The sequence below is a fragment of the Streptococcus ferus DSM 20646 genome, assembly GCF_000372425.1.
GTDB lineage: Bacteria > Bacillota > Bacilli > Lactobacillales > Streptococcaceae > Streptococcus > Streptococcus ferus.
Map to the genome: position 1 here is coordinate 57,518 of NZ_AQVD01000003.1, position 115,343 is coordinate 172,860.

The 115,343-nt window shown below is 44.2% G+C and carries 89 protein-coding genes, 2 tRNA genes, 1 other RNA gene and 2 pseudogenes (2 of these 94 running past the window's edge); 64 read left to right on the plus strand and 30 right to left on the minus strand.

Going from position 1 to position 115,343, the window contains the following annotated elements:
• Positions 1–2,109, plus strand: partial view of a YhgE/Pip domain-containing protein gene (locus A3GY_RS0105705; protein ID WP_018030452.1) — the 3' portion only. Its footprint begins 417 nt before the window's first position; the window shows 2,109 of its 2,526 coding nt (coding positions 418–2,526); its start codon lies off the left edge, out of view; its stop codon occupies positions 2,107–2,109.
• Positions 2,110–2,138: 29 nt separating this feature from the next.
• On the opposite strand, the gene A3GY_RS0105710 is transcribed toward A3GY_RS0105705, so the two are convergent.
• Positions 2,139–2,915 (minus strand): Cof-type HAD-IIB family hydrolase, encoded by a 777-nt coding sequence (locus A3GY_RS0105710; protein WP_018030453.1) that lies wholly within the window; start codon positions 2,913–2,915, stop codon positions 2,139–2,141.
• A 154-nt stretch (positions 2,916–3,069) separates the two neighbouring features.
• Between A3GY_RS0105710 and hisS the strand changes: the two genes are divergently transcribed.
• The 5 genes from hisS to A3GY_RS0105735 all read left to right on the plus strand — a co-directional run bounded on the left by hisS (position 3,070) and on the right by A3GY_RS0105735 (position 8,911).
• Positions 3,070–4,347 (plus strand): histidine--tRNA ligase, encoded by a 1,278-nt coding sequence (gene hisS, locus A3GY_RS0105715; RefSeq protein ID WP_018030454.1) that lies wholly within the window; start codon positions 3,070–3,072, stop codon positions 4,345–4,347.
• 73 nt (positions 4,348–4,420) lie between these two features.
• Positions 4,421–6,169 carry an aspartate--tRNA ligase gene (gene aspS, locus A3GY_RS0105720; protein ID WP_018030455.1) on the plus strand — a complete coding sequence of 583 codons (1,749 nt, stop codon included), beginning with the start codon at positions 4,421–4,423 and terminating at the stop codon, positions 6,167–6,169.
• Positions 6,162–7,103, plus strand: a complete 942-nt coding sequence (locus A3GY_RS0105725) for a YitT family protein (RefSeq protein ID WP_018030456.1) — start codon at positions 6,162–6,164, stop codon at positions 7,101–7,103. Before aspS ends, A3GY_RS0105725 begins: the two co-directional genes overlap by 8 nt.
• Positions 7,104–7,126: 23 nt before the next feature.
• Complete coding sequence (locus tag A3GY_RS0105730; RefSeq protein WP_018030457.1) at positions 7,127–7,999, plus strand: YitT family protein; 873 nt, start codon at positions 7,127–7,129, stop codon at positions 7,997–7,999.
• Positions 8,000–8,035: 36 nt separating this feature from the next.
• Complete coding sequence (locus A3GY_RS0105735; protein WP_018030458.1) at positions 8,036–8,911, plus strand: YitT family protein; 876 nt, start codon at positions 8,036–8,038, stop codon at positions 8,909–8,911.
• Positions 8,912–8,950: 39 nt separating this feature from the next.
• Here A3GY_RS0105735 and argS read toward each other — a convergent pair whose 3' ends face one another.
• Positions 8,951–10,642, minus strand: a complete 1,692-nt coding sequence (argS, locus tag A3GY_RS0105740; protein WP_018030459.1) for an arginine--tRNA ligase — start codon at positions 10,640–10,642, stop codon at positions 8,951–8,953.
• Positions 10,643–10,806: 164 nt separating this feature from the next.
• Between argS and argR the strand changes: the two genes are divergently transcribed.
• From argR to mutS, 3 genes are read left to right on the plus strand one after another with little or no spacing between them, the layout of a single operon-like run.
• Positions 10,807–11,244, plus strand: coding sequence for an arginine repressor (gene argR, locus A3GY_RS0105745; RefSeq protein ID WP_018030460.1), 438 nt, complete (start codon positions 10,807–10,809; stop codon positions 11,242–11,244).
• Complete coding sequence (locus A3GY_RS0105750) at positions 11,241–11,591, plus strand: YlbF family regulator (protein WP_026161948.1); 351 nt, start codon at positions 11,241–11,243, stop codon at positions 11,589–11,591. The genes argR and A3GY_RS0105750 overlap by 4 nt, the downstream gene beginning before the upstream one ends.
• Positions 11,581–14,130: a DNA mismatch repair protein MutS gene (mutS, locus tag A3GY_RS0105755; protein ID WP_018030462.1), complete on the plus strand. Its 2,550-nt coding sequence runs from the start codon at positions 11,581–11,583 to the stop codon at positions 14,128–14,130. Before A3GY_RS0105750 ends, mutS begins: the two co-directional genes overlap by 11 nt.
• 70 nt (positions 14,131–14,200) lie before the next feature.
• Here mutS and A3GY_RS0105760 read toward each other — a convergent pair whose 3' ends face one another.
• Genes A3GY_RS0105760 through ertB form a run of 3 tightly spaced genes read right to left on the minus strand, consistent with a single transcriptional unit; the run spans position 14,201 to position 18,456 of the window.
• Positions 14,201–15,697, minus strand: coding sequence for an aromatic amino acid ammonia-lyase (locus A3GY_RS0105760; RefSeq protein WP_018030463.1), 1,497 nt, complete (start codon positions 15,695–15,697; stop codon positions 14,201–14,203).
• Complete coding sequence (gene ertC / locus A3GY_RS0105765) at positions 15,698–16,807, minus strand: thiohydantoin desulfurase (RefSeq protein ID WP_018030464.1); 1,110 nt, start codon at positions 16,805–16,807, stop codon at positions 15,698–15,700. It lies immediately after the preceding gene.
• Between the two features lie 11 nt (positions 16,808–16,818).
• The gene (gene ertB / locus A3GY_RS0105770) at positions 16,819–18,456 is read right to left on the minus strand and encodes a thiourocanate hydratase (RefSeq protein ID WP_018030465.1); all 1,638 of its coding nucleotides are present in this window, start codon (positions 18,454–18,456) and stop codon (positions 16,819–16,821) included.
• 186 nt (positions 18,457–18,642) lie between these two features.
• Here ertB and mutL point away from each other — a divergent pair, with 186 nt between their 5' ends.
• From mutL to A3GY_RS0105810, 8 genes are all read left to right on the plus strand, one after another.
• Complete coding sequence (mutL, locus tag A3GY_RS0105775) at positions 18,643–20,598, plus strand: DNA mismatch repair endonuclease MutL (protein ID WP_018030466.1); 1,956 nt, start codon at positions 18,643–18,645, stop codon at positions 20,596–20,598.
• 102 nt (positions 20,599–20,700) lie between these two features.
• Entirely contained in the window at positions 20,701–21,291 is a 591-nt protein-coding gene (gene ruvA / locus A3GY_RS0105780) for a Holliday junction branch migration protein RuvA (protein WP_018030467.1), read from the plus strand.
• Positions 21,292–21,319: 28 nt separating this feature from the next.
• A complete protein-coding gene (locus A3GY_RS0105785; RefSeq protein WP_018030468.1) occupies positions 21,320–21,877 on the plus strand; it encodes a DNA-3-methyladenine glycosylase I in 558 nt (185 codons plus the stop codon).
• Between the two features lie 161 nt (positions 21,878–22,038).
• On the plus strand, positions 22,039–23,295 hold the full coding sequence (locus A3GY_RS0105790) for a competence/damage-inducible protein A (protein ID WP_018030469.1): 1,257 nt from the start codon (positions 22,039–22,041) through the stop codon (positions 23,293–23,295).
• 40 nt (positions 23,296–23,335) lie between these two features.
• Positions 23,336–24,487, plus strand: coding sequence for a recombinase RecA (gene recA / locus A3GY_RS0105795; protein WP_018030470.1), 1,152 nt, complete (start codon positions 23,336–23,338; stop codon positions 24,485–24,487).
• A gap of 81 nt (positions 24,488–24,568) precedes the next feature.
• Complete coding sequence (spx, locus tag A3GY_RS0105800) at positions 24,569–24,967, plus strand: transcriptional regulator Spx (RefSeq protein WP_018030471.1); 399 nt, start codon at positions 24,569–24,571, stop codon at positions 24,965–24,967.
• 112 nt (positions 24,968–25,079) lie between these two features.
• A complete protein-coding gene (locus A3GY_RS0105805; protein ID WP_018030472.1) occupies positions 25,080–25,508 on the plus strand; it encodes a hypothetical protein in 429 nt (142 codons plus the stop codon).
• Between the two features lie 17 nt (positions 25,509–25,525).
• Positions 25,526–26,152 (plus strand): SP0191 family lipoprotein, encoded by a 627-nt coding sequence (locus tag A3GY_RS0105810; RefSeq protein WP_018030473.1) that lies wholly within the window; start codon positions 25,526–25,528, stop codon positions 26,150–26,152.
• A gap of 60 nt (positions 26,153–26,212) precedes the next feature.
• Here the strand turns inward: A3GY_RS0105810 and A3GY_RS0105815 are convergent, their stop codons facing one another.
• Both A3GY_RS0105815 and A3GY_RS0105820 read right to left on the minus strand, forming a co-directional pair.
• A complete protein-coding gene (locus A3GY_RS0105815) occupies positions 26,213–26,674 on the minus strand; it encodes a DUF3021 domain-containing protein (RefSeq protein ID WP_018030474.1) in 462 nt (153 codons plus the stop codon).
• Positions 26,661–27,119, minus strand: a complete 459-nt coding sequence (locus A3GY_RS0105820) for a LytTR family DNA-binding domain-containing protein (protein WP_018030475.1) — start codon at positions 27,117–27,119, stop codon at positions 26,661–26,663. The genes A3GY_RS0105815 and A3GY_RS0105820 overlap by 14 nt, the downstream gene beginning before the upstream one ends.
• Before the next feature lie 172 nt (positions 27,120–27,291).
• On the opposite strand from A3GY_RS0105820, the gene A3GY_RS0105825 reads away from it, so the two are divergent.
• From A3GY_RS0105825 to nrdG, 9 genes are all read left to right on the plus strand, one after another.
• Positions 27,292–27,561, plus strand: a complete 270-nt coding sequence (locus A3GY_RS0105825) for an IreB family regulatory phosphoprotein (RefSeq protein WP_018030476.1) — start codon at positions 27,292–27,294, stop codon at positions 27,559–27,561.
• Complete coding sequence (ruvX, locus tag A3GY_RS0105830) at positions 27,558–27,977, plus strand: Holliday junction resolvase RuvX (protein ID WP_018030477.1); 420 nt, start codon at positions 27,558–27,560, stop codon at positions 27,975–27,977. Before A3GY_RS0105825 ends, ruvX begins: the two co-directional genes overlap by 4 nt.
• 9 nt (positions 27,978–27,986) lie before the next feature.
• Positions 27,987–28,286, plus strand: a complete 300-nt coding sequence (locus tag A3GY_RS0105835; protein ID WP_018030478.1) for a DUF1292 domain-containing protein — start codon at positions 27,987–27,989, stop codon at positions 28,284–28,286.
• A gap of 72 nt (positions 28,287–28,358) precedes the next feature.
• Complete coding sequence (locus A3GY_RS10495; protein ID WP_018030479.1) at positions 28,359–28,487, plus strand: hypothetical protein; 129 nt, start codon at positions 28,359–28,361, stop codon at positions 28,485–28,487.
• A gap of 77 nt (positions 28,488–28,564) precedes the next feature.
• The gene (locus A3GY_RS0105845) at positions 28,565–30,142 is read left to right on the plus strand and encodes a membrane protein (RefSeq protein WP_026161949.1); all 1,578 of its coding nucleotides are present in this window, start codon (positions 28,565–28,567) and stop codon (positions 30,140–30,142) included.
• A gap of 97 nt (positions 30,143–30,239) precedes the next feature.
• The gene (gene nrdD, locus A3GY_RS0105850) at positions 30,240–32,441 is read left to right on the plus strand and encodes an anaerobic ribonucleoside-triphosphate reductase (RefSeq protein WP_018030481.1); all 2,202 of its coding nucleotides are present in this window, start codon (positions 30,240–30,242) and stop codon (positions 32,439–32,441) included.
• Positions 32,442–32,508: 67 nt separating this feature from the next.
• A complete protein-coding gene (locus tag A3GY_RS10375) occupies positions 32,509–32,661 on the plus strand; it encodes a hypothetical protein (RefSeq protein ID WP_018030482.1) in 153 nt (50 codons plus the stop codon).
• Between the two features lie 7 nt (positions 32,662–32,668).
• Positions 32,669–33,181 (plus strand): GNAT family N-acetyltransferase, encoded by a 513-nt coding sequence (locus A3GY_RS0105860; RefSeq protein WP_018030483.1) that lies wholly within the window; start codon positions 32,669–32,671, stop codon positions 33,179–33,181.
• Positions 33,174–33,773, plus strand: a complete 600-nt coding sequence (gene nrdG, locus A3GY_RS0105865; RefSeq protein ID WP_018030484.1) for an anaerobic ribonucleoside-triphosphate reductase activating protein — start codon at positions 33,174–33,176, stop codon at positions 33,771–33,773. Before A3GY_RS0105860 ends, nrdG begins: the two co-directional genes overlap by 8 nt.
• An 18-nt stretch (positions 33,774–33,791) precedes the next feature.
• On the opposite strand, the gene yaaA is transcribed toward nrdG, so the two are convergent.
• The 3 genes from yaaA to A3GY_RS09930 form a co-directional block, all read right to left on the minus strand.
• Positions 33,792–34,517, minus strand: a complete 726-nt coding sequence (gene yaaA, locus A3GY_RS0105870) for a peroxide stress protein YaaA (protein ID WP_018030485.1) — start codon at positions 34,515–34,517, stop codon at positions 33,792–33,794.
• Positions 34,518–34,526: 9 nt separating this feature from the next.
• Entirely contained in the window at positions 34,527–35,321 is a 795-nt protein-coding gene (gene zupT, locus A3GY_RS0105875; RefSeq protein WP_018030486.1) for a zinc transporter ZupT, read from the minus strand.
• A 185-nt stretch (positions 35,322–35,506) separates the two neighbouring features.
• Positions 35,507–40,678 (minus strand): G5 domain-containing protein, encoded by a 5,172-nt coding sequence (locus A3GY_RS09930; protein WP_018030487.1) that lies wholly within the window; start codon positions 40,676–40,678, stop codon positions 35,507–35,509.
• Between the two features lie 363 nt (positions 40,679–41,041).
• Here A3GY_RS09930 and A3GY_RS09720 point away from each other — a divergent pair, with 363 nt between their 5' ends.
• Positions 41,042–43,315, plus strand: coding sequence for a Spy0128 family protein (locus A3GY_RS09720; RefSeq protein WP_018030488.1), 2,274 nt, complete (start codon positions 41,042–41,044; stop codon positions 43,313–43,315).
• A 190-nt stretch (positions 43,316–43,505) separates the two neighbouring features.
• Positions 43,506–44,897, plus strand: coding sequence for an LPXTG cell wall anchor domain-containing protein (locus tag A3GY_RS0105890; RefSeq protein WP_018030489.1), 1,392 nt, complete (start codon positions 43,506–43,508; stop codon positions 44,895–44,897).
• Between the two features lie 79 nt (positions 44,898–44,976).
• On the opposite strand, the gene A3GY_RS0105895 is transcribed toward A3GY_RS0105890, so the two are convergent.
• Positions 44,977–47,040, minus strand: coding sequence for a DUF2079 domain-containing protein (locus A3GY_RS0105895; protein WP_018030490.1), 2,064 nt, complete (start codon positions 47,038–47,040; stop codon positions 44,977–44,979).
• A 197-nt stretch (positions 47,041–47,237) separates the two neighbouring features.
• Here A3GY_RS0105895 and A3GY_RS0105900 point away from each other — a divergent pair, with 197 nt between their 5' ends.
• Positions 47,238–48,206, plus strand: coding sequence for a glycosyltransferase family 2 protein (locus A3GY_RS0105900; RefSeq protein ID WP_051048383.1), 969 nt, complete (start codon positions 47,238–47,240; stop codon positions 48,204–48,206).
• Between the two features lie 34 nt (positions 48,207–48,240).
• Here the strand turns inward: A3GY_RS0105900 and A3GY_RS0105905 are convergent, their stop codons facing one another.
• Positions 48,241–50,961: an LTA synthase family protein gene (locus A3GY_RS0105905; RefSeq protein WP_111703023.1), complete on the minus strand. Its 2,721-nt coding sequence runs from the start codon at positions 50,959–50,961 to the stop codon at positions 48,241–48,243.
• Between the two features lie 212 nt (positions 50,962–51,173).
• On the opposite strand from A3GY_RS0105905, the gene pgfM1 reads away from it, so the two are divergent.
• The 4 genes from pgfM1 to A3GY_RS0105925 all read left to right on the plus strand — a co-directional run bounded on the left by pgfM1 (position 51,174) and on the right by A3GY_RS0105925 (position 56,312).
• On the plus strand, positions 51,174–54,086 hold the full coding sequence (pgfM1, locus tag A3GY_RS0105910; RefSeq protein WP_026161951.1) for a glycosyltransferase PgfM1: 2,913 nt from the start codon (positions 51,174–51,176) through the stop codon (positions 54,084–54,086).
• A gap of 19 nt (positions 54,087–54,105) precedes the next feature.
• Positions 54,106–55,125 (plus strand): UDP-glucose 4-epimerase GalE, encoded by a 1,020-nt coding sequence (gene galE, locus A3GY_RS0105915; protein WP_018030494.1) that lies wholly within the window; start codon positions 54,106–54,108, stop codon positions 55,123–55,125.
• Positions 55,126–55,257: 132 nt separating this feature from the next.
• Complete coding sequence (locus tag A3GY_RS0105920) at positions 55,258–55,620, plus strand: CidA/LrgA family protein (RefSeq protein ID WP_018030495.1); 363 nt, start codon at positions 55,258–55,260, stop codon at positions 55,618–55,620.
• The gene (locus A3GY_RS0105925; protein ID WP_018030496.1) at positions 55,617–56,312 is read left to right on the plus strand and encodes an LrgB family protein; all 696 of its coding nucleotides are present in this window, start codon (positions 55,617–55,619) and stop codon (positions 56,310–56,312) included. Before A3GY_RS0105920 ends, A3GY_RS0105925 begins: the two co-directional genes overlap by 4 nt.
• 41 nt (positions 56,313–56,353) lie before the next feature.
• On the opposite strand, the gene A3GY_RS0105930 is transcribed toward A3GY_RS0105925, so the two are convergent.
• Positions 56,354–57,001 carry a DUF4947 domain-containing protein gene (locus A3GY_RS0105930; protein WP_018030497.1) on the minus strand — a complete coding sequence of 216 codons (648 nt, stop codon included), beginning with the start codon at positions 56,999–57,001 and terminating at the stop codon, positions 56,354–56,356.
• 104 nt (positions 57,002–57,105) lie between these two features.
• Between A3GY_RS0105930 and A3GY_RS0105935 the strand changes: the two genes are divergently transcribed.
• Complete coding sequence (locus A3GY_RS0105935; RefSeq protein ID WP_018030498.1) at positions 57,106–57,552, plus strand: GNAT family N-acetyltransferase; 447 nt, start codon at positions 57,106–57,108, stop codon at positions 57,550–57,552.
• A 25-nt stretch (positions 57,553–57,577) separates the two neighbouring features.
• Here the strand turns inward: A3GY_RS0105935 and A3GY_RS0105940 are convergent, their stop codons facing one another.
• On the minus strand, positions 57,578–58,975 hold the full coding sequence (locus tag A3GY_RS0105940) for a glycoside hydrolase family 1 protein (protein WP_018030499.1): 1,398 nt from the start codon (positions 58,973–58,975) through the stop codon (positions 57,578–57,580).
• A 140-nt stretch (positions 58,976–59,115) separates the two neighbouring features.
• Between A3GY_RS0105940 and celB the strand changes: the two genes are divergently transcribed.
• From celB to A3GY_RS0105970, 6 genes are all read left to right on the plus strand, one after another.
• Positions 59,116–60,384 (plus strand): PTS cellobiose transporter subunit IIC, encoded by a 1,269-nt coding sequence (gene celB, locus A3GY_RS0105945; protein WP_018030500.1) that lies wholly within the window; start codon positions 59,116–59,118, stop codon positions 60,382–60,384.
• Between the two features lie 38 nt (positions 60,385–60,422).
• On the plus strand, positions 60,423–61,148 hold the full coding sequence (locus A3GY_RS0105950) for a GntR family transcriptional regulator (protein WP_018030501.1): 726 nt from the start codon (positions 60,423–60,425) through the stop codon (positions 61,146–61,148).
• 70 nt (positions 61,149–61,218) lie between these two features.
• Complete coding sequence (gene manA / locus A3GY_RS0105955) at positions 61,219–62,160, plus strand: mannose-6-phosphate isomerase, class I (RefSeq protein WP_018030502.1); 942 nt, start codon at positions 61,219–61,221, stop codon at positions 62,158–62,160.
• Positions 62,161–62,388: 228 nt separating this feature from the next.
• Entirely contained in the window at positions 62,389–64,047 is a 1,659-nt protein-coding gene (locus tag A3GY_RS09725) for a collagen binding domain-containing protein (protein WP_018030503.1), read from the plus strand.
• A gap of 417 nt (positions 64,048–64,464) precedes the next feature.
• A complete protein-coding gene (locus tag A3GY_RS0105965) occupies positions 64,465–65,250 on the plus strand; it encodes a class I SAM-dependent methyltransferase (protein ID WP_231871632.1) in 786 nt (261 codons plus the stop codon).
• A 285-nt stretch (positions 65,251–65,535) separates the two neighbouring features.
• On the plus strand, positions 65,536–66,756 hold the full coding sequence (locus A3GY_RS0105970; protein ID WP_018030505.1) for an MFS transporter: 1,221 nt from the start codon (positions 65,536–65,538) through the stop codon (positions 66,754–66,756).
• A gap of 14 nt (positions 66,757–66,770) precedes the next feature.
• Here A3GY_RS0105970 and A3GY_RS0105975 read toward each other — a convergent pair whose 3' ends face one another.
• The 4 genes from A3GY_RS0105975 to A3GY_RS0105985 form a co-directional block, all read right to left on the minus strand.
• Positions 66,771–67,631 carry an Rgg/GadR/MutR family transcriptional regulator gene (locus tag A3GY_RS0105975; protein ID WP_018030506.1) on the minus strand — a complete coding sequence of 287 codons (861 nt, stop codon included), beginning with the start codon at positions 67,629–67,631 and terminating at the stop codon, positions 66,771–66,773.
• A gap of 196 nt (positions 67,632–67,827) precedes the next feature.
• A tRNA-Lys gene (locus A3GY_RS0105980) sits at positions 67,828–67,900 on the minus strand.
• Positions 67,901–67,902: 2 nt separating this feature from the next.
• Positions 67,903–68,097: non-coding RNA, 6S RNA (gene ssrS, locus A3GY_RS10080), on the minus strand.
• Between the two features lie 67 nt (positions 68,098–68,164).
• On the minus strand, positions 68,165–69,433 hold the full coding sequence (locus A3GY_RS0105985) for a replication-associated recombination protein A (protein ID WP_018030507.1): 1,269 nt from the start codon (positions 69,431–69,433) through the stop codon (positions 68,165–68,167).
• A 136-nt stretch (positions 69,434–69,569) separates the two neighbouring features.
• Between A3GY_RS0105985 and A3GY_RS0105990 the strand changes: the two genes are divergently transcribed.
• The 10 genes from A3GY_RS0105990 to pgmB all read left to right on the plus strand — a co-directional run bounded on the left by A3GY_RS0105990 (position 69,570) and on the right by pgmB (position 80,631).
• Positions 69,570–70,040, plus strand: a complete 471-nt coding sequence (locus A3GY_RS0105990; RefSeq protein WP_018030508.1) for a DUF3013 family protein — start codon at positions 69,570–69,572, stop codon at positions 70,038–70,040.
• 185 nt (positions 70,041–70,225) lie between these two features.
• Positions 70,226–70,666 carry a MepB family protein gene (locus tag A3GY_RS0105995; protein WP_018030509.1) on the plus strand — a complete coding sequence of 147 codons (441 nt, stop codon included), beginning with the start codon at positions 70,226–70,228 and terminating at the stop codon, positions 70,664–70,666.
• A gap of 109 nt (positions 70,667–70,775) precedes the next feature.
• Positions 70,776–71,729, plus strand: coding sequence for a 50S ribosomal protein L11 methyltransferase (gene prmA, locus A3GY_RS0106000; RefSeq protein WP_026161953.1), 954 nt, complete (start codon positions 70,776–70,778; stop codon positions 71,727–71,729).
• Positions 71,730–72,482, plus strand: coding sequence for a 16S rRNA (uracil(1498)-N(3))-methyltransferase (locus A3GY_RS0106005; protein WP_018030511.1), 753 nt, complete (start codon positions 71,730–71,732; stop codon positions 72,480–72,482).
• Positions 72,483–72,504: 22 nt separating this feature from the next.
• A complete protein-coding gene (locus tag A3GY_RS0106010; protein WP_018030512.1) occupies positions 72,505–73,518 on the plus strand; it encodes a LacI family DNA-binding transcriptional regulator in 1,014 nt (337 codons plus the stop codon).
• Positions 73,519–73,632: 114 nt separating this feature from the next.
• On the plus strand, positions 73,633–75,816 hold the full coding sequence (locus tag A3GY_RS0106015) for a PTS transporter subunit IIBC (protein WP_018030513.1): 2,184 nt from the start codon (positions 73,633–73,635) through the stop codon (positions 75,814–75,816).
• 56 nt (positions 75,817–75,872) lie between these two features.
• A complete protein-coding gene (locus tag A3GY_RS0106020) occupies positions 75,873–76,694 on the plus strand; it encodes an endonuclease/exonuclease/phosphatase family protein (protein ID WP_018030514.1) in 822 nt (273 codons plus the stop codon).
• A complete protein-coding gene (locus A3GY_RS0106025) occupies positions 76,695–77,726 on the plus strand; it encodes an aldose epimerase family protein (RefSeq protein ID WP_018030515.1) in 1,032 nt (343 codons plus the stop codon).
• Positions 77,710–79,965 carry a glycoside hydrolase family 65 protein gene (locus tag A3GY_RS0106030; protein WP_018030516.1) on the plus strand — a complete coding sequence of 752 codons (2,256 nt, stop codon included), beginning with the start codon at positions 77,710–77,712 and terminating at the stop codon, positions 79,963–79,965. Before A3GY_RS0106025 ends, A3GY_RS0106030 begins: the two co-directional genes overlap by 17 nt.
• A 9-nt stretch (positions 79,966–79,974) precedes the next feature.
• Positions 79,975–80,631 (plus strand): beta-phosphoglucomutase, encoded by a 657-nt coding sequence (pgmB, locus tag A3GY_RS0106035; protein ID WP_018030517.1) that lies wholly within the window; start codon positions 79,975–79,977, stop codon positions 80,629–80,631.
• A gap of 50 nt (positions 80,632–80,681) precedes the next feature.
• Here the strand turns inward: pgmB and A3GY_RS0106040 are convergent, their stop codons facing one another.
• The 3 genes from A3GY_RS0106040 to A3GY_RS0106050 form a co-directional block, all read right to left on the minus strand.
• Complete coding sequence (locus A3GY_RS0106040) at positions 80,682–81,716, minus strand: M42 family metallopeptidase (protein ID WP_018030518.1); 1,035 nt, start codon at positions 81,714–81,716, stop codon at positions 80,682–80,684.
• A gap of 161 nt (positions 81,717–81,877) precedes the next feature.
• Positions 81,878–83,770: a MucBP domain-containing protein gene (locus tag A3GY_RS0106045; protein WP_018030519.1), complete on the minus strand. Its 1,893-nt coding sequence runs from the start codon at positions 83,768–83,770 to the stop codon at positions 81,878–81,880.
• 217 nt (positions 83,771–83,987) lie between these two features.
• Positions 83,988–86,417: a bifunctional 2',3'-cyclic-nucleotide 2'-phosphodiesterase/3'-nucleotidase gene (locus tag A3GY_RS0106050; protein ID WP_018030520.1), complete on the minus strand. Its 2,430-nt coding sequence runs from the start codon at positions 86,415–86,417 to the stop codon at positions 83,988–83,990.
• 173 nt (positions 86,418–86,590) lie between these two features.
• On the opposite strand from A3GY_RS0106050, the gene A3GY_RS0106055 reads away from it, so the two are divergent.
• Positions 86,591–88,810: a RelA/SpoT family protein gene (locus A3GY_RS0106055; RefSeq protein WP_018030521.1), complete on the plus strand. Its 2,220-nt coding sequence runs from the start codon at positions 86,591–86,593 to the stop codon at positions 88,808–88,810.
• Positions 88,811–88,815: 5 nt separating this feature from the next.
• Positions 88,816–89,259 carry a D-aminoacyl-tRNA deacylase gene (gene dtd / locus A3GY_RS0106060; RefSeq protein ID WP_026161954.1) on the plus strand — a complete coding sequence of 148 codons (444 nt, stop codon included), beginning with the start codon at positions 88,816–88,818 and terminating at the stop codon, positions 89,257–89,259.
• 153 nt (positions 89,260–89,412) lie between these two features.
• Here dtd and treR read toward each other — a convergent pair whose 3' ends face one another.
• Positions 89,413–90,123 carry a trehalose operon repressor gene (treR, locus tag A3GY_RS0106065; protein WP_018030523.1) on the minus strand — a complete coding sequence of 237 codons (711 nt, stop codon included), beginning with the start codon at positions 90,121–90,123 and terminating at the stop codon, positions 89,413–89,415.
• A gap of 165 nt (positions 90,124–90,288) precedes the next feature.
• Here treR and treP point away from each other — a divergent pair, with 165 nt between their 5' ends.
• Positions 90,289–92,250, plus strand: coding sequence for a PTS system trehalose-specific EIIBC component (treP, locus tag A3GY_RS0106070; RefSeq protein ID WP_018030524.1), 1,962 nt, complete (start codon positions 90,289–90,291; stop codon positions 92,248–92,250).
• Positions 92,251–92,314: 64 nt separating this feature from the next.
• Positions 92,315–93,937, plus strand: coding sequence for an alpha,alpha-phosphotrehalase (treC, locus tag A3GY_RS0106075; RefSeq protein WP_018030525.1), 1,623 nt, complete (start codon positions 92,315–92,317; stop codon positions 93,935–93,937).
• Positions 93,938–94,021: 84 nt separating this feature from the next.
• On the opposite strand, the gene A3GY_RS0106080 is transcribed toward treC, so the two are convergent.
• The gene (locus tag A3GY_RS0106080; protein WP_018030526.1) at positions 94,022–95,059 is read right to left on the minus strand and encodes an NAD(P)H-dependent amine dehydrogenase family protein; all 1,038 of its coding nucleotides are present in this window, start codon (positions 95,057–95,059) and stop codon (positions 94,022–94,024) included.
• Between the two features lie 84 nt (positions 95,060–95,143).
• On the opposite strand from A3GY_RS0106080, the gene A3GY_RS0106085 reads away from it, so the two are divergent.
• Positions 95,144–95,989, plus strand: a complete 846-nt coding sequence (locus tag A3GY_RS0106085; RefSeq protein WP_018030527.1) for a MerR family transcriptional regulator — start codon at positions 95,144–95,146, stop codon at positions 95,987–95,989.
• Positions 95,990–96,069: 80 nt separating this feature from the next.
• On the opposite strand, the gene A3GY_RS0106090 is transcribed toward A3GY_RS0106085, so the two are convergent.
• Both A3GY_RS0106090 and A3GY_RS0106095 read right to left on the minus strand, forming a co-directional pair.
• Positions 96,070–96,720, minus strand: a complete 651-nt coding sequence (locus tag A3GY_RS0106090) for an endonuclease III domain-containing protein (RefSeq protein WP_040803914.1) — start codon at positions 96,718–96,720, stop codon at positions 96,070–96,072.
• Positions 96,721–96,756: 36 nt separating this feature from the next.
• Positions 96,757–97,737, minus strand: a complete 981-nt coding sequence (locus A3GY_RS0106095; protein WP_018030529.1) for a Gfo/Idh/MocA family protein — start codon at positions 97,735–97,737, stop codon at positions 96,757–96,759.
• Positions 97,738–97,947: 210 nt separating this feature from the next.
• Between A3GY_RS0106095 and A3GY_RS0106100 the strand changes: the two genes are divergently transcribed.
• Entirely contained in the window at positions 97,948–99,843 is a 1,896-nt protein-coding gene (locus A3GY_RS0106100) for a M13-type metalloendopeptidase (RefSeq protein ID WP_018030530.1), read from the plus strand.
• Between the two features lie 218 nt (positions 99,844–100,061).
• Here the strand turns inward: A3GY_RS0106100 and A3GY_RS0106105 are convergent, their stop codons facing one another.
• Both A3GY_RS0106105 and A3GY_RS0106110 read right to left on the minus strand, forming a co-directional pair.
• Positions 100,062–101,015 (minus strand): S66 family peptidase, encoded by a 954-nt coding sequence (locus A3GY_RS0106105; RefSeq protein ID WP_018030531.1) that lies wholly within the window; start codon positions 101,013–101,015, stop codon positions 100,062–100,064.
• A gap of 58 nt (positions 101,016–101,073) precedes the next feature.
• Positions 101,074–101,144, minus strand: a tRNA-Cys gene (locus tag A3GY_RS0106110).
• A 201-nt stretch (positions 101,145–101,345) separates the two neighbouring features.
• Between A3GY_RS0106110 and rpsB the strand changes: the two genes are divergently transcribed.
• The 6 genes and pseudogenes from rpsB to A3GY_RS09730 all read left to right on the plus strand — a co-directional run.
• The gene (gene rpsB, locus A3GY_RS0106115; protein WP_026161955.1) at positions 101,346–102,134 is read left to right on the plus strand and encodes a 30S ribosomal protein S2; all 789 of its coding nucleotides are present in this window, start codon (positions 101,346–101,348) and stop codon (positions 102,132–102,134) included.
• Between the two features lie 65 nt (positions 102,135–102,199).
• Positions 102,200–103,240 (plus strand): translation elongation factor Ts, encoded by a 1,041-nt coding sequence (tsf, locus tag A3GY_RS0106120; protein ID WP_018030533.1) that lies wholly within the window; start codon positions 102,200–102,202, stop codon positions 103,238–103,240.
• Between the two features lie 152 nt (positions 103,241–103,392).
• Positions 103,393–103,845 carry a CtsR family transcriptional regulator gene (locus A3GY_RS0106125; RefSeq protein ID WP_018030534.1) on the plus strand — a complete coding sequence of 151 codons (453 nt, stop codon included), beginning with the start codon at positions 103,393–103,395 and terminating at the stop codon, positions 103,843–103,845.
• Between the two features lie 4 nt (positions 103,846–103,849).
• Positions 103,850–106,291 carry an ATP-dependent Clp protease ATP-binding subunit gene (locus tag A3GY_RS0106130; RefSeq protein WP_018030535.1) on the plus strand — a complete coding sequence of 814 codons (2,442 nt, stop codon included), beginning with the start codon at positions 103,850–103,852 and terminating at the stop codon, positions 106,289–106,291.
• Positions 106,292–106,452: 161 nt separating this feature from the next.
• Positions 106,453–106,561: pseudogene (locus A3GY_RS10535) on the plus strand (KxYKxGKxW signal peptide domain-containing protein); the annotation flags it as partial.
• Between the two features lie 356 nt (positions 106,562–106,917).
• A pseudogene (locus tag A3GY_RS09730) lies at positions 106,918–108,610 on the plus strand (glycoside hydrolase family 68 protein); the annotation flags it as partial.
• A gap of 269 nt (positions 108,611–108,879) precedes the next feature.
• Here A3GY_RS09730 and dusB read toward each other — a convergent pair.
• Both dusB and hslO read right to left on the minus strand, forming a co-directional pair.
• The gene (gene dusB / locus A3GY_RS0106140) at positions 108,880–109,857 is read right to left on the minus strand and encodes a tRNA dihydrouridine synthase DusB (protein ID WP_018030538.1); all 978 of its coding nucleotides are present in this window, start codon (positions 109,855–109,857) and stop codon (positions 108,880–108,882) included.
• Positions 109,850–110,719 (minus strand): Hsp33 family molecular chaperone HslO, encoded by an 870-nt coding sequence (hslO, locus tag A3GY_RS0106145; protein ID WP_018030539.1) that lies wholly within the window; start codon positions 110,717–110,719, stop codon positions 109,850–109,852. The genes dusB and hslO overlap by 8 nt, the downstream gene beginning before the upstream one ends.
• Before the next feature lie 185 nt (positions 110,720–110,904).
• Between hslO and A3GY_RS0106150 the strand changes: the two genes are divergently transcribed.
• Positions 110,905–111,783 (plus strand): LPXTG cell wall anchor domain-containing protein, encoded by an 879-nt coding sequence (locus A3GY_RS0106150; RefSeq protein WP_018030540.1) that lies wholly within the window; start codon positions 110,905–110,907, stop codon positions 111,781–111,783.
• Between the two features lie 35 nt (positions 111,784–111,818).
• On the opposite strand, the gene gshAB is transcribed toward A3GY_RS0106150, so the two are convergent.
• Positions 111,819–114,077: a bifunctional glutamate--cysteine ligase GshA/glutathione synthetase GshB gene (gene gshAB, locus A3GY_RS0106155; RefSeq protein ID WP_018030541.1), complete on the minus strand. Its 2,259-nt coding sequence runs from the start codon at positions 114,075–114,077 to the stop codon at positions 111,819–111,821.
• A gap of 258 nt (positions 114,078–114,335) precedes the next feature.
• Here gshAB and A3GY_RS0106160 point away from each other — a divergent pair, with 258 nt between their 5' ends.
• Positions 114,336–115,343: the 5' portion of an adenylosuccinate synthase gene (locus tag A3GY_RS0106160; protein WP_026161956.1), read on the plus strand. The gene runs 285 nt beyond the window's last position; only the first 1,008 of its 1,293 coding nucleotides appear in the window; it begins with the start codon at positions 114,336–114,338; its stop codon lies off the right edge, out of view.

A 115,343-nucleotide genomic window follows, 5' to 3' on the forward strand; every position in this document is an offset into this window, starting at 1 on the left:
AAAATGGGAGAATCAGCCATGAAGTCGCTGCAGGCTTCTGTGAGCAAGAATATTTCAGAAACTTATACGGATGCTATTTTCAAGAGCATGACAGACTTAAAGAAAGGTTTGGGAAGCGCTGCTTCTGCGGGAACGACCCTTAGCAACGGTTCGCTAACGTTAGCGGCAGGAGGGCAACAATTAACGACTGGTTTAGGTGCCCTATCTAGTGGAGCGAGCACACTGACCCAAGGGGCAGGAACTTATACTGCAGGTGTAAGTACCTATACATCTGGAGTGAGTCAGCTGTCTGCTGGTTTGAACCAATTTTCACCAGGTCTTACCACCTATACAGGAGGCGTGTCGCAAGCGGCAGCAGGGACCAATCAGTTAAATCAGAACTCACAAAGTTTGGTTAATGGAGCCAGTCTCTTAAGTCAAGGATCTGGTCAAGTCTCCCAGTTGGCGACAGGAACAGCCCAATTGGAGAAGGGATTAACCGCTTTGGCGACAGCAAGCAGTCTAACCCCTGAACAGACAGAGCAAATCAACCTCCTCATACAGAACCTGCCTGCTCTGAATACGGCTATTCAGACCTATAACAGCAGTCTGGCCGCTTCAAGTACAGATGTCTCTTCTTATTTGACGGCTATAACGACAGCTGCACAAACCATTATCAATGCGGGAACACCGACAGATGGGGGGAGCACGACCACAACGACAAATACAGGTGTTTCCCCACAAGAAACAGCTCTGACGGCTGTTCAAGGGACAGCTGCTTATCAGTCCTTATCGGCAGAGGAGCAAGCTGAAATCACGAATGCTTTGGCGGCAGTCCCAACGGAAACCTCAACAACCGTAACCACTACGAACACTTCAGCAGTCAGTGCGGATGTTCTTACTCAGGCACAGGCAGTTCTTGATAATGTGGCTAGTCTTCAGACCAGCATTAGTCCCCTGCAGACAACCGCCCAGTCTAATGCTTCGGTGGTTAATCAGCTGGCCCAGTCTTCGGCTGTTTTACTGCCGGCTGCGGCCAGCAGTTTAGCGCAACTATCAGGAGGGCTTAATCAAGCAAGTACAGCCTTATCGACAACAGTTCTTCCAGCTGCTTCCCAGTTGTCAACGGGATCAAGCAGCTTCAGCCAGGCTTATGCTGGCGGTACGGCTGCATTGCTGACTGGGGTGACTGCTTACACCAATGGACTCAGCCAGATTAATAGCGGGGTCAATCAGCTGGCTTCTGAAAACAGTCGGCTTCTGACCGCTAGCAGCCAGCTTCAGACAGGAGCATCTACCTTAGATAGCCAGTCAGGCCAGTTGGTTACCGGCTCTGAAAAGCTCTCGTCAGGTGCCAGCCAGTTGGCTACGGGTGCAAATCAGTTAGCACAGGGCAGTAATGGTTTGGTAACTGGTCTGAGTCGTCTCGGTGATGGCAGCCAACAGCTGTCAACGGCACTTTCAGAGGCTGATCAAAGATTATCTGTCGTCTCAACAGATTCTCGTAATGCGCAAACTCTGTCTAATCCTGTTAAACTGAACCATACCGATAGGGATAATGTTAAAACAAATGGAGTAGGTATGGCGCCTTATATGATGTCTGCAGCCTTGATGGTTATGGCCATTTCGACGAATACCATTTTCAGAGAGTCCCTATCAGGCAAGAAGGCTAAGACCATGTCTGCTTGGATCCAGCAAAAACTGGTGGTTAATGGAAGTATCGCGGTCTTAGGGGCTACCATCCTTTACTTTAGCGTTCATCTTCTGGGCTTGCAGGCTAATTTTGAAGGAAAAACGCTTCTTCTGACACTCCTGACTAGTCTGACCTTTATGACATTGGTGACAGCTCTGGTCACTTGGGATAAGCGATTTGGCGCCTTTGCTGCTTTGATTCTCCTGCTTCTGCAGCTAGGGTCTAGTGCAGGGACTTATCCTGTCGTCTTGTCAAGCCCCATTTTTCAAAAGCTCCACACGTGGCTACCCATGAGTTATAGTGTGGCAGGACTGAGAGAGACGATCTCTCTGTCAGGCAGCATTGGACAGGACAGCCTTGTTTTAACGGCATACCTCCTTCTTTCTATGGTTCTCGGTTTCTTTATCGTGAAAAAGCAACTTGAGAATCAGGCATAGGAAAAAGCGATGTTGAAAAACACCGCTTTTTAGATGAGTCCCAAGTGCTGAAGACCTTGACGAATACCGTCTTTTAGGTGGTGCCCCGTCACATAAGATGCCGCAGCCTTGATTTCCGGCACAGCGTTGGCCATGGCAACGGGGAAATCGACGGCCTTGAGAAGAGGCAGGTCATTAAGCCCATCTCCAAAGGCATAAGTGGGAAGATCAGTAAGGTCTAGAACCTGCTTCATTTGAGCTACGCCCGTTCCTTTGTCGACCCCCAATTTGGTCACATCAATGGAATAAGGACTGTTGCGGAAAAAATGTAGTTCAGGAACTCTCTCGTGGTAAATGGCATCATGGCTTTTATCAGCAGTTCCAACCAGCAGCATATTGATGGCAGTTGTCCGGTAGAAATCGGAATCAACCTGAGGCTGAGAGCCGTCAAAATGAACGAAATGATCGGTGAGTCCTTGGCAGTTACCTGAAAGAACAATTTCAGTAGGTGTGTAGTAGGCAATTTCTTCCCCTAAATCACGAGCTGTTTTGATTAATTTTTCAATCGTTTCGGTTGCAATGGTTTCTGAAAAGACCTCTTTCCCATCACTATAAATGGCCATGCCATTCATCATCACAACCGAAGAAATCTCGGCTTGTTCTAAGACATCCCCAAGTTCGGCAATAGATCGGCCGGTTGCGATAATCGGGAGATAGCCATTTTGGCGTAGCTGATCCAAGGCGCGCTTGTTGTCAGCTGAGACTTGAGACTTATCATCCAGTAAGGTACCGTCGAGGTCAAAAAATACTAATCCTTTATATGTCATAACTTCATTTTAACATAAGGATCATTTTTTGTAAGGGGGCTTGCTTGGTCTGTCTTTATCGTGGAGCAAGAGAGCATCGTTTACACGAGAGATATAGTCGTTAAATGCAGTTATTTGTGGTAAAATAAGGAGGACTAAGGAAAAAGGATTGCTTATGAAATTACAAAAACCAAAAGGTACCCAAGATATTCTGCCGCAAGAAAGCCTTAGATGGCAGTATGTGGAACAGTTTGCGCGTGAAACGTTTCAAAAATATCATTACGGTGAAATCAGAACGCCGATGTTTGAACATTATGAGGTCATCAGCCGATCGGTTGGGGACAGTACCGATATTGTGACTAAGGAAATGTATGATTTCTACGATAAGGGGGAACGGCACATTACATTGCGTCCAGAAGGGACAGCTCCTGTTGTTCGTTCTTATGTGGAAAACAAACTCTTTGCCCCAGAAGTCCAAAAGCCTGTCAAGGTCTTTTATGTTGGCTCTATGTTTCGCTATGAGCGTCCTCAGGCCGGCCGTCTCAGAGAGTTTCATCAGCTTGGAGCGGAATGTTTTGGTTCGTCAAATCCTGCGACAGATGTTGAGACCATGGCTATGGCTTACCAGCTGTTCAGGGATTTAGGGATTAAGGATGTGACCCTGCACCTAAACAGTCTGGGAAACAGCGCCAGCAGAGCCGCTTATCGCCAGGCTTTGATTGACTACCTTACGCCTATGAAGGAAAAGCTATCCAAGGATTCTCAGCGCCGTCTGGAAGAAAACCCTTTGCGGGTGCTGGATTCTAAGGAAAAAGAGGATAAAGCGGCAGTGGAGAATGCCCCATCAATACTGGATTATCTGGATCAAGAGAGTCAGGAACATTTTGAGGCCGTTAAGGAGATGCTGGAAACCCTCAAGATTCCTTATGTGATTGATACCAATATGGTGCGCGGTCTTGATTATTACAATCACACGATTTTTGAGTTTATAACGAAGATCGATCGGTCAGAGCTGACCATCTGTGCTGGTGGGCGGTATGATGGTCTGGTGGACTATTTTGGTGGTCCTGAAACGCCAGGTTTTGGTTTTGGTCTTGGTTTAGAGCGCCTTTTGCTGATTCTTGACAAACAGGGCATTGACTTGCCAGTAGATCGAAGCTTAGATGTTTATGTGGCTGTTCTTGGAGAAGCTGCGAATGCGCCAGCTTTAGAGATTGTTCAAGCGCTCCGCCAGCAAGGCTTTTCAGCAGAGCGAGATTATCTTAACCGTAAACTAAAGGCTCAGTTTAAGTCAGCGGATGCTTTTCAGGCAAAATTACTACTGACACTGGGAGAGAGTGAAGTGGCGACAGGTCAAGCAAAACTTAAGAATAACCAGACGCGGGAAGAAATTAGTGTCAGTCTGGAAGATTTGAAGAAGGATTTTCAGGCTATAGCGGCCAACTTATTTTAATAAAGTCGAAAAATTGTCAGCTTGGTTTGATAGCAGATGGTACAAGGAAAATAAAGCAAAGAAAAGGAAAACTATGAAACGTTCAATGTATGCAGGTTCTGTGCGTTTGGAACAGCTGGGTCAAGAACTAACCTTAAAAGGCTGGGTATCCCGCCGCCGAGATCTCGGAGGTCTGATTTTTATCGATTTAAGGGATCGTGAAGGGGTCATGCAGCTGGTGATTAATCCAGAGCAAGTTGATCAACAGACGGTAGAGGCTGCTGAAAAAGTACGGAGTGAATATGTCATTGAGGTGACAGGGCTGGTTGCTCAGCGCGATCAAGCCAATGATAAGCTGCCAACGGGTCAGGTAGAATTACAGGTCAGAAACCTCACTATTTTGAGTACGTCCAAGACGACTCCCTTTGAAATCAAGGATGGTATCGAGGTTAACGATGATACACGGCTGCGTTATCGCTACCTAGATCTTCGACGTCCCGAAATGCTCGCCAACTTTAAACTGAGAGCTAAGGTAACACACAGTATTCGAAACTATTTGGATGCCTTAGATTTTATTGATGTGGAAACGCCTATGCTGACGAAATCAACGCCTGAGGGAGCTCGTGATTACTTGGTACCAAGTCGGGTTAGTCAAGGGCATTTTTACGCTCTGCCTCAGAGTCCGCAGATTACCAAGCAGCTCTTGATGAATGCTGGTTTTGACCGCTACTATCAAATTGTTAAATGTTTCCGAGATGAGGACTTGCGAGGAGATCGGCAGCCTGAGTTTACACAGGTTGATTTAGAGACCTCTTTCTTGGATCAAGAAGACATTCAAGCGATCACAGAAGGCTTGCTGGCACAAGTAATGAAAGAAACCAAAGGGATAGACTTGTCATTACCCCTTCCTCGAATAACCTATGAAGATGCTATGAATCACTATGGCTCTGATAAGCCAGATACACGATTTGACATGACTTTACAAGACTTGACAGCGCTTGTAAAGGATACAGACTTCAAAGTTTTTGCTCAGGCACCTGCAGTTAAGGCTGTTGTTGCCAAGGGTGCTGCCGATCTCTATTCTCGAAAAGATATTGATAAGTTGACAGACTTTGTCAAGCAGTTTGGTGCCAAAGGACTTGCTTGGCTTAAATATACGGACAATACGCTGGCAGGGCCGATTGCCAAATTCTTGACAGATATCTCAGATAAGTTGACAGCTTCTTTACAGCTTGGTGAGAAGGATCTAGTGTTCTTTGTGGCCGACAGCCTTGAAGTAGCTAACAATGCGTTAGGAGCGCTTCGCAGTCGCTTAGGGAAAGAACTCAATCTTATTGATACCTCCCAATTTAATTTCCTCTGGGTTGTTGACTGGCCCATGTTTGAATGGTCGGAGGAAGAGGGTCGCTATATGAGCGCTCATCACCCCTTTACCTTGCCAACAGCTGACAGTCAGCAGGAGCTTGAGGGAGATCTCAGTAAAGTTCGGGCAGTTGCTTATGATATTGTCCTTAATGGCTATGAATTGGGCGGAGGAAGTCTTCGTATTAACCAAAAAGAGCTTCAGGAGCGCATGTTTAAGGCGCTTGGATTTAGCACAGAAGCTGCCAGAGAACAATTTGGTTTTCTTTTAGAGGCGATGGATTATGGTTTTCCGCCGCATGGAGGCCTAGCTCTTGGCCTTGACCGGCTCGTGATGCTTTTGGCAGGGAAGGAGAATATCCGAGAAGTGATTGCCTTTCCGAAGAATAATAAGGCCAGCGACCCCATGACAGAGGCACCAAGTCTGGTTGCAAAACAGCAGCTGGAGGAGTTGGCGTTAGAGATTGACACCCATGACTAGAAAGACAACTTTTTTAAAAACATTCAGGTATTTGCTAACAAAAGAGGCTAAACGATATGGCCTCTTTCATACCCTTAGAAGTATTTCGAGAGAAAAGTATGCCGAACGCATATCGGCTTCCATTCTTTATGGACTTTTATCTAGTATTGCCATTAACTTTTTCTTTCAGCCAGGACACGTTTATTCTAGCGGAGCAACGGGTCTGGCTCAGGTCTTGTCTGCGATTAGTTATCGTTTGCTGGGATTCTCGGTTCCTGTTGCGGTGGCTTTTTATCTGATAAACATTCCCCTGATTATTTTAGCCTGGTATAAGATTGGCCATAAATTTACTGTTTTTACTTTTATTACGGTCACTTTTAGCTCGCTGTTTATCCAGTTTATTCCTCAGGTAACCCTGACACCTGATCCATTGATCAATGCTATTTTTGGAGGTCTCGTTATGGGGCTTGGCATTGGCTATGCGCTTAGAAATAACATTTCCAGTGGGGGAACGGACATTGTCAGCCTGACCATTCGCAAGAAAACGGGCCGCGATGTTGGTAGTATTTCGCTGGCTGTTAATGGGGTGATTATGGTTTTTGCAGGCCTTTTGTTTGGGTGGCAGTATGCCCTCTACTCTATGGTGACCATTTTTGTTTCCAGCAGGGTGACTGATGCGGTCTATACGAAGCAAAAGAAGATGCAGGCCATGATTATCACCAGCCGGCCTGAAAAAGTGATTCGAATGGTTCATAGACGGTTGCATCGGGGGGTAACGTGCATCAATGAGGCTGAAGGAACCTATGATCACGAGAAAAAAGCCATCCTTTTGACCGTCATCACACGGGCAGAGTATGCCGACTTCAAATATTTTATGAAAAAAACTGATCCCAAGGCCTTTGTTTCGGTTGCCGAAAATGTACATATCATCGGTCGATTTGTGGAAGAAGATTAGTGGTTCTATTTTAGGAGAAAATCGTGAACGTTAAGGACAGCTTTCGTGTGCGTGATATTTGTTTTATCGCTTTAGGCGCAGCCATATATGCTTTTGGTTTCGTCTATTTTTATATGGCTAATCAAATTGCAGCCAATGGTCTGGCCGGTCTGACGCTGGTTTTTCATGCCCTTTTTGGTATTAATCCTAGCTATTCAGGTTATGCCATTAATCTGCCGCTCATCCTTTTGGGGGCTTATCTTTTTGGAAAGAAGTCGATTCTTTACACCCTTGAGGGGATTGTCTGCCTATATTTCTTTGTTTGGCTTTTTCAGAAGATTCCCTTCGTTGTTGACTTGGAACAAGATCTGCTGGTTATTTCTTTAGTCTCTGGTCTGATAGCCGGTTTGGGTGGAGGGTTGGTCTTTCGCTTTGGGGGGACGATTGGAGGCTCTGACATTATTGCGCGAGCTATCGAAGAAAAGCTGGGGCTTCCTCTGAACCAGGCCCTGTTAGGCATAGATATTTTTGTCATGCTTTTGTCTTTGACCTACATTACTGTGCCTCGAATGATGTACGCCCTGATTGCCAGTTTTATTTACAGTCAGGTGGTTAATCTAATCCAAAATGGTGGTTACGCTGTTCGTGGCATGATGATTATTTCAGATCAGTCGGCCGCTATTTCAGCGTTGATTATGGAGGAACTGGGTCGGGGAGTGACCTATTTGAAAGGTGAAGGAGCCTATTCGGGCAGGGAGAAAAACGTCATGTATGTGGCTTTAAGTCTGACCGATGCCAGAGAAGCAAAGCGTATGATTCGTGAAGCAGATCCAGATGCTTTTGTCTCTATTTTCAATATCGACGAAGTCATCAGTCCCGAATATAGGATGTCAAAAAGTAAGTACCGAAAGTCATAGAAAAATAGCTTTTGTGAAGGCTTGAGAGGAGAAGAAATGTTTCAGCAAGAGTTAAGAACTAGGATAAAAGAGTTGATTTTGATTGCCCTCGGAGTGGCTATTTATACGTTTGGATTTGTTAAGTTTAATATGACCAATCACTTAGCTGAAGGTGGCATTTCGGGGATTACCCTGATTATCCATTCCCTATTTGGTATCAATCCTGCCTATTCCTCTCTTCTTTTGAACATTCCCTTGTTTATTTTAGGCATGTCCATTTTAGGCAGAAAGTCTTTGGCTTATACGATTTATGGAACGGTTCTGATGTCTATTTTTATTTGGCTTTGGCAGATTCTTCCCATTCAAGTTTCACTCGGAAAGGATATGATGCTGGTGGCCTTTATGGCGGGGCTTTTTGCAGGTGCGGGCTGCGGTTTGGTTTTTCGCTACGGAGCTACAACTGGTGGAACAGATATTGTCGGGCGCGTGATTGAAGAAAAACTGGGCTATAAACTGGGCCAGACCTTGCTTTTGATTGATGCGCTTGTTTTGCTGGCTTCCTTGTCTTATATTGACTTGCAGCACATGCTTTACACCCTGATTGCCAGCTTTGTCTTCAGTCAGGTGCTGACGATTGTTCAAAACGGAGGGTATACTATCCGCGGGATGCTGATTATTACACGCCGCTCAGAGGAAGCGGCCCAGGCTATTCTCAAGGAAATCAATCGCGGGGTGACTTTTCTGAAAGGTCAGGGGGCTTACTCAGGCACCGATCACAATGTGTTATACGTTGTCCTGAATCCCCAAGAGGTTCGTGAAGTTAAAGCTATTCTGGCTCATATTGATCCGGACGCTTTTATTTCCATTATTGATGTGGATGAGGTCATCAGTTCGGATTTCAAAATCCGTCGAAAAAATTATGATAAAATTTAAAAAGACAAGATACTCAGGGATCTTGTCTTTTACTGTGTCTTACATTTCATTTGGGGCCTGAACGCCGAGAAGGGCCAGAGCTTCTTTTAACACGACAGCGGTAGCATAACTGAGGGCCAGACGGCTTTCTCTTTCTGAGCTGTCATCCAGGATACGGGTATGCGCATAGTATTTATTGAATGCCTGAGCCAGACTGATTGCAAATTTGGCAATAATAGACGGTTCAAACTGGTCAGCAGCACGTTTAATAATCCGAGGGAAATCTTGAATACGTTTGATAATTTCCCAACTTTCGCTGTCATCTAAAGCATATGCCGTCGTAGAATCTGGCTTGAAGTTTGCTTTTCGCAAAATTGATTGGATTCGGGCATGGGCGTATTGGACATAGGGGCCTGTTTCTCCTTCGAAGGAAACCATAGCCTCTAAATCAAAGTCGTAACCATTGTTGCGGTCGGTTTTGAGATCGTAAAACTTGATGGCTCCTACACCGACAGCTTGGGCAACCTCTTCTTTGTGAGGCAGATCAGGATTTTTGGCATCGATTTGTGTTAGAGCACGGCTGATAGCTTCCGAGATGGTTGGCTCCAAGAGAATGACATTGCCCTTGCGGGTTGATAATTTTTTGCCGTTTTTGGTGACGAGCCCAAAGGAAACGTGCTCCAAATCTTGGCTCCAATCGTAGCCCATGTCAGCTAGGACGGCCTTTAGCTGTTTAAAATGGGCCGATTGCTCCTGCCCAACCACATAAAGAGCCTTAGCGAAATCGTATTGGCGTTTACGATAGAGAGCGGCAGCCAAGTCGCGGGTGATATAAAGTGTGGCACCGTCTGATTTTTTAATCAGGGCAGGGTGCTCAATTCCATATTTTTCAAGGTTGACCACCAAAGCGCCTTGCGATTCTTGGAGGAGTCCTTTTTGATCAAGCAGCTCAACGACCTCGTCCATTTTATCATTATAGAAAGCTTCGCCATGATAGCTGTCAAAGTCAACTCCAAGTGACTGGTAGAGACGGTTGAATTCGTTAAGGCTTTCATCACGAAACCACTGCCAAAGCTGTGTTGCTTCTGGGTCACCCTGTTCAAGTCTGCGGAACCATTCACGGGCTTCTTGATCCAGTTCAGGCTGATGTTCGGCCTCAGCATTGATACGAACATAGAGTTTGAGCAATTCGTCAATAGGATGCTGACGGACTGCTTCTTCATCCCCCCACTTTTTATAAGCGACAATCAGCATGCCAAATTGTTTGCCCCAGTCACCAAGGTGGTTGATACGAACAGTCTGGTAGCCAATCTTTTGGAAAATATTTGACAGGGCATCACCAATGACCGTTGAGCGTAAATGACCGATGGAGAAGGGTTTGGCGATATTGGGGCTGGACATATCAATAGCAACATTACGGCCATGTCCTAGGTCCTGCTGGCCATAAGCTGAGCCATCCTGGATGACTTCTTTTAACACTTGAGATGAGATGAGTTTCTTATCAAGGAAAAAGTTGACGTAAGGACCAACAGCGACCACTTTTTCCAAACCAGTTTGATCAATGGTCTCAGCAATCTCAGCAGCAATGGCCTGAGGAGCCTTGCGCTGTATTTTTGCTAGGGTGAAAGCAGGAAAGGCAAGGTCTCCCATTTCCGCATTTTTGGGTTTTTCAAGCAGGTTTAAAAGATCCGTTTGACTTAAGTCAGGGAGGACCTGAGCCAGTTTTTCGGCGATTAATTCATTATGATTCATTCTTCACTCCTAAATGGTAATCACTCTATTCTATCATAATTTTCCCTTCTTGCTCAAAAAGCCTGCGGAATATCCTGCTCAAAATGAATAAAAAAGGAAAATACTGTTCATTTTCGGCATTTTTGCTATAATGGTAAGGATAAATATGCATATAAGGAACTTTTATGAATAAAAAAGAACGTCAAAATCAGATTAAGCGCCTCATTCAGTCGACACCGGTCAGTACCCAAGAGGCAATCAAGCAACATCTTGAAACGCAGGGCATCTCCGTAACCCAAGCCACCTTGTCTAGAGATTTGCGGGAAATTGGGCTCTTGAAGCTGCGCAATGAATCAGGAAAACTCTATTACAGCTTGGCAGATACTGGCAGTTCGGTTTTTAGTTCAGAAATTCGCAGCTATATTCGTCATGTTTCTCGGGCGGAATTTATGCTAGTCTGTCACACCAATTTAGGAGAAGCAGATGTTCTGGCCAATTTGATTGATGATGAAAGACGGCCTGAGATTCTTGGCACGGTTGCTGGTGCGGATACCCTCCTGGTTATTTGCAGGGATAAGATGGCCGCAAGCCAGTTTGAAACAGATTTATTGGCCAATCTATGACAGCGTTTGAGGAGACATTAGACCAGTTGTGCCAGTTATTGGCGCAGCATGAGAGTATCAGAGCCTATCAAGCCATCGAGACGAAGGTTCAACAGTTACCGGATTTACAAGATCAGATTCACCGGATGAAAGCTTACCAGCAGGATGCTGTTCTGTTTGAAAAAATCGAGAAATCTCAGGCTTATCAGGCAGCTGATGAGAAGGCGGCGCGTATCCAAGAAGACATCGAAAACCAGCCCATTGTTGAGGATTACCGTGCTAAATTACAGGATGCCAGTGATTTGCTGACTTATATCACGAAACGTCTAGAAGAAGGGATAAACGAGGAGTTGAACCATGGCAAATGACAAAATTTCTCCTGGAATGCAGCAATATTTGGATGTCAAAGCGGCTTATCCAGATGCTTTTTTGCTGTTTCGCATGGGAGACTTTTATGAGTTGTTTTACGACGATGCTGTTAAGGCCGCCCAGCTTTTAGAGATTAGTTTAACCAGCCGTAATAAAAATGCTGATAAGCCTATCCCTATGGCTGGCGTTCCTTACCATTCCGCCCAGCAGTATATTGATGTATTGGTGGAAATGGGCTACAAGGTGGCCATTGCCGAGCAGATGGAAGACCCCAAAAAAGCCGTTGGCGTTGTCAAGAGAGAGGTGGTTCAGGTCATCACACCTGGAACGGCTGTGGATTCGACCAAACCTGAGGCAGCCAATAACTTCCTGATTGCCCTTGATTCAGATGGTCAGCAGTTTGGTCTCTCCTATATGGACCTGTCAACGGGCGAATTTTACGTGACCAGTCTATCTGACTTTGCTGCCGTCTGCAGCGAGATCCAAAATCTCAAGGCAAAAGAAGTGGTTTTAGGCTTTAAACCAACTGAGGCAGAAGAAGCGGTTTTGCGTAAGAAGATGAACCTTCTTTTGTCTTATGAAGAGGAGAAAAGTCAGGAAAGCCAGCTTTTAGATGATAGCTTAAAGGCGTTGGAATACTCAGCTGCCGCCAAATTACTGCAATATATCCATCAGACACAAATGCGCGAATTGAGCCATCTGCAAAAGGCCGTTCATTATGAAATCAAGGATTACCTGCAGATGACCTATGCAACCAAGTCCAGCCTTGATTTGCTTGAGAATGCCCGTTCGGGCAAGAAACACGGGAGTCTTTATTGGCTCTTGGATGACACAAAGACCGCTATGGGGACACGGCTTCTGCGAACTTGGATTGACAGGCCTCTTGTTAACAAAGACCAAATTTTGGAAAGGCAAGAAATCATTCAGGTCTTCCTTGATGCCTTTTTTGAGCGCAGCGATTTAACCGAAAGTCTTAAGGGCGTCTACGATATTGAGCGTTTGGCCAGTAGGGTTTCTTTTGGGAAGGCCAATCCAAAAGACCTGCTGCAGTTAGGTCAGACACTGGATCAGGTTCCCTTGATTAAGCGCCTTTTAGAAAATTTTGCCAGTCCCAGTCTTGAAAAGCTGATTCAGGCTATAGACCCGCTTCCAGATTTAGCGGCGCTGATCAATGCCGCCATTGATCCCCAAGCTCCGGCGTCCATTACAGAAGGCGGGCTGATTCGTGAGGGTTTTGATGAAAAGCTAGACAGCTACCGCAAGGTGATGCGTGAAGGAACGTCCTGGATTGCCGAGATTGAAGCCAAAGAACGGCAGAAGAGCGGCATAACGACTTTAAAGATTGACTACAATCGAAAAGATGGTTATTATTTCCATGTGACCAACTCCAATTTGTCCCTTGTCCCGGAGTATTTTTTCAGAAAGGCGACCCTAAAAAACTCAGAGCGTTTTGGAACGGCTGAACTGGCCAAAATTGAAGGCCAGATGCTAGAAGCGCGTGAGGAATCAGCTAATCTGGAATATGACATTTTCATGCGTATCAGGTCTAGCGTGGAGTCTTATATTCAGAGGCTTCAGGAACTGGCCAAGCAGCTGGCAACTGTTGATGTCCTTCAAAGTCTGGCGGTTGTCGCTGAGAAGCACCACTATGTGCGCCCTCGCTTTAACCATAAGCATCAAATAGAGATTGTTCAAGGCCGCCATGCTGTTGTTGAAAAAGTCATGGGGGTTCAAGAATATATTCCGAATAGCATTCGCTTAGATTCGGAGACGATGATTCAGCTGATTACAGGTCCTAACATGAGCGGGAAATCAACCTATATGCGCCAGCTGGCCCTCACCGTCATTATGGCTCAGATGGGCTCTTTCGTAGCAGCAGAAGCTGTCGAACTGCCTCTCTTTGATGCCATCTTTACGCGGATTGGAGCTGCCGATGATTTGATTTCAGGTCAGTCAACTTTTATGGTAGAAATGATGGAGGCTAACCAAGCCATCAAACGGGCCAGTCAGTCCTCTCTGATTTTATTTGATGAGCTGGGTCGAGGAACAGCAACTTATGATGGGATGGCACTGGCTCAAGCTATTATTGAGTATATTCATGAAGAGGTCGGGGCTAAGACGATGTTTGCAACACATTACCATGAGTTGACAGAGCTGTCAAGTAGCTTGACACACCTTGTCAATGTCCATGTGGCCACCCTTGAAAAAGATGGGGAGGTGACCTTCCTCCATAAGATTGCAGAAGGGGCAGCGGATAAGTCCTATGGGATTCATGTGGCTAAAATTGCAGGCTTACCAAGTTCCTTGCTAAATCGGGCGGATCGGATTCTTTATGATTTAGAAAACAGCGGTGCGAACCTTCCTCTTAAGGCAAAGGCCTCTTTATCCGCCAAAGAAGCCAGTCAGGAACAGCTGTCGCTCTTTGCAGTAGAGGACAGCCACCAAGAGCTTCTTAATACCTTAAAACAGCTTGATGTGACTAATCTGACACCGCGTGAAGCGATGAATACCCTCTTTGACTTAAAGGAACTTTTGTAAACTAAAAGGGAGCATTCAAAAAGACCGGTTATTTGTCGGTCTTTTTTATGTCCTTGCAATCTTAGAAGGTTTATTCAAAGGTAAAACGGACGGGCTGCTCCCGGAGTTCTTTAGAAATGCCATTGACAATGGCGTAAAGCTGATGAACATCTTCGATAATACCATATCTACCCGCTATTCTATCATAGATTTCTTGCGTCCCCTTGCCAAGAGGCTTTTTATCTGAAAATCTCAGCGAGATAGCCTGACAGGCATAAAGCAGTTCAATGGCAAGAAGCTCGTAAAGCTTATCAAAGATGGCTTCCGCTTCTTGAATGACCAGAGGTAAATTGGTTTGTCGATCTTCCATCTCACCTGCTAAGGGATAGGAAATATTGGATAAAATTTGAGAGGCGTGGTGAATTTCGATATCCAAGGTGGCTGCTGTTTTTTGCAGAGCCTGAAGACCAAAGTATTGCTTGTCATTTGCCCTTAAAAATCGACTTAAGGTCGTAAAATCAGGGTTTCCCAATTTGATAACCCGCTGAACAGAGGCCCTGGAGAGATGACTCAAAGCAACCTTGAGCATCTCCACGGAAAGGCTGATGCTTAGGGTCTCAAAGTTGGGTGTCGAAATCACACGCTTATTGGCGATATCAACCATTGGATTATCATCAGAGGCCTGAAGTTCCTGAAAAATGAGGTCTTTGGTGTGGAGGAGGCAGTCATAGACAGCCCCGTGGATTAAAGGGACGTTTCGAAAGCTTAAAGGGTCCTGGACAGTCCTGCTCTGTTTTTTCAAGAGATAACTGCCTTTTAAAAAGGTTTTAATATGAAGGGCACTTTTAATCTGACCGGTCAAGTTTTTGCTGGCAAGAACACTGTCATCTAAGGGAGTGACATTGCCATTTAAAGCTTCTAAGGAAAGGGCATAGGCCAGATCAAACCATTTTAAAAGATTTTCCAACTGCTTGATCAAAAGGCAGATTTTGGAGAAACTGACAGCATTGGAGCTAATAATTCCCAATCCATCCTTGGCATAGAGGCGAATGGGCTTCAGTCCGAGTTTTTGAAAAACGTCAGCGGCTTGATAGCGTTCCCCTTGATAATCAATGAGTCCTTCTCCGATTAAGCCAAGGCCAATATAAGAGAGGATACCGATATCTCCCTCGCCGACAGATCCCCTGCCATTGACAACTGGGGTGACGCCATAATTCAGGAAATCAACCAGCAAATCAGCCATTTCAATTTGGACACCGGCGTAGCCTTTGATAAGCCCATTCAGTCTAATCAGCATAGCCGCACGAACCTTTTCAATGGATAGCTCAGGCTCTATTCCCACACAATGAGCGTAGATCAGTTGGCGGTTGAAATCCTCCAATTCACTTTTGGGAATACGGATGTCTTTATTTTTCCCCACACTGGTATTTAAGCCGTAAATAGCCTCGTCACTATCGACAGCTGCTAGGACAATTTGACGGGCCTTCGCCATACTGGCTTTGGCTTGGGGACTGATGGACACTTTTTCCTTTCCGTCAACAATCGCTTTGAGGGCGTCAAGTGTCAAATTATAACCTGTCAGCTCCATTTAGTTACCCCGAAAGGCATGCCGATAAAGGTCAATGCCCAGAGCTTCCTCCACTTCTGGATAGACAGACGGGTCTGTCACACCTGAGCTGAGTGGAAATTGGCTCTTATCAATCTTAAAGAGCGTTACCTCTTGGTCCAGTTCAATCTCATTGGTACTCAAGGGATGGGCATCTGCTGTCCGAAAGAGACTAATCACATCAGGATACGTTGCCAGACGCTTGCCAGACTTGGTATCGACGGCCATGTATTCATTTTGGACGTGCACGATTAGGGTGCTGCGACCGACCTTGATATGGACCTGACCAATGTCAAAGGCCTCATCCGTGTAGATGATGTCCTTTTTGATGACCTTGCCTGTTCCCAAAATCTCACCTGATGTAAAGGCGGCGATTTGTTCAATAATCTCAGGACCAGATTTCCCTTGATGGGACAGGATTTCATAGCCCAAATCAAGAGCATAAGAAAGGCCGCCGACCACCGCATGTTCCTTGAGGTAGGAAACGCTCAAGGGATTGCGGGCTGCAGCGATAAAGCCGCCTGATAGGTCCGATGCAATTCGTAAAATTTTAGAGGTGTAGGCAGAAGTCCCTGTCACAGCCAGTTCAATATGGCGGCCTGTGTCTTCCCGTCCGCCAGACACTGCCTGAATGGTTTGATAGCTGAGATCATTGGCTACCCCCATGTTGCCCATCTTCCCAGTCGGGTGGGCCCGGAGGTCTCCTGTTGCATCGACCACTGCCAAGCCTAGGGCTGCGGCTGCTAACCAGCCATTGGTGGAGCTGGATTTCCCGTTTTGCGGCGTCATCAGCCCCTTAATTTTTTCTGGATGGGGATGCTTCTCAAGAATCAGCTGCACCGCCTTGATATAATCTCGGCCCAGCATCTGCCAGTCAGTGGTTCCTGCTGGCGCTCCGATAGCCGTCTGAGTAAGGACAATGTCATCCTCTTCCAATTCATCCAGACTTAGCAAGGGCACCTCATTGATAGCAACAGCGGCATAGCCCATTTCCAGGCCGTGCTCATAAAAGCCACCTCCGCCACTAGCCAGAACAGCGCCACCTATACAGGCAGCCAGAACATCCTCGCGTTTTAATTTTTTGACAACCATATCTTACCTTCTTATTTTTCTAATTGAATATGACGGATTCCCTTTTCTGCAATTTCATCCAGAGAAGCCTGATAGCCCGCATCCGCATAACGGAGGACCCCTAGACTGGTATCATTGGTAATGGCTAGTTTGATGCGCTCGGCCGCCTCAGGACTCCCATCTGCAATCAGGGTAATGCCTGCACTCTGCATGAAGCCAGTATAGCCCCCGCCACCAGAATGAATGGCCACCAAGTCTGCCTTGGATGACGATGCAATCAGGGCGTTTAGCAAGGGCCAATCAGCAATCGCATCAGAGCCGTCCTTTAAGTTCTCTGTCATGATATTAGGATGGGCCATGGCCCCTGCATCCAGATGGTCTCTGGTAAAGGCAATAGGGGCTGAAAGCTGACCAGATGCCACCAAATCATTGACCGCTAAGGCCAGCTGGGTTCTTTCCTCATGGCCCAACCAACCGATGCGGGCTGGCAAACCTTGAAAGGGAACATGTTCCCTGGCCAACTTGATCCAGTTGCTGATGATGTCATTGTCAGGAAAGGTCTCCAAAATATACTGATCAATCACTTCAATATCCTTGGCCTCACCAGATAGGGCAATCCAGCGAAAAGGCCCAATAGCTCGCTCGAACAAGGGTCTGAGATAGGCCTCGGTGAAAACCGGAATATCAAAGGCATTCTCAATACCAAAGCGTTTGGCCTGGGTGCGGATATTGTTGCCATTGTCGAAAACCTGGGCACCCTTGGCTTGAAAGGCTAGGATGGCCGAGACTTCCTTAGCAATGGATTTGCCCGCAGCTTCTTCCAGCTCCTGGGGCTGATTCTCTCTTAACTGGGCCACCTGGTCCAGACTAAAACCTTCTGGGACATAGCCATAGAGCAAATCATGGGCCGCTGTCTGATCGGTGACAATATCTGGCACGATTCCCCTATCTAAAATGTCCGGATAGACCGTAGCAGCATTGCCCACCAAGGCCACCGAAAGCGACTCTCCTTTTTGTCTGGCTTCTTCTATCCAGCCCAGAGCCTGGTCCAAGTCAGCCGTCTTTTTGTCAACATAGCCCAGGTCTAAGCGCTTATCAATGTTGTCTTCATTGACATCCACCACCAAAATGGCAGCGCCCGTCAGTTTACCGGCCAAGGGTTGGGAACCACCCATGCCACCCATACCGGCTGACAGGATAAAGCGCCCTTTGAGACTGCCACCAAAGGCCTGTCTGGCAATGGATTGAAAAATCTCATAGGTGCCTTGAATCACACCCTGAGAACCGATATATTGCCAATCGCCGGCCGTCAGACCGCCCCAGGTAATCAAGTTTTTATCATATAATTCATAAAAATAATCTGGCCTTGCCCACTGACCAACCAAATTTGAATTGGCCATAATGACCACAGGGGCATCCCGATGGGTTTTCAAGACAGCAATGGGCTTGCCAGACTGAACAATCAAACTCTCATCCTCCTCCAGATTTAGCAGACTCTCCACAATGGCATGATAAGAAGACCAGTCTCTGGCCGCCTTTCCCAATGCCCCATAAACGATGAGATTTTCTGGGTCTTCCCCATTTTCCAAGACATTTTCCAGTAGCCGCAGGAGCCCTTCCTGTCTCCAGCCCTTGGCCCTCAACAGACTCCCTCTCTGTGCTGTTATCATGCCTAATCCTCCTTATTTCAATCATGAGCTAATACTTATAATGCTATCATCAATAAAAAACGTTGCATAATTAGATTTTTTTATCTCTAGCCATAAAAAAAATTAATAGCCAACCAACCTTGTGTTCCAAGTCAGCCTTCCCTAGGCATTTATGGTATAATAGTCCCATTCGAGCGAGGAAAAATGATGTCAACAATTATAGAACTACCGGAAGTTTTAGCCAATCAGATTGCGGCAGGAGAGGTCATTGAAAGACCGGCCAGTGTGGTCAAAGAATTGGTTGAAAATGCCATTGATGCAGGCAGCCGCCAAATTACTATCGAGGTGGAACAAGCTGGCCTGCAAAAAATTCAGGTAACAGATAATGGCCATGGAATGGCACAGGAAGATGTGGCGATGAGTTTGCGTCGGCACGCCACCAGTAAGATTAAAAATCAGTCAGATCTTTTTAGGATTCGGACCCTAGGTTTTCGCGGAGAGGCCCTGCCTTCCATCGCTTCCGTCAGCCAGCTTAAAATAGTCACTGCAACCGCGGATTCAGAACACGGCAGCCTGCTTCTAGCCAAAGGAGGTAAGATTGAAAAAGAAGAGGTTGCAACCAGTCCGACTGGCACAAAAATTACCGTCGAAGACCTTTTCTTTAATACACCTGCCAGGCTCAAGTATATGAAAAGCCTACAGGCAGAAACCGGACACATTATTGATGTTGTCAATCGTCTCAGTCTGGCTCACCCCGAGATTGCGTTCAGCTTAATCAATGATGGCCGCCAGCTGACCAAGACCTCTGGAACAGGGGATCTTCGTCAGGCTATTGCAGGCATTTATGGTCTCAACACCGCAAAAAAAATGGTGGAAATCTCGGCGACGGATCTTGATTTTGAAGTCTCAGGCTATATTAGCCTGCCTGAATTGACGCGTGCTAACCGCAATTACATAACGCTTTTGATCAATGGCCGATACATTAAGAATTTCCTGCTTAACCGTGCGATTTTAGAAGGCTATGGCTCTAAGCTGATGGTTGGCCGCTTTCCGATTGCTGTGATTGATATCCAGATTGACCCCTATCTGGCAGATGTCAATGTTCATCCGACAAAGCAAGAAGTCCGTATTTCCAAAGAAAAAGAGCTCATGGCGCTTATCCGCTCAGCAATTGCTCAAAGCTTAAGGGCAAAGAGCCTTATCCCAGATGCGCTGGAAAATTTGGCAAAATCAAATGGTCGGCGTAGTCCGAAGCCAGAACAGACCAGCTTGCCGCTCAAAGAAAAGTCACTTTACTACGACAAGGAACGTCAAGACTTTTTCATGAAAGATGCCATTGTTGATGAGGCACCTGCAGTCTTAGAGGAGCAGAATAGCCTGCCGACTTCCCAAGACCTGTCATCAACCAGCCCGACAGCCTACCATAAAGCCAACCGTCTCCAAGAATATCAGGAGGCATCCGATGCTAATCATCCAGACGTTGATGTTAAGCATCAGGCGACATTACGGAAACTCCTTAGAGAGCTTGAAAATGAAGAAAGGTCAAGTTTTCCTGAATTGGAGTATTTTGGACAGATGCATGGGACCTATCTCTTTGCTCAAGGACAAGGGGGGCTTTATATTATTGATCAGCATGCTGCTCAGGAACGTGTCAAGTATGAATACTACAGAGAGGCCATTGGTCAAGTTGACACGAGTTTACAGCAGGTGCTAGTCCCCTATCTCTTTGAATTTCCTCGAAATGATTTCATGACATTGCAGGAAAAAATGCCTCTCTTGAAAGAAGTAGGAATCCACCTAGACCCGTATGGAGACAACACCTTCATCCTCAGAGAGCATCCCATCTGGATGAAAGAAGAGGAAATTGAAGCAGGTATCTATGAAATTTGTGATATGCTGCTCTTGACGAACGACATTTCCATCAAAACCTATCGAGCAGAGCTGGCTATTATGATGTCCTGCAAACGCTCCATTAAGGCCAATCATAGTCTGGATGATTATTCGGCCAGAAACCTTTTGACACAATTAGCTCAGTGTAAAAACCCTTATAACTGTCCGCATGGCCGTCCGGTCTTAGTCAACTTCACCAAATCTGATATGGAGAAGATGTTCCGCCGTATCCAAGAAAATCATACGAGCCTGCGCGATTTAGGAAAATATTGAAAGCTTTGTCCACCAAAGCTTTTTTAGTGTATCGGCGCCAGACAATCTTTGCCAAAAGAGGACAAGAAATATGCTATACTGAATAGGATAGAAGGAGTTCATATGTACGATTATTTAAAAGGTGTTTTGACCAAGATCACAGCCAAGTATATTGTTTTGGAAGCCGGAGGACTCGGGTACATCATCAATGTTGCCAACCCTTACAGCTTCTCAGACCAGCTTAAACAGGAGCTTAAAATTTACCTGCATCATGTTGTCCGTGAAGATGCCCAGCTGCTCTACGGCTTTCACACAGAAGAGGAGAAAGCCGTCTTTCTTCAGCTGATTTCGGTGACGGGTATCGGGCCCACTTCGGCTTTGGCTATTATAGCGGCAGATGATAATGACGGTTTGGTTGAGGCTATTGATAAAAGTGATGTTAAGTACCTGATGAAGTTTCCCAAGATTGGCAAAAAGACTGCCCAGCAGATGGTTCTGGATTTGGCAGGGAAATTCGCAGAATTTTCAGCAGAAGAGAGCAAGGCAGCTAAGGCACAGTCACAAGGCAACCAGAATCTGGAGGAAGCGATGGAAGCCCTCTTGGCTCTCGGTTATAAGGCCAGTGAACTGAAAAAGATTCGCCGCTTTTTTGAAGGAACTACTGACAGTACGGAAAACTATATCAAATCAGCACTTAAAATGCTGATTAAGTAAGCTCAGACAGAGTGTTGAGGAGGCTTTTATGAAACGTTGTGGCTGGGTAAAAGAAAGTAACCCTTTATATGTGGCTTATCATGATGATGAATGGGGCAAGCCCCTCCATGATGAGCAGGCTCTGTTTGAGTTGCTCTGCCTTGAGACCTATCAGGCAGGCCTCTCTTGGGAAACCATTCTCAATAAGCGGGCTGCCTTCAAGCAGGCTTTTGACAATTATGATTATCACAAGGTTGCTGTGATGTCTGACGAGGAGTTGGAGGATATTCTGCAAAATCCGGCAATTGTCCGCAACCGTGGCAAAATTTACGCAACCAGGACCAATGCTCAAGCTTTTCTAAAAGTTAAAGAAGAATTTGGCTCCTTTGATGCCTATCTTTGGTCCTGGGTAAACTTTACACCGCTTGACAATTCTGTCAAGGATTATAAGAAGGCTCCGGCAAAGACAGATTTGTCTGAAAGGTTATCCAAGGATATGAAACGGAGAGGCTTCAAGTTTACTGGACCAGTTTGTATCTACTCTTATTTGCAAGCCGCAGGTCTGGTGAATGATCATGAAATCAGCTGTGAGTTTAAAGAAGTTTAAAGTCAGGTCTCATTGAGACCTGGTTTTTATCTGACATCATAGGTTTAGAAATAGCCTCAAGTTTACCCGACCCGCAGAGATAGAAATAGTGGCTAAATTAAAAAAGGACTATTTTTTGTGATAAAATGGTGGCAGTTACGAATAGACAGTTAGGTGGTAAAATGAAAGCAGAACTTATCGCGGTTGGAACAGAAATTTTAACAGGACAGATTGTCAATACCAATGCCCAGTTTTTATCAGAAAAATTGGCGGCTTTGGGCATTGATGTCTATTTTCAGACAGCTGTTGGGGACAATGAAGCACGGTTGCAATCGGTTTTAGAGATTGCTAAGAGCCGGAGTAATCTGGTGATACTTTGCGGCGGACTGGGACCGACAGAAGATGATTTGACAAAGCAGACTCTGGCTAAATTTTTAGGAAAACCTTTGGTTTTTGACCCCCTGGCCAGCCAAAAACTGGACGATTTCTTTGCAACCAGACCTCAATATGCAAGGACTCCTAATAATGAGTGTCAGGCTCAAATTATCGAAGGCTCTTTGCCCATCCAGAATATTACGGGTCTGGCTGTCGGCGGACTGATTGAATCAGAAGGGGTAACCTACGTTGTACTGCCTGGGCCGCCAAGCGAACTTAAACCAATGGTCAATCAACACTTGCTGCCGCTTCTTACGAAGGATTCAACCAAACTTTATTCGAGAGTCCTCCGCTTTTTTGGGATTGGCGAAAGCCAGCTCGTGACGATATTAAGTGATCTTATTGAAGAGCAGACAGATCCTACCATTGCTCCCTATGCCAAAACAGGGGAAGTCACTCTGCGTCTCTCGACCAAGGCTGCTAGCCAGGCAGCGGCTGATGATAAACTGGATCAATTAGAAACCCGTATTCTCAGTCGCAGCCCCTTAGAAGCTCTCTTTTATGCTTATGGAGATGAGACTTCTTTAGGGGAGGTTGTTTTTGACCTTTTGAAGAGACAGGGGCTGACGCTGAGTGCTGCAGAAAGTCTGACAGCTGGCCTTTTTCAGGCAAGTTTGGCCGACTTTCCTGGAGCTTCTCAGGTTTTCAAAGGCGGCTTTGTGACTTACAGCATAGAAGAAAAAGCTAAAATGTTGGGCATTCCCCTACAAGCGTTAGAGGAGCAGGGGGTAGTCAGCAGCTTTACAGCCGGAAGAATGGCCGAGCAGGCGCGCCTATTGACAGACTCAGATTTAGCCGTTTCACTGACAGGTGTGGCAGGTCCTGACAGTTTAGAAGGTCATCCGGCGGGCACGGTTTTTATCGGGCTAGCAACTGGTCGAAAAACTCAAACAGTCAAAGTTCAAATCGGTGGCAGAAGCCGGTCTGATGTGCGTTATATTGCGGTTTTACACGCCTTTAATTTGGTACGCAAGGCTTTATTATCTAAGGAAAATTTAGTATAATAGTAGGAGTGCCTTTTATATAAAAGAATAGGAGAAAGACATGGCAAAAAAAGTAAAAAAAACAGAAGGTGTTACCAAAAAGTTTGGTGATGAGCGTAAGAAAGCGCTGGATGACGCCTTAAAAAATATCGAAAAGGATTTTGGTAAGGGAGCGGTTATGCGCCTAGGAGAGCGGGCGGAACAAAAGGTTCAAGTGATGAGTTCGGGCAGTTTGGCACTTGATATCGCTCTAGGTGCTGGTGGCTATCCAAAAGGACGTATCATTGAAATTTACGGCCCTGAAAGTTCTGGTAAAACAACTGTTGCCCTTCATGCGGTTGCTCAGGCGCAAAAGGATGGCGGCATCGCAGCCTTTATTGACGCAGAGCATGCACTTGACCCAGCCTATGCCGCAGCTCTCGGTGTCAATATCGATGAATTGTTGCTGTCTCAGCCGGATTCAGGAGAGCAGGGGCTTGAAATTGCCGGAAAATTGATTGACTCAGGCGCTGTGGATCTTGTTGTCGTTGACTCAGTCGCAGCTCTGGTTCCCCGAGCAGAAATTGACGGAGACATTGGAGACAGTCATGTTGGTTTGCAGGCCCGTATGATGAGTCAGGCGATGCGCAAGCTGTCTGCTTCTATCAACAAAACCAAGACGATTGCTATTTTTATTAACCAGCTGCGTGAAAAAGTAGGAATTATGTTTGGGAATCCGGAAACAACTCCTGGGGGACGAGCGCTTAAGTTCTACTCTTCAGTTCGTTTGGATGTCCGCGGGAACACACAGATTAAAGGAACAGGCGATCAAAAAGACAGTAATATTGGTAAAGAAACCAAAATTAAAGTGGTCAAAAATAAGATTGCGCCTCCGTTCAAAGAAGCTTTTGTGGAAATTATGTATGGCGAAGGGATTTCTCGTACAGGTGAGCTGGTTAAGATCGCCAGCGAACAGGATATCATCCAGAAGGCAGGAGCTTGGTATTCCTATAAGGGTGAAAAAATTGGTCAGGGATCAGAAAATGCTAAAAAATTCTTAGCAGATAATCCAGAAATCTTTGACGAAATCGATCATAAAGTGCGTGTCAAATTTGGTCTGATTGAAGAGACACAGGCAGAAACAATCTCAGACGAAAAGGTGCAAAAGGCTGACACTGCAGCAAAAGAAGACCTTGTCTTAGACCTTGAGGACGCTATCGAACTGGAAGATTAAAAAATAGGTCCCGAGACCGAGTTATTTTAAAAAGAGCTGTGTTATGATATTAGTATCATGTAAAGAAAGAGAGATTTGCACATGATCAAAATTTATACGATTTCAAGTTGTACCAGCTGTAAAAAAGCAAAAACATGGCTAAATGCTCATCAACTGCCATATAAAGAACAAAACCTAGGAAAAGAATCCTTGACCAAGGAGGAAATTCTTAATATCTTATCTAAAACAGAAAACGGTATTGAGAGTATTGTTTCATCTAAAAATCGCTACGCCAAAGCACTTAACTGCAATATTGATGATTTAAGTGTCAGCGAAGTGATTGATTTGATTCAAGAAAATCCGCGAATTCTGAAGAGCCCAATCTTGATTGATGATAAGCGTCTTCAGGTGGGCTACAAGGAAGATGATATTAGAGCCTTCCTGCCGCGTTCTATCCGAAATGTTGAGAATGCTCAGGCTCGTTTACGGGCAGCTCTCTAAGACACTATAAGAAAAGAACCCAGAAGGGTTCTTTTCTTAACGCTTGAAATGGAAAAATCTTCTTATCCTTAGCCTCCTTTTATGATATACTGGATGCTAAGGAGAAATGAAAATGAAAAGAAGTGAGCAAAAAGAAACGAAAAAACGGTCCCCTTTTTGGTTATATTTCCAAATTGGTGCCTTTATCGCCTTATTAGTGTGTTTAGCCTTGTTTTATAACTTTCCTGACAGGTGGCTGGATATCCTTCCCTTTATCCTTTTAACGACCGCCATGGTTCTGTTTTCTAGGACCAGATTGAGAGGCTGGTGGCTGGTGCTTCTCAGCTTTATTCGCTACCTATTTGTCTTTCTTGTCTTGACTTACGGTGCTTTTGTGGTTTTAGATCTTAGGCAAGGGGTTCCCTTTCAAGATGCGGTGACCGCACCTTATCGCTTGATGCGTATTATTTTTGTGCCGACAATGCCTTTTTCTGGTATTTTAGCAGGGATTGTCCTGCTTATTATCCTATTATTTGCTTTGCCTAAGCGGAAGAAGAAATAAAGGCCTTGGAGGAACGGATGAAAAAGAAAGTTATGGGACTCTTGTTGGCAAGTTTGCTGCTAACGGCTTGTGCAAACTCCCCTTTGCAAAATCTCAGCAAGCTGGATTCGGAGACTGAAAAAACCAGCGCATCAAAGAAGGAAAAGACGACTTCTAGTCAGGAAGTCACAACACAAACAGAAGAAGAGACCACTACGAAGACAGAAGCGGTTGTGACAGAGACTTACACTTATCAGTATGATACGAAGTCTGGGGCGCCGACACAAACGCATAGTCACACCTTGACTTATCAGGGTGATAAGTTTATCACCATCAAGATGGAAGTTGTTCAGCCTCTAGATGAGACCAATAAAGCCAATGCTCAAACTTATCCTCTGGATGAGGCGCGTGCGATTATTGTCGAAAAAATGAATGAAAATGAAGATATCAAGACGTTGAAAAGTGTCAAAGGAGTTACTCTGAACGTTGATTTGACAGAGAACTACGAAGTCAAGGTTAATATAAGCTTTGATATGGCAACCTTGGATAAAAAGGCTTTATCAGCAGTTGGCGGCAGTTTTGGGGATATGTCTATTGTGACGGACTTAAGCCCTAGTCTTTACATTGCCCAGCTGAAATTGCAAGGTGCTAAAAAAGCCTCTTAATTAAAGAAAATGACAAAAAAGCCGAACATCAGCCAGTGTTCGGTTTTTTAATGGAAACTCTTATTTGTGTAGCTGTGTAGCTTGTTTTTTCAAAAAGGCATTAATTGTCTCAACATCCTTTTTACTGCTGGTATAGAGAAAGAAGCCGATGCCTAAATAAAGGAGACTGGCTATCAAGAGAAATCCAGCAATTCCCCAGAGGTGGAAAGGAAACCAGTGGAGGTAGGCTCCAACAACGACTAAGGGCAGCATAATGAGACCGTAGTGAGAGAGAATGGTGGTGGCGATACTCCTTTTCTCAATCTGAAAAATATACCTAGCTAATCCTTGGCATATCCCTAATGCAGCATAGAGTATAAATTCGATCAAGACGGCTTGGTTGAAGCTGTCGAACTGATTCAGAAAAGTTGGGACACCAGGCTGATAGGCATAGCCCCCAATGAGTGAGAGGCTGAGATTGAGAAGATTTCCGATTCCCAAGCCGATAATGGCAGAGATGATAATAGTTTTAAGTATTTTCATAGCGTTTTCCTCCGATTTGCAAGGCTTTTTTAAAGGCCTTTAGACGTCGTCTGGCTACAAAACTCCGCTGACCATTTGATAAAACCACCTCTATGTTTCCTGGAAGGCTCATGTTCAGTTCTCGGATAGCCCTTATATTAACGAGCTCACCTTGTGAAATTTTAATAAAGTATTGATCCAACATCTCTTCAAAATGATAAAGCCGGTGTCTACTTTTGAAAATGCCATCCTTCGTTTCAATAAAAACAGCCTTATTTTCCGAAAAGATACGTAAGACTTTCCTAGGGTCAATCAGATAGAGGCGCTTGTCCTGAAAGCCATGAAGATACCGCCTGTTCTTTTCAATCACGTCAATGACTTCCTGAGTTTCAAGATCCAATGTTTGATAGAATATCTTGGCGATATTTTCTGTCAGGCTGAGATCTTTAATGAGTTCAAGTTTCATGGTATCCCCCTTTCCACCCTTAGTGTATAAAAAGATCTCTGAAAAAACCAGTCTTTGGGAATAATTGGTATACTTGGGCGTCTATTCGGTTTTAAAACGTCTTATCCTTGTTAAAAATGCTTAAATACGTTATAATATACTATATTATGCCCTATAGAAAGAAGGTGTTGTTGTGGGATTTACAGATGAAACGGTTCGTTTTAACCTTGATGATAGTAACAAAAGAGAAATCAGTGAGACTCTGACCAATGTCTATCGCTCCTTAGAGGAGAAAGGTTACAACCCAATCAATCAAATCGTTGGCTATGTGTTGAGTGGGGATCCTGCTTATGTACCCCGCTACAATGATGCCCGCAATCAGATTCGTAAATACGAACGTGATGAAATTGTGGAAGAATTGGTTCGCTTTTACCTTCAAGGAAATGGGATTGATGTCAAATGAGACTGATGGGACTTGATGTTGGTTCTAAGACTGTTGGTGTTGCCATCAGCGACCCCTTAGGTTTTACAGCCCAAGGCTTAGAGATTATCCCAATTAATGAAAATAAAGGGGAATTTGGTCTTGAGCGTTTGGCAGAGTTAGTCAAAGAGTATAAGGTTCAGAAGTTTGTTATTGGTTTGCCGAAAAACATGAATAATACCAGCGGCCCCAGAGTCGAGGCTAGTCAGGCTTATGGGGATAAACTAAAAGAGCGTTTTGACCTGCCCGTTGATTATCAGGATGAGCGTCTAACCACCGTCCAGGCAGAGAGAATGCTGGTCGAAGAGGCAGATATTAGCCGCGGCAAACGTAAAAAGGTAATTGATAAGTTGGCTGCTCAGCTGATTCTTCAAAATTATTTAGATAGGATGTTTTAAGGAGACGAGATGGCACATAACCACGAACACGATCATGAAGTCATTACCCTTGTTGATGAACAAGGCAATGAAAGCTTATTTGAGATTTTACTCACCATTGACGGTAAGGAAGAGTTCGGCAAAAACTATGTCCTTCTGGTTCCAGTTGGTGCAGAAGAAGATGAAGATGGACAGGTAGAAATCCAAGCCTATTCCTTTACCGAAAATGAAGATGGTACAGAAGGAGATTTACAGCCTATTCCTGAAGATTCAGATGCTGAATGGAATATGATTGAAGAAGTCTTTAATAGCTTTTTAGACGAAGAATAAGATGATGGGTGTTAGGATAATCAGCCTAGCATCTTTTTTTATTTTTTGACGAATAAACCATTGAGGTGGTTTATGAACAAACAAGACAAAATCAGCAAGGAGGAGCATCTTTTTTTGCAGTCCTATCAGGCTAAAAAATGGCATACTTTCAAGGAAATTCAAACCTTCAGTCGGCTGTCACAAAAATTGACTAATGAGTAGATTCTGTTATACTTTTATAGTAGACAAAATCAAGGAGCAAACCGTTGAAAGATAAGAAAAAAGAGACTGTGTCTCAAATAGATACATCAAAAAGAAGAGCGTCTTACAGCCGTTCTCGCGAATTCAACAGCCATAGAACAACTAATCAGCCTGACAAGGCCAGTCAGACGAAAACAAAAGTGAAGATGGCATCTAGACACCGTGCTTATCTCTTATTATTAAGTATTTTTGTCAGTGTTTTCAGTGTGGCGACCCCTTTATTGACGGACTTTGCAAATGCCTATCAGTCACATAGTCTTTATACGGGCTTTATGATGGTCCGAGGGCAGCTGCCGTATACGGACATTTTTGCAACGGGTGGCTTTCTTTATTATGGTCTGATTGCCATAAGTTACTTTTTAGGTTCCAGCCTTTGGCTGGTCCTAGTCCAGTTCTTGGCCTTTTATGTATCAGGAACCTATCTTTATAAAATCGTGACCCACATGACGGGTAAGGATGAAATTGCGGTCAATACTTTAATCCTGTTTTATGTCCTTAACTTTTCATTGGGCTTCGGAGGGCTTTATCCAATTCAGTTTGCGATGCCCTTTGTTTTCATCTCACTTTGGTTTTTAACCCGTTATTTTGTGGGAGAGGCTAAAGATGAAGGCTTTATTGTGTACGGTTTAACAGGTGCCTTGGCCTACCTTATGGAACCGCGGACGCTTTTTTTCTGGCTTGTTTCTCTGCTTGTGATTGCTGTCCGCAATATTCGGGCCAGACAAGGTGCCCGCAATGTATACCAATTCTTATGCCTTATTTTTGGCGGACTCTTGATTTTTTACACTGTCGGCTATTTTGTCCTAGATTTACAGGTGCTTTCCTCTTACATTAGTCAGGCAGGGATTTATTATTTCACCTATTTTGCCTTAGGCAAAGAGAATCTTTTTCTAACGATGCCCTTCCAGCTTTTTGTGCTCTTTGCTTCTGGTTTGCTCATGGGGGCTTTGACATTCTTTAAACATATCAGACGGGAAGATGATCGAGATGATATCATTAAAGTGATTGTCTTCGTGAGCTTCATTTTAAATTTGGTTTATGTCTTTTTATCCCAAAGTTTTGACACCTATTCCTTCCTGATTCTCCTACCCTTTGGTTTGGTCTTGACCAGCCTCTATCTCAATGATAAGTACAAAGAGGTTTACCATACGGGATCAAGACGCAGAAAGCGTCAGCGTCAGTCTAAAAAGGTGCTCAGTATTTTTGTTATGAGTCACTTCTATCTGCCTTATCTCATTTTGGCTTATAGCCTTTTTTTGCCGATTTATTCTTTTGCGACTGCAGTTCCACTTAATCAAGAGCGAGGAGAGATTGTTTCTTATTTGAAGCAGAACACCAGCTCCAAAGAGCTTATCTACACTTGGGATTCCAGCGCCAAGGTCTACTTGGACAGTGTTCGGAAGTCGGCAACGGCCTATCCGATACCAACCGTCAATACGGTCAAGGCTTCCAATAAGAAAGAACTGGAAGATGAGCTTTTGCAAAACGAATCCAAATTTGTCCTTGTCAATAAAGACCTGACCTTATCGGAGACCTTGCAGAAAAACTTAGAAAATAATTATAATTTGATTTCTGAAATTAACAGCCAACATTTCCTTCTTTATCAGAAAAAATAAGGAAAAATCAATATCTTGTGTATCGATAAAATTTTCACCACAAGATATTGATTTTTTTTGTGTGTATGCTATAATGTTCTCTGTAAGGAGAACGGTTATGATTCGATTAGAAACACAGGAAATTGTTTTAAAGCCAGAAATATCTGTTATTAAAAGAGATGGACGGGAAGTCCATTTTGATGCTGATAAAATTTTTCAGGCCCTCGTTCGCGCCAGCGAGCAGGTGACAGCGATGTCGCCTTTTATTGAGGCCAAATTAAAGGCGATTACCAATAAGGTTGTGGCAGAAATTGTGGAGCGCTTTGATAAAAATGTCAAGATTTATGAAATTCAAAACATCGTCGAACACGAGCTCCTGCAGGAAAATGAATATGCCATTGCGCAGGCCTATATCAACTACCGGACCCGTCGCGATTTTGAACGGTCTCAGGCTACTGATATTAACCTGAGCATTGATAAACTCATCAATAAGGATCAGACCGTCGTCAATGAAAATGCCAATAAAGACAGCGATGTTTTCAATACCCAGCGTGATTTGACGGCAGGTATTGTCGGAAAATCTATCGGTTTGAAAATGTTGCCTGAGCATGTGGCCAATGCGCACCAAAAAGGGGATATTCATTATCACGACCTGGATTATAGTCCCTACACACCGATGACCAACTGCTGTCTAATTGATTTTAAGGGCATGTTGGCTAATGGCTTTAAGATTGGTAATGCTGAGGTAGAGAGTCCGAAGTCTATTCAGACAGCAACGGCACAGATTTCTCAAATCATTGCCAATGTCGCCTCTAGTCAGTACGGAGGCTGTTCGGCCGATCGGATTGATGAATTTTTAGCACCCTATGCTGAGCTCAACTATCAGAAGCATTTGAAAGATGCTGAAATATGGGTGCTTCCTGAGAAGCAAGAAGCCTATGCCCGTTTAAAGACTCAAAAAGACATCTATGATGCCATGCAGTCTTTGGAGTATGAGATCAATACTCTCTTCACCTCAAATGGTCAGACCCCTTTTACTTCACTTGGTTTTGGTTTGGGTCAAGGCTGGTTTGAACGTGAAATCCAGAAGGCCATTCTTAACATTCGCATCAATGGTCTGGGCAGCGAGCATCGGACAGCCATTTTTCCAAAACTGATTTTCACTCTTAAAAGGGGTCTTAACCTAGAGCCAGGATCTCCCAACTATGATATCAAGGAATTGGCCTTGGAATGCGCCACCAAGCGCATGTATCCGGATATGCTGTCTTATGATAAGATTGTTGAATTGACCGGATCTTTCAAGGTGCCTATGGGCTGCCGTTCCTTCCTGCAAGGCTGGAAAGATGAAAATGGGCAAGATGTGACCTCCGGCCGTATGAACTTAGGTGTGGTAACCGTCAATCTCCCCCGTATTGCCATGGAATCCAATGGTGATATGGACAAATTTTGGGATATCTTCCACGAGCGTATGGCCATTGCCAAAGATGCTCTGGTTTACCGTATCAATCGTGTTAAGGAAGCCACACCGGCTAATGCCCCTATTCTTTACCAATACGGTGCTTTTGGAAAACGTCTGTCTAAAGATGGCAATGTCGATGATCTCTTTAAGCATCGTCGGGCGACGATTTCTTTAGGGTATATTGGGCTTTACGAAGTAGCTTCAGTCTTTTATGGCGGAGAGTGGGAGACCAATCCTGCTGCTAAGGATTTTACTGTGGACATTATTCGTCAGATGAAACAGTTATGCGAGGACTGGTCAGATGCCTATGATTATCATTTTTCCGTCTATTCAACACCTTCTGAAAGTTTAACCGACCGTTTCTGTCGTTTGGACAAGGCAAAATTTGGTGAGGTTGAAAATATCACGGATAAGGATTATTACACCAACTCTTTCCATTACGATGTTCGCAAGAATCCAACACCGTTTGAAAAATTAGACTTTGAAAAAATCTATCCAGAGGCAGGCGCCAGCGGTGGTTTCATTCATTACTGCGAATACCCTGTTTTACAGCAGAATCCTAAGGCTCTTGAAGCTGTCTGGGATTATGCTTATGATCGTGTGGGTTATCTGGGAACCAATACACCAATTGATCATTGCTATGAATGTCATTTTGAAGGTGATTTTGAGCCGACTGAGCGTGGTTTTAAGTGCCCCAACTGTGGCAACACCGACCCTAAAACAGTTGATGTCGTTAAAAGAACCTGTGGTTACCTAGGCAACCCGCAGGCGCGGCCAATGGTTCACGGCCGTCATCAAGAAATTGCAGCAAGGGTCAAACATATGAATGGCTCAACGATTTATAATCCAGGCCAAGCCTAAAAAGGTGGCCAAGACATCATAAGGTTGGAAGATATGCCAACCTTATTTTCGGCTCAAGGAGGACTCTATGGGAAAATACCAATTGGATGATAAGGGCAAGGCACAAGTCTTGCGCTTTCATGAAAAGAACGCCAGCACATTGAAGGACAAAAAAGAAGACAAGACGGACTTGAGGGCACAATTTTTAGAAAAACTGACGCGCAAATCAAAGAAAGAATAGGAGACTAATGGACTTAAGACGACCTCAGCCAGAGGACAAAGCAGCTATTTTAGAGATGATGGCAGAGTTTGAGAAAGCTGATGCAGCCCATGATGGCGGCTTTTGGACCAGTGAGAATTTTTCCTACGAGGATTGGCTGGCTTATAATCTCGACTGTGAACGGGGTCTTAACCTTCCATCGGGCTTCGTACCGGCCATTCAGTTTGTTTCCTTTGATGAGGAGGGGAGAGCCTTGGGTTTTCTCCATCTACGCTTGCGACTCAATGAGTTTTTGAGAGCGCAGGGGGGTCATATCGGCTATTCGATTAGGCCGTCTGAGCGTGGCAAAGGCCATGCCAAAGAACAGTTAGCTCTTGGCTTAGCAGAAGCGATGAAGAAAAACATAAGGTCGATTTTATTGACCTGCCATGATGATAACCCAGCCAGCCGAAGTGTTATTTTGGCTAATGGCGGTGTTCTGGAAGATATTAGACACCATTTTGAACGTTACTGGATAGAGATGGAGGATGACCATGAATAATCCAAAACCTCAGGAATGGAAGAGTGAGGAAGTAAGTCAGGGACGAATCATTGACTATAAGGCCTTTAATTTTGTAGACGGCGAAGGTGTCCGTAATTCTCTCTATGTAGCGGGCTGTCTGTTTCACTGTGAAGGCTGCTATAATCAAGCGACCTGGTCCTTCGGTGCTGGTGTGCCCTATACCCAAGAATTAGAAGAGCAGATTATGGCAGATTTGGCTCAGCCTTACGTTCAGGGGTTGACCTTGCTTGGCGGAGAACCCTTTCTAAACACTGGCATTCTTCTGCCTCTAGTGAAACGTATTCGAAAAGAGTTGCCAGATAAGGATATCTGGTCATGGACAGGCTATACCTGGGAGGAAATGCTACAGGAAACGCCTGACAAGCTGGAGTTGCTAAGCTTGATTGACATATTGGTTGATGGCCGCTTTGACTTGAGCAAAAAAAATGTGATGCTGCAGTTCCGAGGTTCTTCCAACCAACGCATTATTGATGTTCAGAAGTCACTAGCCAGCGGGCAGGTGGTCATCTGGGATAAACTCAATGATGGCGACCACGCTTATGAGCAGGTCAGCCGTGATAAACTCATTTAAAAAGGTTTAGGCATATGCCTAAACCTTTTTAATAAAGACTAATTTTTGAGGGGATGATAGGCTGGCATCATAGACAAAGCCATCGAATGTTAGTGCTTTTAGCTGGCTGACCTGAGTGATATCCTGCTTGATCATCTGGCTTAAGCATTTACCACGGGCTTTCTTAGAAATGGTGGCATGTGTTTTCAGCTGTCCGTTTTTATTTTCCATAAATTGAACCTGAATCAGTTGCTCACGGTATTTTTTAGAAAAAACGGATTCAAATTCACTGGATAAGAGTGAGATGAAAGGTCCTTGTTTTTCTAAGAAGCGATCATAGTCTTTCTGCCAATAGTTTTTTAAGGATTTTCCGTTGATACTGAGCGTCTGCGTAAAGTCAAGCCTGTGCGCGGCCATAGCATCATAAGCATTGCTGATGCCGTATAGGGCAGATGTGATAAAAACCCTCTTTTTAACATAGTTTTTTTCAGTTTCACTAAGGTTTCTGTCGATATTGCGGTACATGAGGCCGTTGAAGAGATCTAAGGCAGGAGCGGCCAGAGCCTGTCCTGTCTGCAGCTGCCTTAGGGGTAGGTACTCTTCCTGTGCTTTTTCCTTAGAGATTTTGTAAAAGACTGCCAAGTCTTTAATACTCCGATGGTTTAAAATCGTGTCAACAATTTTTTGTGATTTTTGGCTTAACTGATGGGGGGAAGTCTGGCTGAGGAGGTTTAGTTCCTTAGCTGTCGGAATTAAAATTTTCATAGAGGCTTTCTAGATAAAGAGCAGGAGGCTTATGGCCATGACAATCATGCCGGAAATCAATCCATAGATAGACAGGTGGTGCTGGCCATATTCGCGAGCAGCCGGTAAGAGCTCATCCATGGAAATAAAAATCATAATGCCGGCGACCGCCGAAAAAATGGCTCCATATATTACCTGATTCATAATAGGCATGAGAAGAAACCAGCCGATTAAAGCACCTAAAGGCTCAGCCAGGCCGGATAAGAAAGAATAGGTGAAGGCTTTTTTCTTCGAACGTGTCGCCTGATAAATGGGAACTGAAACAGCAATGCCTTCAGGGATATTGTGGATAGCAATAGCAACAACGATAGGAAGCGCTAAGCTAGGATTCTGTAAGGCGGAGACAAAGGTAGCCAGACCTTCTGGAAAGTTGTGGACAGCAATAGCAATGGCGGTCATCAGCCCCATCCGCATCAACTTCTGAGGTTGTCGGTTCTCGTCCTCAAGATTTTTGATTTCATGTGGGTTTTCTTCAGAAGGAATACACTTATCAATGAGAGCAATCAAGCCCATCCCTAAGAAAAACGAAATCACATTGACCCAAGAACCTGAGCGTTCCCCAAGTTCCTTAGTCAGTATCTCTTGAGCCGTTGGGAAAATCTCCACCATTGAAACGTAAATCATCACGCCGGCTGAAAACCCAAGGCTGACCGAAAGAAAGGTTTTATTGGTGTGTTTCGCAAGGAAAGCAATCAGACTTCCAATCCCAGTAGCCAAACCAGCAATAGCTGTTAGTGCAAAGGCTGTTAAAATACTTGAATTCATATAAATCACTTTCTAATAAGGACTAATCTCCTTCTATTATAATATGAAGTCACAAATACTTCAAATTAAACCAGTTAAGTATCTATACCCAGATGTCTTTCAAAGATAAGTTGTTGGAGCAAATCAAAACTCCCCCTTCGACTAATTGAAAGGGGAGTTTTGCGGTTTTAAGGTCAGAAGAAATTTTAGTCTTCTCGACGTTTTTTGGCAAGTAAACTAATACCACCGGCTACAAGCATAACGCTGCCGATAATAGCCATACGGTTTTGATCCTCGCCAGTTTGTGGAAGCATAGCTTCTGGGTTTGCTGCTTTCGGACTTACGGGTGCATTTAATACGGCCTCATAACTTGCAGGCAGATACCTGTAAGTCTCTGTCTTGGCAGGAGTAGAAACTGATGCCTCAGGAGTTGCTTCTGTGGTCTGTAAGGTTCCGATGCGGATAATACGATTGATAACCTGAACAGACATATTGTCAGAAACAAGTGTTGAGCTAATGAGATTGTTGTCTAAGTCATAGACTTCTTCATAAACAAGGGTTCTGACACCGTTTTGACCAGTTGTTTGAATCACTTGTGTTCCAATCGATAGAGTTGGGTCAGTAATAAAAATAGTGTCAAAAGGAACGGTCTCTGTGACAACACGATTAATTGTTGTCGTAATTGGTTTAGTTCCCACCAGAATGACCTGATTGATTGGCTGACTGTTGACAACATTAGAAATGATTTCTGAAGAGATGATAGTATTATCTGCTTTGTTCAAAGTGTCTCTGTAGGTCACAGTGCGTTGGCCATTTTGTCCTGGTGTTTGAATCACTTGTTTGCCATACTCAATTTGGTCAGAGTGAACATAGATGGTCTCAAAGTTGATTTCTTCAACCTGTTGGCGCTCAATAACAATTGGACCATTATCTGTTGATTTCGTACCCACTAAGATTACCTGTGTCACTGGCTGGCTGTCAAGTGTTTCTGAAATAAGAACAGATGAGATCACTTCGTTGGTTAAGCTGTTGATCGTATCATGGAAGACAAGTGTGCGTCTACCCTTTATACCCGGTGTTTGAACCACCTGCACACCAAGGTCTAGAGTATCTGTTGGAATATAGACGGTTTCAAAATCTATTTCTTCAACAACTGTTCGATCAGCCTCGATATGTATCTCTTTCTCCTTCGTACCCACTAAGATAATTTGTGTCGTTGGCTCAGTTGTTACGGTATTAGAGATAACTTCGGAAGAAAGGACAATGTTAGTTGTCTTATTAACGGTATCGCGGTAAACAATGGTACGGACTCCTTTCACACCAGGTGTTTGAATCTCCTGTTTACCATTTTCAATTTGATCAGATGAAATATAAATGGTTTGGAAATCAATCTCTTGTGTTACCGTTCTTTCAACCGTTGAGATAGGTTCTTTTGTACCAATGACAATCACTTCAGTCACGGGATCTGTTGTGACAGTATTGGAAACAGTTTCCGTACTAATGACAGAACCGTCTACATTATTAATGGTATCACGATAAACGATGGTTCTAACACCCTTGACACCAGGTGTCTGTACAATCCGTGTATCTTTGTCAACCTCGTCAGATGTAATGTAGATGGTAGTATAATCCACTTCAGAGGTTACGGTTCTTTCAACCGTTGAAGTTGGTGCCAAAGTACCACGACGAATGACCTGAGTCGTTGGCTCGGTAGTCACAGTATCTGAAACAAGTTCTCTAGAGAGGACCTGTCCAGTGTCATTGTCACGAATTTCACGGTAGGTTACGGTTCTGGTGCCGTTTACTCCGGGCGTTACTATTTCCGTTTGACCGACTAATAATTCATCTGTGTCAATATAAGTTGTGGTAAATGGAATCTCAATCTGATCGAATACACCTGCAGCTGTAGTGGTATTTGTACCAACGCGGACAACACGAGTGACAGCATCGGTCAGGACTGTTTCCTCTGTATACAGATAGAGCGTGTCATCTTTTAGGGCGACAGGCATATTGGCGAATTCATAGGTAACATCAGTAGAGCCTGTCACTGGTACGCCGGCAGCATCAAGGACGGTTTTCCCGTTTTTCTGAAGGTTATAAACATACGTTTTGTAAGCTTCTAAGATGTTGCCAGTGTTTGCTCCAGCAGTAACGATGTAATCCCCACGTACCAGACCAGGAACTCGGTTGTTATCCAGAGCATCAGTAACATTGCCCAGCTTAAAGTAAGCTCTTACTAAACCAGGGTAGGGATTGTTAACATCAAAGTCTCCGATGGTATCGTAGATGCCATTGTCGATACTAGCAATGTAAGTATCGACAGTTTTAGTACCATCCTGCCCTTCAACATCAACCACGGTTTCACCGGCAGCCAGGTTAGGGTCATTGATGAAGACAGTATCTCTGTATAAGGTTTCTGTCGTTGAAGAGAGCAAGGCAGGAGCTTCTGTTGAGAAGCGTTCAACAGCCAGATTGAATTGTCGGCTGTTAAGAGCCTCAGTAGGCGTCACTTTCTCCACTGTTGTTGTAAAAAGCGTATTTCCGTTGCTATCAGATTCTTCCTTAGGAATAGCCGCTGTCACTGGAGAAAGAGAAGTAAAGGTGTTGTTATCAATGTAGCGTATCGTCGCAAGAGAAGTTAGAACCTTGATTGGTAAATCAGGAGCCCTAGAGCCATATGAGATACCTGAAATAGTAATGTCGTTGTTTAGGAAGACAAATGGCTGAGTCTTATTTAAAAGACTAGGCAAAGTGGATGCTTGCGTATTTGTATTTGTCTCTAAACCATTTGATGAAGGCTGAATAGTTGGACCATTATTACCAGAAACGGTAATCAATGCTTTTTGCATAGCCGCATTATTGGTGTAGGTTTGAGTGACATTACCAAAGTCAAAAGTATTATTATTGAAGATAATAGCTTCCGCGTTGGTCATTACACTAACAGGTGTTACTGTATTTGATTTACCGCTGACATTGGTATTCTCAAATTTGAACGTGTTGTCCTCAATAATCAGAGATCCTCTGAACTTATCTTGGTAAGCGAGGACATTGCTTGGGTTACCGCTACTATTTAGCGTAGTATCCTTGATGAGATTATTGGTGATAGAGTCGTTGATATCAATTGGTGAAATCGAGCGATCGGCATCACCAGTAATGGTTGTCACCTCAACCGTATTGTTTCGGATGTTGATGGCACCTGAACCATAACCAAGTCCATTGTCCATAATATCGGTTTGGGTTTGTGTGTTGTCTCTATTTAAATTATCGTTGGCTCTATTGAAGATTTTAAGGATGCTAGTCGCTAATTCGCCGGTAATGGTGTTATTGTCAATGTTTAACACATAGTCCAGATAGGGTTCCTGCATACGAACCAAAATGGCATTGCTGGAGTATGGTTGGCCATTTTTTGTTTTTCCAGAAGCATCCAATCCCTGAATGGTATTGTTTTCAATTTCGAAATATCCAACAGAACCGGGTGCGCTTAAGTCGCGGAATTTTTCGTTTGTCTGGAGATGAATAGCCTCGTACTGAATATAGTCGCTGCCGGCAGAGAAGCCACCATCAAGAGCTAAATCATTGACTGCCAAACGATTAGCTGGGTCTTGAGTCACAACGTTATTACGGATAATGACATTTTCCATAGGGTAAGTCCGGTTGTAGACGGAAATTCCCAGAAGTCGATCACCATAGGAGACATTGTTTTCAATTAAAATTTTATCACCATCATGGATATCAAATCCTTTACGGTAATTATAGGTAGATGTATTGTTACGGAAGATGATATCACTATTGTAAGATCCGGCAGAAGAAGCGACTCCGTATCCGGTACTTCCGTTTAATTTATGACCATTTTCAGAAAGGACAGACCCTTCTACCAAGAAGTCGGTCTGATAAGCAAACTGTACCCCGGCAACTCGGTTATTGTGAGAGTTGACATCAATGACTTTATTATTGACACCGAGGTTTAGACTGTCAAAACTATAGCCTTCTGCTCCGTTACTTACCAAGTAGTTCACAGAACGTAATTTAGCTGTTCCAAATTGTTTACCATTGTAAGAATTTGGATCTAATTTAATGTTAGATACACTGTTGTAAGAAGAGCCAACATAAACACCAGCCTTATTAGCACCAGTTGTTTCTACGCTTTCAACAGTAACATTATCAGAATCATCAATCTGTATTGCATTGACTTTACCATAGTAAGGCATGCCTTTAACATAGAACCCATCATGGCTGTCTCCGAAGGCTTCTGTCAAGTTTTTGATATTAACAGAGAGGTCTTTAACGACGAATCCGTCGATCCCCTCAACGAGAACAACAGCGTGGTCGCGGCTGTCGGTATCATTTTCGTTACTGTCCCACGGCTGGCCTAGCTGAACTAGGTTTGTTTTGATTTCAGTTGTTCCCTGACCGTCTCCGAATAGTGCCGTTACATTAGATAGACTTGAGTCAATTTTAATTTGATTGAAGAGGCCGTTTTGGCGATAGATTGGAATAACAATCCCAGCCTGAGTAACACCGGATTTATTGACATAGGTGGTCATGCCATCGGCATCAACTGTCATGGTGGCATATTCGGCAGGTGTTATATTAGCTAGATTGCTGATACCAGCAATGCTGCCAGCAGGTGTGACAGGGATACCGTCCCCATAAGTGAGAACCTCATAATGATCGATAACACCTTGGTCACGAGCGACGTTAACAATTCCAGAAAGTTTGACAGCTACGCCTTTATACTGAGTGCCGCTGCCATCCGTCATAACAATGTCATTAGCTGTTCGGAGTGCCAGAGCAACAGCGTTTGTATCGTCGCTGTTATCAGCAATATTTAAGCCAAAATCTGTGGCATCAATGTAGTACCATTGGTTGGTTGTATCATATTTAACTGTATAGCTTACCCCAGGTACAGCTGGCTGACTGAGGACAGTCCGATCATCAGTAGTAATGGCATCGTTGATTTTAGTTGATTGGTTTTCACTAGGGATGATAGGGGTTGCATTAGCTTTTAAAGTTGCTTCGTCATTGATATCTTCGGCAGTCAGTGGATCGCTAGAAGTAACCGCCGCTGCGCGTGCCGCCATTATCGGCTGGCTGGTCTCGGTTGCAGCTGTTGTTTCAGCAGCAGTTGTCGTAGTCTCGGAAACTGTTGCGCTGGCAGTTGTTACACTTGTTTCAGCAGCAAGAGTTGTTGCCGTTGTACTAGAGTCAGAGGCTGTCGTGTCGCTGCTAGTGGTTACACTGGTGAGGCCAGGGTCTGTGCTTACAGTTGTAGCAGGTGTTTCTGCATATACAGTACCTGCCGCAAGAACAGACGCAGATGTAGCAGCTCCTATCGAAACTGCTACCCATTGTTTTTTAACTTTTTTTAACTTTTTCATTATACAAGCAATGTCTTTCTATATTGTTAATGTGATTTTATCAAATCATTAAGATTTTATCAACAAATTTGACGCAAAAATACAATAAAATTGTCACAAAAATTTAATTTAATAATTAAATAATTTTATTGTCAAACTATTGTCTATCTTTTGTAAAGAAAGTCGATAAGATTACTAGATAGCAAAAAAGTTTCAATAATAAAACAAAGGTATTGCTTTCATAAACTAATTTTGCTATAATTCTTTTGGAAACATTTTGGTGAGGACACTCGTCCACGTTAAAATGTGGACCGAGGCTCACTTTTTTACCAGAAGTGGGGAGACCTTTGAAAACTGAAAAAAAGAAAAAGGAAGGAAAAAATTATGGTAAAACGTAAACTTCTAAAGGCGTTTTCGACGCTTTTAGTACCCTTTGCAGTTCTTTTAGGAACCTTATTTGTTTCATCTGAAACGGTTCAGGCTAAGGAGCTGGAAAATGTTATTACAAGCATTGAGTTGCTCAATGCAAGTGATACAACTCAGACGACAGATGCAGAAGGCGTCTACAATATCCGTACGGGGAATGCTTACAAACTCAGAGCTCTTTTTGATTTGAAAGCATATAATAATAACTTATCTGACGGAGACACCTTTACTTTGGCTATCCCTGCTCCAATGACTGTTTATTCTGGGACATCCCAGTTAACAGATTCTGATTCAGGAGTTAACATTGCTGAGGCTAAAGTAACTAGCAACGGAACAGGTGCTGGAGGTACAGCTGTTATCACCTTGAAGAATCTTCAAGAGTATTTGGATAAAACCGGCGGTGATATCGTTAAAGACGTTTCAGGTAACTTTGCTGTTGCTTTCTTATTCAGCACTGACCAGACTAAAACGCCAATTGTTTTTGATTCAACTTCTTTGTCCGAAACAATCACACATACTTATAGTTCAAAAACCATTAGCGGTACTGAGGAAGGTTATGAAAACTTCGCTAAAAATGGGGGTACGGCTTCTAAAGATGCGTGGGATTCTCCGGCTCTGGCAGCTATCGGTTCTAAGAGCTCAGGTGAGTACTACTCTGCGTGGCGTGTTCGTGTGAATACTGGCGGACAGGATTATGGGAGTAACTTAGTCTTAACGGATACCATCCCTTCAGATTCACAATATGCTGCTATTCAGTATATTCCAGAATCTGTCAAAGTCTATGATATGCCATCTATGGTTTCTAGCACATCTGCTCCTATCGGCGGCACTCTCTTGACTGAGGGGACAGATTATACGTTGCAATGGAATGCTAACTACACCAACTTCACGATTACGTTCAAGGATGGTTCTAAGAAGTATTTTGTAACCTATAACACGACAACTCCAAATGACGGCAGTACAGTAGGAAACACTGTTTCTTTAGCTAAAGAAGACGGAACTGCTCTGACTCAGCGTAGCAACAATACGAGAACAGTTATGACTGCATCTGCAACATCACTTTATTCTGGTACGATCGTTGCTTCGACAGCCTATAAAGTTAAAATCAACAAAACAGATGCCTTTAACTTGGCTCCAGTAGCAGGTGCGGTCTACACTGTAACTGCTCCAGATGGTTCAACTCAAGACATTACAACTAATGAAAACGGTCTTGCTCTGACAACAGAATACGACCCAAGCTTGGTTGGTCAAACCTTCAAGATTAAGGAAAAAACAGCGCCAACTGGTTATAAATTGGATCCGACAGAATACACTGTTAAACTTGGTGCAACAGGAAGCACTGTTAATATCCAAGATGACCCAGAACCAGGTCTCGTTGATATTATTGCGACTAAAAAATTAACAGGACGTACTTTGGCTGAAGGAGAGTTCACATTCAAGTTGTATGATGCGAATGGAAACGAAGTAGGCGAAACAACAAATACTGCTGAAGGTCGAGTTGTCTTTAAAGGGATTGAGTTCAAAGGTGTAGGAACTTATACTTACACTATTAAAGAAGTTGAAGGAAACCTTGAAAATGTCACTTATGACAAAGAAGCTAAGAGTGTTACTGTTTTAGTTACTCGTGTTGGTGGGGTGCTCGTTGCGCAAGTTACATCTGATGCTGTGACTTTCACAAATGAATATGTGACAACAACTACCACTACAACCACGACAACAACAACGTCTACAACAACGACAACGACTACTGCAGCAACAACGACTACTGAGGCTCCAACGACGACAACAACGTCTACAACTACTGAGGCTCCAGCGACTACCACAACTGCGGCAACTACTACAACTGCAGCAACGACTACTGCAGCTTCAGCAACAACAACAGGAGCGTCAGCAACGACTACTGCAGCGACTACTACAACTGCAGCAACCACAACTGAAGCTCCAGCAACGACTACTGCAGCGACTACTACAACTGCAGCAACCACAACTGAGGCTCCAGCAACGACTACTGCAGCAACGACTACCGAAGATCCGGCAACAACAGGAGCTTCGGCAACCACAACTGTAGCTAAACCATCTAGCTCAACACCAAAAACAACTGTAAAATCATCGGCACCAGCTAAAAAAGCGGGTCTGCCATCTACGGGTGAACAAGCAGGTGTTTGGATTAGCCTCCTAGGGCTAATTGTTGTGACAGGTGCAGGTTTCTATTTTTATCGCACACGTCATTAAGATAATCTAGCTAGTTAGAAAAGAAGATCGAAAGATCTTCTTTTTTTATTTATCTCTTGTTAGGGTGCTTGGGAGGGAAAACAAGAATCCTCATTTTTTTGTTAAAAAATGAAAAAAATGATATTTCTTGACTTTGTGTTAAATTTTATATTATAATGGTATTGTATTATATATTTTAAGGAGACTAACATTGAAAAGAAAAATTGTGAATGTTCTTTCGATTGCTGTTCTTATTGTTAGCCTGTTTGTAGGGTTTAAAAATGTTGTAACAGCAAAGGCTGCGGAGGTCACGAATTACACTAATACGACAGCTATTACGGTTGGCGGAACACCTATTAGTGCGGGCACATCAGTTACTAATGGTCAGACATTGACAGTAACCAACAATATTACGTTCCCAGATTCACAGACAATCAATGCAGGTGATACGTTGACCTTGAAACTGCCTAGTGAGTTGGCTCTTCAGACAACCTTGACATTTGATGTGAATAATTCAGAAGGCATTAAAGTAGGGACAGCTGTGACTAGTCCTTCTAAAGGAACGGTTACAGTAACCTTTACGGATCAATTCTCAAAAGTGCCTCAAAACAAACGGATGCAGTTGCAGTTTTCAACAACAATCAACACTGCTACTGTAACTGAGTCAGGTCCAGTATCATTTACTTACGGTAATGAAAGCTACACCGTTACTTACAATGCAACAAGCGGAGATGTTGGTTTTTATGAATACAAGTATGGTTACCAAGATAAGGCAGACCCATCCTTAATTAGATGGAAAGTGATTATCAATGCTGGGCAAGATATTCTGAAATCGCCAATTATCACAGATACCTTTGGAGAAGGGCATACACTTGTCGGTAATGTTCGTGCTGCGCGCTATGCCAAAATGTCAGGTGTAACACTTGTCACTGAAGCCGATATTGCGAAGGCCAGTGCCGCTGACGTTTACCCTGTCAATTTGACAACTGATGCTAGTGGAGCAACGACTGGATTTACAATCACCGATATGCAACGACGTGGTATCTGGTTGGATGGTGCGCTTTATATTGAATATACAACTAAAGTGACTAAGGATAGCCCTAAAGGAACAGCTTTCACTAATTCCTTGAGCTGGTCAGCAAGCAATTTTGCTGAACGTTCCATCACTAAGTCAGTTGTCATTGAAACTGCATCGGGTTCTGCAGATTCAGATAACACAACAACTACTACAACAACGACAGAAGCTCCAACCACAAGTACCACCACAACAACGGAAGCTCCAACAACAAGTACTACAACAACGGAGGCTTCAACCACAAGTACTACTGCAACGACAACAGGATCTACTACCACAGTGACAACCACAGAAGATCCAACCACAACAACCACAGAAGCTTCAACGACAACGACAAAACCGGTTGATCCTGCAACAACTAAGGCATCAACGACAACAACAGTTAACACAACAAAACCATCAGCTAAGACAACGGTTAAAAAATCAAGTTTACCATCAACAGGTGAGCAGACAGGACTTTGGACTGGTTTGTTAGGTGTTATTCTTATGGGAAGTGGCTTATTCTTTTACCGCTCTCGTAAAAACTAATAAAAAGCCAACTTAGGTTGGCTTTTTATCTATTCTGATCACTTAAAAAGGAAGGGAGTTCCTTCCTTTTTGTGTTTGGTTAAGGTTTGTCGGGCTTAATAATGAGGACGTGTTTTGTTGATTCTTCAGAAATGGAGTAACTAGAGTTCAGGTATTTTCTAACAACTTCAGCTTCCGTAGTATTCCCTTCAAAAGTCGTTTTGGGGATTACCAGAAGATCAATGGTCGGATCAACTTCCTGCTGGTTATGGTAGAAAATATCGTACAGTTCCTTGGTCTCCCTTAAATCAACGGTATAAGCAGAGTAGGCTAAGATTCTCTGATTTGTATCAATGGCGCCAAGGGTTTTATGGATGGAGGTATAGGTTTCTTTTTGGTTGAAATAGGTGAGGGTATCTGCATACCAATTATTGGTAAAACTATACAAAATCGCTGATGACATCACAATAGAGAATGCCGTAGCGGTACAGATGATTCCTGTTTTCATTTTTTGTGCTATTTCAGCAGTGGTTTCAGCTTGATAAAATCCTTCCAGAGCTAAGAGTGAGGTGAAGAGGATTAAGGTATTGGTACCGTAGCTGTATTGGAACCCGAAGTCTGCCTGATAGGGATAATCTGATAATAAATTGATGACGACCAAGGGAATAAAAAGCAGGTAATGATGCCATTTTCTCTGCATTAAAGGCAGGAAAGCCTGACTGAGGAGAAGGAGGAAGAGGTACTTGAGTTTATTTTGTGTAAAGAGGCTGACAAACGTAAAGGTAGGGTTAAGAAGAATATTTTGAATAACCTTGAACAGCCCTTTTTGTCCTGATAGAAGGAAGTTGTCAAAACGGCTGACCATGGCACCTTCTCCATATTTACTGAGAAGATAGACACAGGCCGAGAAATAAAGAATGGGAAAAATAATCTGGGACAAGAAAGTGAAAAGAGATGTTCTTTTTGGGCTTGTCCGATAATTTTGGATAAGAAAGTAGAGTCCTACGGAGACAACATAAATAAAAGCATCTTCTTTGACCATTAGGGTGAGGGCGACAAAGAGGAGTAATCGCCATTTCCACTGGCTCATGTTGGCATAGATTAGCCAAAGCAGCAGGGGAACTAGGAAACAGTTTTCGTGCAGATGATAGGAGCCTGCGGTCGTAAAGGCAGGGGTAACAAAAAACCATAGTAATAGAAAAGGCCGGATATATTTTGGCAGTTGTAGTTTTTTGATAATGAGAGCCAAGGGGATGACGCCCGAAAATACGACTAGAATTTGCAGCACTTCTAAGGTTTCTAAGTAAGGGAGAAAGTAGTAAAAGGGCAACATGAGGTAGTAGATGGGAGAGATGTGCACGGCAAAGTGTGACAAGAGTTTGTCCCGCTCTAAAGTCGTCATGGGCGTTAGATTATCGCGCATGCTGGCAAACATTTGGGTGAAGATCCCGATGTCAAAGGTTGAGACGGATAATGTTTTCACCTTGTAGACGGAGATAATACAGAGGTAGATAACGTAGGTAAGTCCCAAAAGACCGACGATGGCATAGGCAAGTTTGGTTTGCTTGGCAGCTTGACGGATGCTGATTTTTTTACCGATGAAATGAGTCAATAAAAAGCCTAGGAGAAGGGCGTAAAGGAAGGCGAAGAGCAGGATCCAGATATGGTTGGTATTCCAATTATCAAGTTTGATGGCAAATTTTCCGAGATCTCCTGGATAGGTGTGATAGATACTGTAGATGACCTTTGGGAATAAAGCTAGAAAAACAGCTGGCAGGAGCTGCCGAAACTTCATTTGATCTACGTATAATTTGAAATAGACAGCAAAGCCCAGTATGAAGAGACTGAAAGTAATTAAGAGAGACGGGCTCTTGTAGATGGCGATAAAGAGATAGGCAGCCATCAAGACAGTGGCTAGCTGCTGAAAAATGGACAGCTTCCATTTTTTTCCCAAAAGGATTTGACCTGCCACTAAAATAAACAAGGCTAGGATAAGACTTAAGAAGGGCAGACCATGGTTGCCTAGATGAATGAACAATGTCTCAGCGGGCAGTTGGACAAGGTTGAAAATGGCGTATAGCAGGTAGGCGTTGATGATGTAGAGAAGGATTTGGTTCAGTCCTTCGGGTACCCATTTTTGACTAACATGTTTAAAAAAAGTCACAGTATTCTCTCCTAGTAAATTTGAGGTCTATGAATGCACTTTAATGTGATTACAACCACTCAATTATATCATTTTTAAGGGGTGATTTAAAGAAGCTGCTCTAATAAAATCGGCTGACCAACTTGCTTTTATTATTTTGTAAAAATATGTTAGAATATGGTGATGTCGAAAAGAAAGGATGCTTTATGACCTCCCGAATGAAAATTTCATTAGTGATTCCCTGCTATAATGAAGAGAAAAATGTTAGAATTATGTTAGAGACTTGCCGTCAAAGATTTGAAAATCTGGATACCGACATAGAATATCTTTTTATCAATGATGGCAGCAAAGACAGGACTTTTGAAGAGCTCAAAAAATTGATTGCTGATTATGCTTCTGAGCAGATTAAGGTTATCAACTTTTCTAGAAATTTTGGCAAGGAAGCAGCCATGTATGCCGGTCTTCAGCAGGCGAGCGGAGACTACACGGCCATTATTGATGCTGATTTGCAGCAAGATCCCAAATACATTGTAGAGATGTTCACTTTTTTAGAAAATAATCCCGATTATGATACGGTTGCTTGTTATCAAAGCAAGCGCAGAGAGTCAGCGCTGATTATCTTTTTTAAAAAGATATTCTATTGGGTCATGAATGCCATCTCTGAGACGGAGTTTGTTGAAAATGCTTCTGACTTCAGAATGATGCGTAAAGAGGTTGTTGCAGCTATTCTAACCTTAAAGGAATATCATCGTTTTTCTAAGGGGCTATTCACCTGGGTTGGTTTCAACACCTATTACCGTCCTTATGAGGTCAAAGAGCGTCAGGAGGGGGCGACGTCATGGTCTTTTGGAAAGCTTGTTTCTTATGCCATTCAAGGTTTTGTCGGCTTCTCAACAGCTCCCTTAAAAATTGCCAGTTTGCTGGGATCTTTTATTTCCATTGCATCGTTTCTCTATCTGATTTACTTGGTTTTTGACCGTATCTTTTTTGGAAATGATGTTCCAGGTTTTACAACCCTAGCTTCTCTTATCCTGTTTTCATCAGGTATTCAGATGGTGTTGATTGGGATTTTAGGGGAGTATATTGGGCATACGTTCTTACAGGTTAAGCAGAGACCCATTTATGTTGTTAAAGATTTACTGGAAAGCAACGGCAGCAGCACTCGAGCACATAATGACAAGCCATAAAGAAAAAGAGCCAGGAAGGCTCTTTTGTTGTTTTTCATTGATAATACTGGCTCATTTCCAGAGAGCTCTTATCCATGACATTGTTGTACTGAATCATTTGATAGTCTTTATACAAGTTGGTGTCTGGAGCTTGTTCAGAGTAGTTGCCGCTGCTATCGTAGTATCCCCAGGTCGTCATGACAGGAACTTCTTTTTGGAGGCTGCTTAGGAATTGATAGTAGGAACTTCTAGGAAGAGCGTAAGGTGTTTTGGCTAGTATTTCAAAGAGGCGTGGGGCCAGATAATTAGGGCTGATTGTTGTTTCTGAAACTTGAGGAAGGTCAAAATTAGCCCAGAAGATAAGCGGTGTTTGGTATTTGGAACTGCGATTGTTGGTATTTAAGTAAGGCTTAAAATAACTGTCACTGAGGATCGGCTGATGATCACCATACATAACCACAAGAGTTGGTTCTTTAATGGCTTTGAGCTGGTCTGTCAAGTCTTTGAAGGCTTGATCTGAAGCCTTTAGACTTGAGAGGTAGTCTTTGGCTTCGTCGTTATCCTCGGCATTTTGGGCAGAGACGGTTTGAGAGAAGGAGTCGGCTCCTGATTTTCCATAGCCCCCATGTCCTTGCATGGTTACTATAAAATTAAAGACAGGTTTTTTGCTCTTGGTCAGCAAGGTGAGAGCCCCTTGGTAGAGCGACTCATCGCTCATGTAACCGCGCACTTCCTTGGGGTTTTTAATAAGTTCAGTGATGGCGGGTGTTGAGTTGTTGAAATAGGATTTTTGAAATCCGAGGTAAGGATAAACTTGGTTTCTGCGATAGTTATCCTTACCGTAAGGGTGCAAGGCTACAGATGAGTACCCCTGCTGATTTAAAACGCTGGCTAGACTGTTTTTAGGGCTACTGATCAGCTGCTGGAAAGGAAAGGCATTGGGTGGCAGGATCGCCAGGCTGTTGCTGGTGAGCACTTCATACTCAGTATTGGCGGTGCTCCCGGCGAAAACAGAGACGTCCAGTTTATCCTTGATGGTATTGGCTGACAGCTGATGGATGTTTTCAAGGGGGTCGTGGTTGAACTGAAGGTTGGTTAGTTGGCTGTAGTCGGTCAGGGATTCGTTCTGGATAAGGATAATATTAGGTTTAACAGCAACATTGGTCTTCTCCCGCGGATATTGTTTCAAAATCTCTTGTACTTGACTAACCTGATAACCCTTAGGTTTTTGAATTTGAGCAGCTAAATGATATCTGGTCAGGGCAACAGGAAGACCGTAGTTATAGTAAGTATCTTGCATGGTCCAGAAATAGAGGGAGAGATTAACGGATTTGGCTAGCCCAAAAATCGTCATCGGGGCAAGCGTCAGACTGACTAGAAGTCCCAGTGCAAATATAAGGACTTTTCTAAGATAGCCTTTTGAGAGAAGAGAAGTCCAAAAGCTGTAGCTATTTGCCTTTCTTTTTTCCGGCTGTGTCCATTTGTCTGGCAATAGCTGACCATACTTGGGCAAAAAAATAACCATAATCATGACCAGCCAGCATATTGCCAGGAGAGAGGAGATGGTCGTGTCAAAGGAAAAATTAGTGGCATCTGCCACGCTGAGGCCGTCTCTAATCTGTAAGAAATGATAGGATAAGAGGGGCATATTTCTGGTGATGAGAAGTATCTTGGTGACAATCCCTGCCAGCAGGCTGCCTGCCAACAGGATGGTACTGGCAGCTTTAATAGACGTGGTCAGTAGGGCTAAACACAGCCAAATAATTCCCAGAATGCCGATGTTAATCCAATAATCATGGTGGCTTAGGTGACCGATATCAAAGATCGAATAGGCTTTTTCGATGAGGTAGAGACTGATAAACGGAACGCTGATATTTACCGCGGCATAAAAAAGGTGGGAAAAGAATCCCAACTTGGTTTTTGCTAAGAGAATTAAACATTTTTGATTCACTAGAGCCAGGTAACTGAGGCTTATCAAGAAGACGAGAAGCTCCAAGAGATTAAAAGAACGGCCTAGGAACAAAATATCTGAGGAGAGGCTGTGTGACAAGACTAACTTGAAGCTGGCGATACAGGCAGCTAATATCAGCAAGAGGCAGATTAGGAAGCTGCTTGTTTGACGCTTGTTTGCTGATTTTTTGAACTTTTTGCTAAAGAAGATGATTAGGACAGCTACTGTCAGTAGGAAGAGCTGGCCCCACCAAATCGCATTTTTGGAAGTTATAGCGTAATGCTGAGGGAAGTCGATGCTCATGGTTTTATAGTTGAGCTTCTTCCCGTAGGTATTGATTTTAGTGTAAAAGACGTCGTCAATATAGATTTCAAGATAGCCGCCGACATCATATTTGCTGTACTCAAAGGTCAGATTGCGAATGCCTTGGCCGGTCTCAATTTCAAGTGTTGGATTAGTTTGCTTGGAGCCATCGGCAATATAAATAGGAATTTTAACACCCGCCCCATACTCCGTCCATTCGGAGCGTTTGAGGGCATCATCGCTGATTGTTTTGCCATTGATACGGATATTTTTGCGAATGTTTTGATTGTAGCCGGCAGACAGAGAGTCTTTGCTGTAGGAGGCTACAAATTTCAGATTTCCTTGGTTGTTGGCCGTTTTAAGTTCATTGTTAATGCTATAAGCATAGATTAGAAGGGCCAGAACAGCCAGGACTTTTGGCAGAAGCTGTTTGTAGCGGGCAAGCCAGTCTGAAAAGCGGCTTGCTTGTAACGTGGAGGGGTCATTGGTCTCTTTTAAGGGGTCCTGTCTTTTCATTTTCATTATAAATTATTTCACTATCTCATTAAATTATCATTTTAAGCTATTGGTGCGACTCCTATTTTACTAAAAAAAGCTCCCTCTGTCTAATACAGATTTTATTTCGCAAATTGCTAAAAAATAATGGTATTTTATGATAAAATAGAGGGCGAAAACTTACTTTAAGAAAGGAAATTGCTGGTTTTGAAAGTCCAGCGGTTGATTAAAAAATACTAATGAAACGTCTATCGACCTTGTTAAAAGCGTTTAGGATCAAGAATAAAAAGGAAAGTCAGCTCATGCTTATCAGCGCCCTCTTACCCATGGCCATTATGCTGGTGGTTTGGGCCTTTATTGGCATTTTTCCTTTTGGGAACAAGTCTCATATGGCTGTGGACTTCAGTCAGCAGTATATTGGCTTTTATGGCTTTATGAAACACACCCTTCTGAGTGGCGACTGGAGTGGCTTTTTCTACTCATTTTCAAAATCTATAGGAGGCTCCATGAATGGGGTCTGGGCTTATTATCTTCACAGTCCTTTTAACCTTTTCTATGTGTTACTGCCGCTATCGCAGTTTAAGTGGGCGGTCTTTCTGTCTATCCTACTGCGCTATGGTGCCATGGGCTGGGCCTTTTCTTTCTTGCTGATCAAGCGCTATCAGGCCATGTCTTATAATAGATGGCTGATTCCGTTGATGTCAGCAGCCTATACACTTTCAGGGATGATTGTTGCCTATCAGATGAACCCTATCTTTTATGATGCCATGATTATGCTTCCGCTGATTATTTGGGCTCTGGAAGGTGTTTTAGATGGTGGCAAACCTTATCGCTATATGCTCCTGCTGGCTTTGGTTCTCTTTTTCCAGTTCTATATGGGTTACATGGTCTGTCTCTTTGTGGCGCTGTATTCTTGCTATTACTTAGCACCTCGCCTAGCTGTTTCAGGCAATATCCAAACTAAAGCTCTGAACTTTTTAAAACCTCTGATACGCGTGTTTCTCTATTCCGTTTTAGCGGCACTAACCGTTTCTTTTCTGCTATACCCGGTTTTCCTTAATTTATTAAGCAGTAAGGGTGCTTATGAGACACCGATGACCTTTGCCTGGCTTTTCCAAATCAACCCTTTAGATATTTTATCTAAGTTGATGATTGGGAGTTTTGATAATGAGTCCGGCTGGTCAGCAGGTCCCAACCTCCCCAATGTTTTTGTGGGGGCTCTTGCACTGATTGCTTTCTTCTTTTATTTCAAATACAGCTCAGCGCATCCTTATAAGAAATGGGGTGTTACTGCCATCAGTGCCTTCTTTTTCTTATCCATTACCCATGAATTTACCAGTAAGATTTGGCATATGGGTCAAAATCCGGCAGGTTTCTTTTACCGTTTCTCGTGGATCCTATCTTTCTTCATTGTTTTGATTGCTTATCAGACCTTGCGTGAGAACATTCGAATCAGTCCCAAGGATTTGGTTCTGGCGACAGTCATCGCCTTGCTTTCAGTCCTGTATGTCAACAGTCAAAATTACACTTTTATTGCGAAAAAACAGCCGGCAGCCTTGACTGATTTTGTCACACAGCATCGTCTTCTGGTTGTCGGACTGATTGTCCTCGTCATTGGTCTGCTGCTTTATCTGATTCTACGAAAAACGGCTGCATCCAAAGTCAATCAGCTGGTTCTGGCGGGGCTTGGCCTCTTCTTGGCTTTTGTCACTTATAAGACTCTGTCTTTGGGTCTGCTCTTTAGTCAGGCAACCTTAACCTTTCTCACTTGGCTCTTTGTTTTGCTTTTCTTGTTCCTTGGCTCTCAAAAACGAGGTCTCTGGATTGCACTGTCTCTGATGACGGTCTTAGAACTGGGCTACAATGCCTATCTGTCTCAGGTAACCTTGGGTTATGCGGATGCAGACAAATTTACGAGTGCTGCCCTGCAAATGAATCAGCTAGCCAGAACCATTGAAAAGAAGAACAAAGCTGGTTTTTACCGTGTTGGTTCCAGTTTTGTGTATTCAAAGAATGACCCGCTGATTGCTTCTTATCCAGGATTGAGCAGCTTCTCCTCCAATTTGGAGAAATCAACGATTAATTTATTTAATTCGATGGGCGATGTAGGAGGCAACGCTGCGACCTTCTATGCCAATGGAACGCTTCTGACAGACGCTCTTTATGGTGTGCGCTATTATATTGAACCCAAAGCCTATACCAATGAAGATGTCCTGAAAAACCCTAAAACCCATTATTTCACACCGAATGCCAACCGAACAGATTTAAAAGCAAGCTATAAAGCCATTTATGAGGATGACCGCTTTATCATCTATGAAAATGACAAGGTCTTCTCAGCGGCCTATGCCACAAATCTGGCTACCCGTAATATCAAATTCGGTCTCAATAACCCTGTCTCAAATCAGAACATCATCCTCTCTTCCATGTCGGGTGTTGAAAAGAACTATTTTGAGTATGTGGGGATCCCGACGATTGAATTAGACAATATGCAGGAAGTTATTGAAAATGGCCAGCGTATCTTCAGGAGAATCAATAAAAATGCAGTAGGTACGATCAGAATTATCTTTACTCCACAGACAGATATGACCTACTATTTCCAAGCGCCTTATGCTTTGAGAAAATCTATGGGCAATATGTCCATTACCCTAAATGGTCAGTGGTATCATTACACGCAAAGTTTTGATCAGGTTCAGCTGTGGAATTTAACCGATCGAACGGCTGGCAAGGAAATGACACTCCAGATTCAAACCTCTCAAGACGATGAAATCAACATGACCAATATGGGGCTGGTCAGAGCGGATCAGTCGGCTATTCAACAAGTGCTTGATCAGCGTCGCAAACAGGAAATGACTGTCAGCAAATGGACCAATACAAGGATTGACGGTTCGGTAAATGTCACGGATGACAGTACCGTCATGATGACCAGTGTCCCTTATGATCAGGGCTGGACGGTTAAGGTAGATGGCAAGAAGGTAGATACAACAGAAGCTTGGGGAAGTTTGATCAGCTTCCCAATCAGCAAGGGGAAACATAAGATTGAAATGCACTTTGTTCCTCGAGGCTTCTGGGTTGGCGTCATGGCTTCTCTTGCCGCCATCGGCTTAATCGCTTATCTTAAGTGGCGTGACGGCTATTACCACAATGGGGACTAATGTTGAAAGGAATTTACAAATGAAGAAAATTCTGGTAACCGGGGGTGCGGGCTTCATTGGTTCGCATACCTGTGTGGAATTACTGAATCAGGGCTACGACTTGGTTGTCTTGGATAATCTTTGTAATGCCAGTAAAAAAAGTTTGGCTGTTGTGGAAGCCCTCACAGGTAAAAAGTTAACTTTTTATCAAACAGATATTCGTGATACTGCTGCACTTGAAGCCATCTTTAAGAAAGAAGATATTGCGGCGGTCATTCATTTTGCAGGCCTGAAGACCGTTTCCGAATCGGCTCAGTTGCCTCTGCTTTATTATGATAATAATGTGAATGGGACACTCAGACTTTTAGAGGTTATGGCGAAATACGGCTGTAAAAACCTTATCTTTTCCTCTTCAGCTACTGTCTATGGAGATCAAAAAGTTGTCCCCATCACTGAAGAGGCTTCTCTGTTTGTCAACAATCCTTATGGCCGGACAAAACTTATGCTAGAGGACATGTTGCGAGATTTGCATACGTCGGATCCATCTTGGAATATTGTCATTCTGCGTTATTTCAATCCAATTGGTGCCCATGTTTCAGGAGATTTGGGAGAAGATCCAAATGGGATCCCTAATAATCTCTTGCCTTATATCACTCAAGTTGCTGTTGGGAAATTGGAAAAGGTTTATATTTTTGGAGATGATTATAAGACACCTGATGGTACTGGGGTTCGGGATTTTATTCACGTGGTTGATTTAGCTAGAGGCCATGTGGCGGCTCTTCAAAAATTAACGCCGCATTCAGGCCTTTCACTCTATAATCTAGGAACTGGGAAGGGCTACTCAGTACTTGAAGTCATTCACGAAATGTCAGCTGTCGTTGGTCGGGCTATCCCTTATCAAGTTGTTGCCCGTCGCCATGGTGATATTGAGATTAGTTATGCAGATGCTACAAAGGCTAAGGCGGAGTTGGGCTGGCAAGCGGAATTTGACCTGAGGAGAATGTGTCAGGATTCTTGGCGCTGGCAAAAACAGCATCCTAATGGCTTTTCGGACTCATAGCCAGTATTAAAAGACAGCCAGGCAGACTATCGTTATCTGCCTGACTGTCTTTTTTCAAGTCTCAGGAATTGGAAATATAACTTGAAAACATTCTGAAAAGGAGTAAACTATTAGAAGAGAAGGGGTGATGTTATGAAACTGTATGTTCAGCTAATGATTATTTTATGGTTTTCACTTCTGGGAGAAATCCTGTCTAATCTTTTGCATTTACCGGTGCCTGGAAGTATTATTGGTTTGTTTTGTCTTTTTCTGGCCTTGCAATTTAAATGGCTGCGGTTACGGCACGTCAATGATGTGGGCCGCTTTTTGTTGGGCAATATGACGATTCTCTTTTTACCAGCAGCCGTTGGGATTATGGATAAATTCCATGTCATTGCGCCCTATCTTGTCCCGATTGGGTTGATTATTTTAGGGGCGATTGTGATTAATATAGCAGTCATTGGACTTGTTGTTCAGTGGATAAAGAGTCGTTTTGAAGGAGATTATCAGGAATGAATGCGATTGTTTCAAATCCCATGTTTGGTCTGTGGCTGTCCATATTGGCCTACCTTATAGGTATTTTAATTTTTCGGCGTTTTCCCCATCCTCTGACAACGCCGCTCTTGTTGGCAACCCTCTTGGTGATCCTTTTTCTAAAGCTGACCCATATTCCTTATAAGGCTTATTATAATGGAGGCGCCTATCTGAATATGCTGATTGTCCCCTCAACAGTTGCGCTTGCGATCCCTCTTTACCAGACTTTTCACCTGATGAAACATCATGCTAAAAGTATCTTACTGGGAACATTTGCAGCTGCTCTTGCTAATACGCTTTTTACGGGATTAGTGGCTAAATGTTTCGGGATGCGCTATTTTCTAGCGATTTCTCTCTTTCCCAAGTCGGTAACCACTGCCATGGCTGTTGGGATTGTTGGTAAGATGCAAGGAATTGTCACCGTGACTTTAGTTGTCGTTGTGGCAACAGGGATTCTGACGAGTGTCTTGGGACCTACCCTTTTGAGATGGCTGAAAATAGAAGATCCAGTCGCTGTCGGTTTAGCTCTTGGCGGTACGGGTCATGCCATTGGAACAGGGACTGCCCTCAAATATGGCCGAGTTGAAGGCGCGATGGCGGGTCTGGCTATTGGAGTGACAGGTCTCATCTATGTCTTTGTATCACCTCTCGTTGCTGCTCTTATTTTAAGCTAAAAAACCTCCCTAGACATCTCTGGGGAGGTTATTTGTATTCCTTATTTAAAGTAGAGGTATTCCGGATTAGGGGTGATATAGTAGAGGTTCTTAGTGTCATCAGTATTAAAAATGAGAAGAACCTTGCCATTTTCGTAAGAATAGAGAACATATTTGGTACCAAGCTGGGCAGATGCGGCAACATCTCCTGCTCCGGTGTAAAAAGCCTTGGCCTGATTTTCGGTAATGTCTCCTTTTTTGAGCAGGTCTTTCAGATTGCTCAGTTCGTTTTCTTTCATCTTGGTTTGAATCTGAGCAGAATCGGTGATAATTTCTTGCGGTTCTCCCAAGACTTCTTTGACTTTTTCCTGCGTGTACCCTTTAAAATCAGGAATCTGTGCTTCAAATCCGTCATCATGACGGAAGTAGTAGACCTTGGCATCCCCGGTGGCATAGATTTTATCCGTCTTGGCTTCACTGGCGTTGTCAGGAAGTCCTTTGGCTACTTTATCGTCTTCGCTAGGGCTATCTTCGTCCTCTGCCGACGTTGTTGTTTCTTCTTGCGATTTACGCGTTGTTGTTTTTTTGGTCTGTTTTTCTGTCTTTTCATTTAGACCGATAGGCTGAAAGAACTCACTGCTGCAGGCTGTCAGGAATAAAACAGATATGAGCAGAAAGGGCAGGGTGATAAGGGTGTTTTTCTTTTTCATTTTAGTTTCACGTTCTCCTTTGCCATTAGTATACCATAAAAAATAGCTCCGTACCCTTTTTGTTGCGGTATAATAAGATGATAAACAGACAAAGGAGGTCGTAAATGTCAACCTATCAACTTAAAAAGAGTCAGGCAGACTTGACTGATTTTTTTGTTGCCGTTTTCAGTCAACAATATAAAGATGTCTTCGGCCGTCAGAACAGTCAGGAGAAAGCTGAAGCTTTTGTGCTGTCGATTGAGGAGGAGGGTCAAATACTTGCTGCCTTATCTTATCAGCTTTTGTATCAAACCATTAAGATCAGTGACTTGGCTGTCCTTACCTCGCATCAAAAGCAAGGACTGGGGACTTGGCTGCTTAAGGCTTTAAAAGCGGAAGCAGAGAAGCATCAGGTTCTAAATCTTATTTTGACCACTCGGTCTTACCAAGCAAAAGATTTCTATCTAAAACAAGGTTTTGCCGTTTTTGGAATGCTAAAAGATGTTCCCTTTGCCTCCGTCGATACTTACTATATGGTTTATCGCTACCAAAAAGATGAGGTGAAAATCTAAAACGAAAGCTGAGGCTTTCGTTTTTTTAATCTTTAAATCCATTCTGATCAGCCAGTTCTTTGAAGAAATAACCCGATTTTTTAATAGTGCGTTTAGCTTCCTTATCAAGGTCAACAGCGATGAGGCCGTAGCGGTTTTTGTAGGCGTTGGTCCAAGACCAGTTGTCCATACAGGTCCAGAGGTGGTAGCCTAGACAGTTAGCTCCTTCCTGGATGGCCTGATGCAGGTAGCGGAGATGGTCTTTGATAAAGTCGATTCGGTAGTCGTCTTCAATCTGGCCGTCGGCATTGATATAGCGTTCTTCGCCTTCAACCCCCATACCGTTTTCGGAGATGAAGCAAGGGATATTGCCATAGTTGTCACGGACATTGATCATGATGTCATAGATTCCCTTTTCGTAAATTTCCCAGCCTCGGTAAGGGTTCATTTTCTTGCCTGGCATATCGTAGTTATCAAAGTAGTCTTCTGGCATAGGACAGTCAGGGTTTTTATCAGCTGGATTGTCCTTAGCTTTGATCCGGCGTGGCTGATAGTAGTTGACACCAAGTATATCAATGGTATGTTGCTTGATGGCTTCCAAATCAGCGGCTGTATGTTCAGGGACCATATCCAATTCCTTGACAATCGCCACTAGATCTTCTGGGTATTCTCCTTTAATCGCTGGGTCTAAGAAGGAGCGGTTGAAGAAGGCGTCAGCGATCTTGGCTGCTTTGACATCTTCAGGATTGTTTTCATCACGAGGGTAGCTTGGGGTCAGGTTGAGGATGATACCAATCTGACCATCTTGATCTTCATGATAGGCCTGAATCGCTAGGGCGCTGGCTAGAGCTTCGTTGAAGCCGACCTGAATGGCGTGTCTGAGATTTTTTTCATTTGGATAGTGGAAATCATAGAGGTAGCCGCCTTCAACTGGGACGATCGGTTCATTATGGGTGAACCAGTATTTGACCCGATCGCCAAAAAGCTCAAAACAGGTCTTAGCATAGTGAACATAGCCCTCAACAGTTTCTCGGTTGAGCCAGCCGCCTTTTTCCTGAAGCGGCATAGGCATATCGAAATGATAGAGATTCATAAAAGGCTCAATCCCGTTTTTAATCTGTTCATCAATATAGGCATTATAAAATGCAAGGGCTTCTGGATTCACCTCGCCAGTGCCATCAGGAATCAGCCGGCTCCACTGGATAGAAGTCCGAAAGGAGTTGTGGCCGGTTGCCTTCATCAGGGCGACATCCTCTTTAAACCGTTTGTAATTATAAGATGTTTTATCTGGACCTACTTGATTAAAGAACCTCTGCGGTTCTTTTTCGTACCAAAAGTCCCAAATATTGTCTCCTTTGCCGTCTCCGTCAAAACGCCCTTCTGTTTGCGGGCCGCTGGAAGCTGTTCCCCAGAAAAAGTTTTTTGGAAAAAGATAGTCTGTCATGAGCGTCTCCTTTTTGTTTTATTCACAAGTAAAGTATACATCATAAAATAAAAAAGTCAATAATAATTTTAAAAAAGACTAGACAAATAATGAAATATGATATACAACTATGGTGACAAAAAATAAAGGTAGGTAAACTTATGAACAAGTTTTTGGATGCTATCAGTGAAAAACTGCTTCCTTTAGCAAATGTACTTGGCTCTAACAAGTACTTATCGGTGTTACGGGATGCCTTTATGCTGGCCTTCCCAGTAACCATGTTTGGTTCTATTATTGTGGTTATTTCAAATTTGCCCTTTTTTAGTGACAGTTTGAAAAAGACGCTGGCGAGCTTACTGGGGAATGGTCAGGCAGCAACCATGTCTATCATGACCATCTTCGTTGTCTTTGGTATCGGCTATTACTTATCAAAGACCTACGATGTAGAAGGCGTTTTTGGAGGCGCTGTGGCCTTGTCCAGTTTCCTCATCTTGACTCCTTTTTACACCACTACTGAATCTGGCAAGATGGTGACAGAGGTCCTAAGTTTGGAGCGCTTAGGGGCTAAGGGGATGTTCCTAGGGATGATAACGGCTTTTATAGCAGCTGAACTTTACAGCCGAATCAGTAATAAGGGCTGGCAAATTAAAATGCCTGATTCCGTTCCGCCGGCAGTTGCGAAGTCTTTTGCGGCTCTGATTCCAGGAACCTTGACGCTAACCTTGTTCTTGCTTCTTAACGCTGCCTTGACTGGTCTCTTTAAGGTTAATTTACATGATCTCATTTATCAGGTGATTCAGGCGCCACTGGTTGGTCTGGGATCAAGTATCGGAGCAACCTTAATTGCTATCTTCTTTATCCAGCTGCTTTGGTTCTTCGGTCTGCACGGGCAAATCCTTGTCAACTCTGTGATGGACCCAATCTGGAACACATTGAATTTAGAAAATATTGAGGCCTATAAGGCTGGTGAACAGGTACCGCATATTATTTCGAAGTCCTTTATGGAAACCTTTACAGTAGGACTTGGGGGCTCTGGAATGACCTTGGCGGTTGTTCTCATCATGGCTTTCGTCCTAAAGAAACAAATGTATAAGGATGTGGGAAGACTGGCGCTGGGAGCTGGCATCTTTAATGTTAATGAGCCTGTTATTTTCGGTCTGCCAATCGTGATGAACGCGACAATCTTAATTCCATGGGTGCTCTCTCCAATTGTTGTTACCCTGCTGAACTACTTCGTCATGTCTCTTGGTATCGTCCCTGCTCCGACAGGGGTATCGGTGCCGTGGACTGTGCCAGTCTTCTTCAGTGGCATGCTGGCGACCAATTCGATTCTCGGAGGACTTCTCCAAATTGTTGACATGCTTATTGTTGGCTGCATCTGGTATCCCTTCCTTCTAGTGCTAGACAGACAGGCAGATTATGAGTTATAATAAGCAATAACAATGATACTCTGATAAGAAGGTAGCCTATGTCCAAGTATGAAGAGATTGCTAATGTCATTAGAACGAGGATTTCGGATGGTATCTATCCTGTTGATTCCAATCTCCCTGTTCAGTCTGATTTAGCGAAAGAATTTTCGGTCAGCCGAATGACCATTAAAAAAGCGATTGAAATACTGACTATTGAGGGCCTTGTGTTTTCAAAGCAGGGGAATGGAACAAAGGTTCTCAATTCTTCTTTTTGGGACAAGAATGATGCCAAGTTTCGTCTGGACAATTACAATGGCCTCAGCAAGGATTTGCAGGATCAGGCTGAAAAACTGACCAGCCAGGTCATCAGGTTTGAGGTAGAATTTCCTCAGCCAGAGGTTGCAGAAAGGCTGCAATTAGACGCTAAAATGCCGGTTTATCGGATTGTCCGCCTGCGGCTGCTAGATGGAGAACCTTACGTTTTGGAGCATACCTTTATGCCTGTTGATTTGGCGCCTGGTTTAGATGAAGAGGTGCTGAAAAAATCTGTCTATGATTTTTTATTCAACCAGCTGGGTCTGAAATTTGCAGGATCTTATAAGCACATTACAGCCGCAAAGCCAGATCGCTATGATCAGGACTACTTAAAGTGTCACCCCTCTGATCCTGTCTTAGAGGTTGAACAAGTTGTTTATTTGGAAAATGGTCGTCCGATTGAATATTCACGGAGCAGAAACCGTTATGATATCAGAGGCTATTCCCTGTTAGATGTTAAAAATAATTAAGAAGAAATCTGATGCTTAATCAGATCTCTTCGTTTATACCAAGACTTTTGAAGCACCAAGGAGGAAAACGATGGCAGAACCACTTTTTTTAGAGTCTCAAATGCATGAGAAAATCTGGGGCGGCACAAAACTAAGGGATGAATTTGGCTATGCAATTCCTAGCAGCCATACGGGAGAATATTGGGCGATTTCTGCCCACCCAAACGGTGTTTCCCGGGTTAAAAATGGTCAATATAAAGGGATGCCGCTTGATCTTCTCTATAAAGAACATCAGGAACTTTTCGGAAACCCATCTGATGAGGTTTTTCCTCTGCTGACCAAGATTTTGGATGCCAATGACTGGCTAAGTGTCCAAGTCCATCCTGATGATGCTTATGCGATGGCGCACGAAGGTGAATTGGGCAAGACCGAATGCTGGTATGTCATCTCGGCAGAACCCGATGCTGAAATTATCTATGGACACAATGCCTCTTCTAAGGAAGAGCTGGCTAAGCTGATTGAGGCCGGTCAATGGGATGATTTGCTGACGAGGGTTAAAGTTAAGGCTGGGGATTTCTTCTATGTGCCGAGCGGAACCATGCATGCCATTGGCAAAGGGATTGTTGTTTTGGAAACCCAGCAGTCTAGCGACACGACCTATCGGGTTTATGATTTTGACCGACCTGATCAAAATGGCCATTTAAGAGACCTTCATTTAAAACAGTCCATTGATGTTCTGACAATTGGCAAGCCCCAGAATAGTACGCCTGATACGGTCATCATTGATGATTTGTGCTTAACTGCTTTAGTGTCTACCAGTTTCTTTACGGTTTATAAATGGCAGCTTAAGGGAGAGGCCTCCTTTAAAAAAACAGCTCCCTACAGCCTCGTGTCTATTTTATCCGGAGAAGGGAAGTTGGACGTAGCTGGCAAAAGCTATCCACTGCAAAAGGGAGAGCACTTTATCCTGCCAGCTGATGTTGAATCCTGGCATCTGTCTGGTGAGTTAGAAGCCATTGTCAGTCATGTCTGAAAAATAAAATGAGCACAAGACAAGGACTTCTCATAAACCACTACATTAAAGATTAGCAGTGAGATAAATTGAAAGCGTTTGGAACTTTTGTCCCAAACGCTTTTGAATGCTAGATGAGTGGTGTAGCATTTGGCAAATGAAGGGTAACTCTGTTGAAAACTTGTCTAAAATAAGTTACACTATTATTAATAGTATGTTTCAAAAATATGATGAGATAAAGGAGAGTTTATGGGATTTTTTAATAAAGTGATATCTGTTATAGGCTTATCTTTTGTACTGGCAGCCTTATTTGCTATTCCTGTCTCTGCTGACCAGCTGACATCGGGCTATACCGTATCAACGGATGTGACCATCAATAATTATAAGCTGGTTAATAATGGTTCCTATGGCGAAGGAAAATTTTATGTCAGTCCTACCTATACTTTCGATGATGCTACTGTCCTGAAAAATGGGGATACCCTGGTTTATGATGTGCCTAGTGTTTTCAAATTTGATCAGGCTCTGACGCAAAATTTAACGGCGCCAACTGGTGAAACCATTGCGACTTTAGTAACAGATCCTGCTACAAATAAGGCAACAATCACGATTACCAATCAGGAATATTTTGCGCGATTAAATGAAACAAAAAAGATACAGGCCTTATTTACTGTTCAATGGGCAGACGCGACACCTTATAATGTGCCGCAAACCTTCACTTTTGAAGGTGCCCAGGAGTATACGCTGACCAGAATTGTTGTGGATGAAGAACCAGAAGGGTACTCAAAGTGGGGGGTGCAAGATTCTAAGGACCCTAATATTGTGAACTGGCGTATTCGCATTAACCGCGATATTAAGCAACTTGGAAATGTTGTCATCACAGATACTATCCCAGAAGGACAGGAGCTTGAGGGCGCGATTTCAGGTTATTACTTTGCCGATTGGACAAATGGGCCTAGAACATCGTTTACAGCTAATGACCCTAATATTGTCTCTATTACAGACTCTAATCATTTCACCATCAATGCTGGCGATTTGAGTAACCGTGGAATCTATATTATTTATAAAACCCGTTTGACTGCTCCGGTGGATAAAGTAGAGAAGAAAGTCTTTAACGATATTGTCGTGACCTCAGATGGGAATCCTCTTCAGGCTCTTAATTATCGTCCTTTTGCTCCTTTAACGACGGTTGATGGGGTTGGTGAAGGAACTCGGTCAGATGAAGCCATTTTCAAAGTCAATAAGATTCTTTCTGGACGTACTCTGGCAGCTGGAGAATTTTCATTTGAATTAGTAGATGATGCAACAGGTAATGTGCTTGAGACCGTTACAAATGATAGTGCTGGAGTGGTGCAATTTTCTAAAATCAAATTCTCTACAGTAGGTGACTTTACATACACCATCCGTGAGAAAGCATCTGGTTTAGAGGGTGTAACGGATGATGCCGATGCTGATATCAAGGTAAGCGTCAACGTTGTGGATAATGGCGGTGCGAAGCAGGTTACCGCTAGTTATGATCGTGATAGCTTCACTAATGTCTATATCGCTCCGACAACGACAACCACAACTACAGAGTCCACTACGCCGACCACAACAACTAGTACAACCACAGAGTCAACCACGACGACTTCGGCAACAACTAGCACAACCACAGAGTCAACCACGACGACTTCGGCAACAACTAGTGCAACCACGGAGTCCGCCACAACAGTACCAACTACGACGGCTGCAGCATCTCGCACGACAGAGGATCCTAAATCAACGACCAGCTCTAAACCAACCACACCGAAGAAAAAGCTTAGCAAGCCTGGTTTGCCGTCAACAGGGGACGCTTCAGAAAGCTGGCTTGCTATTTTAGGGCTGACAGTTCTTGTGATAGGTGGCTATACTTACTATAAACGCCCTATTTAAGGAAGTTACTGGTATCTTATTCTTATCGTAAAGCGGTGTTTTAAGTACTTAAAAGGAGGTTCAAACGAACCTCCTTTTTGGTATAACAGTCAAGCCTCAGCAAGTGCTGAAAAGATCATCAAATGGTTTAAAGAAAGGCGGTCTTTTTTTATCGGATAAATGGGCTTACTCCCATAATATCCAGTAACAGAGGCAACAGTCTTTCTTTTTACAGCCTATAACAAAATCAATAGAAAGTAAAAGGTTTTGAGATTGAAGAATGCCCCCGTTGGACAAGACTTCAATCTTTTTCTTTTTGCCACATTGAATTCACAGTGGGTATCTTCAAATATGAAAATTATAAACAATAATTATTCTCATTTGAATATAAACTGATCCTCAATCTTTTTATGATATCATACATAACAAGAACTTGAGGTGATCAATTTGAAATTAGAACAAATAAAAGAATATGAAAGAGAACAGCCAAATAAGATAAATGATTTTTTTGATAGCTCCTACTCTAAGATATACTCAGAATTGTTAGATGTAGAGTTAGAATCGCAAGTCAACTTTTTAGAGAATACTTATTTGAAATCTAGATTAAAAAACAAAATCAAAGTTTTAGATTTATGCTGTGGTACCGGTCGACATATAAAAAAATTAAGCGATAAAGGGTATTCTATTGACGGTGTTGATATGAATCCGCAAGCAGTAAATATAGCTCAGGAAAACCTTGCTCAAGGAAAGATATATTTATCGGATGTTCAGTTTTTTAATCCAAATATTAAATACGATTTAATTTATAGTATGGAAAGTTCTATCGGCTACCTACCAGATAATCAGACTGTTGATATTTTTAAAAATATAAGCACACATCTTTTATCAGATAATGGTGTAGTTGTCTTACATCTTACCAATCGAGATTATCTAATGAAAAATCTAGGTCAACGTGTATGGTTTGGTAATGCTGAACATGGTTATTTACTTGAAAATAGAACTTTTGATTTGGAGGAAGGAATATTAAAGATTAATCAAATTAGAATTATTGATGGGATAGATAAAAAATATTCAATTGACTTAAGATTATATTCATTAAAGGAATTATCATGTTTACTTAGCGAAGCGGGATTACTTATTGCAAAAGTATATGGTGATTACAATAATGATAAATTTGACATCAATGCACCATATATGATTGTTGAATGTTCAAAACGTCATTAATAATTAATGACTGAAAAGGGGGTGAGATTATGACTACAGCACAAGGTCTGATTATCATTGCATAATGGAGAAAAATTGGAAAGAAGGAGGTGAGATATTATGACAGCAACGCAAGGTCTAATTATTATTGCATAAGTATAGAAGTAAGTGATAACAGATATTTGATAAAATAAAAAATTTTATCAAATATTCAGAAAGATAATAGGCGAAATTTGATAGAAAGATTTTTCAATATCAAATTTCGTCTTTTTACTAGAAAATTACAGGTTGATGAGGAAGAAATAGATGCTAACGTTTTTAAAAAAGAATAGACTTTTTGCACGATTGGCTGGAATTAATTTGGTATCCAAAGTTGGAGACCGATTATTTTATACAGCGATGTTAACACTGGCAACTTCCTTACCAAATGGAAGTGTAGCTGTGATGGTTGTATCAGCTTCAGAAACACTTCCTATATTGATTAGTTTATTCTTAGGAGTGGTGGCTGATAGGCAAAAGCAAAAGCTAAACCATTTAGTAAGCAGCTCGCTTTTTCGAACAGGTATGTATATTGGTATTGGACTTCTATTGAGATACCAACTAACATTGCCTTTGGTTGTCTTTGCTTCCTTTTTAAATCTGTTATCGGATATTAGTGGGAATTACTCAACAGCGCTTTTTTCACCTTTTACCAAGACTTTAATAAAGCCAGAAGATATGGAAGAAGCGCAAGGACTTGTCAGCTTAGGAACACAATTGGTCACTGTTTTAGCAACCCTTCTTGGAGCATCTCTGTTAACGATGTATACAGAAAGTTCTCTTGCAATGATAAATGCATTAATTTTTCTGAGCGTTGCAATACTTTACTCCATCATTAAGCCTGCTCTTAAAAATCAAGAAGCTAAGATAAAACCATTTGAGCACGGGAATACTATTTTGGTTGTTAGAGAGAATTTAAAATCTTTCCTTACTGACCGTATTTTGTTGGTTAATCTAGTTCAGCTAGCTATGTTAAATGGTTTTTTTGGAGGCTTGACGCCATTATTTGCCTTGTTTATTAGGGAGAATAATGAATTAGTTACTTTAAGCAACCCTGTAAAAATTGCACTCTTATCAGGGATGATTACTGTATTTATGATTATCGGAAATAGCTTGACCACAAAGGTATTTAAGAACCATTCAATCTTTTATATTAACCTTTGGTCTGATTTGATGATTCTCTTAGTAGGACTAGGTTTTGTCTTCAGTAACCTTTGGATGATTTTCGCAGCGAATAGCTGTCTTGCTTTTCTGTTAGGAATTGTTTCTCCGCGCTTTTCAGCAGATGTGGTTAATCGCTATCCTGTAGAAAGAATCGGCGGGATTATTACCAGTATTAATGCTCTCTTGGTAATAGTGCCACCTGTGACAAGCCTGATATTTCCGATGTTGATAACGGTTAGTAGTTCCCTTGCTTATCTAGGTTTTATTGCTTATGCTTTATTATTAATCGTAATGAGTTTAGTCCTAGTAAAAAAGCACTCTTAATTGTCAAAGTTTTGTCAATCTTGTATGAGACTGTTTAAACTATCTTGGAGAAATTCTGCAACTTCCTCATGCCCTAACTCTTTAACAGATTGAATATAGTGTTCTATAGTTATGCTATCCGTGGTTTGTCCTTCTTGATAATTGAGCACTTTTTTCAGAAAAATAAGGACAGTCTTTGCAAACATATCTTGATAGTTTAGGATCTTTTCAAGATGCTTCATGAAGTAATCAGCGTAATACCCTTGCTCTCTTTCCAATAGCACAAAGATAATATTTAGAAGAACGAGTTGTGTTCGATGTTTATTATTTGGAATTGACAAATACAAGGAGTCTCTCTCGGTGAAAGCTTTTCCAAGAAAAATGAGGTCGCTATTTGATAATATCTGTAAGGTATTTCCAAAAACATACAATTCATATTCCGTCCACTCTTCAATGCTATAAAGGTAGGTGGCGATGAATTCTTTGTCCTTATCTGAAATGGTATGCTCCGGTTTTAGAGTGTGTATTGCGCAGTGGATAACCAGTCTATTAAGTTGGTTATAGGTATCATATGTTTCAGAATTATCATTTTTTAAAAGCCTTTCCAAACTGCTAATATCTTTATTGGCATGATATTCAGAAATGAGTTTAGCCTGCTTAAAAAATGGACTGTCTTCATAGTGATGATACGCCTGTTCAAATTCATAAAAACTCATGTGGATGGCAGAGATTGCAACCAGTAATTTATCTGCAGAGAGCATCGTTTGACCATTTTCAAATTTAGACAGTTGCGACTGTGATAAATTGTGATTAACAACATCTTTCATTTTTAGACCTCTAGCCAGCCTAAGTTCTCTATAAAGTTCACCAAGATTAACAGCATTTAGTTTGGTCAAGGCTCCGTCTCCTATATCTATCTTATATAAGAATTATTCTAACAAAAAAATGTATTTATCACAGAAATGAGCTGTTGTAAACCTACCCCATTAAAAGACATTAAATCTCGTCATTTCATAGGGATATTCAAGATATTTGCCAGTAGGACAATAAGCAAAAAAAGCCCTTTGTTTAGGGCTTTTTTTGCGTTTTTAGTCCTCCCTGTAGGGCTCGAACCTACGACCCATGGATTAAGAGTCCACTGCTCTACCAACTGAGCTAAGGAAGGAAAAAAGTGCTGTATTGGTACCGGTGATTCACGATTTGTATTGAACCCGCGCAAACAAGAGCAGGTGGGCAACTCGCTCTGACTTAGCTGCTTCCGCGTGTAACGGCCTGCATACTGCCAGAAGACTTTTGTTTCCCGAATCATACAAAAAATAGTCGGTCAACACATTGGTGTGAATTCGTATACCACAGCATTTCTTTACCTAATATGATACCACATTGCGCAAAAAATTCAAGCAAAAAGAGAGAATTTTTGCAATCGTTCTCATTCAGACAGCTGATCAATCCGCTCCTTATTAGCGCCCAGAGCCCGCTCATACTTCCCAGTGTCGTTGGCCGTGAAATAGCTGGCGCTTTTAATTTTATCCGGCAGGTATTGCTGCTTGACCCATTTTTCAGGGTAGGCGTGAGGGTACTTGTAATCTTGGGCGTTACCCAAGGCTTTGCTTCCGGAATAATGGCCGTCCCGCAGGTGGCGCGGAATGGGAAGATTGCCGTTTTTCCGCAAGTCTGCAAGGGCTGCATCCATGGCGACATAAGCGGAGTTGGACTTGGGAGACAGGGCCAAATCAATAACGACATTGGCAATCAGGATTCGAGCTTCAGGAAAGCCGATTTTCTGGGCGGCCTCAAGCGCCGTCACGGTATGGATCTGAGCTTCAGGATTGGCTAGGCCGATGTCTTCATAGGCGATGACCGTCAGGCGTCTGGCTAGGCTAGGCAGATCTCCAGCCTCAATCAGACGGGCGGCATAATGGAGACTGGCATTGACATCGGATCCGCGGATAGACTTCTGCAGGGCGGACAGGACATCGTAGTGACCGTCGCCGTCCTTATCCATGGTGATGTAACTGCGCTGGAGGCTGTTTTTGATGACCTCAAGCGTGATATGACGCACCTCTTTTTGATCTGGTTTGGTTGATAAGACTGCTAAATCAAGGGAGTTGTAAGCTGAACGCAGGTCGCCATTGGTAGCTGTCGCAATAAAATCAAGGGCATCATCGTCTAAATCGACGGCCACCTCAAAGCCGCGCTCCTTATCCGCCAGAGCCCTTTGAAGGGCTGTCTTGATATCTTCATTAGACAGGGGCTCTAGCTCAAAAATCTGAACCCGGCTGCGAATAGCGGGCGTTACGGAAAAGAAAGGATTTTCAGTGGTTGCCCCAATCATGATGATATTGCCATTTTCAAGCAAGGGGAGCAAGAAGTCTTGCTTGGGTTTGTCCAAACGGTGAATTTCATCAAGAAGCAGCACCAAACCGCCTGAAAATTTGGCCTCTTCCGCAATTTCCTGCAGGCGTTTTTTACTGTCGGTTGTGGCGTTAAAGGTCCGAAAGGCAAACTGACTAGTACCTGCAATGGCAGAGGCGATCGAGGTCTTGCCGATACCAGGAGGACCGAATAAAATCATAGAAGCTAGGCGATTGGCTTCGACCATCCGACGGATGATTTTCCCGGGACCAACCAGATGTTCTTGACCGATAACGTCATGGATATTTCGGGGGCGCATCCGCAATGCTAAATTATCGTGCATGTCAGTCTCCAGTCTTTTGTGGGTATTTGCGTTGAAATGATTGCTTGTGTTTAGCCTTAATTTCAGCGTCAATCGTATTTTTTCCATCTTTAAAATGCTATAATTATTATAGCACAAGAAAGACAAAGGGTGACAAATGGCAAAGTATGGCTTTTTATCGGTATTAGAAGAAGAAATGGATCAGCATTTTCATTACGATTATGAGCTGAATTGGGACAAGAAAAACCATGCCGTCGAGTTGGCCTTTCTTTTGGAGGCGCAAAATCAGGGTGCTGTGGCCACACTAGATGACAAGGGGGAAGAAAGCAACGACGATATCTTGTTTGAAGACTATGCGCTTTTTTACAATCCTGCCAAATCCAGCTTTGACAAAGACGACTATCTGGCAGCTATTCCCTACGAACCCAAAAAAGGTCTGTCCCGCGAGTTCCTAGCCTACTTTGCGGAAACCCTCAACGATGTGGTGACCGAGGGTCTCAGTGACCTCATGGACTTCCTAGCGGACGAGACCGCAGTCGACTTTAGCCTGACCTGGGATGCAACTGCTTTTGAAAAAGGCAGAGCAGAGCTGGTGGAAACGGAATTTTTTGGGTATCCGAGGTATTAGGATATAGCGTAATAGTTTGATTTTATAACTTATGTGACAAATATATTAATAATGTTGAAGAAATCCATACTTGCTACCGAATAGCCAACCATTCCATGGAATTTATGCTACTGGGCTGAGATTGCTACTATTGGGTTGTATAGTGTTTCGAAAAGGTTGAAGTAAAAAGAATATCTGGAGAAATGATGAAAATAATAGAGGTACTCAAAGAGCAGTTTGATGGTTTTGAGGTAATTGAAGAAAAGTGGAATGAGCAGTATGAGGGGATTTTAATAAAAGTAAATGGTCAATCACGTTATAAAAGATGTCGTCTAGCTCATAAAACACCAAGAAAAGAGGGCTATTTCACAGCTTTTTGGAAAAAAGATCAATTTAATAAAAATATTCCATTTTCGGATCGGGATATGATTGATGAACTGATTATTGTTATTAATGATGGTCAGCAGAAAGGGATGTTCCTGATTCCGAAGAACGTTTCTATAACGCAGAACATTATTTCTACCAAAACCTCTAAAGGAAAAATGGCAATGCGTTTTTACCCACCATGGTGTCAAGATTTGAACAAAACCGCACTAGCTACTCAAAAATGGCAGCTCAATTATTTTATAGATTTGAGTGAAAAATAACAAAATTATATTAATTTTAGGAAAGGAAATGAACACGCCCTAAACTCTGTGTAAAAAATAAAGATTTTCTATTTTTACGTTGCGCTTTATGGGCCTGGTATCTTATTTTATGAATTCATGGCAAGAAGTAACCATTCACGTGCATCGTGATGCGGAGGAAGCTGTTTCTAATCTGATGATTGAGACGGGCAGTCAGGGGGTGGCGATTAGCGACTCGGCTGATTATGTGGGGCAGGAAGACCGTTTCGGCGAACTCTATCCCGAGGTGGAGCAGTCAGATATGATTGCGATTACGGCTTACTATCCTGATACTGTGGATATTGAAGAAATCAAGGCAGACTTGGCGACTCGCTTGGCAGATTTGACAGGCTTTGGCTTGGAAACAGGTCAGATTAGCTTAGAAAGTCAGGAATTGGCAGAGGAAGACTGGGCGGACAACTGGAAGAAATACTATGAGCCAGCCCGCATTACCCACGATTTGACCATCGTGCCGTCTTGGACGGACTACGAGGCGACGGCTGGTGAGAAAATTATCCGCCTGGATCCAGGTATGGCTTTCGGAACAGGAACTCACCCGACCACTAAGATGAGCCTTTTTGCTCTTTCTCAGGTCCTGCGGGGTGGGGAAACCGTCATTGATGTGGGCACGGGCTCGGGCGTTCTCTCCATTGCCAGCTCCCTTTTGGGTGCCAAGGAGATTTATGCCTATGACTTGGACGATGTGGCGGTGCGCGTGGCTCAAGAAAATATTGCCCTCAATCCCGGCATGGACAATATTCAGGTGGCGGCCGGGGATCTCCTGCGCGGGGTTGACTTGGAGGCGGATGTCATTGTGGCCAACATTTTGGCGGACGTGCTGATCCATCTCACGGAGGATGCCTATCGTCTGGTCAAGGATCAGGGGTATCTGATCCTGTCTGGCATTATCTCTGAAAAATGGGACATGGTCCGTGCATCAGCTGAGGCCGCAGGCTTTTTCCTAGAGACCCACATGATTCAGGGCGAGTGGAATGCCTGTGTTTTCAAGAAAACCGATGATATTTCAGGTGTGATAGGGGGCTAAATGCAGCAGTATTTTGTAAAAGGCAAAGCCGAGGAGCTGGTGACCATCACCGATAAGGACACGGCCAAGCATATGTTTTCGGTCATGCGCCTGGCTGAGGGAGATGAGGTAGTCCTGGTTTTTGAGGACGGGATCAAACGCTTGGCGCGCGTGGTGTCCAGCAGCCAACAGCAGTTAGAAATAGTTCAGGAATTAAAAGACGATGTGGAGCTGCCAGTGCAAGTGACCATCGCTTCTGGCTTTCCAAAGGGGGATAAGCTGGACTTTGTGACCCAAAAGGCAACGGAATTAGGGGCGGCTGGTATCTGGGCTTATCCAGCAGACTGGTCCGTGGTCAAATGGGACAGCAAGAAACTGGCCAAAAAGGTTGAAAAATTGGAAAAAATCGCCCAAGGTGCGGCGGAGCAGTCCAAGCGCAACCGCCTGCCAGACATCCGACTCTTTGATAAGAAGGCTGACTTTCTAGCCCAACTGGCGGCTTTTGATAAGATTTTTATCGCCTACGAAGAAAGTGCCAAGGCAGGAGAAATGGCTAGATTGGCCCAGGAATTGCAGGCCGTGGAGGCCAATCAGAAAATTCTCTTTATCTTCGGGCCTGAGGGCGGGATTTCACCAAAGGAAATCGAGACTTTCGAGCAGGCAGGCGGCATCCCAGTCGGCCTAGGCCCCAGAATCCTACGAACCGAAACCGCCCCGCTCTATGCCTTATCAGCGGTGAGTTATGCGGTGGAGCTGACAAGTAGGCCAGACTAAAAGAAGGAGAAAGGAGACATTTGTGGTAACCATAAAAGACGTTGCAAGGCTGGCTGGGGTCTCCCCTTCCACTGCTTCGCGTGCCTTGCATGATAATAGCATGATTAGTCAGGCGACCAAGGAACGGGTGCGTCAGGCCATGGAAGAACTTCATTATTCGCCTAATTATTCTGCGCAAAATTTGGTGAAACGCCAGTCCAACATGGTAGGAATTGTTCTCCCGGTGCGAGAAAGTCAGGAATCTCTGGGTAACAATCCTTTCTTTATGCAGATGATTCAGGGGATTTCAGGCGTCTGTACAGACAAAGATCAGATGGTTAGTTTAGCAACGGGTCGGACCGAAGAAGAACTGCTGACCAATATTAAAAACCTGATTCGCAGCGGCAATATTGAAAAATTTATTTTTCTTTACTCTAAGGCTGATGACCCTATTCTGAAGTATATCAAGGGGCAAGAGGTGACCTGTGTGGTTGTTGGAGAATCTTATGATAAAGACCCCTCTAAGATTAGGTTTGTGGATAACGATAATGTGGGAGCCAGTCAGGATGCTACCAGCTTTCTGATAGATAAGGGTTATACTAAGATTGTTTACGCCTATACGGATATGGATGAATTGGTTCAGGCCAGTCGTTATATGGGCTATTCCAGTATCATGCAGGCGCAGCATTTCTCAACAAAAACCCTGAGTCTATCAAGGGTTGATGACAGGTTAAATCGCCAAGAATTAGAGGCCTTTCTCGCGAAGTATGCAGAGACAGAAGCTTTCGTGGCTTGTGATGACATCATGGCTATCCGCCTGCAGCGGCTCTTTAAAAATTTAGGTATTTCATCACGCCGCTACGCGATTATCAGCTTTAATAATTCTATGGTTGCGGAGTTGGCCAGTCCTTCTTTGACCTCCGTAGAGGTCTTTCCCTATCAGTTGGGAAGGAATGCGGCGGAAGTTTTATTGAATGGGGAGGAGGCTGCTGACAGGCTGCTGATTCCTCACAAAATTATTGAGCGTGACTCCACTCCGAAGCTGGCAGACGGATAAGCTGCTGGCTTTTTTGGTTTTTTCAAAAAAAAGGGTTTACAAATTTATTTTTCGTGATATAATGAAACTATCAAACGCAAACGTTTGCGTAAAACGTTTGCACAGGAGGATATAATGAAAAATCTTAAGCAACTTGTTAGCTTCGAATTTTGGCAAAAATTCGGAAAATGCTTAATGGTGGTTATCGCTGTTATGCCAGCTGCTGGTTTGATGGTCAGTATCGGTAACTCCATTGGTCTGATTGATCCCAAGTCTACGATTCTAACAACTGTTGGTTCTGTTGTTGCGCAGACCGGTTGGGCGGTTATTGGGAATCTCCATCTTTTGTTTGCTCTGGCTATCGGAGGAAGCTGGGCTAAGGAAAAGGCTGGTGGTGCTTTCGCAGCAGGTCTGTCCTTCCTTTTAATTAACCGTATCACTGGAGCTGTCTTTGGTGTAACCAGCGAATTGCTGGCCAAGGATGGTGCGACTGTCCAAACCATCTTTGGGCAAAAAATTCTGGTGGCGAACTATTTCACCAGCGTTCTCGAATACCCAGCGCTGAATATGGGTGTCTTTGTGGGGATTATTGCTGGTTTTGTGGGAGCAACTGCTTACAATAAATACTATAATTTCCGTAAACTGCCAGATGCTTTATCTTTCTTTAACGGAAAACGTTTTGTTCCTTTCGTTGTTATTCTGCGTTCAACAGTTGTTGCGCTTATCTTGGCTGTTATCTGGCCAGTTATCCAATCAGGGATTAACGGTTTTGGGATGTGGATTGCCAGCTCGCAAGACACAGCTCCTTTCTTGGCGCCTTTCTTATATGGTACCCTAGAACGTCTTCTTCTGCCATTTGGTCTTCACCATATGCTGACCATTCCAATGAACTATACCTCACTTGGCGGTACTTATGAAGTATTGACAGGTGCAGCCAAAGGAACTCAGGTCTTCGGTCAGGATCCGCTCTGGCTGGCTTGGGTGACGGATTTGATTAACCTTAAGGGTGCTGGTGATACAGCAGCTTACAAAGATCTGTTGACAAGTGTCACACCAGCCCGCTTTAAAGTAGGTCAGATGATTGGTGCTTCTGCCATCTTGATGGGTGTTGCTTTAGCCATGTACCGTAATGTTGACCCTGACAAGAAGAAAAAATACAAGTCTATGTTCTTATCTGCTGCGGTTGCCGTCTTCTTGACAGGGGTAACTGAGCCGCTTGAGTATATGTTCATGTTTGCAGCTCTGCCGCTTTATCTTGTTTACGCTGTTGTTCAGGGGCTTGCTTTTGCTAGTGCAGACTTGGTTAACTTACGCCTGCACTCATTTGGGAATATCGAACTGCTGACACGTACGCCAATGGCGATTAAAGCAGGTCTCGGCGGAGACTTGATTAACTTCGTGATTGTGTCAATTATCTTTGGTGTTGGGATGTACTTTATTTCCAGCTTTATGATTAAAAAATTCAACCTTGCCACAGCTGGCCGCAATGGCAACTATGATGATGGCGATGATGCTGCTGAAACCGAAGGGGCAAGTGCAGCTGCAGCAGATGCCAATTCTCAAGTCGTGCAGATTATTAACCTTTTAGGTGGAAAAGCTAATATTTCTGATGTGGATGCTTGTATGACTCGTCTGCGTGTAACCGTTGCTGATGTTAATAAAGTCGGTGATGAAGCATCATGGAAAAAAGCCGGTGCGATGGGCTTGATTGTCAAGGGTTCAGGTGTTCAGGCTGTCTATGGTCCTAAAGCTGATATCCTGAAATCAGATATTCAAGATCTCTTGGATTCTGGCGCGGACATTCCGGTAGTGGACGTCTCCGCTCAGGAAGAAAAAGCAGCTGCAGCTGTTGCCTTTAAAGGGGTAACGGAGGAAGTGCTTTCTGTCGCTGATGGTCAGGTGATTCCAATTACAGATGTTAAAGATCCTGTTTTTTCACAGAAAATGATGGGGGATGGTTTTGCGGTAGAGCCTGAGAATGGCAATATCTACGCCCCTGTATCGGGTGTGGCCACCAGCGTTTTTCCGACAAAACACGCTCTTGGTCTTTTGACAGATTCTGGTTTAGAAGTTCTGATTCACGTTGGTTTGGATACGGTTGCCCTCAATGGAGCACCATTCTCAGCCAAGGTTAAGGACGGTCAGCGAGTAGAAGCTGGAGATCTCCTCTTGGTGGCAGACTTAGAGGCTATCAAATCAGCCGATCGTGAAACAACTGTCATTGTTGCGTTCACCAATACCGCTGAATTAAAAACAGTAACACTTGAACAGACTGGACAGCAAGCTGCTAAGACACCTGTTGCCAAAGTAGAACTTTAACAAATGGAATCGTTTGATGCAAGACATCAAACGATTCTTGTTTAGAAGGAAAAGAGATGGCTAAATTTTTAACTTTAAATACCCACAGCTGGATGGAAGAGGCTCCTCTCGACAAGTTAGAGATTTTGGCAGATGCGATTCTGGAAGAGGACTATGATGCCATCTGCCTGCAAGAAATCAATCAGCTGTTAGACAGTGAGCCGACAGCCTCTCCCTTGAATTATGTCGAAGTGGCAGGAGCACCAGCTATTCATGACGATCATTATGCCCTGAAATTGGTCCAACTCCTGTCTCAAAAAGGCAGGGATTACTACTGGTCTTGGGCTTATAATCACATCGGCTTTGATATTTACCAAGAAGGGGTGGCGATTTTATCGAAACAGCCGCTAGAAGCACGTTCGATTTTGGTCTCAGAGGTTGATGATGAGACCGATTATCACACCCGACGGGCTCTAATGGCTAAAACCCAAGTAGATGGGAGAGATGTGGTTCTTGTCAGCCTCCATCTGTCTTGGTGGGGTAAGGGCTTTGAGGAAGAGTGGCAAAAGTTGGAAACAGAGCTGAAAAAGCTGGACAGTCCTTTGGTGCTTATGGGAGATTTCAATAATCCCCAAGGTAATTCAGGCTATCGCCGGATCCTGTCATCAGACTTGAGGCTGCAAGACAGCCACTTCGCAGCGCAGAGAAGTTACGGTCAGGCGACTATTGAAAAAGATATTGCTGGCTGGGAAGGCAACAAGGAAGCGCTCAAGGTTGATTATATTTTTGCCAGTCAGAGCTTCACCGTTGAGACGTCTCAGGTCATCTTTGATGGTAGCCATTATCCGCAAATCAGTGATCACTGCGGCTTGGCCAGTCAGATGGAAGTAGGCGATTAGATGGCAGAATTATTTGGAACTTACCAAGGACAGCCTGTTTTTGCCTATCAGCTCAGTAACAGCCAAGCCTGCCATGTAAGGATTCTTAATTTAGGCGGCATTGTTCAGGAATTTTCGCTGCCTCTGGCAGACGGCAAGCGTCACAATCTGGTAGTTCATTTTGATGACATTGTGGCTTATTACCAGAATCCCTATCAGGTGAATAAGCAAATTGGTCGAGTTGCCGGTCGGATTAAGGAGGCTCGTTTTGATTTGAAGGGTCAGTCCTATCAATTGGAGGCCAATGATGGCAGACACTTGCTCCATGGAGGAAGCAGAGGACTCAGTCAGGTTTTCTTTGCGGCTGATCAGCCTAATCCCCAGCAGCTGGTGCTGAAATGCCAGTTGAGGACAGTGCAAGACGGCTTTCCGGGGGACATTGATCTTACCATCACCTATAGCCTAGACGATGATAATCAGCTGACGATTCACTATCAGGCCAGTGCTGGCAATCGAGCCACGGTGTTTGATCCGACCCTTCATATTTACTGGGCTTTAAGCCATCATTTAGAAGGGGTTGCGCTGCAAATTGACAGCCCGGCAATTCTAGAAACAACCAGTGATAAAATCCCAACGGGCCGGAAAATCAGTGTGGCGGGAAGCGCCTATGATTTTAGGCAACGAAAGCCAATTTCTTTGGCACTAAATGAGCTGCGGCAAGAGGGACGCTTAGCGCTTGATGACGCCTATGAAGTGACCGCTGATTTCAGCAGGCCGCAAGCCTATCTATGGGATAGACAGCAAGGCTATTGTTTAGAGATTTTCAGTAGCCGCAATGGTCTGATTGTTTTCACGGCGAATCCGTTTGATCAGGCGGCGGCAGACCAAGGGATTTTTAATGCCCTGGCGACAGAACCTCAAACGCTGCCAGATGCTCTCCACCATCCAGAATGGGGGGACATCAGCTTAGCAGCAGGAGAAGTGAAAGAGTACACAATGGCCTTTAAGGTCAAGCAGATGGAAGAAGGAAGAGAAGATGAAACGAATTTTTGACATTGATGCATGGAAGGTTCTTGCGCATGATTTGCCGAAAGAGGACAAGCGCCTTCAAGAGAGTATGACCTCTATCGGAAATGAATACATGGGCATGCGCGGTATGTTTGAAGAAACGTATTCCGGTGACAGCCACAAGGGGATTTACCTTGGAGGTGTTTGGTTCCCAGATAAAACGCGTGTTGGCTGGTGGAAAAATGGCTACCCTGACTATTTTGGCAAGGCTATCAATGCGGTTGACTTTGTCAGTCTGGATATCAAGATTAATGGTCAGTCTGTCGATTTGGCGGTGGATAGCTTTACGGACTATCAGGTCTGCCTTGATATGAAAGAGGGGGTTCTTTACCGCTCCTATGTCGTGACGAAGGGAGCTGCTAAGGTTAAAATCAGCTTTGAGCGCTTTGTCAGCGCCGCTTTCAAGGAGCTCTATGCCAACCGTATTTACTTTGAAAATCTTTCTGCTGCCCCTGTTGAACTCGAAGTGACCTCTTTCATTGATGCCAATGTTTTCAATGAAGATGCCAACTATGATCAACAATTTTGGCAAGTGTTAGCTAAGAAAGCTAATCAGGAAGAGATAGCGTTAAAAGCGCAGACCATTGCCAATCCTTTTGGAGTGCCTCAATTTACCACTCTGATGACTGCTGAGCATCACACCGACTTGGCGGTTCAGACTGCCAAAGAGAGCGATAAGGCTGTCAGCCTGACCTTGGCTGGTCAGTTGGCTGCCGGAGAGAGCAAGGTATTTGAAAAGCGGGTCATCGTTGTGACGTCGCGTGATTACGAAGATGCCAACCGTTTAGACGCAGCTGCCAGCGACTTGTTGGCTAAGCAGAGTCAGCAAAGTTTTGATACCCTGAAGGCAGCTCAGGTAGCTGCTTGGGCCAAACGCTGGGCTAAGGCGGATGTGGTTATCGAAGGAGACGATGAAGCGCAGCAGGGGATTCGTTTCAATCTCTTCCAGCTCTTCTCAACTTACTATGGACAAGATGCCCGTCTCAATATTGGTCCTAAAGGCTTTACCGGTGAAAAATACGGCGGAGCAACCTACTGGGATACAGAGGCTTTTGCAGTCCCGCTTTTCTTATCTGTTGCTGATCCAGAAGTAAGCAAAACCTTGCTGCAATACCGTCACAATCAGCTCCCTGGAGCTTATCACAATGCCGGCCAGCAGGATCTAGCAGGTGCGCTTTATCCTATGGTGACTTTTAATGGGATTGAGTGTCATAACGAGTGGGAAATCACTTTTGAAGAAATTCATCGAAATGGTTCAATCGCTTATGCCATCTATAATTACACTCGTTACACAGGTGATGAAAGCTATGTGACTGGCGATGGCTTTGATGTCTTGGTTGGTATTGCCCGTTTCTGGGCAGACCGTGTCCACTATTCTAAACGCCATGACGCTTATATGATGCATGGGGTAACCGGGCCAAATGAATACGAAAACAACATCAACAACAATTGGTACACCAATTTCTTAGCCAAATGGTGCCTGACTTATACGGATCAAATAGCAGACAAGGTCTCTGAAGCGAAACGTGACGAACATGGCTTAAGCAGCCAAGAGCGGTCTAAGTGGCGAGACATTGTGGCGAAATTCTATCTGCCAGAAGATGAAGAATTGGGAATCTTTGTTCAGCATGATGGCTTCTTAGACAAGGATTTGACGCCGGTTGCAGAGCTAGATCCAAAACATCTGCCGCTGAACCAAAATTGGTCATGGGATCGAATTCTGCGCTCACCTTATATTAAGCAGGCTGATGTCCTTCAAGGGATTTACTACTTTATCGATGACTTTAGTCAGGAAGCGAAAAAACGGAATTTTGAGTTCTATGAACCGCTCACGGTCCATGAATCCAGTCTGTCACCATCTATTCACTCTATTTTAGCGGCCGACTTGCAGATGGAAGACAAAGCGGTTGAAATGTACGCTCGGACTGCCCGACTCGATCTTGACAACTACAATAATGATACCGAAGATGGTCTCCATATTACCTCGATGACAGGTTCTTGGCTGTCCATTGTCCAAGGTTTTGCTGGAATGCGTGTGCGTGAGGGGCGGCTGCATTTTGCACCGTTTGTTCCTCAAAGCTGGAATGGCTACCAGTTCCATATCAACTTCAGAGGCCGTCTGCTTTTGGTTTCTGTTGCTAAAGAGGGCAGTAAGATTGATCTCCTTGAAGGGGATGATTTAACCATTGTTTTAGATGGTCAAGAAGTTATCTTAAGCAATTAGGAGGGCTGTATGAAAGGTGTATTATTTGATTTAGATGGTGTGATTGCAGATACAGCCGTTTTTCACTTTGCCGCTTGGCGGAAATTGGTCAGAGACCATTTTCGGGCTGAACTGCCGGATGAGCTGGAAGAAAAAACCAAAGGGGTTAGTCGAGAAGATTCTCTAAAAGTCATTTTAGACTACCTTCAGCTGAGCGTTTCTGACGAGGAGTTTGCGGCTTTGGCTGCGGAAAAAAACGAAGCCTATGTCGAAACTCTAGAGGATTTAAAACCAGCCCATATACTACCGGGAATTGCAGATTTAATTTCTGACTTTAAGCAAGCGGGATTAAAACTGGGCCTTGCTTCTGCCAGTAAGAATGGTCCGATTATTTTAGATAAATTGGGATTGGCTGATGCTTTTGATGCCATCGCAGATCCAGCCAAAGTGGCTCAGGGCAAACCGGCTCCGGATATTTTCTTGGCAGCAGCTGCAGCTTTAAATCTCCAGCCTGCAGACTGTGTCGGTCTTGAAGATTCCGTTGCCGGAGTGACAGCTATCAATGCTGCGGGAATGGTTTCTATCGGTATCGGAGGGGCGGAATTGGCTCATGCCAGCGAGCGTTTTGAAAGCACATCAGACCTCAGTTACCCAGCCATTGAAGCGGCTTGGCAGGCTAATCGCTAATTTAAAAACCAACCTCATTTGAGGTTGGTTTTTCGTTTATACAGATGTCCTTAGAGCATTTTACTTTTGAGATAGGCATCAACCAGACGTTCCGTAGCTTGGACAGAATCGATATGCGTGCGTTCGTAGGAGTGGCTGGACTCGATACCGGCTCCGAGCAAGGCATGGCGGACATCACTGCCGGCTCTCAAGGCTGCGGAGGCATCCGAACCATAATAAGGATAGATATCCAGTTTATAAGGGATATTGCCTTTTTCAGCGAGGGAAACCAAGTGCTGCCGGAGCTCATAATGGTAAGGGCCGGAGCCGTCCTTGACACAGATTGAAGCGCTGTATTCGTCGGTCTGCTGGTCATCTCCCATGGCTCCCATATCAACTGCCAGATACTCTACGACTTTTTCGGGAATATTGGAATTAGCACCGTAGCCGATCTCTTCATTATTTGAGAAATAAAAATGAGTTGTATAGGGCAGCTGGATTTTTTCTTCTCGATAGGTCTTGAGCAGATTGAGCAGGATGGCTGCTGAGACTTTATCATCAAGATGGCGGGATTTGATAAAACCGGATGCTGTCACCACGACGCGGGGATCAAAAGAGATAAAATCCCCCACTTCAATGCCCAGAGCGCGTGTTTCTGCTTCTGTGCTGACTTTTTCGTCCAGACGAATTTCCATGCTGTCTTGGTTACGCTCAGCTGTGCCGGCATCTTTATAGACATGGACAGATGTTTGATGAAGGAGAATTGTTCCAGATATGTTATGACCGTTTTTGCTGACATGGATCGTACAGTTTTCGCCTTCGATGGCATTATAAACAAAACCACCAATCAGATCCATTTTAAGACGGCCATCTGGTTTGACAGCGCGGACAATAGCTCCCAGCGTGTCCAAGTGAGCTGTTAGAATACGATGCTGCTGGTCATTGGTTCCGGGAACAGTCACCATAATGCTGCCTTTATTGGTGCGGTTTGCCTGATAACCATAACTAGTAACTTCTCGAGCGACATAATCCATGATTTCTGTCGTATAGCCAGTTGGAGACGGGATATTGGTTAAACGTTGAATATAGTTAATTGTCTGAGACATAGGTTCTCCTTTATATGATTCACGGAAGAGACGGGGCGAATGTTTCATATATAAGATTCCAAACATTCGCGTAAGTCCGTCAGGCAGTTAGTCACTACCTAATTATACCATAGCTAAGCAGAGGTTTAGATTCAAAAAAGATTGAGGAAGTACTCAATCTTTTAATTGTTATGAGTTCGTTTTTGATGCCAATACAAGGTGGCTATCAAGAGCAGTAGGCTTCCTATTGGAACTGCTATAAGTGAGTCATCGCTTCCAGTTTTTGGGAGAAGGGCTCGTTTTTGATTTAACTTTGTCGAAATCTTGTCGGTCATTACCTCTGTGTTTACTGAACCTGTCTCTGTTGATGAAGTGTCTGGTTCAATAGTTGTAGCAGTCGTTGTTGCAGTTGACGAAGTAGTTGGTTCTGCGGTAATCGTTGTCGTCGCTACTTCAGTAGTTGTTGCTGCTGAAGCGCCTGATTCAACAGTTGTTTCCGTTGCAGATGTAGTTGGTTCTGCAGTCGTTGTTGAAGCTGCCGATGAAGTTGGCTCAGCGGTCGTTGTAGCAGTCGACGAAGTAGTTGGTTCTGCAGTTGTTGTTGCGGTAGTGGAAGTGCTAGTACTAGTTTCCGCAGTTGTCGTAGCAGAAGTAGTCGTTGATGTCGTCGTTGTAGTAGTTGTTGTTACTGCGCGATAAGTATAGGTCACAGCAGTATTTGAACTACCAAAGGCTCCAGATTCTGCCCCTTCTGTTTTAACCAACTCATAACCTGGAATGGCCTTGGCGCTGACACTGTAGGTCTCTCCTACTTTGCCAGTCAGGCTTTCTTCCGGCTCAAGCTCGTTGCCACTGTCATCGACATATTTGATGGTGACTTGACTGGTTGGTATCTTCCGATAATAGGCGTAGTAGGTATAATCTGTATTGTACGCGTAAGGATCTGCAGGCAAATCACCCTCAGGAGGAGCTTGTGTATAGTAATGTTCGTAATCACCAATTGTTTGAGGGACGTACTCTGAGATATCAAAGTCATTTCGAGTAACCGTGATACTTGGCTGAAGCACATTGCCCGCATTGTCATAGTAATTGATGGTCAAATTGACAGGCTTGATGTATTCATAGATGACTTCAATATCTTGGCCTGAGATAAAGATACCCGAGGTATTGCTAGAGCTCTTGTAAAAGACAACTGTTGGGATATCCTTGGCACTGGTCTGGTAAGGGGTACCATCCTGTCCAGTGAGTTCCTCTACTGCAAAAGGAGCATCCTTCCCTAACCGAGGATTGACATGGTAGACAGTCACTTTGGCTGGCAGATTGCTAGTATAGTAGTAGGTGATAAGAGTCTCTTTATCACTTATCTGACCGGATGTTTGTCCCTCTACCCGTTTCAGACTGAAGTCTGGATCGTTCAGAGCTTCTGTTGTATAGGAAGTTCCCAGTTTAACATACTCTTCAGATATTGCAATTTCTTCGCCGCTACTCTCTTGGATGTGGCGGACTTTTAGGATGGTTACATCAGCTTTCAAACGATAGGTATAAGTGACGGTCACTTCTTGATTGGCTGTGTAGGTTCCCTCAGCTGCACCGGTTACTGATAACAGGTCATAATTTTCAATGGTCTTTGGGCTGGTGCGGTAAGTATCACCAGCACTGCCAATCAGGGTGTCAGTAGTGGCTAACTCGCGACCATTTTCATCCACATGCTTGACATGGACCTTGCCACCATTTTTTAGACGGTAGGTATAGACAATCAGATTTTCCTGCTGACTCGAAACAAAGTAGCCGTCCGGTCCATCAGAGAAATTATCGATGAGCTCATATTGGCCAATAGTAGCAACGGCATAGGCCGAAATAGGCTGGATGCTGCCGTCGTCCACCATCTTGACCACATCTGGTGAGATACGGTTGCCCAACTCATCCTGATACCTGTAAGTCAGAGGGACCTGGGCAGCTGCTCCTGCTTGGTCCTCCGCAAAGGTAGGTTGACTGATTGGTGGCAATGATTGCCCTAGTAAGCTAATAAGAAGCACAACAGCAATCGCAAAAATCCCTTTTCTTATCCTCTTCACAACACATCTCCCTAGTTTTGTATAAAGTTAGTATAGCCTAAAGCAAAACCTCTTGCAAGCTTTCTTTCTCGCTTTTTTAAGGCAGAGACAGTTATCCATAAATTGGAGAAGGCTTGAGCATTTGTTTATCTCATCTATCTGATAAAAATGAGATGGCACAAGGGGTTTCTTATAGACTGCTTGAGAACCAAAAAACGGACTCTGTCCGTTTTTTGGCTTATCTCTTCTTCGCTTTCAGGAAGGGCAGTAAACTAATCAGTCCAATACCGATAAGACTCAGAAGGGTGCTGTCCGTTGTACCGGTCTGGGGCAGTTGCGCTTGAACAGAAAGCAGTGACGGTTCTGTCTTCTTCCTCTGGGCTAATCGTGCCTTTTTGGTTTCTTGGTAGGCCCTTGTTGCCAACTGGTGAATCACAGCCCGCTGTTGAGCGGTTAGAGCTCCTCTGCTTCCTTGTGCTTGCCCTGCTTCTTGGCTAGTTTGGTCGGCAAGCTCAACATAGTTGAAGCGGAAGACACCAAAACCGTCACTGCTTGCTGTTCCCAGATAGGTGATAGAGGGATCATTTACAATGAGGTTCTGAGCCTTATCAGCTGTCAGGAAGCGAAGATCAAGTCCTGCAATACTGTTGGTGAAGGTCCAATTATGATCAGCCGAAGGATTGATGACGTTTTCATTAAGGATATAGTTAATAATCACCTGACGGTTTTCCAGATTGAGGAGCTGGTTGAGGGTGGCATTGCGGACACCTGGGAAATTACCGTTTGCTCGATAATTATTGGTCACCACGATAAATTCTTGGTCATCTGTCACAGGGCTTCCATTGTAGCTGAGGTTTCGCAGGCGGCTGGCTGCTGGATTAAGGGTATTGCCGTTAATATCGTACTTGTTAGGCTGGGTGATGTCATATTGATAAGTCAGACCGTCAATCACATCAAAATTATAGGTACGGTAGTTGGTGTTGATGATATCTTGGGGACCTGTTACAGTGGGATCGACCTGATTGAACTGGCCGGCAGACATTTCCAGCCACTCACGGAGATCGGCTCCGGTGACTTTTAAGATGGCGGTCACATTGTCATAGAGATAAAGGTCTGCGACGTTCTTGATGGCGATTGGGCCGGCGGGAATATCGGTGTAGGCTGTTGCGTCTCCTCTGGTACCAGCCTTAAAAGGGGCAGCTGCTGATAAGATAGGCAGACTGGCTTCCGGAGTTCCGGCTAGTTCCTGCTGAGCATACCAGATTTGGGCATTGTTGACAATCTGAATAGAAGGATCATCCTTAACCAAGGCAAAATAGCTATTGATAGGAGCTGTTGTTGTCCCCACCTGCTGACGGACGTACTGGATTGTTCCCTCGTGAGCCTCCTTGGCAATCGCGAGAACCGTTGGGTCTGCGACGGTTGATTTGTCGTCGACTTTGCGGATTTCAGCGTGGCTGCTGGCCACCTGCCATTTGCCGTCTTGGTAGATAAGACCCAGGTCAATGATGCCTAAGTGATCGCCGTATTTTCCAGCCATGACAACGGGAGTTCCAGTGATAGTACCATTGACGCCGTCCACATCCCTGTATTTTTCATAAAAACCTGTCCCATTTCCAGACGGAAATTCGGCGTGCGAATGGCCGGTCACAACAGCATCAACACCATCAATCCCAGCAATCTGGTAGCCCACATTTTCCTCGCCGACATCATACTGATCGTCGCCGATCCCAGAATGGGAGAGAACTAAGATAATGTCAGCGCCAGCGGCTTTCATGACTGGTACCATGGCTTCGACAGCCTGCACAGAGTCGAGTACGGTAACCTTGCCCTCAAGATTGGCCTTGTCCCAATTAAGAATCTGAGGCGGTACGATACCTGTGATACCGATATTAAGGCTTAATCCCTGTCCTTTGGGATCTGTGAACGTTTTGGTGATGATTTTATAGGGGTCAAAGAGGAAGGTTCCGCTTTGAGTATCAAGAACATTGGCATTGACAGCCGGCAGCTGGTTATTAGCCAGCACTTTCTTCAGATAATCAAGCCCGTAGTTGAATTCATGGTTGCCAAGGGTGACAGCATCAAAGCCAAGAGCTTCAAGAGCAGCATACATGGGGTGTTTCTCACCGACATCAACGGGATCTACGATAGCTTTATAGGTGCCAAGCGGTGTTCCCTGAATCGTATCTCCATTATCAACCAGAATAACATTGCTGTTTTCAGCCTTAGCCTGACTGATGAGAATAGCTGTTTTGGCCAGTCCGATCTTTTCAGAGGCCTTGTCCTGATAGTAGTCATAATTGACCAGATTTGTGTGTAAATCCGTTGTTCCTAAGATACGGACATCAAGGGTTTGTCCTTCAACAGGCGTTTGTACCTGATTGGTATTTGTTTCGGTCAGACTGGCAGCAGCAGTTACTGGAGCGCTTTCCAGACCGGCTGATTCGGTCGCTACATATGTGTCTGTCGTAGCGGTTGTTTCTGCACTAGTAGCAGCGCTTGATGTGGCTTCCGAGACAGAAGTCTGGCTCAGACTGGTCTGAGCACTTGTCACAGAACTGCTAGTGACGGTTTCTTCAGCTTTAACGGTCACCCCTAGACCAGCAGCTGTCAATAATGTTAGCAGCAGGGCGCTTTTTGACCTGTAATGCGTGTTTTTTTGGGACATCCTAAAATCCTCCTTCATCTCCTAAGGTTTCCCTTGGACTTCTATTATATACTAAAAATGAAAGGGCTATCAAGAGGGGCTGCTTTCTTTAAAAGGATTTCTCAGAGACTCTCTCTTTTGCTTTTAAGCCTAAAGTGATAGAATAGGAATAAGATCTTTTTGAGAGGTTTCGTATGGCAAATGATGCAAATTTAACAGGACAGGAAGTCGTTGCTCTTTGTTCTGCTTACATGAATAAAGAAGATGTGGCTTTTGTGGAAAAGGCGCTGGCTTTTGCTGTGGAAAGTCACAGCGGCCAATTCCGGAAATCGGGAGAGCCTTATATCATTCACCCGATCCAAGTTGCCGGTATTCTAGCTGATCTGCATCTGGATGCCGTGACGGTTGCCTGCGGTTTTTTGCATGATGTTGTCGAAGACACAGCGGTCAGTCTGGCTGATTTAGAAGAGGTCTTTGGCCATGATGTGGAAAAGATTGTTGACGGTGTTACCAAACTTGGTAAGGTTGAATACAAATCGCACGAGGAGCAGCTGGCTGAAAATCATCGCAAGATGCTCATGGCCATGTCGAGAGACATTCGTGTTATTTTAGTAAAACTTGCGGACAGGCTTCATAATATGCGGACCCTTCGGCACCTGCGCAAAGATAAGCAGGAACGTATCTCAAGAGAAACCATGGAAATCTATGCTCCTCTGGCTCACCGGTTGGGGATTAGCCGCATCAAGTGGGAATTGGAGGATCTGGCCTTTCGCTATCTGAATGAAGTCGAGTTTTACAAGATTTCTCATCTTATGACGGAAAAGCGGCGGGAACGTGAAGCGACTGTTGAGGAGATTGTTGCCAAGATCAAAGCCTACACCGAGGAACAGGGCTTAAAGGCAGAAATCTATGGCCGTCCTAAACACATCTATTCGGTTTACCGCAAAATGCGCAATAAAAAGAAGCGTTTTGACCAGATTTATGACTTAACCGCTATCCGCTGTATTTTGGATACCCAAAGCGATGTCTATGCCATGCTGGGCTATATCCATGAACTGTGGCGTCCAATGCCGGGCAGGTTCAAGGATTATATTGCCAATCCTAAAGCCAATGGTTACCAGTCTATCCATACCACAGTTTATGGACCCAAGGGGCCGATTGAGGTGCAAATCCGGACGAAAGAAATGCATCAAGTTGCCGAATACGGGGTGGCAGCTCACTGGGCTTACAAAAAAGGCGTTAAGGGTAAGGTTGATAAAAAAGAAACCGCACTTGGCATGAACTGGATTAAAGAATTGGTCGAGCTGCAAGATGCATCTGGCGGCAATGCCGTTGATTTTGTGGACTCGGTCAAGGAAGATATTTTTGCCGAACGTATCTATGTCTTCACGCCAAATGGAGCCGTCCAAGAACTACCCAAGGATTCTGGTCCTATTGACTTTGCTTACGCCATCCATACTCAGGTAGGTGAAAAAGCTACCGGTGCTAAGGTTAATGGGCGGATGGTTCCCCTGACAGCCAAGCTCAAGACCGGAGATGTGGTGGAGATTATTACCAACACCAATTCCTTTGGTCCCAGCCGCGATTGGATTAATATCGTTAAAACCAATAAGGCCCGCAATAAGATTCGTCAATTCTTTAAAAATCAGGATAAGGAATTGTCCATTTCAAAAGGGCGTGAACTCCTGGTTGCCTGCTTCCAAGAACATGGCTATGTGCCTAATAAATACCTAGATAAAAAGCACATGGAAGCTGTCTTAAACCGTCTTAACTACCGCAATGAAGAAGCGCTTTATGCGGCAGTAGGATTTGGTGAAATATCAGCCGTGACGGTCTTTAATAAGCTAACTGAAAAAGAACGCCGCGAAGAAGAGCGGGCGAGAGCCAAGGCAGAGGCGGAAGAACTGCTGAAAGGCGGCGAGGTTAAGACCGATAAAAAAGATGTTCTCAAGGTTAAAAGCGAAGGCGGGGTTATTATTCAGGGCTCCTCTGGTCTGCTGATGCGGATTGCCAAATGCTGCAACCCAGTCCCTGGTGATCCTATTGAAGGCTACATTACCAAGGGGCGCGGAGTTGCCATCCATCGTGCGGACTGTAATAATATTAAGAATCAGGAAGGCTACGAGCAGCGTCTTATCGAAGTTGAATGGGAAGATGACTACTCCAATAAAGACTATATGGCTGAGATTGACATCTATGCCCTTAACCGTTCGGGTGTCTTGAATGATGTGCTGCAGATTTTATCCAACCAGACCAAAAACATCTCTTCTGTGAATGCTCAGCCGACTAAAGACATGAAATTTGCCAATATCCATGTGACCTTTGGCATCCCTAACTTAACCGTCTTAACGGCTGTTGTCGACAAGATTAAGGTCGTTCCAGATGTTTATTCTGTTAAAAGGACCAACGGGTGATTGTGATGAAGCTGATTATTCAAAGAGTTTCCGAAGCCAGTGTCACCATTCATCAGCAAAGGCGGGCTGAAATCCAGCAAGGGCTTTTGCTCTTGGTGGGCATAGGTCCGGATGACAGTCAGGAAGATGTGGCCTATGCTGTCCGTAAAGTTGTCAATATGCGCATTTTTTCGGATGCCGATGACAAGATGAATCTCTCCCTTCAAGACATTAGAGGTCAAATTCTGTCAATCTCTCAGTTCACCCTCTTTGCTGATACCAAAAAAGGCAACCGTCCAGCCTTCACCGGCGCTGCCAAGCCAGATTTTGCCAAGCAGCTCTACGAGCAGTTCAACCACTCCCTCGCCCAATTCGTCCCCGTTCAGACTGGTGAGTTCGGAGCAGACATGCAGATCAGCCTAACCAACGACGGCCCTGTCACCATTATTTTAGATACCAAACAGAAATAAAAAGCGTTGTCAACAACGCTTTTTACACTTCTCTAATGAAGTAGTTCAAGGTTTTTAAGATTTAGCCTAACCATTTGGGGAATCTGCATGCTTCGTTCAGGCAGCCAAAGCTTGTTCGTTGAGGTTTTGAAAAAAGAGGGTAGCCTCTTTTTTTTATTTTTTTCGTCTGGCAAAATCAACAAAGCGGAATTTTTCCAGTTTATGCCGACTTTCGGTGAATTGGAATTGTTTATTGTCTGCCAGATAGACTTTTGACTTGACGGAAACTACATGGTGTTCATCATCTAGGTCTAAAAGAAGCTTGTCCGTCTCGGTAATGGGTTCGATGGTGATTTCCTTTTGCGCATAGGCAATTGTCAGCTGCAGCTGATTTTCAAGATAGTCATAGATTGAATGTTCAGCAATTTGTCTAGAAATATCAGGAACAAAATCCTTCCGTAAATAGTCAATGTCTAAAACAGAGGCAACCTGGTCTACCACCCTCTGTCGCATGATTCGCCAGACCAGATTGTTCGGCGGAAAGCCTGTCAGCTGACTGAGTTTGTCGTCGACGATGATTTTATCAATAGCGATGACATTGGTAATGGAAGCCATGCCTAGCTGATCGACTAATTCTCTGTAACTGGTTAGCTCAGAGACAGGAAAGTTGATTTGCTGGTGTTGGATGACCTTTGAACCTCGCCCTTGTGTCTTTTGAATCAGACCAGATTTACTGAGCAGCTTCAAGGCCTTCCGAATAGTGTCGCGGCTGGCGCCATAAGTCTGACAGAGTTCCATTTCAGCGGGAAGATAGTCATCAACAGCATAGATTCCTTTATTAATCTGTTCCTCTAAATCATGAAAAATGCTTTCGTATTTCTTCATTTTTGGCTCCTTGTCTAATAAAAAGCATACAAGTAAACTTATTTTAGCAAAAATAATGCTTTTTTTCTACAAACAACTTGCATACAAATTTGGAATCGTTTACAATTAAAAGGTAAAAATCTTTTTATAATAATAAAGGAGGTCTAGGGCAACCTAGAAAAGATTATGGGAAAATTTGAAAAAGACGCTAAGGATCTCTTAGCGGCTGTCGGCGGCAAGGAGAATGTTTCTGCTGTCAGCCATTGTGCCACTCGCATGCGCTTTGTCTTGAAGGACACTAAAAAAGCAGATGTGAAAACGATTGACAAGATTCCTGCAGTTAAGGGAACCTTTACCAATGCAGGTCAGTTCCAAGTCATCATTGGAAATGACGTGCCGATTTTCTACAATGACTTCTCTGCTGTTTCTGGCATTGAAGGCGTGTCTAAAGAAGCGGCTAAGTCAGCAGCCAAATCTAACCAAAACCCAATTCAGCGGGTGATGACCATGCTGGCTGAGATTTTCACACCGATTATTCCAGCCATTATCGTAGGTGGTTTGATTTTAGGTTTCCGTAACATTCTCGAAGGAGTGCCCTTTGATTTCTTAGGCGGTAAAACAATTGTTGAGGTTTCCACTTTCTGGAGTGGGGTTAACCATTTCTTATGGCTGCCTGGTGAAGCGATTTTCCACTTCCTCCCAGTGGGGATTACTTGGTCTGTGACACGTAAGATGGGAACAACTCAGATTTTAGGGATTGTGCTCGGGATTTCATTGGTGTCTCCTCAGTTGCTGAATGCTTATGCAGTGAGCAGCACTTCCGCAGCAGAAATTGCGAAAGACTGGGTTTGGGACTTTGGTTTCTTTACCGTTAACCGTATCGGTTATCAGGCACAAGTTATTCCAGCCCTCTTAGCAGGTCTGTCCTTATCTTATCTTGAAATTTTCTGGCGGAAACGCATCCCAGAAGTGGTGTCAATGATTTTTGTTCCATTTCTGTCCTTGATTCCGGCGCTGATTTTGGCGCACACCGTGTTAGGTCCAATCGGCTGGACTATCGGTAAAGGTATTTCCTTCGTGGTTCTGGCAGGTCTGACTGGCCCTGTGAAATGGCTCTTTGGTGCAATTTTCGGTGCCCTTTATGCGCCGTTGGTTATTACTGGTCTGCACCATATGACCAATGCGATCGATACCCAGTTAATTGCGGACACAGCTACTCACACAACTGGCCTTTGGCCAATGATTGCCCTGTCAAATATTGCTCAAGGTTCAGGCGTCTTGGCTTACTACTGGATGAATCGTAAAAATGAACGTGAAGCTGAAATTTCACTTCCAGCAGCTATCTCAGCATATCTAGGCGTTACAGAACCAGCCCTCTTCGGTGTCAATGTGAAATACGTTTACCCATTTGTGGCAGGAATGATTGGTTCTGGTATTGCAGGTCTTTTGTCAACAACATTCAATGTTCAAGCCAACTCTATCGGTGTCGGCGGACTGCCAGGCTTCATGGCGATTAACACCAAATACATGATTCCATTCTTCGTTTGTATGGCAGTTGCTATCGCTGTTCCATTTGCCCTGACCCTCTTCTTCCGTAAGGCGTCTATCATGACCAAAGCAGAAGATGAAATGAAAGAAGACGATTTTGCAGAAGCTACACCAGTAGCAGATCTTCCAGCTGTTGGAACAACTTTTGATGTTAAAAGCCCATTGACCGGTCAAGTTAAGCCACTTTCTGAGGCGGTTGACCCAGTCTTTGCTCAGGGTGTTATGGGAACAGGTGTCCTGGTTCTGCCGTCTGAAGGAGAGTTGGTCGCTCCAGTAGACGGGGTGGTCTCTGTCCTCTTCCCGACAAAACACGCGATTGGTTTGGTTTCGGATGACGGTGTTGAGCTGTTAGTCCACATCGGTATGGATACGGTTAATCTTGAAGGAAAAGGCTTTGAAGCTCATGTTAAACAAGGGGATCATGTCAAGGTTGGCGATAAGCTGATTAGCTTTGATATTGAAACCATCAAGGAAGCTGGCTATCCAGTTGAGACCCCAGTCATTGTAACCAATCAAAATGATTATCAACCAGATGCTGTTGGTACCTTGCCACGTGAAATTAAGCGCGGAGAGGACCTTCTGACAGCAAGCAAAATCTAAAACGATTTGATACATTCTATAAAGGAACTAGCTTTAGTTCCTTTTGTTCTAAAAGGAGATTCACATGACAATCGATAAGACGAAAGTAGTCTATCAAATTTATCCAAAATCCTATAAGGATACAAGCGGAAATGGTGTCGGTGATTTAAAGGGGATTATTGAAAAACTGCCTTATTTAAAAGAGCTTGGCATTGATATGGTCTGGCTTAACCCTTTTTATCCCAGCCCTCAGAGGGATAATGGTTACGATATTTCTGACTATACAGCAGTTAACCCTCTTTTTGGAAGTATGGCAGACTTTGAAGAAATGGTTGCTTGTGGCAAGGAGCTTGGCATTGATTTCATGCTGGATATGGTGCTGAACCATTGTTCAACAGAGCATGAGTGGTTCCAGAAAGCTTTGGCGGGTGACCAGTATTACCAAGATTTCTTTATTTTGAGGGATGAACCTACCGACTGGCTTTCTAAGTTTGGCGGCAATGCCTGGGCACCTTTTGGTGATACGGGCAAATATTACCTGCATCTCTTTGACCAGACACAGGCCGATCTTAACTGGCGTAATCCGCATGTCCGTGAGGAGCTTTTCAAAGTGGTCAATTTCTGGAAAGACAAGGGTGTTAAGGGCTTTCGTTTTGATGTGATTAACTTGATTGGCAAGGATGAAATCCTGCAAGACTGCCCTGTCAATGATGGAAAGCCAGCTTATACAGACCGTCCCATCACTCACGACTATCTGAAGATGATGAATAGGGCTAGTTTTGGGGGAGAAGCAGGGTTTATGACGGTCGGCGAAATGTCTGCAACGACGATTGAAAATTGCATTCTCTATACAGCACCTGATCGTGAGGAGCTGTCTATGGCCTTTAATTTCCACCATCTTAAGGTTGACTATAAGGATGGTCAAAAATGGACGGTAATGCCTTTTGATTTTGAAGCGCTCAAGGATCTTTTTCACACCTGGGGAGAAGGAATGAGCCAAGGAAATGGCTGGAATGCTCTCTTCTGGAACAATCATGACCAGCCGCGGGCGCTTAACCGTTTTATTGATGTGAAAAACTTCCGTAATGAGGGAGCTACTATGCTGGCAGCGGCCATCCACTTGTCAAGGGGAACTCCTTATATTTATATGGGCGAAGAAATTGGCATGCTTGATCCAGACTATGATTCAATGGCAGATTATGTCGATGTTGAGAGCCTGAATGCCTATCAGGAGCTTCTGGCGAAAGGGAAATCGCCAGCAGAAGCCTTTGAGATTATTCGGGCGAAATCTCGCGACAACTCGCGGACCCCCATGCAGTGGGATGCCTCGGCTAATGCCGGCTTTTCTTCAGGAACTCCTTGGCTGAAGGCAGGCAAGAGCTATCCGGAAATTAATGTTGAAGCAGAGAAGCAAGGCCAGATTTTTCCATTTTACCAAGACCTGATCCGCCTGCGTAAACGCTATCCGATTATTGCCGAAGGCGATTATCGGGCAGCCTACAAGGACAGCGATAAAGTTTACGCCTTTGAACGTCATCTGGGCGAGGAGAAGTTACTGGTCCTCAATAACTTTTTTGCCGAAGACGTTGACCTTGAATTACCTCAGGCCTACCAAGGCGGGGAAGTCCTTATATCCAATTATGACACGCAGCCACTGACTGACAGAATCACTCTAAAACCTTACCAGACGCTGGCTATTATCGTCTAAAAAAGTTCCCCTTAATTAAGGGGAACTTTTTTGATTTTCTTGATTAACGATACCTGTGAATGTTGTCAACAGCAGCTTCTTTGGTTAATCAGTCTCTACGTAAGTATGCAACGGGAAGGTCGGATAAACCAGACCTCTTGCCTTTTCAGAGGTAACATAGCCGGGAGGAGCGTCAATGACGGATGGAATTCGGTTGACGATAGTGGCGCAGGTCAGAGCAACCGTATCGGGTTTTGAAACGGAGAAGATGAGGTCAGGCTCACCGCTGATTTCCCAGTCACACATATCCCCATCGTCTTCTCGGTAGACTTTTCCGATGCATTCTACTTCTAAGTCAATACCCTGATGTGTTTTCACAGTTGTTACGGCGGACATACCTGTCGCCCGACCGGCGGGAATAGTTGCTCCTAAGGTATCAGAGTAGATAGCTTCCTCTAAGAGATAAGGAACACTCTTTTGCGAGATGGACCGAATAGTCCAATTCATCTTAGAACAAATGGCCTCCGCAGCATTCCACATATAAGAAGGCAGACTTTCAGCCGACGCAATGTCCTTGTTAAACCGCTCAAGGTCATAACCAACACCGTGAGCTTCTGCCAGAGCTAGCCCATAGTCTTCGACATTATAACTGACAACCCCTTTGACCTTCTGGATACGGTTCATCCCCGCCATGGCTAGACAAGGCAGGTTAATCCAATAAATATCTTGCATGCCGGACCCCATGATGGTAACTCCGTGGTCCTTGGCTAATTTATCCAGACGGTTGGTTTCTGATGGCGAGGTGGTCCAAGGGTAAATAGCTTCTTCGCAGGTGGAGATCACATTCACCCCATGTTTGATGGCTGTTTCATAGAAGGCAAACATTTCTGGCATATAAGAGAAAATGGTGACGATGGCAATGTCGGCATCACAGTCGTCAAAAACTTTCTCAGCATTGTCTGAAATGATGACCCCTGTCTTGAAACCAAGACTGGCAAAGTCACCAATATCCTGACCGACAACATCAGGGTTTGTGTCGATGGCACCGACGATTTCAACCCCATGGTCAAGAAGGTACTTTAAAATCACCTTGGACATTTTACCACAGCCGTATTGGACGGCACGAATCTTTGTGTTTCTCATCTTTGGGCCTCCTTTTTATTGTTATTTAGTTCACATTTTTATTATAATGTCTATAGTAACTAGAGAGTCAATGGAGAGTTTGAGATGAAAACTGTTTTTCGAATTGGTGACTTTTCTGAAATGAACCAAATATCTATCCAGACCTTGCGGTATTACGATCAGATTGGCCTGCTCAAGCCCTATTGGGTGGATAAGGAGAGCCATTATAGATATTATCACATTAACCAATCGGCCCTTGTGGATGCGATCCAGTACCTGCAAGACTTGGATTTTTCCCTTCAGGAAATCAGAGAAATCCTGTCGTCAAGCGATGAAGATCCGCATTTTCATCAGCTGCTTGAAGAACGTCGACAGTCTTTAATAGACAAACGATCAGAGCTGGATAAGAAGATTCGAGAACTGGAACATTTTCAATCAGGCACCCTGCTTCATCAGGCTAAGCGCAGTAAGACCAGTCTTGAGGTGCTTTATTTGCCAGAAAGACCCATTGTCACCTTTGACATTGAGCAAAATATTTATGATATGAACCAAGAAGAATACGAACTCAGTCTTCGCTATCTAAAGCAAGAAGTGGCACATCTGGTAACTGATGATATCCACTTTAGCAGGGTCGGCAGCTTGATGGCACAAGAGAAGTTTTGCCAGCAGGACTGGCAGTCTCAACAGTTTTTCTTTTTGACCGAAAAGCCCTGCAATTTTTCTGATCACAAGGCAGCTTCGCTGCCAGCCGCTTATTATGCGGTGACCTATGCGTCTTCCTTTGAAGATGAGCTGAGGCAGCTCCCCCTCTTTTTTGAAGAGCTAAAGGCCGCCGATTATGCCATCTCTGGTCCTTATATTTGTGAGGTAATCCATGAACATCCCGTTTTGGACAAAAATGAACGGCATATGTTTATCAGGATGCAGATCGCTGTTGCTGTCAGATCTTAAAAGAAGCTCCCAAAGGGAAAGGGAGCTTCTTTTAAGTCAGGTTAAGTTCTTTCCAGACAGGAAGGGTCTAGGCAGGAAAATCAGTGCGGAGCAGTTTCTTGGGCCTCTAAAAGGAGTGAGGAAAGAGGGTCGTCTTCAGGAGCAGAGCCCTTAGCTTGCAGATAAATTTTACCGTAGGCCACAATCAGGGCGTGGAATTCTTGGAAGAGCTGGACATCCTGTGGCAGCTGCGCCATCACATACGTCTGAAGTTGGTCATAGGTGTTTGTTTGAGGATAACCACTCTTGGCTAAGAGGCGTTTAAGATAGTTGTCAACGATGAAAACAGGCCGCTCAAAGCTGTAGAGCAAGATGCAGTCGCAGGTCTCAGGTCCGATGCCAGGAATGGCTAGCAGTTCCCGACGCAAATCAGCAGTTGCTTTCCTTTCAAGTTGCTTTTTATCGAAGCCATAAGTTTGAAACCAAAGCAGAAGGCTGCGGATGGTCTGGGCTTTACGTCTAAAGAAACCGGCAGGCCGAATCTTTTCCATGAGGCTATCTGGGGACAGACTTAGGATAAGACTTCCGTCAAAGTTTTCGAAACGGTTTAGGGCTTTTTCGGCATTCGTCCAGCTAGTGTTTTGAACCAGAACAGCGCCAATCATCATTTCAAGATCAGAGTCTGCCGGCCACCAATGTTGCTGACCGTAGGCTTGATAAAGTTTTTGATAGATCGTTTCTAGTTTAATCATGTGTTGTTTGGTCACCAATGCCACAAGCAGGCTAGTTTATTCTTCTTCAGGATAGGTAAGCCCCCAATCCTTGCGCAGCTGGGTCATGATGTCCATTACATCCTTGCTGTAATCAAGGTACATACTGTTGCCAAGACCTGCTACCGTCTTTTCCATATCTTGAACTTCATAGCTCAAAGCCTGAGCGGTTTGGCCGTCTTCAATGATTTCCTGTCGGCCGTCCTCGGTATAAGTGATGACAGCCTTCTGTCCGCGGGGGTATTCAAAGATTTCAATATAGCCCTTGTCGTAGGCAATGGTTCCTCGTTTGGGCTGCTTGGCGTGGAGGCTCAGAGCAATCGTAGCCATCTCCCCTTGGTCATTGCTGAGCAGAATGCCCACCTGCTCATCAACACCTGTCGGTGCCAGTTTAACCTGAGATGCGAGCTGGTTAGGCTGTTCAGACATAAACCAGCGGACAAAAGACAAGGCATAGACCCCAATATCAAGAAGGGCTCCGCCTGCTAGCTGCCGATTGAAAAACCGATTGGTCATGTCGTATTCCTTGTAGCTGCCGAAGTTCATCTGGATCATTCTGAGAGGTCCTAGTTGACCAGAAGCAATCAGTATCTTCAGTTTTTGGTAAATAGGCATGTGATAAATGGTCATCGCCTCCGCCAAAATAACATGGTTCTTTTCTGCTAGGGCAATTGCTTCCTCTAATTCCTGACTGTTTAAGGTAATTGATTTTTCACAGAGAACATGCTTTCCAGCCGCTAAGGCCTTACGCAGATAGTCAATGTGTGTATTGTGCGGGGTTGAGATATAAATGATATCAACCTCAGGGTCTTCAAAGACCTCATCGATATGATGATAAACTTTTTGGATGCCGTATTTTTCCGCAAAAGCCAGTCCCTTGTCATAGGTCCGGTTGGCAACTGAATAGAGATTACCTCCTAAAGCTTGCAGAGCCTGTGCCAGTTCATTGGCGATAACGCCTGTTCCCAAAGTCGCCCACTTATATGTTGTTTGCGTCATAAAAACCTCCTCGTTTGTCTATGACACTAGTATAACAAAAAAGCCGGTGAAGTTGACAATCAGGTCAATAAGGCAAAAAACGGATATCGCTAAGGAAAAACGAGAAGACTGTCTCCGTGAAACCGTCTGTCGATCTTTATGAAAGGCTCGTTCCTGCTTTCATCAGACTTTTTTGCTACAATAGGTAGTGATATAGAAATGGAGTGTATTATGGTACGACTACAAGATGACTTTTACGATGCCGTCAATGGTGAGTGGGAAAAGACAGCGATTATCCCAGATGACAAGCCTAGGACCGGCGGTTTTTCTGATTTAGCGGATGAGATTGAGGCCCTGATGTTAGAAACAACGGACCAATGGCTGGAAGGCAAAGACATTCCGGATGACCCGATTTTGCAACATTTCATCGCCTTTCACCGACAGGTAGCTGATTATGAGGCGCGTGAGGCGGCAGGTGTAAAACCTGTTCTTCCTTTGATTGAAGAGTATCAAGCTTTGGGGTCTTTTGCCGAGTTTGCGAGCAAAATCGCTGACTATGAATTGGCCGGCAAACCCAACTTCCTGCCTTTTGGGGTATCACCGGACTTTAAAAATGCCCAGCTCAATGTGCTTTGGGCTCAGGCTGTTGGGACGATTCTGCCTGACACCAGCTATTACGCTGCTGACAATGATAAGGGCAAGGAGCTCTTAGCTGTTTGGCGACGTTCACAAGAAGAATTGCTGCCACAGTTTGGCTTTTCGGTTCAAGACATCAAGGACATGTTGGATAAGATCATCGAACTGGATGCCAAAATCGCCCAGTACGTCCTCTCCAGTGAGGAATCATCAGAATACGCCAAGCTTTATCATCCCTATGACTGGGCTGATTTCATCAAATTAGCACCAGAGCTTCCCTTGGACGCTATTTTTGACAAAATTCTGGGACAAAAGCCAGATAAGGTCATCGTTCCAGAAGAGCGCTTCTGGACAGAGTTTGCAGCTGACTTTTATTCCGAAAAAAATTGGGAGTTGCTCAAGGCCTACTTGGTTTATGAGGCGGCGACTGCCTATAATGCCTATCTGACAGATGCCATTCGGATTCAGTCAGGAGCTTACAGCCGTGCACTTTCGGGAACACCGGAAGCCATGGATCAGAAAAAAGCAGCCTACTATCTGGCACAAGGACCCTATAATCAAGCCTTGGGGCTTTGGTATGCTAAGGAAAAATTCTCAGCAGCAGCCAAGCAGGATGTTGAAGCCAAAGTAGCCACCATGATTGATGTCTATAAAGAACGTCTCAGTCAGAACAACTGGCTGGCCAAGGAAACCATTGACAAGGCCATCACCAAACTGAATGTCATCACCCCTCATATCGGCTATCCGGAGCAGCTGCCGGAGACCTATGCCAAGAAGGTTATTGATGACCAACGGTCTCTTGTTGAAAATGCCCAGCGTTTGGCTGAAATTTCCATTGCCTATGCTTGGAGCAAGTGGAATCAACCGGTTGACCGCAAAGAGTGGCACATGCCAGCACACATGGTTAATGCTTACTATGATCCGCAGCAGAATCAGATTGTCTTTCCTGCGGCCATCTTACAGGCGCCTTTCTATTCTTTGGAACAGAGTTCATCGGCCAATTATGGCGGTATCGGCGCTGTGATTGCTCATGAAATCTCTCATGCCTTTGATACCAATGGCGCTTCCTTTGATGAAAATGGCAGCCTTAATAATTGGTGGCGCAAGGAGGATTACACCGCCTTTAAAGAACGGACAGACCGAGTTGTTCAGCAATTTGACGGTTTAGATTCTTACGGTGCTAAGGTCAATGGACAGTTGACTGTCTCGGAAAACGTGGCTGATTTAGGCGGCCTTGCCTGCGCTTTGGCCGCGGCCAAGAAAGAAGCGGATTTTTCTGCCGCTGATTACTTCACTAACTTTGCCCGTATCTGGCGGATGAAAGCCCGCCCAGAATATATGCAGATGCTAGCTGCCGTGGATGTTCATGCACCTGGAAAATTAAGAACCAATGTCCAAGTGTCTAATTTCAGTGATTTTCTAGCGGCCTTTGCTGTTCAAGAAGGCGATGGTATGTGGCGAGATGAGAAAGATCGCGTCATCATTTGGTAGATGACACAAGAGAGTGGAACAAAAATCGGTACATCGTCATGTCACTACGATGTACCGATTTTATCGTCTCCGCACCGTTAATTAGGATGGCCGATACCACTTGCAAGGCAATAGCTAAGGACCTCCCAATTAACCACGGCATCAAACGGTTATATCTGAACTAGTTAAAGAGGCAGGACGTTTGTCCCAGCCTCTTTTTGTTGGTGTTTAGAAAAAGTCTATTCGTCAAAGTGAAGTCGCATCTGGTCCGTATCAATCTCTACCTGAGCACCAATGGTAAATGTGAAGAGGGGCTGAGTATGAGCGAAATCCAGATCATAAAGGACGGGTATTTCTTTTAATACGGGGTGTTTGCCCAAGATGAAGTGCAGAATATTTTCAGTCATGCCAAATTCTTTTGGAAAACGGCCCAAGATGACGGCTTGAGGATTAGGATAGGCTTGAAAGAGAGCAGCCAAATGGCGGCTGAAGGTTTGAATACTGTCTTCTTCGGCCTCCTCAATGAAAAGAACATAGTTTTCAGGTTGAGGGGCAAATTCAGTGCCTCGCAGCAAACCAAAGGTTGATAGATTGCCGCCAATTGCGGTTCCCCTGGCCTTCCCTGAATGATAGACCTTCCATTTGGTTGGATTGAACTGCCTAGGCTGGTTAGGATCATACCAAGCATCGCTGGACCACTCTTGACTAGGGATGAGATCATAAGCGGCTTTGGTTACAGCATCCAGCCAGCGCTGGCTTTGGTAGTCTTGTCCTTCTTCCATTTTAAAGCTGGAGTAAGCCGGTCCCATATATGTTTTCATGCCTGTTTTGGCATAAATCGCATTAAGCAGAGCTGTTGTATCAGAGTAGCCGCAGATGACTTTGGGATGTCTGGCAATCAGGTCATAGTCCAGATAAGGCAGGATTTCATTGGCATTAAAGCCGCCAATCGTCGATAGGATACCGTGTACTTGCTCGTCACGAAAGGCATCGTGTAAATCAGAGACTCGGCTTTCGATGGAACTGGAAAAAAGAATGTCATTTTCCATGTAATTATTGGAAAAGGAAACTGAAAATCCTAGTTTTTCCAGTTTGCGTTTGGCAGATAAGTTCGCCTTAAAACCGCCTAAGCGCTCGATAGAAGCAGAAGGGCTCAGTATTCTGATATGGTCACCAAATTGCAATTTTCGCATAAACATCCTCCTAATAGCTAAAAAAATCCTCTAGCTGAGACTAGAAGATTTTGCTAGAAGGCGGTAGACGGATTTGAACCGACGATCAAGCTTTTGCAGAGCCGTGCCTTACCACTTGGCTATACCGCCATAACAGATAATATTCTACCTTAAAAAGTAACAATCGTCAAGGAAAATTCGCTTGCATTTTCGGTCTGTTTTTGTTATGATGTAAAGGTCGCATAAAAGTGACAAATACTCATTCCTGATTTATTGTGGTGCGGTTGCCGAAAGGTTGTACTGCAAGCTGACGTCAGGGAGAGGCGAAAAAACACAAAAGGAGAAATACTCATGGCAGTAATTTCAATGAAACAACTTCTTGAGGCTGGTGTGCACTTTGGACACCAAACTCGCCGCTGGAATCCTAAGATGGCTAAGTACATCTTCACAGAGCGTAACGGTATCCACGTGATCGACTTGCAGCAAACTGTTAAATTAGCTGATCAAGCTTACGATTTTATTCGTGATGCCGCAGCTAACGATGCTGTTATCCTGTTTGTTGGTACTAAAAAACAGGCTGCAGAAGCAATCGCAGAAGAAGCTGCGCGTGCTGGTCAATATTACATCAACCACCGTTGGTTGGGTGGAACATTGACTAACTGGGATACGATTCAAAAACGTATCGCTCGTTTGAAAGAAATCAAACGTATGGAAGAAGAAGGTACTTTCGACGTTCTTCCTAAGAAAGAAGTTGCTCTTCTGAACAAACAACGTGCCCGTCTTGAAAAATTCTTGGGCGGTATTGAAGATATGCCTCGCATCCCAGATGTGATGTACGTTGTTGACCCACATAAAGAACAAATCGCTGTTAAAGAAGCTAAAAAACTGGGCATCCCAGTAGTCGCTATGGTTGACACTAACGCTGATCCAGATGACATCGATGTGATCATTCCAGCCAATGACGATGCTATCCGTGCCGTTAAATTGATTACCGCTAAATTAGCTGATGCGGTTATCGAAGGCCGTCAGGGAGAAGACAGTGTAGAGGCTGTTGAAGCAGAATTGGCAGCTAATGAAACAGAAGCGGATTCAATCGAAGAAATCGTTGAAGTTGTAGAAGGCTCAAACGAAAACGACTAATAAGACACTAAAAGGGCGGGGCTCAGCCCTCCCCTTTTCTTGATAAGTAAAATGGAGGACTAATCATGGCAGAAATTACAGCAAAGCTTGTCAAAGAATTGCGCGAAAAAACAGGTGCTGGCGTTATGGACGCAAAGAAAGCATTGGTTGAAGTTGAAGGTGACATCGAAAAAGCAGTTGAGCTGCTTCGTGAAAAAGGGATGGCTAAGGCAGCTAAAAAAGCAGACCGTGTCGCTGCGGAAGGCCTTACAGGCGTCTACGTTGACGGAAACGTTGCGGCAGTTGTAGAAGTCAACGCCGAAACAGACTTTGTCGCTAAGAATGCACAGTTTGTTGACTTGGTTAATGAAACCGCAAAAGTGATTGCGGAAGGCAAACCAGCTAACAACGAAGAAGCGCTCGCTTTGACAACAGCAAGTGGTGAAACCTTAGAAGCGGCTTATGTCAATGCTACAGCGACGATCGGAGAAAAAATTTCGTTCCGCCGTTTTGCTCTGCTTGAAAAGACAGATGCTCAAGCCTTTGGTGCCTATCAGCATAATGGCGGCCGTATCGGTGTTATCTCTGTTATTGAAGGCGGCGATGAGGCATTGGCGAAACAAATCTCTATGCATATCGCTGCTATGAAACCAACTGTTCTGTCTTATACTGAACTTGATGAACAGTTTGTTAAAGATGAGTTGGCACAATTAAACCATGCGATTGAACAAGACAATGAAAGCCGTGCAATGGTTAATAAACCTGCTCTGCCATTCTTGAAATTTGGTTCAAAAGCTCAGCTGACAGACGACGTTATTGCACAAGCCGAAGCTGATATCAAAGCAGAATTGGCTGCTGAAGGGAAACCAGAAAAAATCTGGGATAAAATCATTCCAGGGAAAATGGATCGTTTCTTCCTTGACAACACCAAGGTTGACCAACAATATACTCTGTTAGCGCAAGTTTATATCATGGATGACAGCAAGACTGTTGAAGCATACCTTGATTCAGTGAATGCTAAAGTAGTTGCCTTTGCCCGTTTTGAAGTCGGCGAAGGAATTGAAAAAGCAGCGAATGACTTTGAAAATGAAGTTGCTGCAACAATGGCAGCTGCTCTTAACAACTAAATAATCCAGATTTTAAAACCTCAAGGGCTGGCTGACTGTCTGACCTCTGAGGTTTTCTTTTTGCCTCATAAACCCCTTTCACTTTCCAAACGTCCTATTTTTCGGTATAATAAGGTCAAATATAGTCAAAGTTGCTGGGAAGGAGTTTTTCAATGCCTAAAAATACATCTGATAGTATTGAGGAATATATTAAACAAATTCTGGCAGAATCCGGTTTTGCAGAAATTAAGCGGAGTGTTTTGGCAGACAGCTTTTCAGTTGTCCCCAGTCAGATCAATTATGTGATTAAGACGCGCTTTACGCCTAGCCGAGGCTATGAAGTCGAGAGTAAGCGCGGTGGCGGTGGCTATATTCGCATTGCCAAAGTACGTTTTTCCGATAAACACCAGATGCTCAATAATCTTGAAGCCAGCATTGGAAGCCGCATTAGTGAGCAGTTTTTTGGAGATATTATTCAAAACCTCTTTGATGAGGGAGTGCTGACACAGCGTGAAGGTAATATCATTTTAGTGGCTTCTAGTGATCAAGTCTTAGGACTTGAAGCTCCCCAGATCCGTGCCCGGATGCTACGGAAATTATTGCAGCGATTAGATAGAAAAGGTTAAATTCATGTATCAGTACTCCTTAAAAATGCAGGAAGTTTTTAAACTGGCTCAGTTTGAAGCAGCCAGATATGATTCCACCTATTTGGAAAGCTGGCATCTCCTGCTGGCTATGGTCCAGCTTGACGATACGATTGCTGGCATGACCTTCATGGAATATGAGGAAGACGTCCGCGTGCCAGAATATCAGGCGGCTGCTATTTTAATGGTGGGGAAAAGCCCCAAAGAAAAGGTGGAGAAGGTGAGCTTTCGTGATCAGTCTCATGCTGTTCAGGGGCTGATGAAGGATGCCTTTGCCATTAGTCAGGCAACTCATGCCCAAGAGATTGGCACCGAGCATGTGCTCTTTGCCATGATTTTAAATCCTAATCTAGTGGCTACAAGACTTTTGGAAATGATTGGCTTTCAGATGAAGGACGATGGTGAGTCGGTCCGTTTGATTGATCTACGCAAAACACTGGAACGCAATGCTGGTTTCACCAAGGATGACCTAAAAGCTATTTTTGAAATGCGCCGGCCTAAAAAGAATAAGGGAAATAATTTCTCTGACCTAATGAAGCCGCCGACTACGGTTGGTGATCTAGCAGACTTCACCAGAGATTTGACGGACTTGGCTAACCGAGGACTTTTGGAACCTGTTATTGGACGTGACCAAGAAATTGCACGGATGATTCAGATTCTCAGTCGTAAAACCAAGAACAATCCGGTTTTGGTAGGCGATGCAGGTGTCGGTAAGACAGCCTTGGCCTACGGTTTAGCCCAACGCATCAGCCAAGGCAATATCCCTTTGGAATTAGCAGATATGCGGGTCCTAGAATTGGATATGATGAGTGTGGTTGCTGGGACCCGCTTTCGCGGTGACTTTGAAGAGCGCATGAATCAGATTATTGCTGATGTTGAAGAAGACGGTCACATTATCCTCTTCATCGATGAACTGCATACCATTATGGGGTCCGGCAGCGGTATTGACAGTACACTGGATGCGGCCAATATCTTAAAACCTGCTCTTTCCAGAGGAAGTTTGCGGACGGTTGGGGCTACGACTCAAGAAGAATATCAGAAATATATCGAAAAAGATGCTGCCCTGTCCCGCCGTTTTGCCAAGGTCAGCATTGAGGAGCCAAGTCTGGAAGAAGCCTACCAGATTCTGCTTGGTTTGCGTTCGAGTTATGAGACCTACCACCATGTCAGTTTGCCTGATGACACAGTATTGACGGCTGTAAAGGTGGCTCACCGTTATTTAACTAGCAAACGCCTGCCGGATTCAGCGATTGATTTACTGGATGAAGCGAGCGCGACGGTCCAAACCCTGATTCAAAAAGAGACACCAGCCCTCTTAACGGACCTTGATCAGGCCCTGCTTAATGATGATTTTGCACTAGCCAAAAAACTGCTAGCTAAAAAACAGGCTCCGCAAAGGAAAGCGCCCGTTGTGGTAACCGAAGAAAACATCCTTGAAACGCTCAGCAAGCTGTCAGGAATACCTGTCAGCAAACTCAGCCAGGCCGACAGCCAGAAATACCTCAACCTCGAGAAAGAGCTGCACAAACGGGTCATTGGCCAAGATGAGGCGGTATCAAGTATTAGCCGCGCGATTCGCCGGAATCAGTCAGGGATTCGCTCAGGTAAGCGTCCGATTGGTTCTTTCATGTTTTTAGGTCCGACTGGTGTCGGTAAAACAGAGTTGGCCAAAGCCCTAGCCCAAGTCCTCTTTGACGATGAATCTGCCCTGATTCGCTTTGATATGAGTGAGTATATGGAAAAATTTGCAGCTTCGCGGCTTAATGGAGCTCCTCCAGGCTATATCGGCTATGAGGAGGGGGGAGAGCTGACCGAAAAGGTTCGTAATAAGCCCTATTCGGTCCTCCTCTTTGATGAGGTTGAAAAGGCCCATCCTGATATTTTCAATGTCCTGCTTCAGGTTTTGGATGACGGAGTGCTGACGGACAGCCGAGGCCGCAAGGTTGACTTTTCAAATACGATTATCATCATGACTTCTAACCTTGGAGCAACAGCTCTGCGAGATGATAAGAGGGTTGGTTTTGGGGCTAAAGCCCTAGCGCAAGATTTTGAAGCGATGGAAAGCCGAATTTTTGAGGAACTCAAAAAGGCTTACCGACCAGAATTTATCAATCGTATTGATGAAAAAGTGGTCTTTCATAGTCTCAGCCGAGAGGATATGCAGGAGATTGTTAAGATTATGATTCAGCCTTTGGCTGCAAATCTGGCTGAAAAGGGCATTAAGCTTAAGGTGCAGCCATCTGTTCTGAAACATTTAGCTCAGGAGGGCTATGATCCCGAAATGGGAGCTAGGCCTTTGCGCCGCATTATCCAGACTAAGCTTGAAGATCCTTTGTCGGAATTGATATTATCCGGTCAGCTGTCTGAAGGGAAATTATTAAAAATTGGTCTTCAGAAAGGGAAATTAAAGTTTGAAGTGACAAAGTAAAACCAAATATGTCAATTTGGTTTTTTTAATTTAAGTTTAAAAGTCTAATAAAACTTTTTCATGAAGAAAAGGGTTCCACCCCGTTTTTGTGTTGAATAAAACTGAAAATTTTGTATAATCAAAGTGTCTAGACAAATACTGTTTAAACAAGGGGGATTTTTATGGAAAATCATGTAAAGAAAAAAATGTACAAAAAAGGAAAGTTTTGGGTTGTTGCGACAGTGACAACTCTAGCACTTGGGAGTGCTCTTTCAGTACAGGCAGATGATTCATCTGCAGCAGCAGACGCCGACACCAGTCAGGCCGTAAGTAATACCGTAACGAGTATCACGGAAACGTCTCAGTCAGATGATGCAGCGCCGACAACGGCTCAGGAAGTGACTGTTTCGGACACTGCCGTTAATACTGAAAATTCAGCTCAGATATCAGCCGTCAGCAATGCTGAAACGCCAGCTGACACAGCTGCTTCCTTTGTAACTGATGAGGAAGCAAATGCGGCTTCTGACCAAGCTGTGGCTGAGCGCTTAAAGGCCACAGCATCTGACCAAGCAGCCGGAGCAGTTGTTCAGCTAGATCAACCAGCTCCAGAAACAAATTCAGCCAGAACTGCTGATACGACGGAGTCCATTGACAAATATGGCTTAACAGACCAGGCACGTCAAATTGCGACTCAGGCCGGTCTGGATTTATCCACATTAACCTACGCTCAGGTGCAGGCACTGAATAAGGTTAAGCTGACTTCAGAAGCCCAGACAGGCTATCAAATGACCTACAAGGATTTTGAAGAAATTGCGGACACCTTGATTGCCCAAGATGGACGTTATGCGATTCCTTACTTTAATGCACAAGCTATTAAAAACATGAAGGCGGCCACCACTCGAGATGCCCAAACAGGAGAGATTGCTGATTTGGATGTTTGGGATTCATGGCCAGTCCAAGATGTGAAAACAGGTTAGGTGGTCAACTGGAATGGTTACCAATTAGTGGTTGCTATGATGGGGATCCCAAATACAAATGATAACCATATTTATCTGCTTTATAATAAATATGGGGATAATAACTTTGATCATTGGAAGAATGCCGGTCCAATCTTTGGCTTCAATGCTGACGGGGTCACACAACAATGGTCGGGTTCTGCAACGCTCAATGATGATGGCTCCATTCAGCTGTATTACACTAAGGTAGATACCAGTGACAATAACAGCAATAATCAGCGCCTTGCAACGGCTACACTTTACCTCGGTTATGATGCTGAAAATGTCAAAATCCTTTCTGTTGAAAACGACAAATTGCTGACACCAGGCGGAGGGGATGGTTACTACTACCAAAGTTACAGCCAGTGGCGGTCAACCTTTACAGGTGCAGACAATATTGCCATGCGCGACCCGCATGTTATCGAAGATGACAATGGCGACCGTTATCTTGTCTTTGAGGCAAGCACAGGGCTTCAGAATTATCAGGGAGAAGACCAGATCTATCATTTCTCCAACTATGGTGGAGATACTGCTTATAAGGTTAAAAGTCTCTTTAGATTCCTTGAAAATGACGATATGTATAGTCGTGCCAGCTGGTCTAATGCGGCTATTGGTATTCTCAAACTGAAAGGAGATCACAAAACTCCGGAAGTAGACCAATTCTATACACCATTACTCAGCTCACCGATGGTTTCTGATGAAATTGAGCGTCCAAATGTGGTTAAACTGGGAGATAAGTACTATCTTTTTGCGGCTTCACGTCTTAACCATGGCAGCAACACGGATGCTTGGAATAAAACCAATCAGATCGTTGGAGACAATGTCATCATGTTGGGTTATGTCTCCGACAGCTTGACTGGTGGCTATCTGCCACTTAATGGCAATGGAGCTGTACTGACTGCTTCTGTCCCGGCAGATTGGCGGACGGCGACCTACTCGTACTATGCTGTACCTGTTGAGGGGTCTTCGGATACTCTGCTGATCACAGCCTACATGACCAATCGTAACGAGGTCGCAGGTAAGGGCAATAATTCGACTTGGGCTCCAAGTTTCCTTATCCAAGTTTTTCCAGATGGTACCACTAAAGTTCTGGCAGAAATGACTCAGCAGGGGGATTGGATTTGGGATGAAACAAGCCGTACAACAGCTACAATGGGAACGCTTGATACCGCCTACCTTCCAGGGGAAAATGATGGCTATATTGATTGGAATACGATAGGAGGCTATGGCCTGAAACCACATGCTCCAAGTCAATACCAACCAAAAGCGCCAAGTCCATCAGAAGAGACAGAAACTCTAGAAGTAACCTTTAATATCTCTATTGATGGCAAGCTGACCATTAAACACAGCAGAGGCGAGGAGACATCTCCTTCTGAAAGGACTGTTTCTGGAACTATCCGTCAGTCAAATCAATCGGATCAGAAGACTAAGGCAAGGACCGAAAAGACTGATACTGCCTCTAAAAAGGAGAAAGCAAGCAAGAAGAAAGCCTCAACTCATGTGGCATCTGCCTTAAAGGCTTTGTTTGCAGGTATCTTGTCTTTCCTAGCTTCGCTCTTTACCTTTAAATCATAAAAAAATAATCCTCTTCTCATACTGAGAAGGGGATTTTGATTAATAAGCCTGTGCGAAAATGGCTTGCACTTCAGCAATGGTTTCCGCTCGTGAGACAGCTCCGCGGATTTTAGCAGCGCCGGCCGTTCCACGAAGGTAGTGAGGGGCCAGACCGCGGAATTCACGGACAGCGATAGTCTCTCCCTTGAGATTGACCAGTCGCGACAGGTGGTCGTAAGCAATGTCTAGTTTCTTGTTGAATGGCAGGTCTGGCAGGATTTGACCGGTTTCAAAATAGTGGTTAATCTGCGTGAAGATATAGGGGTTGTTCATGGCTGCACGCCCCACCATAACGGCATCTGCTCCAATGTCGTCAATCATGGTTTTAGCATCTTGGACACTGCGGACATCACCATTTCCGATAAATGGAATTTTGGTGATTGCTTTGGCAACCTTGGCCAAGGTCTCGTGGTCACAGCTTCCGGTATACATTTGTTCACGGGTCCGTCCGTGCATGGCTAATGCTGAGACACCCGCTGCTTCGGCGGCAAGAGCATTTTCGACAGCCAGAGCAGGGTCTGCCCAGCCTGTCCGCATTTTAACGGTTAGGGGAATGTCTAGAACTGAAGTGACGGTTTTGACAATCTGATAAATTTTTTCAGGGTCTTTCAGCCATTTAGCTCCAGCTTCATTTTTGACAACCTTATTAACCGGACAGCCCATGTTGATATCCACGATATCAGCTTTGGTATTTTTTTGGATAAATTCGGCTGCGCGGGCCAAGCCGTCTGCATCTCCTCCAAAAAGTTGGATAGACATAGGGTGTTCTGTCTCATCAATATGAAGCATATGGAGAGTTTTTTCGTTATTATAGAGGAGGCCTTTTTCAGAGATCATTTCCATAACGACTAGGCCTGCTCCAAATTCCTTAGCAATGGTTCGAAAGGCAGAATTCGTTACCCCAGCCATCGGGGCTAAAACAGTTCGATGTGGAATATCCACATTGCCAATCTTAAAGGAAGAATTAAGTTTAACCATGTTCAATGAGTCCCTCTAAATCGTTTTCTGTAAATAGATAATGTTTGCCACAGAACTGGCAGGTGATTTCAGCTTGCTGATCTTCTCTTTTTAGGGCTGTCAATTCTGCTTGCCCCAAGGTAAGGAGAGCTGCCTCAAAGCGCTCACGAGAACAGTCGCAGCTAAAGCTCAGTTTTTCTTCTGACAGCCGTTTATAAGGTTCGTCTCCGTAGATAGCCGTCAGGAGAGCGTCCATAGGATCTTGGGAGGTTAGCAGCTGGGAGATGGGTGGCATTTCTTGGATGCGTTTTTCAAAGCGGGCAATCTCTTCTTCTTTGGCTCCTGGAAGGACCTGAAGCATAAAGCCTCCAGCGACTTTGACCTTATCTTCTTCGTCTAAAAGGACATTGAGGCCGACAGCAGAAGGAGTTTGCTCACTTTCGGTCAAATAATAAGCCAAATCTTCTCCGATTTCGCCAGAAATTAAGGGGGTGGTTGATGTGTAAGGATTTCCCGTACCATAATCGGTAATAACGACAAACTGTCCCGCTCCCATAAAAGGTCCTACGAGGACTTCGCCGGTTGCTGTTTTTTTGATGTCAACGCCAGTGTTTTGGATGTAGCCTTTGACGTGCCCTTTGGTATCTGCGACGGAAATGATATGACCAAAAGAGCTGTTGCCAATGACCTTGAGCGTTATTTTACTGTCGCCCTTTTGATTGGCTGCTAAGATATAGTTGGCAATTAAAGCTCGCCCCAAAGCAACTGTTGATGATGATAGGGTCTGATGCTTTTCTTGAGCTGTTTTGACGGTCTCTGTCCCGTCAAGGACGAAAGCCCGAAAAGAGCCAGATTCAGCGATTGATTTGATTAGTTTATCCATAGGGAATATTATAACATAAGTCGTCCGTTTCACAGCTTCTTTTATTCGCCTTCTAGGAATTAGCAATCGCAAATTATTACATAATAAGAACAAATATTTCTAAAATGTTACAAAATATGTTGATTTTGTAATCTTTTTGTATTAAAATAGAGGTGAAAAGAAAAGTGAACAAGGAGGAAGTGACCATGCGTTTGCAAAAGAGGTGGCTATTGCCAGTAGCTCTAATCCTATTAGTGATGACTTCGGCGGGTCAGTCGGTGTTAGCAGAAGGAAGCTCTGAGCTGGCGGAGTCAGTAACAGAGGTGACAACAGAAATGTCAAGTGCACCAGTGGCTAATAACAGTGATACAACTGCAATCAGCGATTCTATTGACACAGGAGATGCCAGTCAGGCCGTTTCTGGTGCTGATGGCAATCAGACAAGGGCAACTGATTCGGCAGCAGAGGGAACAGCTACAACCGAGTCTGATACTAATCCAGTCAATTCCAAGCAATCCGTACAGACCCTGAAAGCTCCTGTCCCAATGCCGCAAGTTTTAGTGGGGACTTGGGTCGCCTACAACCCAAGAACTAACTGGCGGACGACATTCACTATCAACGCAGATGGCAGTGGCGTTCGAAAGATAGAGGGTGGAGGAGTTGTCACCACAGATCCTTTTAAAATTGATCAGGTTCAAGAAGTAGCCCCCGGCCTTTATCGCTATGTTGGCGGGGAAAATATCATGGTGACGAATAGCGGTGGCTTAGGTGGTTTCCTTGTCAAATATGACCATGGCTTCGCTATCATAGACGGTCATTTTGTGCCAGTTGTCTGGCAGACTCACTCGCAAGGAGCATTTGACTACAGCCAGCCTATGTATGGGTCTTATTTCACGCGTTTAACTGATAATCAGCAGACTTCTGAGCAGGTTCAGCCTGCTGTCTCAGAAAAAAGCAGCCGCCCGACATCTGCTCCTATATTACCAAAGACAGGTGAACAGAGCTCCAGTCTTTTGATGGTGAGCGGTCTTGCCTTAGTGGCAGCAGCTTATCGTCTTCGTAAAAAAGGCATATTTCGTCTTTAAACCAAAAAGAACAGGTCTTAAACCTGTTCTTTTGGTTAGGAGAGAATTTCAGGGAAAAGTTTGGCTAGTATTTTACCTGTAATGATTTGTCCGGGACCCTCATGGCAGTAGGTATGCATATACATGGATGGGTTGAAGTTTAGTTCAATACAGGTACAGTTTGGCTCTGTCCGGCTGGCTTTCTTGCTTCTATCTGGAATAATCAAATCAACACCGCAAGCCCAAGCTCCCATGGCTTTCACCATGTCTGCGGCCAGTTCTTTGTAGGAAGTGTCCATGTCATTGGTAATGTCAATGGAATCGCCCCCTGTTGAAATGTTGGAATTACGCCTTAGATCAACCTGGACACCCTCTGCTAACCGATCATCGGGTGTATAACCTTGTTGTTCGAGCATGAGTAATTCAATGGCACCCAGCTGGATTTTTTCAAGAGGTGAGCGGTGATCTTGGCCGCGGAGAGGATTTTGATTTTTTTGCTCGACGAGCTGTCGGATACTTGAGCGACCATCTCCAACGACATTGGCAGCTACTCGAAGGAGGACAGCCTCGCACTTGCCGTCAAGGACAAAGAAACGGTATTCGGTTCCAGCGATATAGTCTTCAACCAAAAGACTGGTGTCTTCAGCAAAAGCGATATCCAGCGCCTTTTCATAAGCAGGCAGGCTGGCAGCCTCTTCAAAAATGGAAATGCCCAATCCAAAGTTGGTCGATTTTGGTTTGACCACAATGGCCTTGTTTTTAATCAAAGGATAGTAGGCGAGAGCCTCTTGTTTATCCGAAAATTCCGCCCCTGCAGGAACTGGAAAATGTTGCTCGGCAAGGATCTTTTTGGTTACAACCTTGTTGGCCATGGCTAGTGGGATAACATAGTTGTCCTTAGCAGTCATGTTGCCATTTTTGACATATTCAATATGGTCTTGATGCCAAAGTTTAAGGAATTGGTCGCTCTCGTCTAAGATGTCAAAGTGGATTCCTTTTTGGATGGCATCAAAGAGCAGCATCTGAGTGGACAACTCCATTGACTCATACCCCTTAAGGGCGTAAGGTGCTGTCCAGGCCTGGTCTTGATTCTGCTGGCCTTTAAGGCGTCCAAAATCTTCAAGAGAATGATTTTGGATGTGAGGGTACAACCGGCCGGCCACGGTTAATCTGGGGTCAGCGACTTGCTGCTCTATTTGTTGGAGCAGGTCTTGGTAATAGTGAGGTAGGCTGAAGTGCTGGATGACAGCGGCCATAGCCGTTAGAATGTCTTTCAGAGGTGCTTTGTCGGGTAAGGCTTCTAGCGGATGGCTGAGGGCAATCTGATGGTTAAGGTCTTTAGCTGTCTCAAGCTCTTTCGTCACCTGCTGCGGGCTGTCTAGCCACAAGAGAGCTAGAATAAACAGATGGATGGTATCTAGGGTTTCCTGAGAGATGCCTAGATGGTGGAAAGGGTCAAGGTCAAAGGAGCGGCACTCCAGATAGGTCACGCCCTGAGTCAGATAGTCTCGGTTGTGCTTGCTGCCGCGCAGGCGAACGGGAGAGTAAAACTCCTTTTCAGCAATCAAACGGCCATCATTGACGCAATCTTCAATGCTTTGGACATAGGCTTCCAAAGACTCATAGGAAACCTGAACATCAGAGTCGTTGACATAACCCAAATCACTATTACGAATAGAGCGAACGCAGTCGGTCAGGTCCTCTTTTAGAAAGCCCTGCTGGGCAATGGGCGCCGCGCCATAGAGATAGGTCAAAAGCCAATGGTATCTGATAAAATTTTGCGCTAGTTTAAGGTAAAGATCGTTTTTAAAGTGGACCTCTGATGCGTAACCGCTGACCCTAAAGAGATCGGCGATGAAATCCTTGCCCAGTTCAATATTATAATGCACCCCAGACATGGACTGGAGTTTTTTGCCATATTTTTCCGCCAAATAGTGTCGGTAGGACACTTCAAAGGGATCGTCTAGATCAGCAATGCGGATGTCTTCTTCTTCCAATTTTGGCGGCATGGATAAGGGCCAGAGGTATTCTTCCCGGTCCATGCTTCGCTGAGCGACATCTGTAATAGCGGTCAAAAACCGCAGAGCTTCCTTAGAGGATTGAGCCACAGGGGTAATCAGTTCCAACTGGGGCTCACTGTAATCGGTTTGGATATAAGGGTGATAAGACCTGGCACCTAGGCTGACAGGATGAGGGGTTTGAGCGACTGTCTGGCTTTGCTTGCTGATGCGCAGGCTCTCCCTTTCTAGACCGAAAGAAGCCTGTAAAATGGGACTGGTTGGTTCTAATTGCTGAAGCAGTTGATTGATAGTCATGTGGGCACCTACCTTATATTCATAGACTTAGTCTATTATAAAAAAATGGAGAAAACAACTTTTTTGTAACAATCTGGCAGAAATGTCAGGGTTTTAAGGTTGAAAAGCCTTTAGGAGCGTTTTCTTCCCTGTCCTTATCTTGAAAAAAGGCCTGAAATTTCATATAATGGGTTGTAAGGTATGCTTGCAGGTGAGACTCCTGCCATGGCCAAAGAGAAAGGATTTGGGCGGATTGTAAAAGAAGCCCAGTATCACATTATGACTTCAGTTGTTGTAGTAGGAACACAGTGGGGAGACGAAGGTAAGGGGAAAATTACCGACTTTTTGTCTGCCGATGCAGAAGTAATTGCCCGTTATCAAGGTGGTGATAATGCTGGTCATACCATCGTTATTGATGGCAAGACTTTTAAATTACACCTGATTCCGTCAGGGATTTTCTTTCCTCAAAAGATTTCGGTAATTGGAAATGGGGTTGTTGTCAATCCCAAATCGCTTGTCAAAGAGTTAACGTATTTGCATGGCGAGGGGGTCGGAACAGACAATCTCAGAATTTCAGACCGTGCCCATGTCATTCTTCCGTATCACATCAAGCTAGACCAGCTCCAGGAAGATGCCAAAGGTGATAACAAGATTGGAACAACCATCAAAGGAATCGGTCCGGCTTATATGGATAAGGCTGCGCGTGTTGGCATTCGGATTGCGGATTTGCTGGATAGGGATATTTTCGCAGAACGCCTAAAGACCAATTTGGCTGAGAAGAACCGTCTTTTTGAAAAGATGTATGAATCTGACCCAATCGCTTTTGATGATATTTTTGAAGAGTACTATCAGTACGGCCAGGAGATTAAGAAATATGTGACGGATACGTCTGTCATCCTCAATGATGCCCTTGATCAGGGGAAACGTGTCCTCTTTGAAGGAGCTCAGGGAGTTATGCTGGATATTGATCAGGGAACCTATCCTTTTGTTACCTCTTCAAATCCGGTTGCAGGTGGTGTTACCATTGGTTCGGGGGTTGGACCAAGTAAGATTAATAAGGTGGTTGGCGTCTGCAAGGCTTATACTAGCCGTGTGGGCGATGGGCCTTTCCCGACAGAGTTATTCGATGCAGTTGGTGACCGGATTCGTGATATTGGTCATGAGTACGGTACGACAACAGGCCGTCCTCGTCGCGTGGGTTGGTTCGATTCTGTCGTCATGCGTCACAGCCGCCGCGTCTCTGGCATTACCAACCTGTCTCTCAACTCTATCGATGTCCTGTCAGGC

Coding starts and splice junctions, on each gene's coding strand:
- A3GY_RS0105810 (WP_018030473.1), top strand. CDS start 25,526: ATGAAAAAGAAAGTTATGGGACTCTTGTTGGCAAGTTTGCTGCTAACG.
- ertB (WP_018030465.1), bottom strand. CDS start 18,456: ATGATAACAGCACAGAGAGGGAGTCTGTTGAGGGCCAAGGGCTGGAGA.
- galE (WP_018030494.1), top strand. CDS start 54,106: ATGAAGAAAATTCTGGTAACCGGGGGTGCGGGCTTCATTGGTTCGCAT.
- pgfM1 (WP_026161951.1), top strand. CDS start 51,174: ATGAAACGTCTATCGACCTTGTTAAAAGCGTTTAGGATCAAGAATAAA.
- argS (WP_018030459.1), bottom strand. CDS start 10,642: ATGAATCATAATGAATTAATCGCCGAAAAACTGGCTCAGGTCCTCCCT.
- gshAB (WP_018030541.1), bottom strand. CDS start 114,077: ATGACTATCAATCAACTGCTTCAGCAATTAGAACCAACCAGTCCCATT.
- A3GY_RS0105995 (WP_018030509.1), top strand. CDS start 70,226: ATGAAAATAATAGAGGTACTCAAAGAGCAGTTTGATGGTTTTGAGGTA.
- A3GY_RS0106095 (WP_018030529.1), bottom strand. CDS start 97,737: ATGACGCAAACAACATATAAGTGGGCGACTTTGGGAACAGGCGTTATC.
- hisS (WP_018030454.1), top strand. CDS start 3,070: ATGAAATTACAAAAACCAAAAGGTACCCAAGATATTCTGCCGCAAGAA.
- A3GY_RS0105950 (WP_018030501.1), top strand. CDS start 60,423: ATGTCCAAGTATGAAGAGATTGCTAATGTCATTAGAACGAGGATTTCG.
- A3GY_RS0105760 (WP_018030463.1), bottom strand. CDS start 15,697: ATGGAGCTGACAGGTTATAATTTGACACTTGACGCCCTCAAAGCGATT.
- A3GY_RS0106100 (WP_018030530.1), top strand. CDS start 97,948: ATGGTACGACTACAAGATGACTTTTACGATGCCGTCAATGGTGAGTGG.
- hslO (WP_018030539.1), bottom strand. CDS start 110,719: ATGGATAAACTAATCAAATCAATCGCTGAATCTGGCTCTTTTCGGGCT.
- A3GY_RS0105815 (WP_018030474.1), bottom strand. CDS start 26,674: ATGAAAATACTTAAAACTATTATCATCTCTGCCATTATCGGCTTGGGA.
- A3GY_RS0105985 (WP_018030507.1), bottom strand. CDS start 69,433: ATGCACGATAATTTAGCATTGCGGATGCGCCCCCGAAATATCCATGAC.
- A3GY_RS0105905 (WP_111703023.1), bottom strand. CDS start 50,961: ATGAAAATGAAAAGACAGGACCCCTTAAAAGAGACCAATGACCCCTCC.
- A3GY_RS0106015 (WP_018030513.1), top strand. CDS start 73,633: ATGAAAAATCTTAAGCAACTTGTTAGCTTCGAATTTTGGCAAAAATTC.
- A3GY_RS10375 (WP_018030482.1), top strand. CDS start 32,509: ATGGGAAAATACCAATTGGATGATAAGGGCAAGGCACAAGTCTTGCGC.
- A3GY_RS0105835 (WP_018030478.1), top strand. CDS start 27,987: ATGGCACATAACCACGAACACGATCATGAAGTCATTACCCTTGTTGAT.
- A3GY_RS0105805 (WP_018030472.1), top strand. CDS start 25,080: ATGAAAAGAAGTGAGCAAAAAGAAACGAAAAAACGGTCCCCTTTTTGG.
- yaaA (WP_018030485.1), bottom strand. CDS start 34,517: ATGAAAATTTTAATTCCGACAGCTAAGGAACTAAACCTCCTCAGCCAG.
- A3GY_RS09720 (WP_018030488.1), top strand. CDS start 41,042: ATGGTAAAACGTAAACTTCTAAAGGCGTTTTCGACGCTTTTAGTACCC.
- A3GY_RS0105930 (WP_018030497.1), bottom strand. CDS start 57,001: ATGAAAAAGAAAAACACCCTTATCACCCTGCCCTTTCTGCTCATATCT.
- argR (WP_018030460.1), top strand. CDS start 10,807: ATGAATAAAAAAGAACGTCAAAATCAGATTAAGCGCCTCATTCAGTCG.
- ertC (WP_018030464.1), bottom strand. CDS start 16,807: ATGGTTGTCAAAAAATTAAAACGCGAGGATGTTCTGGCTGCCTGTATA.
- A3GY_RS0105785 (WP_018030468.1), top strand. CDS start 21,320: ATGAAACGTTGTGGCTGGGTAAAAGAAAGTAACCCTTTATATGTGGCT.
- A3GY_RS0105860 (WP_018030483.1), top strand. CDS start 32,669: ATGGACTTAAGACGACCTCAGCCAGAGGACAAAGCAGCTATTTTAGAG.
- mutL (WP_018030466.1), top strand. CDS start 18,643: ATGTCAACAATTATAGAACTACCGGAAGTTTTAGCCAATCAGATTGCG.
- A3GY_RS0105710 (WP_018030453.1), bottom strand. CDS start 2,915: ATGACATATAAAGGATTAGTATTTTTTGACCTCGACGGTACCTTACTG.
- prmA (WP_026161953.1), top strand. CDS start 70,776: ATGAATTCATGGCAAGAAGTAACCATTCACGTGCATCGTGATGCGGAG.
- A3GY_RS0105925 (WP_018030496.1), top strand. CDS start 55,617: ATGAATGCGATTGTTTCAAATCCCATGTTTGGTCTGTGGCTGTCCATA.
- tsf (WP_018030533.1), top strand. CDS start 102,200: ATGGCAGAAATTACAGCAAAGCTTGTCAAAGAATTGCGCGAAAAAACA.
- A3GY_RS0106055 (WP_018030521.1), top strand. CDS start 86,591: ATGGCAAATGATGCAAATTTAACAGGACAGGAAGTCGTTGCTCTTTGT.
- mutS (WP_018030462.1), top strand. CDS start 11,581: ATGGCAAATGACAAAATTTCTCCTGGAATGCAGCAATATTTGGATGTC.
- A3GY_RS0106025 (WP_018030515.1), top strand. CDS start 76,695: ATGGCAGAATTATTTGGAACTTACCAAGGACAGCCTGTTTTTGCCTAT.
- A3GY_RS0105750 (WP_026161948.1), top strand. CDS start 11,241: ATGACAGCGTTTGAGGAGACATTAGACCAGTTGTGCCAGTTATTGGCG.
- A3GY_RS0106130 (WP_018030535.1), top strand. CDS start 103,850: ATGTATCAGTACTCCTTAAAAATGCAGGAAGTTTTTAAACTGGCTCAG.
- A3GY_RS09930 (WP_018030487.1), bottom strand. CDS start 40,678: ATGAAAAAGTTAAAAAAAGTTAAAAAACAATGGGTAGCAGTTTCGATA.
- aspS (WP_018030455.1), top strand. CDS start 4,421: ATGAAACGTTCAATGTATGCAGGTTCTGTGCGTTTGGAACAGCTGGGT.
- treC (WP_018030525.1), top strand. CDS start 92,315: ATGACAATCGATAAGACGAAAGTAGTCTATCAAATTTATCCAAAATCC.
- A3GY_RS0106105 (WP_018030531.1), bottom strand. CDS start 101,015: ATGCGAAAATTGCAATTTGGTGACCATATCAGAATACTGAGCCCTTCT.
- A3GY_RS0106040 (WP_018030518.1), bottom strand. CDS start 81,716: ATGTCTCAGACAATTAACTATATTCAACGTTTAACCAATATCCCGTCT.
- zupT (WP_018030486.1), bottom strand. CDS start 35,321: ATGAATTCAAGTATTTTAACAGCCTTTGCACTAACAGCTATTGCTGGT.
- treP (WP_018030524.1), top strand. CDS start 90,289: ATGGGAAAATTTGAAAAAGACGCTAAGGATCTCTTAGCGGCTGTCGGC.
- A3GY_RS0105990 (WP_018030508.1), top strand. CDS start 69,570: ATGGCAAAGTATGGCTTTTTATCGGTATTAGAAGAAGAAATGGATCAG.
- treR (WP_018030523.1), bottom strand. CDS start 90,123: ATGAAGAAATACGAAAGCATTTTTCATGATTTAGAGGAACAGATTAAT.
- A3GY_RS0106005 (WP_018030511.1), top strand. CDS start 71,730: ATGCAGCAGTATTTTGTAAAAGGCAAAGCCGAGGAGCTGGTGACCATC.
- celB (WP_018030500.1), top strand. CDS start 59,116: ATGAACAAGTTTTTGGATGCTATCAGTGAAAAACTGCTTCCTTTAGCA.
- A3GY_RS0106050 (WP_018030520.1), bottom strand. CDS start 86,417: ATGTCCCAAAAAAACACGCATTACAGGTCAAAAAGCGCCCTGCTGCTA.
- nrdG (WP_018030484.1), top strand. CDS start 33,174: ATGAATAATCCAAAACCTCAGGAATGGAAGAGTGAGGAAGTAAGTCAG.
- A3GY_RS0106150 (WP_018030540.1), top strand. CDS start 110,905: ATGCGTTTGCAAAAGAGGTGGCTATTGCCAGTAGCTCTAATCCTATTA.
- A3GY_RS0106090 (WP_040803914.1), bottom strand. CDS start 96,720: ATGATTAAACTAGAAACGATCTATCAAAAACTTTATCAAGCCTACGGT.
- ruvX (WP_018030477.1), top strand. CDS start 27,558: ATGAGACTGATGGGACTTGATGTTGGTTCTAAGACTGTTGGTGTTGCC.
- pgmB (WP_018030517.1), top strand. CDS start 79,975: ATGAAAGGTGTATTATTTGATTTAGATGGTGTGATTGCAGATACAGCC.
- A3GY_RS0105900 (WP_051048383.1), top strand. CDS start 47,238: ATGAAAATTTCATTAGTGATTCCCTGCTATAATGAAGAGAAAAATGTT.
- manA (WP_018030502.1), top strand. CDS start 61,219: ATGGCAGAACCACTTTTTTTAGAGTCTCAAATGCATGAGAAAATCTGG.
- A3GY_RS0106125 (WP_018030534.1), top strand. CDS start 103,393: ATGCCTAAAAATACATCTGATAGTATTGAGGAATATATTAAACAAATT.
- A3GY_RS0106080 (WP_018030526.1), bottom strand. CDS start 95,059: ATGAGAAACACAAAGATTCGTGCCGTCCAATACGGCTGTGGTAAAATG.
- A3GY_RS0105790 (WP_018030469.1), top strand. CDS start 22,039: ATGAAAGCAGAACTTATCGCGGTTGGAACAGAAATTTTAACAGGACAG.
- A3GY_RS0105920 (WP_018030495.1), top strand. CDS start 55,258: ATGAAACTGTATGTTCAGCTAATGATTATTTTATGGTTTTCACTTCTG.
- ruvA (WP_018030467.1), top strand. CDS start 20,701: ATGTACGATTATTTAAAAGGTGTTTTGACCAAGATCACAGCCAAGTAT.
- A3GY_RS0105940 (WP_018030499.1), bottom strand. CDS start 58,975: ATGACAGACTATCTTTTTCCAAAAAACTTTTTCTGGGGAACAGCTTCC.
- spx (WP_018030471.1), top strand. CDS start 24,569: ATGATCAAAATTTATACGATTTCAAGTTGTACCAGCTGTAAAAAAGCA.
- A3GY_RS0105935 (WP_018030498.1), top strand. CDS start 57,106: ATGTCAACCTATCAACTTAAAAAGAGTCAGGCAGACTTGACTGATTTT.
- A3GY_RS0105970 (WP_018030505.1), top strand. CDS start 65,536: ATGCTAACGTTTTTAAAAAAGAATAGACTTTTTGCACGATTGGCTGGA.
- A3GY_RS0105725 (WP_018030456.1), top strand. CDS start 6,162: ATGACTAGAAAGACAACTTTTTTAAAAACATTCAGGTATTTGCTAACA.
- dusB (WP_018030538.1), bottom strand. CDS start 109,857: ATGGTTAAACTTAATTCTTCCTTTAAGATTGGCAATGTGGATATTCCA.
- A3GY_RS0105735 (WP_018030458.1), top strand. CDS start 8,036: ATGTTTCAGCAAGAGTTAAGAACTAGGATAAAAGAGTTGATTTTGATT.
- A3GY_RS0106085 (WP_018030527.1), top strand. CDS start 95,144: ATGAAAACTGTTTTTCGAATTGGTGACTTTTCTGAAATGAACCAAATA.
- rpsB (WP_026161955.1), top strand. CDS start 101,346: ATGGCAGTAATTTCAATGAAACAACTTCTTGAGGCTGGTGTGCACTTT.
- recA (WP_018030470.1), top strand. CDS start 23,336: ATGGCAAAAAAAGTAAAAAAAACAGAAGGTGTTACCAAAAAGTTTGGT.
- nrdD (WP_018030481.1), top strand. CDS start 30,240: ATGATTCGATTAGAAACACAGGAAATTGTTTTAAAGCCAGAAATATCT.
- A3GY_RS0105820 (WP_018030475.1), bottom strand. CDS start 27,119: ATGAAACTTGAACTCATTAAAGATCTCAGCCTGACAGAAAATATCGCC.
- A3GY_RS0106020 (WP_018030514.1), top strand. CDS start 75,873: ATGGCTAAATTTTTAACTTTAAATACCCACAGCTGGATGGAAGAGGCT.
- dtd (WP_026161954.1), top strand. CDS start 88,816: ATGAAGCTGATTATTCAAAGAGTTTCCGAAGCCAGTGTCACCATTCAT.
- A3GY_RS10495 (WP_018030479.1), top strand. CDS start 28,359: ATGAACAAACAAGACAAAATCAGCAAGGAGGAGCATCTTTTTTTGCAG.
- A3GY_RS09725 (WP_018030503.1), top strand. CDS start 62,389: ATGGGATTTTTTAATAAAGTGATATCTGTTATAGGCTTATCTTTTGTA.
- A3GY_RS0106030 (WP_018030516.1), top strand. CDS start 77,710: ATGAAACGAATTTTTGACATTGATGCATGGAAGGTTCTTGCGCATGAT.